Raw genomic sequence first — 115,343 nt, forward strand, 5'->3', positions numbered from 1 at the left:
CTTAAGATCTCTCTGCAGCGGGAGGCGAATTCTACAGCGTTACACGCTGCTGTCAACACCTCTTTTTCAACTCCCTTCTGGCTTCGATGAACTGAAGCAACCCGCTGCCTAAAACTTCGCAACTCTTTGTTTACCAAGGAGTTTTCCGTTTCGACTGCGCCGGAAGTGGGGCGAATTATAGACAGATATAAAACGCCGTCAATCCTTAATTACGCTTTTGTTGCAGAAAGTGGTTTTTTCGCAATAAGGCGGGGAATCCGGCGCATCACTGGCGGGATCCGCAGCACCAGCAGCAGCGCCCCTATAGATGCATAGATCGCCCACTCCTTCAGGTCGGCCCGCACAATCCACAACATATGCAACAAACCGAGCCCAAGAATTACGTACACCAGTCGGTGCAGCTTCTTCCAACGGCTGCCCAACCGACGCTGGCTATAGCGATTGGACGTCACTGCCAGTACCAACAGGCCAAGGAAACCCAACGCACCGACAATAATGTAGGGCCGTTTACGCAGCTCCACGCCGAACTGCGACCAATCCAGCCCCAGGATGAATACGCAATACGCGGCCAGATGCAGCGCCACATACGCAAAACACCACAGCCCCAGTTGTCGGCGCACGGCAATCCACCCTGCCCACCCGCTGAGCTTCTGCAACGGCGTCATGCTCAACGTGATCAGCAACAGGATCAAGGTGCCGAGCCCCAACCGATCCATCAACACTTTGCCTGGATCAGGCCCGAGCACAGCACTCCATGCCTCGTACAGCCAGAAAAATGGCCATATCGCGGCCGCTATAAAGACGCCAACGCGCCAGATCGGATAACGCATCAGTAATTCTTCCGCAGATCCAGGCCCGTATAGAGAGAAGCGACCTCATCCGAATAGCCGTTGAACATTTGCGTCTCGCGCACATTCGGGCTGAACAGACCGCTCGGCAAACGGCGCTCACGCGCCTGAGTCCAGCGAGGGTGGTCGACGGTCGGATTCACATTTGCGTAGAACCCATACTCATTGGCCGCAATACTTTGCCAAGTCGTCTTCGGCTGCTCGCTGACCAGACTGATCCGCACAATCGACTTCACGCTCTTGAAGCCGTACTTCCACGGAACTACAAGACGCAATGGCGCGCCGTTCTGGTTCGGCAACTCCCGCCCATACATCCCCACGGCCAGGATCGCCAACGGGTTCATTGCCTCATCCAGACGCAGCCCTTCTACATAAGGCCAGTCGATCAGGCCGAAGCTGGAGCGCTGCCCCGGCATGCTTTTGGGATCCTGCAGTGTTTCAAAGCGGATGTACTTGGCTTTAGCGGTGGGCTCAACCTGCTTGAGCAAGGCTGAAATAGGAAAGCCCATCCACGGAATCACCATCGACCACGCCTCGACACACCGTAGACGGTAGATGCGCTCTTCCAATTGATAAGGCTTCATGAAGTCTTCCAGGGCATAGCGCCCAGGTTTGCCGACTTCCCCATCAATCACCACACTCCAGGGTTCGGTCTTGAGTGAACCGGCATTCTTCGCCGGGTCGCCCTTGTCCGTACCAAACTCATAGAAGTTGTTGTAGTGGGTCGCGTCTTTGAACGGGGTAATAGCTTCGTCCTTTACCGTAACCGCCTGCCATTGGGTATTGGGCAGCTTGTCGGCAAACCAGCCTGGGGCATTGCCCGGCTCGACATCGGCATAACGCGCCGCATCGTCGGCACTCGCCCAACGTGGCAACGCAGTGGCCGCAACACCGGCCAGCGCACCGCCGAGCAAGCTGCGACGCGAAAGATAGAAGGATTCAGGCGTGACATCCGATTCATGACAATCGGACGCTTTGGGGATCTTGATTAACATGGCAACTCCGCAGCATTGGAGAACTGATGCACCAATAGACTGCGGAGTATGGGGGAAATTACATTAAGGCAATGTTTTGTCGCGGCGCAGGTGCAGCAGGTATTGAACCGGCCCCGACGCGGCATACACCAGGAACGCCAGCAGCAGAATACGCGGCGGATCACTGAAGACGACCGCGAACACCAACACCACCACCAGGATCGCCACGAAAGGCACGCGCCCCTTGAGGTCAAACTCCTTGAAGCTGTTGTACTTGATGTTGCTGACCATCAGCATGCCGGCGGCTGCAACCATCAAGGCCACCAGGAACGACATCTTCGACCCCTGGATGCCGTAGTCACTGAACGCCCAGACAATACCGGCCACCACACCTGCCGCCGCCGGGCTGGCCAGGCCGATGAAGTAACGCTTGTCGGCAGTCCCCACTTGGGTGTTGAAGCGCGCCAGACGCAACGCCGCGCCGGCGACATAGATGAAGGCAACCATCCAGCCGACCTTGCCCATATCTCCCAGCGCCCAGGCAAACGCCAGCAGTGCCGGGGCAACGCCGAAGGCCACCATGTCCGACAGCGAGTCGTACTCGGCACCGAACGCGCTTTGGGTATTGGTCATGCGCGCCACCCGGCCATCCAGGCCGTCGAGCACCATGGCCACGAAGATGGCGATAGCGGCAAAGCCGAAATACTTGCTGGCACTCGCCGCATCACCCGCCGCCAATGCGCTTTGCGCGCTCATGGAGTTGATGATGGAGTAGAACCCGGCAAACAGGTTGGCCGTAGTAAACAGATTGGGCAGAAGATAGATACCACGATGCCGGACCTTGCGACCTTCCGCATCATGCCCTTCTTCGACATGCTCATCGATCGGTAGCAGGCTTTCGGCGTCAGAGGCCTGGTTTGGCTCTTCGGGACGTTCGGTCATGGACTTTACCTTGCAACGGTGTGAAAAGAATTCGACAAATACTTGCAGCGCGTGTTCGCCCGCAAACGATGCAGCTTTATACCAGAACCCGCCCCCAAACGAAAAAACGCGGCCTAAGCCGCGTTTTCTCTTGATGCGTACGACTTAGTTTTTGGCTTTGTCCACGATCTTGTTGGCACCGATCCACGGCATCATGGAGCGCAGTTGCTCGCCGATAACTTCGATACCGTGAGCGGCGTTGTTACGACGCTTGGCGGTCATCGAAGGGTAGCCGGTAGCGCCTTCGCTGATGAACATTTTGGCGTATTCGCCGTCCTGAATACGTTTCAGGGCGTTGCGCATGGCCTGACGGGATTCGGCGTTGATCACTTCCGGGCCGGTCACGTACTCGCCGTATTCGGCGTTGTTGGAGATCGAGTAGTTCATGTTGGCGATACCGCCTTCGTACATGAGGTCAACGATCAGCTTCAGTTCGTGCAGGCATTCGAAGTAGGCCATTTCCGGCGCGTAGCCAGCTTCAACCAGGGTTTCGAAACCGGCCTTGACCAGCTCAACGGTACCGCCGCACAGAACGGCTTGTTCGCCGAACAGGTCGGTTTCGGTCTCGTCCTTGAAGGTGGTTTCGATGATGCCGGTACGACCGCCACCAACGCCAGCGGCGTAGGACAGTGCAACGTTTTTGGCGTTGCCCGAAGCGTCCTGGTAGATCGCGATCAGGTCAGGGATGCCGCCGCCTTTGACGAACTCGGAGCGCACGGTGTGGCCCGGTGCTTTCGGCGCGATCATGATCACGTCGAGGTCAGCGCGTGGCACAACCTGGTTGTAGTGAATGGCGAAGCCGTGGGAGAAGGCCAGGGTGGCGCCTTTCTTGATGTTCGGCTCGATTTCGTTCTTGTAGAGCGCGGACTGGAATTCGTCCGGGGTCAGGATCATGACCAGGTCGGCAGCTGCAACGGCGGAAGCAACGTCAGTCACTTTCAGGCCGTGGGCTTCAGCCTTGGCAACAGTCGCCGAGCCTTTGCGCAGGCCGACAGTCACGTCAACGCCGGAATCTTTCAGATTGCACGCTTGGGCGTGGCCCTGGGAACCGTAGCCGATGATGGCGACTTTCTTGCCCTGGATGATCGACAGGTCACAATCTTTATCGTAATAAACTTTCATGAGGTTCCTCTATATATCCAGGCCGTAAGGCCATTCGCTAATTTGGGTTAGATGCTGAGTACTTTGTCGCCACGGGCAATCCCGGTGACACCACTGCGTACCGTTTCCAGAATCGAGGCCGTCCCGATCGACTGGATGAAGCTGTCCAGCTTGTCGCTTGTACCGGTCAGTTGAACGGTATAAACGCTGGCGCTTACATCAACGATCTGCCCGCGATAAATATCGGTAGTCCGTTTGATCTCGGCACGTTGGGCACCCGTCGCCTTGACTTTAACCAGCATCAGCTCACGCTCGATGTGGGCACTTTCCGATAAGTCGACAAGCTTGACCACTTCGATCAGTTTGTTGAGGTTTTTGGTGATCTGTTCGATCACCTCATCGTGACCAACAGTCGTCAACGTCAGGCGCGACAGGGTCGGGTCTTCGGTTGGTGCTACAGTCAGGCTTTCGATGTTGTAGTTGCGTTGCGAAAACAGGCCGACAACACGAGACAGAGCGCCGGGTTCGTTCTCCAGAAGCAGGGAGATAATGTGCCGCATGATTAGGTACGCTCCGTCTTGTTCAGCCACATGTCGCGCATAGAGCCGTCTTTGATCTGCATCGGGTAGACGTGCTCGCTGGTGTCCACTTGAATATCGAGGAACACCAGGCGGTCCTTCATGGCGAACGCCTCTTCCATCTTCGGCTTCAGATCTTTCAAATCAGTGATGCGCATGCCGACGTGGCCGTAGGCTTCAACCAACTTGATGAAATCCGGCAGCGATTCCATGTAGGAATGGGAGTGACGGCTGTTGTAGCTCATGTCCTGCCACTGACGAACCATGCCCAGCACGCCGTTGTTCAAGCACACGATCTTCACCGGAAGACCGTACTGCAGGCACGTCGACAGCTCCTGGATGTTCATCTGGATGCTGCCCTCACCCGTCACGCAGGCGACGTCAGTGTCCGGGAAGCTCAGTTTCACACCCATGGCCGCTGGGAAACCAAAGCCCATCGTGCCCAGGCCACCGGAGTTGATCCAGCGGTTAGGCTTGTCGAACGTGTAGTACTGCGCAGCGAACATCTGATGCTGGCCCACGTCGGAGGTCACAAAGGCATCGCCCTTGGTCACTTCGCACAGGGTTTCGATCACGGTTTGTGGCTTGATGATGCTGCCGTCGCCCTTGTCGTAAGGGAACAGGCCGCGATCGCCGCGCCATTCGTCGATCTGCTTCCACCAACTGGCAACCGATTCCTTGTTCGGCGTTTCGCCGATGTCCTTGAGCGCCGCAACCATTTCGGTCAACACGCTTTCTACCGGACCTACGATCGGCACGTCGGCCTTGATGGTCTTGGAGATGGACGCCGGGTCGATGTCGATGTGGATGATCTTGGCATTCGGGCAAAACTTGCTCGGTCCGTTGATCACACGGTCATCAAACCGCGCGCCCACCGCCAGGATGACGTCGGCGTGGTGCATGGCCAGGTTGGCGGTGTAGCTGCCGTGCATGCCGAGCATGCCGACGAACTGACGGTCCGTACCCGGGAATGCGCCGAGGCCCATCAGGGTATTGGTCACCGGCAGGTTGAGCAGTTTGGCCAATTCGGTCAGAGGTGCAGAGCCGCCGCCCAGAATCACGCCACCGCCGGAGTACAACACTGGGCGCTTGGCCGCCAAGAGCATTTCTGCCGCCTTGCGGATTTGCCCCGAGTGCCCACGCACGGCCGGGCTGTAGGAGCGCAGCTTGGCTTTTTTCGGGAAGACGTATTCGAACTTTTCCGCCGGGTTGGTCATGTCTTTCGGGATATCGACCACCACAGGGCCCGGGCGACCGGACTGTGCGAGGTAGAAGGCCTTTTTCATGACTTCCGGGATTTCCGACGCATGCTTGATCATGAAGCTGTGTTTCACGATCGGCCGGGAGATACCGATCATGTCGGTTTCCTGGAATGCATCGGTACCGACCATGGTGCTAGGCACCTGGCCAGAAATGATCACCATCGGGATGGAGTCCATATAGGCAGTCGCGATGCCGGTAATGGCATTGGTTGCGCCTGGGCCGGAGGTTACCAGTACCACACCGGCTTTACCGGTGGCACGGGCATAGCCGTCAGCCATATGGGTCGCGGCCTGTTCGTGGCGAACCAGGATGTGGGTAACAGCCGGCTCCTTGAACAGTGCGTCGTAAACATGCAGCAGAGCACCACCTGGGTACCCGTAGATATAGTCGACGCCTTCGTCACGCAAAAAGCGGACGAGCATCTCACCGCCAGATAAAAGCTCCACGTTGTTCACCTCTAAAACGCCAGAATACCGTCCGTTAAAAACCGACGGGTCTTAATAGGTTTACTTCTCAACAGAGCATGAGCGACGGTGGTCGCCGACTACGTCAGCACTGACTGAGCAAGTATTGGGATCGTCCCAAGTGTTGCGGGCTTTTCCCACCCAGCGCGAGGTAACGCGTTGCGGGTGTTACAGGTCGGCGCGGATATGCGCCTCATGATCTGCTGAGCGGGCCTGCTTCTGGCAGTCCCGATACAGCGGACTTTGGATTCTTCTGTTTCAGCCCCTTCAAGTCAAGCAATAATTGCGCTTTTTTCCAACTAAGCGCATGAGAACGAAGATTAAAGGGGTTTGAGGAGGGATAAAACTCGCCTGAATGTCGTCAAGCGGTAGAAATGTGCGCAAGACTGCCGGAAAACCCGGCAGTCAGGCAATTAACGAGCGTCGACGATCAATTGGTCGAACTTTTTCAGCGCATTGCGTAGGCCAAGGCTCTCAAGCGGGCGATCGGCGTAAACCATCTCCGCCATCTCAAGAATCCCTGATGCGTTGGGCAACGGCAGGTCCTGCTCAAGGATCTGCTTCATGCGCACCAGGAAGATCCATTGCAACCACTGGTGAAAGTCCAGCGTATCCACCGAAAACGGTTCGACACTGCCAAGCGCTTCAGCGCTGGGGGACACTTCGTCCCACCAACCCTGCACGCGTAACTCACGTTCAATCAGCAACAGCTGTTCGGCAATTGCCGGAAACCGTGCATCCATCAGAGGCTGACCTTGGCTTTTTGCCGCGCCTGGGCAGCACCGGCGGCGTCGCCTTGTGCGGCACGCGCGTCACCAATCAAAGCCCACAGGTTGGCTTGCAGGTCCGGGCGACCGTTGGCCAACGTCAGGCCGCGACGGGCGAACTGCTCGGCTTGCGGCGCGTCGCCCTGGGCCAGGCGCACCTGGGCCAGACGATACAGCACTTGCGGCTCACGCGGCGCCACACGCTGGGCGCGCTCAAGGCTCGACGATGCCCCGTTCAGGTCACCCCCCGATTGTTGCTGCTGGGCGGTGGTCAACAGAGCCAGTACCGGCCCGTCCAGCTGCTCGTCAGCCGACAGGCCGCCCGCGTTAGACGAAGACGGAATACCGCTCGGCGTCGACGGCGGCATGTTGTAAGTGCCCTGGTTGATCGGCGCGGTCTGGATCGGCGCGGAGCCAGCCGGCCCCGATGTGCTTGGCCCTGGCGTCCAAGGCTCGGCACTGATCGGCGCCGACGTCGCAGCACCGCCGCCCGGCACCATCACCACCACACCCGAATCCTGCGGTATGGACTGAGGCGTAGCCTGGGCAGGACGCTTGACCACGGTCTGACGGAAACCGCCAGTGGCCGAGATACGGTCGTTATTGGAAACGTTCGTGCTTGAGTCCACCACGGGAATGGAACCGCGCTGCACGCTGGAGCAACCGCCGAGCATAACCAGGGCGGTAATAGCTGGAATCCACAACTTGTTCACTTGAAACCCTCTTTGCTTAATGCATCCAGCCCTTGACCCAATCCATCACCGAATCCGCGTCAGCGGGGGCACTGCCACCGCACGCAGCACCAGCAGGTGGCTCGCTGCCGCGAATATACGGCATCTGTACCGCGCCCGGACAGTTGGCGTCGGAGCCTTGTCCCGTGTGCGGATCAATCCACGCCTGCACGATGTTGTCCGGCTGCGGCATGTTAAGCGGCAACGGATCGGCCTTGCGCATGAAACTGGTCCACACCTGCAGCGCACCGGTAGCACCGGTGAACGGGGTTTTGCCGTTATCGTCGCGGCCCAGCCACACCACGGCCAGCACATCCTGGCCGAAGCCTGCGAACCAGCTGTCACGCGAATCGTTACTGGTGCCGGTCTTGCCCGCCAGCGTCAGGTTCGACGGCAGCACGCTGTAGACCGAACGCCCGGTGCCTTCGCGCATCACGCGCTGCATGGCGTTCTGAATCAGGTAGATGGAGCCCGCGTCAAAGCGCTGCTGGATCTGGAACGGGTAACGCTTGAGCGGTTCGCCCTCGGCGGTCAGCACACTACGAATGCCGCGCATCGGGGTATTGAAACCACCGTTGGCGAGGGTCTGGTACATCGTCGCCACTTCCATCGGGGTCATGGCGCCAGCGCCCAGCAGCATCGATGGGAACGCCGGGAACTCACGGGTGATGCCCAGTCGCCCCAGAGTTTTCAGCACATTCGGCACGCCCACTTCAAGCCCAAGGCGCGAGGTGGAGATGTTGTAGGAATGCGCCAGCCCCTGGTACAGGAACACAGTGCCGTGGGAGCGACGATCAAAGTTCTGCGGCGTCCACACCTGGCCATCCGCCCCTTTGACCGACAGCGGGTCATCCGACAGCCAACTGGTCAGGGTGTACTTGCTTGGTTTTTCCAGGGCCGTGAGGTAGACCGCCGGTTTGACCAGCGAGCCGATCGGCCGCACCGCATCCAGCGCACGGTTGAAACCGGCAAAACTGGCCTGGCGGCTGCCGATCATGGCTTGCACTTCACCGGTTTCCGGGTTGGTTACCACCATCGCCGCTTCGACTTCATCCGAGCCTTTGCGGCCGGTCAGGCGTTTAAAGGTGTCGTTGACCGACGCTTCGGCTTTCATCTGCAGGATCGGGTCGAAACTGGTGAAGATCCGCAGGCCTTCTTCGGTCAAGTCTTCGTCGCGGTAGTCTTCACGTAGCTGGCGTTTGACCAGATCGATAAAGCCCGGGAACGAACTGTCGGCCAGCTTGCCGCGAGTGGTAACACCCAGTGGCATTTTTTTCGCTGCCGCGACTTGTTCAGCGGTGGCCACGCCCTGCTGCTCGAGTACATCCAGCACCAGGTTACGGCGCTCAAGCGCACGTTCCGGGTTACGGCGCGGGTTGTAATAGGACGGGCCCTTGACCATCCCCACCAGCAACGCGACTTGATGCAATTTCAATTCGGACAAAGGCTGGCCAAAGAAGAACTGGCTGGCCAGGCCGAAACCGTGCACGGCGCGTTGGCCATCCTGGCCGACGAAGACCTCGTTGAGGTAAGCCTCGAGAATCTCCTGCTTGCTGTAATGCAGCTCCAGCAGCATGGCCATCATGGCTTCGGTGAGTTTACGGGTCAGGCTGCGCTCATTGGTCAGGTAAAAGTTCTTGACCAATTGTTGCGTGAGCGTACTGCCGCCCTGGGTCATCTTGCCGCCGGAAGTGTTAACCCAGATGGCGCGGGCGATCGACTTGGGCGACACACCCCAGTGGCTGTAGAAATCGCGGTCTTCAACGGCGATCAGCGTATCGAGCAGGTACGGTGGCACCTGATCGAGCTTGATCAGGATGCGATCTTCGAGGTTCTTGGGGTAAATACCGCCGATCATCAGCGGTTCAAGGCGTACCACGGGCAGCTTCGAGCCATTGAGCGACGACAGCTCGGCTACGTAATCGCCGGAGAAGCGCACGCGCACCGGCTGGGCTTTCTCCAGGCCTTCATAGAACTGGAAGCCACGGGTATTCAGGTCGACGGTATTGCCGCTGACCGCTGCGGCGCCAGGGCCGTTGCTCACGGGTTCGCGGCGATAGCCCAAGGCGTCGAGTTCGGTAAGGAAGTCTTCCTTGCTCAGCTTTTGGCCGGTGAACAATTCCAGCGGGCGTGCATACACCTTGGCCGGGATGGTCCAGCGCTTGCCGGAGAATTTCTCCTGGACCACGGCGTCGAGGTACACCGCGAAGCCTGCGAGCACCACAAGGCCTACCAGGCTTAGCTTGATGGCCCAGCCCAGCCACGGGCGCAGGCCGCGTGAAGGAGGTTTTTTACGGGAACGGGGAGATCGGGTTCGAGTCATGGCGGCGGATTATACGCACTTTATTGACGATCAACATGAGCCGGACAGCGGTTTGCACGACCGACTGTAACCGCCATAATGCCGGCCATGATTTCCCCCAGACTTTGAAGGATCGCCCGTGAGCCAGTCCCTGATCGCAGCCCTGCAAAACCCGGCTTTGTATCCCCATCCGGTTGAAGCGTTCCAAGTCATTGAGACCCATATTTCCTGGGTCATACTGACCGGCCCGTATGCTTACAAGCTGAAGAAGCCGATGAACTTCGGCTTTCTGGATTTCACCCAACTGGACGACCGCGGCCACTTCTGCCGCGAAGAGCTGCGCCTTAACCAGCGCCTGACTGAAGATTTGTATCTTGACGTGTTGCCAATCACCGGCAGCACCGAAGCCCCGCAATTGGGCGGTGATGGCCCGGTGATCGAATACGCGCTGAAAATGCGCCAATTCCCGCAAAGCCAACTGCTCAGCACCCTGCAAGCCAATGGCGAGGTCACCAGCGCGCACATTGACGACATGGCCAAGCAGATTGCGCACTTCCACCTCAGCGCACCGAAAGTGCCGCAAGACCACCCCGCCGGCACACCGGATGAAGTGATGGCACCGGTTCGCCAGAACTTCGATCAGATCCGCCCGTTCCTCAGCGACAAAGCCGACCTGGCCCAGCTCGAAGCCCTGCAAGCCTGGGCCGAAGCCAGCTTCGAACGCCTCAAGCCCCTGCTGGCCCAGCGCAAGCTCGAAGGGTTCACTCGCGAATGTCACGGTGATATCCACTTGGGCAACGCCACCTTGATCGATGGCCAAGTAGTGATCTTCGACTGCATCGAGTTCAACGAGCCGTTCCGCTTCACCGATGTGTATGCCGACACGGCCTTCCTGGCGATGGACCTGGAAGACCGCGGCCTCAAATCCCTGGCGCGCCGTTTTATCAGCCAGTACCTGGAACTGACCGGCGACTACCAAGGCCTTGAAGTGCTGAACTTCTATAAAGCCTACCGTGCACTGGTACGCGCCAAGGTGTCGTTGTTCAGCATGCCAAGCGAGGCCAGCCCGGTGCAACGCGCCACCACCCTGCGCCAATACCGCAACTACGCCAACCTGGCGGAAAGCTACAGCACCATTCCGTCGCGCTTCCTGGCGATAACCCACGGTGTTTCGGCCGTCGGTAAAAGCCACGTGGCCATGCGCCTGGTGGAAGCCTTGGGTGCCGTGCGCCTGCGTTCGGATGTGGAACGCAAGCGCCTGTTTGGTGAACAGAAGGTCGAGAACACCCCGCAAGCCGGTATCTACGCCGCCGAAGCCAGCGCCGCCACCTACGCTCGCTTGAATGAAATCGCCGATACCGTCTTGCGTGCTGGCTACCCGGTAGTGCTGGACGCGACCTTCCTGAAAAGCGCACAACGCAACGCCGCCGCCAAGGTTGCCGAGGCCACCGGCGCGCCTTTCCTGATCCTCGATTGCAACGCACCGCAAGCCGTCATCGCTAGCTGGCTGGCGCAACGTCAGGCGGATAAAAACGATCCTTCCGACGCGACACTCACCATTATCGAAGAGCAACAGGCCAACCGTGACCCGCTGACCGCCGAAGAACTGCTGCTGAGCAAACGCGTGGAAACCAACGAGAGCGGCACACTCGACGCTCTGGTAGCGCACATTCGTCAGCGCCTGCCCGGCCTGTAAGAAATATTTCTTGGTCGTGTCGCCGATCTACGGTGCACGACCGAGCAATAGTGGCACTATAATGGCGTCATAATTCCAACAGGAGTCGCCGTCATGAGTCAGCCCAAGCTTCTTGATACTCCGCTCTACGCACTCCTGCATAAAGACGACATCCGCGGATTCAATCAGGAGCGCCCCAAAGACGGCACCATCGACATGCGCGGTGGCGACTTCCGCGGGCTGGACCTGCGTGACCTGAACGCCACGGGCGTGGATTTCACCGACGCCTACTTCCGCTCTGCCGACCTGCGCGGCCTGGACCTGCGCGAGTGCTCATTGGAAGGTGCCAGCCTGGCCCATGCGCAGATTTCCGGCACCTACTTCTCCCCCGAACTGACGGCTGACGAGATCCTGATGTCGGTCAATTTCGGCACTCGTTTGCGCTACCGCACCAAGTAACTTCATCTTTCGGGCCCCGGCTACGCCTGACGCGTAGCGGCGCCTCCTGCCCGCTTGTCGGCAATACCCTTAAAAATTCTTATAAGCTTTTCAGCCGTTCCTGACCAAAGAACCACGCTTTTCCTACTGAGCGCTACACTCCTTTTCAGGCTTGCCTGGTCACGATACCCACCGCACCATTCGGCCGTCGCAAGGAGGCTTGATGAACGATGAGCTGCAACACCTGAAAAACCTGGGCAAGACGTCGGCGCAGTGGCTGCATGCGGTGGGCATCCACAGTGCGTCCGACTTACGTCGCCTGGGAGCTGTAGATGCCTACCGAGCCGTGCGCACTCGCGGGTTTCGGGCCTCGAAAGTGCTGCTGTATGCAATCGAAGGAGCTTTGATGGACGTGCACTGGAACGACATCCCGACAGAGCGCAAGGAGGCATTGAACCGTCAGCTGGAGGCGATTTCAGCGCGTCAGAAGATTTAGGTCTGCAGGAATTCCCAATGTTTATGGGTAGTTCGAACGTGTGTTTGAGAAAAACCGCAGATCGTCGAAAAACAGAGGTTGACTCTCAAATGAGAATCGTTATGATTATCACAACTGGTCGCGAGATCAGCCGATAACTGAAAGACCATTGGTTCGGACTCTCAGATTATCTCCTCATCAGGCTAATCACGGTTATTTGACCCGGCTCTTGCCGGGTCTTTTTTTACCTGTAAAAAAACCGATTCAGCGCGCGATGATCAACGGATGGCCACGCTCCGGGTGCGGCTGTACCAGCACCTCCAAACCAAACACCGCCTTAAGTGGCTCGGGCCGCATCACCTGCGCCGGCGTATCCAACGCGTGTGGGCGCCCCTGCTCCAGCAACAGAATCCGGTCGCAATAACGCGCCGCCAGGTTCAGGTCATGGAGAATCACCAGCACCGCAGCGCCGCGATCAGCGAATGTACGTATGGCTTGCAGGGTCGTGTGTTGGTGCAAGGGGTCAAGCATCGAGGTCGGCTCATCCAACAGCAGCGTCTGGCCGGCTTCCCCTGGCCATAACTGCGCCAACACTCGCGCAAGATGCACACGCTGGCGTTCGCCACCCGACAACGCCAGGTAGCTGCGCCCGCTCAAATGGCCCACGTCTGCTGCGTGCAGCGCCGCCTGGATGATTTCGTCATCACGCACGCGTCCGGTCTGATGGGGCAAGCGGCCCATGCCCACAACCTCCTCGACACGGAATGCGAAATCCAGCGTGGAAGTCTGCGGCAACACTGCCAAACGTTGGGCCCGGTGCGGCCCGCTCCAGTCCGTCAAGGCTTGCTGATCCAGCCACACCTTGCCCTGATCCGGCTTCAGCTCGCCGCACAACGCACCGAGCAGCGTGCTCTTGCCTGCTCCGTTAGGGCCGAGCACACCGAGCACTTCACCCGGCAGCAAGTCCAGGGTGACATCCTCCAACACGGTTTTATCGCCACGCCGGACCTGTAACGCTTCTACTCGCAGCATCAGGCGCGCCCTCGCAACAACAAATAAAGAAAAAACGGCGCGCCGATAAAGGCCGTCACGATGCCGATCGGCAGTTCAGCGGGCGCCAGCGCCAGGCGTGCCACCAGGTCAGCCAACAGCAACAGGCTCGCGCCCGCGAGCACAGACGCCGGCAACAACACTCGATGATCCGGCCCGGCCAACAAGCGCACCAGATGCGGCACCACCAGCCCGACAAACCCGATCATGCCCGCCGCCGCTACCGCTGCGCCCACACCCAGGGCTGTGCAGAACACCAGTTCACGCTTGAGCCCTTCAACATTGATCCCAAGGTGATTGGCCTCGGACTCACCCAGCAGCAGTGCATTCAAGGCTTTTGCCCGACGCGGCAACCACAGCGCCACAGCGGCACTCACCAACAGCAATGGCCACAACCGCGAATAGCTGGCACCATTGAGGCTGCCCAGGTTCCAGAAGGTCAGGGTACGCAAGGTGGCGTCATCGGCCAGATAGGTAAACAACCCCACCGCCGAACTGGCCAAGGCGGTAAGCGCGATACCGGCCAGCAGCATTGTCGCGACATTGGTCTGACCGTTGCGGCGCCCCAGGCGATAGACCAGGGCAGTGACGCCCAAGCCGCCGAGAAATGCGCACAACGACAACAGATAAGGCCCGACCGCATCCGGCAGGCCGCCAAAAAAAGAACCGCCGACGATCGCAATAGCCGCCCCGAGCGCCGCACCGCTGGACACACCGACCAACCCCGGATCGGCCAACGGGTTGCGAAACAAGCCCTGCATCGCCACACCCGACAATGCCAGCACACCGCCCACCGCCAATCCCAGCAAGGTTCGCGGCAGACGAATCTGCCCAAGGATCAATTCGGCCTGCTCCAGGCCTTGGGCTTCAATCGGCACGCCCATCAGGCGCAAGGCGGCCTTGAGCGTATCCAGCAACGGCAGGCTGACCGGCCCCAACGCCAATGAAAGCCAGGTTGCCAGAAGGCATAACAGTGCGAGCCCGATAAACAGCGTTTTCGGTTTAACCAGAGTCGTCATTGGGCAGGTTTAGCCTGGGACGGATAAAACCCGGCAGACAATTGCACCAGGCTTTGCGGCAAACGCGGCCCAAGCCCGCCGACCAGCAGGGTCGGGTCCAGCTCAAACACGCGGCCATTTTTAGCCGCCGGCGTTGACGCCAGAATCGGGTTTTCCTTGAACAAGGCCGCCCGCGCGGCATCGCCGGTGAGGGCACGATCAGCAAACACCAGCACATCAGGGCTCAGACCGGCCAGCGACTCCACCGAAAACGGCTTATAGCCGGTGTGGGTCGCGAGGTTATGCCCGCCCGCCTGCTGCAACAGCCAATCGGCGGCCGTGTCCTTCCCCGCGATCAGCGGCTTGCCGCCTGCATGCCCGAGCAACAGCAGCACACCCGGCGCCTTCTGCGTGGCCTGGGCCTTGGCGACCCAGGCTTTCTGCTGATGCAGCTTTTGTTCATACCCGGTAAACAATTCGTTGGCCCTGATTTCATCACCCAACAGCTTGCCCAGGTGCTGAAGGGTGCCTTTCAAGGTCGGCAAATCCGGCTCGGCCGAGAACATCTCTACCTGCACGCCCGCGCCGCGGATCTGCGCCAGCACCGGCGGCGGCCCCATTTCTTCAGTGCCCACCAACACCTGTGGGCGCAGGCTTAAAATCCCTTCCGCGGACAATTGGCGCTGGTAACCAATGCTCGGCAACGCCTTGAGCGATTCAGGGTGCTGACTGGTGGTATCCACCCCCACCAGCTTTGACTCCCCGCCCAGCGCCGTGACCCATTCCGATAGCGCCCCACCGGCACTGACCCAGCGTTGCGGCAGTTCAGAGGCGTACGCCCCGTGGTTGACCAGCAGTGAGGCAACAAGCGCAATAGCGCTGGTACTCAGGCGCATAACAGGGTTTCCTTCCAAGGGCAGGGCCACTCAAGCACTCATGGATGTGACAGTTAAACCCTGTCTGGCATCGTACAGAGCACCCAATCAGCTAACAGGCGAAGCCGGCATTTGATAATTGTTTGCATTTGAACGTCAAGGCACTTAAGGATCGTTATGAAGTTTCTCTGCCCCTCGGATGCACTGGCGCCCAACAGCAGCCGCGGTTTTGAAATAGACGGTTGCAAAGTAATCGCCGTGCGCCGTGACGGCGTTGTCTACTTCTACCTCAACCGCTGCCCCCATCGCGGCATCCCGCTGGAATGGCAGCCCGACCAGTTCCTGGACAGCAGCGCCAGCCTGATCCAGTGCGCCACCCACGGCGCCTTGTTCCTAATCGAAAGCGGCGAGTGCATCGCCGGGCCATGCGCGGGCCAAAGCCTTAAAGCCCTGCCCGGCCGTGAAGACGCGCAAGGCCTGTGGGTTGAACTCTAGTCGCCGATCATCACGTCCAGACGCCGGTCGATGATAATTTCCTGCGGCGTGACCCGCGCACCGTAGGCCAACACCTCCACGCCGGCCGCCTTGGCCTCGCGCAGCGCAGCGGCGTAGCCCGCATCGATTTCCACCGCCGGGCGCACAGCGTCGATCCCCGACAGGTTCACGCAATACAACTGCACCGCACGCACACCCTCACGCGCCAGGTGCGCCAACTCGCGCAAATGCTTGGCGCCACGTTGGGTCACTGCGTCGGGAAACGCCGCCACCGGCGAGCCGTCAAAGCCCAGGGTGACGCTTTTGACTTCCACATAGGCCGCGCCGTGTGGGTAATCCAGGCGAAAATCGATACGGCTTTTTTCCTGGCCATAAGGCACTTCGCGCTTCAGGGCAGTAAAACCGTTGAGTTCAGTGATCACCCCGGCGCGCAACGCTTCTTCCACCAATTGGTTGGCGCGCGCAGTGTTGACGCACGCCAGCCGGCCTTGAGGGGTTTCGGCAATTTCCCAAGTGCCCGGCAACTTGCGCTTGGGGTCTGTGGAGCGACTGAACCAGACCTGGCCGCCCTCCACCATGCAATTGAGCATCGAGCCGGTGTTGGGGCAGTGAATGGTCAGCAACTCGCCGGTCAGCGTTTCGATGTCGGTGAGAAAGCGCTTGTAGCGGCGGATCAGCCGCCCTTCTTCGAGGGGAGGATTAAAGCGCATCAGCCTTGCCAGCTCCGCAAGCCACGGGCGATGCGTTCCACCGCTTCCTGTAGCCGATCGAGGTTTTGCGTGTAGGCAAAACGCACATGGTGGCCGGCCTGATAACGACCGAAATCCAGGCCTGGCGTAAACGCCACATGTTCGGTTTCAAGGAAATGACGGCAAAACGCGAAGGCATCACCGCCGAACGCGCTGATATCGGCATACAAGTAGAACGCGCCTTCGGGCTCTACGGCGATGCCAAAGCCCAACTCGCGCAAGGCTGGCAGCAGGAAATCCCGGCGGCGCCCGAACTCGGCGCGGCGCTCTTCCAGAATGCTCAGGGTTTGCTCGGTGAAACACGCCAACGCCGCGTACTGGGCCATGCTCGGCGCGCTGATGTAGAGGTTTTGCGCCAACTTCTCCAATTCGCCCACCGCCGCCGGTGGCGCCACCAGCCAGCCGAGGCGCCAGCCGGTCATGCCGAAATACTTCGAAAAACTATTTAAGACGAAGGCCTCGTCGTCGACTTCCAGCACGCTGGCGGCATCGGTGCCGTAGGTGAGGCCGTGATAGATCTCGTCCACCACCAAATGACCGTTACGCGCCTTGATTGCACTCGACAACCCCGCCAGTTCGTCGCGGCTGAGAATCGTGCCGGTCGGGTTGGCCGGCGAGGCCACCAGCGCGCCAACGCTGTCTGCATTCCAGTGTTTGGCCACAAGCTCAGCAGTCAACTGGTAGCGCACGTCCGGGCCAACCGGCACCAGCTGCGCAGCGCCTTCCACCAGCCGCAGGAAATGTCGGTTACACGGGTAGCCTGGGTCGGCCAACAGCCAATGTTTGCCCGGATCGACCAGCAGGCTGCTGGCCAGCAGCAACGCGCCAGAGCCACCGGGCGTGATCAGGATGCGCTCGGGGTCGACGCTCAGGCCGTAGCGCTGCTGGTAAAAACCACTGATGGCCTGGCGCAACTCGGGCAGCCCGCGGGCCGCGGTATAGCGTGTCTTGCCGTTGGCCAGCGCGGCCTGGCCGGCCTGGATAATCGGCTCGGCCGTGGTGAAATCCGGCTCGCCGATCTCCAGGTGGATAACATCATGGCCAGCCGCCTGCAGCTCATTGGCTCGCGCCAGCAACGCCATAACGTGAAAAGGTTCGATGGCGCGACTGCGCGCACTGTAGGGCTGAGCCATTAGCCTTCCTTAGACGGTGAGGACAAAATTCGGATTCTACCGAACCCGCGCGGTAAAACATGCTCTATTGCCTGCTCGGTCCTCCGTGATGAACCGAGCAAGCGCCTGCAAAACGACTAAAATCAACCTTCGAGACACGCTACACCCAGCCATGGCGGGCCATGACAGTTTGCAAGCCTGCCACGTTGGGCCTCGACAACCGGGAGTGGCGCACCCCGAATCTATCTGGTAAGTTCGCCCGCTTGCAGCCGCAGGGCCGGCAGGTGTCGGTGACGTTGCAATCCTGCGCAATGGATTAGAAGAGTGAGAGGCGGTCTATTCATGTCCACCCAAGCAAAGCAACAGCAGACTCAAGGCCTCGGCGGCTTCGAACCCTATGTGGAAAAAAAGGGCGAGGAGTACATGGGCGAGCCCATGCGCGAGCACTTCACCAAGATCCTGAACAAGTGGAAACAGGACTTGATGCAGGAGGTTGATCGTACCGTTGACCACATGAAGGACGAAGCAGCCAACTTTCCTGATCCGGCCGACCGTGCGAGCCAGGAAGAAGAGTTCGCCCTTGAACTGCGAGCGCGTGATCGAGAGCGCAAGCTGATCAAGAAGATCGACAAGACCCTGCAACTGATCAAGGACGAGGAATACGGCTGGTGCGAATCCTGCGGCGTCGAGATTGGTATTCGTCGCCTGGAAGCCCGCCCAACCGCGGACCTGTGCGTAGACTGCAAGACCTTGGCTGAAATCAAGGAAAAACAGGTCGGCAAGTAATCCTGCCGGGCTGAATGCGAAAAACAAAAAATGGGGCGTGCGAACGCTCCATTTTTGTTTCTGGCGCTCAGTGGTTTTCCAGTAGTATCCGGCCCATGACAGCCTCTACCTATATCGGGCGTTTCGCCCCCACGCCCAGCGGCCACCTGCACTTCGGTTCGCTGGTTGCCGCCCTCGCCTCCTACCTCGATGCCCGCGCCAATCACGGCCGCTGGTTGATGCGCATGGAAGACCTCGACCCACCCCGTGAAGAACCCGGCGCCCAGGCGGCGATCCTGCACGCCCTGGAAAGCTATGGCTTCGAGTGGGATGGGGAACTGGTCCGACAAAGCGAACGGCATGAGGCCTACGCCAAAGTCTTGAACGACCTGTTCAACCACGGCCTGGCTTACGCCTGCACCTGCTCGCGTAAACAATTGGAGCCCTACCACGGCATCTATCCAGGCCTGTGCCGCAACCTCGGGCATGAACAGCAAGACGCGGCGATCCGCCTGCGCGTACCGGAGCTGGCGTATCACTTTACCGACCGCGTGCAAGGCGAATTCCGACAGCACCTGGGCCGTGATGTGGGCGATTTCATCATCCGCCGTCGCGATGGCCTGTATGCCTACCAACTGGCAGTGGTACTCGACGATGCCTGGCAGGGTGTCACCGACATCGTGCGCGGCGCCGACCTGCTCGATTCCACGCCGCGCCAGTTGTACCTGCAGGAACTGCTGGGCCTGCGCCAGCCGCGTTACCTGCACGTGCCGCTGATCACTCAGCCGGACGGCAACAAGCTGGGCAAATCCTACCGCTCGCCGCCGTTGACACAAGGCCAGGCCACACCTTTGCTATTAAGAGCGCTGCGCGCCCTCGGCCAGCAACCCGGCAACGAACTGCTGCACGCCAGCCCACGGGAACTGCTGGATTGGGGCATTGCACACTGGGATGCCAGCCAGATCCCGCGCACACTTACCCTGGCCGAAGCGCAATTGAGTTGAAGGCGCTTGCAGCTTGCCAAGCATCCGTTACCATCGCGGCAGTTTTTTAATCAGAGGCCAACATGTACATCTATCGATTGGTCCTGCTGCTGGTCGTCGGGATCTACCTGTTTTCCCCCGCCATCATGGATTGGTGGATCGACGCCACGGGCGCCTGGTATCGCCCTTATCTGCTGTGGCTGATCCTGATCGTCGTGACCTTCATCCTGCAGAGCCAAAAAGATGCCGATGAGCTTTAGCCTCACCCAGATGCTGCTGATCAGCGCCGCCTACCTGGCCGCGTTGTTCGGAGTTGCCTGGATCAGTGAGCGCGGAATGATTCCGCGGGCGATCATTCGCCATCCGTTGACCTACACCTTGTCTCTGGGCGTCTACGCCAGCGCCTGGGCATTTTATGGCACCGTGGGGCTGGCCTATCAGTATGGCTACGGCTTTCTGTCCAGCTACCTGGGCGTGTCCGGCGCGTTTTTGCTGGCGCCGGTGTTGCTGTACCCGATCCTGAAAATCACCCGTACCTATCAGCTGTCGTCCCTGGCGGACTTGTTTGCCTTCCGCTTTCGCAGCACCTGGGCCGGCGCGCTGACCACGATTTTCATGCTGATCGGCGTGCTGCCGTTGCTGGCCCTGCAGATCCAGGCCGTGGCCGACTCCATCAGCATCCTCACCCGCGAACCGGTACAGCACCGCGTCGCCCTGGCTTTTTGCGCGTTGATCACGCTGTTCACGATTTTCTTCGGTTCACGCCATATCGCCACGCGCGAGAAGCACGAAGGCCTGGTGTTTGCGATTGCCTTCGAGTCGGTGATCAAGCTGATCGCCATCGGCGGTGTCGGCCTGTATGCGCTGTATGGCGTGTTTGACGGCCCGCAGCAGTTGGAGCTGTGGCTGCTGCAAAACCAGACCGCCCTCGCCGCCCTGCACACCCCGTTGCAGGAAGGCCCATGGCGCACGCTGCTGCTGGTGTTTTTCGCTTCGGCGATTGTGATGCCGCACATGTACCACATGACGTTCACCGAGAACCTCAACCCGCGCTCATTGGTCAGCGCCAGCTGGGGCTTGCCGCTATTCCTGCTGTTGATGAGCCTGGCGGTGCCGCTGATCCTGTGGGCCGGCCTCAAGCTCGGCGCCACTACCAACCCCGAATACTTCACCCTTGGCGTCGGTATTGCCGCCAACAGCAAATCCCTGGCATTGCTGGCTTATGTGGGCGGTTTGTCGGCGGCCAGTGGCTTGATCATCGTCACCACGCTGGCACTCTCCGGCATGGCGCTCAATCACCTGGTGCTGCCGCTGTATCAGCCGCCGGCCGAAGGTAATATCTACCGTTGGCTGAAATGGACGCGCCGCGCGCTGATCGTCGCCATCATCATGGCCGGCTATGGTTTCTACCTGCTGCTGGGCGCCGGGCAAGACCTGGCCAACCTCGGCATCGTCGCGTTTGTCGCGACCTTGCAGTTCTTGCCGGGCGTGTTGTCGGTGCTGTACTGGCCGACCGCCAACCGTCGCGGCTTTATCGCCGGGCTGCTGGCAGGCATTCTGGTGTGGATGGTGACCATGCTGCTGCCGCTGGTCGGCAACCTGCAGGGCTTCTATATTCCGCTGCTGAACATGATCTACGTGTTGGACGACACCAGCTGGCACATGGCGGCGATCGCCTCCTTGGCCGCCAACGTGCTGATGTTTACCTTGATCTCGCTGTTCACCAACGCCAGCCCCGAAGAGACCAGCGCAGCCGAGGCCTGCGCGGTGGACAACGTGCGGCGCCCGCAACGTCGCGAGCTGCACGCGGCCTCACCGCAAGAGTTCGCCACCCAATTGGCCAAGCCGCTGGGCGCCAAGGCTGCGCAAAAGGAAGTCGAGCAGGCGCTGCGCGACCTTTACCTGCCGTTTGACGAGCGCCGCCCGTATGCCCTGCGCCGTTTGCGCGACCGCATTGAGGCCAACCTGTCCGGCCTGATGGGCCCCAGCGTGTCCCAGGACATGGTGGAAACCTTCTTGCCCTATAAGGCCGGCGGCGAAAACTACGTCACCGAAGACATCCATTTCATCGAGAGCCGGCTGGAGGACTACCACTCACGCCTCACCGGCCTTGCCGCCGAACTCGACGCCCTGCGCCGCTACCATCGCCAGACCCTGCAGGAACTGCCGATGGGCGTGTGTTCCCTGGCCAAGGATCAAGAGATCCTGATGTGGAACAAGGCCATGGAAGAACTCACCGGCATCGCCGCCCAGCGTGTGGTGGGTTCACGCCTGAATACCTTGGGCGAGCCTTGGAAAGAACTGCTGCAAGGCTTTATCAACCTGCCCGACGAGCACTTGCACAAACAGCACCTGGCGCTGGACGGCCAGACCCGCTGGCTCAACCTGCACAAAGCCGCGATCGACGAGCCGCTGGCACCGGGTAACAGTGGCCTGGTGTTGCTGGTGGAAGACCTGACCGAAACCCAGATGCTCGAAGACAAGCTGGTGCACTCCGAGCGCCTGGCCAGCATTGGTCGCCTGGCCGCGGGTGTGGCCCATGAAATCGGCAACCCGATCACCGGTATCGCGTGCCTGGCGCAAAACCTGCGCGAAGAGCGCGAGGAAGACGCCGAAATCACCGAAATCAGCGGGCAGATCCTTGAGCAGACCAAGCGTGTGTCACGCATCGTGCAGTCGCTGATGAGCTTCGCCCACGCCGGCGCGCATCAGAACCTGGACGAAGCGGTGTGCCTGGCGGAAGTGGCGCAGGATGCCATTGGGCTGCTGGCCTTGAACCGGCGCAATTTCGAAGTACAGTTTTTTAACCTGTGCGACCCGGACCACTGGGTCGACGGCGACTCCCAACGCTTGGCGCAGGTGCTGATCAACCTGCTTTCAAACGCCCGTGACGCAACCCCTGCCGGCAGTGCGGTACGCGTCAAGAGCGAGGCTTTCGAGCACACGGTCGACTTGATCGTGGAGGACGAAGGCAGCGGTATTCCACAGAACATCATGGACCGATTGTTCGAACCTTTCTTCACCACCAAGGACCCGGGTGAAGGTACCGGTCTGGGCCTTGCACTGGTCTATTCCATCGTTGAAGAGCATTATGGACAAATCACCATCGACAGCCCGGCTGACACCGAAAGCCAACGCGGCACCCGTATTCGGGTGACCTTGCCGCGTCATGTCGAAGCGACGTCCGCTGTGAACTGAGACCGTCGAGAGAATTGAATCAATGCCGCACATTTTGATCGTCGAAGACGAAACCATTATCCGCTCTGCCTTGCGTCGCCTGCTTGAACGTAATCAGTATCAGGTCAGCGAAGCCGGCTCGGTGCAGGAAGCCCAAGAGCGTTTCAGCATTCCCACGTTCGACCTGATTGTCAGCGACCTGCGCCTGCCGGGCGCACCGGGCACCGAGCTGATCAAGCTTGGCCAGGGCACGCCGGTGCTGATCATGACCAGCTATGCCAGCCTGCGCTCGGCGGTGGACTCGATGAAGATGGGCGCGGTGGACTACATCGCCAAGCCTTTCGATCACGACGAAATGCTCCAGGCCGTGGCGCGCATCCTGCGTGACCGTCAGTCGGCTGGCAGTGCGCCGGCCGAGCAGCGTCCTGCCGGCAAGGCTGCCGAGAAGCCGGGTGTCGACAACAGCAACGGCGAGATCGGCATCATCGGCTCCTGCCCACCGATGCAGGACCTGTACAGCAAGATCCGCAAAGTGGCGCCCACCGATTCCAATGTATTGATCCAGGGCGAGTCGGGCACCGGTAAAGAGCTGGTGGCCCGCGCCCTGCACAACCTGTCCAAGCGAGCCAAGGCACCGATGATCTCGGTGAACTGCGCGGCGATCCCCGAATCGCTGATCGAGTCCGAACTGTTCGGCCACGAGAAAGGCGCATTTACCGGCGCCAGCGCCGGGCGCGCAGGGTTGGTCGAAGCGGCGGACGGCGGCACCTTGTTCCTCGACGAAATTGGCGAACTGCCCCTGGAAGCCCAGGCGCGCCTGCTGCGCGTGTTGCAGGAAGGCGAGATTCGCCGCGTCGGCTCGGTGCAATCACAGAAGGTCGATGTGCGCCTGATCGCCGCGACCCACCGTGACCTCAAGAGCCTGGCCAAGATCGGCCAGTTCCGGGAAGACTTGTATTACCGCCTGCACGTCATCGCCCTCAAGCTGCCGGCCCTGCGCGAGCGCGGTGCCGACGTGAATGAGATCGCCAATGCGTTTCTGCTGCGCCAGAGCGCGCGCATCAACCGTACCGACCTCAAGTTTGCCGCCGACGCCGAGCAGGCGATTCGGCATTACTCGTGGCCGGGTAACGTGCGTGAACTGGAGAACGCGGTCGAGCGTGCAGTGATTCTGTCGGAGAGCCCGGACATTTCCGCCGAGCTGCTGGGTATCGATATCGAGCTGAGCGACCTGGAAGACGACGACTTCATCGGCCTGGCCCCGCAACAGGGCGGTGGCAGCAATACCAGCCATGAGCCGACCGAAGATCTGTCACTGGAAGACTACTTCCAGCACTTCGTGCTTGAGCATCAGGACCATATGACCGAGACCGAACTGGCGCGCAAGCTGGGCGTGAGCCGCAAGTGCCTGTGGGAACGCCGCCAGCGCCTGGGCATTCCACGGCGCAAGACCGGGGTGGCCAGCGAAAGCTGAGGGCGCGCCCCCACAGGTAACACCCTCAGATGTGAAAAAACTGTTACCGCAGCTTTTTCACGTAACAGAAGCCGGGGCTTACGGTAACGAAGCCCCGGCTTTTTTTCGCCCATCCAAAAGCCAAAACTAGCTCAAACCCCCGGTTTTGCTGGGCGGAACAAAAGTTGGCACGCACCCTGCTATATGCTTAGTACAAAAACAATAACAAGCTTTGTACAAGACAATAAAAATAAGACGAATCGACTCACGCATAACAAAAACAACACGGCGGAGGCGCAGCTAACTGATTCTTTTGGAGAGGCGTTGCATTTGGGGCTTGCCCCGCAACCAGGCCGAGAACAACAAAAACTGCCCTAAGGCAGAGCCTGAACTGGTTGGATCGTAGATCAGCAACACAGCGACCAAAGCAATCCGTTTGCTCTTGGCTCCCGATTGGGAGTGTCATGAAGGTGAAGCTTCATGGCGAGGGCGATCAACAAAAACAAAAAGCCCGCAACCATAATAAAAATAGAGCACGCAACTACTTCTGGGGGAGCTTCGGCTCCCCTTGTAGTTTCCGGCATTTGACCCGCTCACACCTTTCTTTAAGCTTCTGGCTCAAGCCTTGCAGCTTGTTCCTACACCATCCCTCGACTAAATGCTAGAATCCCCGCCCATCATGCGGTCATTCTTCGTTATGGCCGAACATTCCTTCAAACAGTGCATCCCATGCTGAAGAAGTTGTTCCAGTCATTCCGTTCCCCCTTGCGTCGTACGCAACACATTCGCAGCACGCCTGAAGTGCTTAACAGCAATCAGCATTCATTGCAGCGCGCTCAATTCAGCCGTTATGCGGTGAACATCGTCGAACGTTTGCAGAACGCCGGCTACCAGGCTTATCTGGTGGGCGGCTGCGTACGTGACATGCTGCTCAATATCACGCCCAAGGATTTCGACGTCGCCACCAGCGCCACGCCGGAGCAGGTGCGTGCCGAGTTTCGCAATGCGCGAATCATCGGTCGCCGCTTCAAGTTGGTGCACATCCACTTTGGTCGCGAAATCATCGAGGTCGCGACGTTCCGCGCAGGTCATCCGCAAAACGATGATGAGGAAGACACCAATCAATCCTCCCGCAACGAGAGCGGCCGTATCCTGCGTGACAACGTGTACGGCACCCTGGAAGAAGACGCGCAGCGCCGCGACTTCACCATCAACGCCCTGTATTACGACCCGGTCAGCGAGCGCATCCTCGATTACGCCAATGGCGTACACGACATTCGCAACAACCTGATCCGTCTGATCGGCGACCCGACGCAGCGTTACCAGGAAGACCCGGTACGCATGCTGCGCGCCGTGCGCTTTGCCGCGAAGCTGAACTTCGGCATCGAGAAACACACCGCTGCGCCGATTCGCGAGCTGGCGCCGATGCTGCGGGAAATCCCTTCGGCCCGTCTGTTCGAAGAAGTGCTGAAGTTGTTCCTCTCGGGTTATGCCGCCGACACGTTCGAAATGCTGGTCGACCTGCAGCTGTTCGACCCGCTGTTCCCGGCCAGCGCCGAGGCACTGGAATACAACCCGACGTACACCCACACGCTGATCAGCGAAGCGTTGGTCAACACCGACCTGCGCATCAAGCAGAACAAACCGGTAACGCCGGCGTTCCTGTTTGCCGCCCTGCTGTGGCCCGCCTTGCCCAAGCGCGTATTGCGCCTGCAGGACCGTGGCATGCCGCCGATTCCGGCCATGCAGGAAGCCGCCCACGAGCTGATCGCCGAGCAGTGCCAGCGCATCGCCATTCCCAAACGCTTCACCATGCCGATCCGCGAGATCTGGGACATGCAGGAGCGCCTGCCGCGCCGCAGTGGCAAACGCGCCGACCTGTTGCTGGACAACCCGCGCTTCCGTGCCGGCTACGACTTCCTGCTGTTGCGCGAAAGCGCCGGCGAGCAGACCGACGGCCTGGGCGAATGGTGGACCGATTACCAGGACGCCAATGACAGCCAACGCCGCGACATGATTCGCGACCTCGGCAGCAAAGGCGATGGTGAAGGCGCCGGCCCGAAAAAACGTCGACGCAGCGGCACCAAGCGCAAACGCAGCGCGGCCGATGCCTCGGGCGCTGCGGGCGAATAAACGTGGAACGTATCTACATTGGCATGGGCAGCAATCTCGCTGCCCCGGACCAGCAATTGCGCAGCGCTGTCGAAGCGCTGGCGCAATTGCCAGACACCAACCTCGTTGGCGTGTCGGCGTTCTATCAAAGTGACTCCCTGCTCCCCGGCCAACCGCGCTACACCAATGCGGTCGCTGCGCTGAACAGCGATCTTGCGCCACTGGATCTGCTCGATGCATTGCAAGCCATCGAGAACGACCAGGGCCGCGAGCGCCTGGAACGCTGGGGCCCACGCACCCTGGACCTGGATATCCTGCTGTTTGGCCAGCGCCTGATCGACGAGCCGCGCCTCAAGGTGCCGCACTATCAGATGCATCTACGCGCGTTCGTGCTGTACCCGCTGGCAGAACTGGCACCCGCCGACCTGCAACTGCCCAACGGCCAAACACTCAGCGAGCTGCTGGCCGCCTGCCCGTTTATCGGCCTGGAGCGCCTGCCCCAAGACTGACTCGGTCAATGTGGGAGCTGGCTTGCCTGCGATGCGAGCAACTCGGTACACCCGCCATTGCGCGGTGATGCCATCGCAGGCAAGCCAGCTCCCACCCGTAACAGCGGTAACACCCCACTCGTAACAATGCGGTAACACATCCAATTGACTTCCCGTGTCCTCATCACGACTATAGGCGTCCCGCTGCCGCCAACCCGGCGCTGAAGGGCGCAATCCAGGCCTTTTAAGCACTGCTCTCAAGACAGTGCGCCTGTATAAACGAAGACTCACGCGCGTTACTCGCTGTTTCCAAGCGCCTGAACGAGGACCCTTTCCATGCCAGACATTACCCTGACCACGTTGCAGAGCCTCAAGCTCAAAGGTGAAAAAATCACCATGCTGACCTGCTATGACGCCACCTTCGCCCACGCCAGCTGCGAAGCCGGGGTTGAAGTGCTGTTGATTGGCGATTCACTGGGCATGGTTCTTCAAGGGAATGACAGCACCCTGCCGGTCACCACTGACGAACTCGCGTACCACACGGCCAGCGTCAAACGCGGTAACAACGGCGCCTTCATCATCGCTGACCTGCCGTTCATGGGTTACGCCACCCTTGAACAAACCTTCCAGAACGCCGGCAAGCTGATGCAAGCCGGTGCCCACATGATCAAAGTCGAAGGCGCGGTGTGGCTGGCGGAGTCGATCCGGCTGCTGGCTGAGCGTGGCGTTCCGGTGTGCGTGCACATGGGCCTGACGCCGCAGTCGGTGAACCTCTTCGGCGGCTACAAGGTGCAAGGCCGCAATGAAGCCCAGGCGCGGCAGATGCGTGCGGATGCCATTGCCCTGGAGCAAGCCGGCGCCGCGATGATCCTGCTCGAATGCGTGCCCAGCGAACTGGCGGCAGAAATCACCCAGGCCGTCAAAGTGCCGGTGATCGGCATTGGCGCAGGCTCGGCCACCGACGGCCAAGTGCTGGTGGTACATGACATGCTCGGCCTGTCGCTGACCGGCCGAGCGCCCAAATTCGTGAAAAACTTCATGGCCGGCCAAGACAGCATCCAGGCAGCTCTGGCGGCTTACGTGCGTGAAGTCAAAGCCGTGACCTTCCCAGCCGACGAACACGGGTTCTCTGCATGAACACCGTTAAAACCGTAAGAGAACTGCGCGCCGCCGTCGCCCACGCGCGCAGTGCCGGCAAGCGCATTGGCTTTGTGCCCACCATGGGCAACCTGCACAGCGGCCACGCCACCCTGGTGACCAAGGCCGCACAACAATCGGACTTTGTGGTGGCGAGCATTTTCGTCAACCCGCTGCAGTTCGGCGCCGGCGAAGACCTGGACAAGTACCCGCGCACGCTGGCAGCTGACCAGGAAAAGCTGCTGCAAGCCGGTTGCAACCTGTTGTTCGCGCCCAGCGTCGACGAAATGTACCCCGGCGGCATGACCGGCCAGACCCGCGTCAGTGTCCCGCAACTGTCCGAAGGCCTGTGCGGCGCCAGCCGGCCTGGGCACTTCGAAGGTGTAGCGACGGTGGTGAGCAAGCTGTTCAACATGGTCCAGCCGGACATGGCCGTGTTTGGCCAGAAGGACTACCAGCAACTGGCGGTCATCCGCGCCATGGTGCATGACCTGAACATGCCCATTCAGATCATCGGCGAGCCTACCGTGCGCGCCGCCGACGGCCTGGCGCTGTCCTCGCGCAACGGTTACCTCAACGAAGAACAGCGCGCGATTGCGCCGGTGCTCTACCGCAGCCTCAGCCAGATTGCGGCGGCTATAAAAGGCGGTGAGCAGGATTTCGCCAAGCTGCGTGCCGAGCAGATCGCACAGATCGAGGCCGCCGGGTTGCGCATGGATTACCTGGAGGTGCGCCAGGGCGTGCACCTGCGTGCGGCCACGCCTGAGGATCGGGATATTGTCATCCTCGTGGCTGCCTATCTGGGTGCGACACGCCTGATCGACAACCTGCATTTGACCCTCAACTGACCCCGCCAGGCACTTCGCCTGTTGCCCTGATCGCTGTGCCGGTATAAAAAAGTACCGGCAACAGCGCAGACAAAGCCAAGACATATCGACACGCTAGGTTTAATGTAATCGCCCTGCGCCATTGTTGGCGCTGACCGGACTCAAACGCCTGATGAAAGACTCAACGTTCCGGATTTAGAAGTGTCCTAAAGGCAAGTCCCCGTAATAAAAGGAAACCCGCAGCGATGGCGTACTACCGCACTCCTCATGACGTTACCGCTCTGCCCGCTTGGCAAGCGCTCAATCAACACCGCCAAGCCATGCAGGATTTCAGCATGCGCGACGCGTTCAATGCCGATCCCCAGCGCTTTTCCCAGTTCACCTTGAGCAGCTGCGGGCTTTTCCTCGATTACTCGAAAAACCTGATCACCAGCGAAACCCGTGACCTGCTGGTGGGCCTGGCCAAAGAAGTCAACCTTAAAGCCGCGATTGACGCGCTGTACGCAGGCGAGCCGGTCAACTCTTCCGAAGGTCGCCCCGCCCTGCACACCGCGCTGCGCCGCCCAGTGGGCGACAAGCTGTCGGTCAACGGCGTAAACATCATGCCGGACGTGCACAAGGTGCTGAACCAGATCACTGACCTGGTCGGCCGCATCCACGACGGCCTGTGGCGGGGTTACACCGAGAAGCCGATCACTGACGTAGTGAATATCGGCATCGGTGGTTCGTTCCTCGGCCCGGAGCTGGTCTCCGAGGCATTGCTGTCCTACGCCCACAAAGGCGTGCGCTGCCACTACCTGGCAAACATCGATGGCAGCGAGTTCCACGAACTGACCCAGAAGCTGCGCGCCGAGACCACGCTGTTTATCGTTTCGTCCAAATCCTTCAACACCCTCGAAACCCTGAAAAACGCCCAGGCCGCCCGCGCCTGGTACCTGGCCCAGGGTGGCTCGGAAGCCGAACTGTACCGTCACTTTATCGCCGTATCGAGCAACAACGCGGCGGCCGTGGCGTTCGGTATCCGTGAAGAAAACATCTTCCCGATGTGGGACTGGGTCGGCGGCCGTTACTCGCTGTGGTCGGCCATTGGCTTGCCAATCGCTCTGGCCATCGGCATGTCCAACTTCAAAGAGCTGTTGTCCGGTGCCTACACCATGGACCAGCACTTCCAGAACGCGTCGTTCGAGCAAAACATGCCGGTGCTCCTGGGCCTGCTGGGCGTGTGGTACGGCAACTTCTGGGGTGCGCAGAGCCATGCGATCCTGCCGTATGACCACTACCTGCGTAACATCACCAAACACTTGCAACAGCTGGACATGGAGTCCAACGGCAAAAGCGTGCGCCAGGACGGCACGCCGGTGTCGACCGATACGGGCCCGGTGATCTGGGGCGGCGTCGGTTGCAACGGTCAGCATGCTTACCACCAGTTGCTGCACCAGGGGACACAACTGATCCCGGCCGACTTCATTGTGCCGATCGTCAGCTTCAACCCGGTGTCCGACCATCACCAGTGGCTGTACGCCAACTGCCTGTCCCAGAGCCAGGCACTGATGCTCGGCAAGACCCGCAGCGAAGCCGAAGCCGAACTGCGCGAAAAAGGCTTGCCGGAAGCCGAAGTGCAGAAGCTGGCGCCCCACAAGGTGATCCCGGGCAACCGTCCGAGCAACACCATCGTGGTCGAGCGCATCAGCCCACGTCGCTTGGGCGCACTGGTCGCCATGTATGAACACAAAGTGTTTGTACAAAGTGTGGTCTGGGGCATCAACGCCTTCGACCAATGGGGCGTGGAGCTGGGCAAGGAGCTGGGCAAAGGCGTCTACAACCGCCTGACCGGCGCCGAAGAAACCCTGGCTGACGATGCGTCGACCCAGGGCCTGATCAACTACTTCCGCGGTCGTCACCGCGGCTGAGGCCGGTACACCAAGGCCAACGTCCGTTTGGACGTTGGCCTTGAACCCTCTCCCCACAGCGTGCATCTTTATGCCTTGTCGCTAAAACAAGAATAAGGACCGCTCATGTTCGATATCCGCACATTCCCCGGCGCCGATGCCGTCCGCCAGGCCGCGCAGCTCACTCAAGACGAGTACCAGCGCCTCTATCGCCAATCCATTGAGCAACCCGATACGTTCTGGGCCGAACAGGCCAAGGGCTTTCTCGACTGGATCAAACCCTGGCACACCGTGCAACACTCGGACATCACCACCGGCGCCGCCCAGTGGTTTGCCGGCGGCCAACTGAACGTCAGCTACAACTGCATCGACCGTCACCTGGCGCAACGCGCCGACCAGCCGGCCTTTATCTGGGAAGGCGATGATCCTGCAAAGTCCTCCAAAATTTCCTACCGCCAACTTCATCAAAACGTCAGCCGCCTGGCCAATGTGCTGAAAAGCCGTGGGGTGAAAAAAGGCGACCGGGTGTGCATCTACATGCCGATGATCCCGGAAGCCGCCTACGCCATGTTGGCCTGCACACGGATTGGCGCGGTGCACTCGGTGGTGTTCGGCGGCTTCTCTCCGGATGCCCTGCGCGACCGTATCCTCGATGCCGACTGTCGCACCGTGATCACCGCCGATGAAGGCGTGCGCGGCGGCAAGCCGGTGGCGCTGAAAAAGAATGTCGACAAAGCCCTGGCCAGTTGCCCGAACGTCAGCACAGTGCTGGTGGTGGAGCGCACGGGTGCGGAACTTGACTGGGTAGAAGGCCGCGACCTCAAGTATCAAGCCGCGCTGGATGCCGCCAGTGCTGATTGCCCGCCCGAGCCGATGGACGCCGAGGACCCGCTGTTTATCCTCTACACCTCCGGCAGCACCGGCAAACCCAAGGGCGTGCTGCACACCACCGGCGGTTACCTGCTGCAAGCGGCGATGACCTTCAAGTACGTGCTCGACTACCGTGACGGCGAAGTGTTCTGGTGCACCGCCGACGTGGGCTGGGTCACCGGCCACAGCTATATCGTGTACGGCCCGCTGGCCAATGGTGCCACTTCGCTGATGTTCGAAGGTGTGCCGAGCTACCCGGACAGCTCGCGTTTCTGGCAGGTCATCGATAAACACCAGGTGAATATCTTCTACACCGCGCCCACCGCACTGCGTGCGCTGATGCGTGAGGGCCACGGGCCACTGCAGAACACCTCGCGCGCCAGCCTGCGCCTGCTGGGCAGCGTCGGTGAGCCGATCAACCCCGAGGCCTGGGATTGGTACTTCAACGCCGTGGGCGAGCAACGCTGCCCGATTGTCGATACCTGGTGGCAGACCGAAACCGGCGGCATCATGCTCAGCCCGCTGGTCAGCGCGCAACGAATCAAACCCGGTTGCGCGACCCAACCGATGTTTGGCGTACAGCCCGTGCTGCTGGATGAACACGGCAAGGAGCTCAGCGGCGCCGGCAGTGGCGTGCTCGCTATCAAGGCCAGCTGGCCGGGGCAAATCCGCAGCGTCTACGGCGACCCGCAGCGCATGCTCGACACCTATTTCAAACCCTACCCCGGCTACTACTTCACCGGCGACGGTGCGCGCCGCGATGAGGATGGCGACTACTGGATCACCGGCCGCATTGACGACGTGATCAACGTGTCCGGTCACCGCATCGGCACCGCCGAAGTGGAAAGCGCGCTGGTGCTGCATGACCAAGTGGCCGAAGCCGCTGTGGTCGGTTACCCCCACGACGTCAAAGGCCAGGGCATCTATGCGTTTGTCACCCCCATGAACGGCGTCGAGCCCAGCGATGAGCTGAAAAAACACTTGCTGGCGCTGGTCAGCAAGGAAATCGGCAGCTTTGCCAAGCCGGAACTGATCCAATGGGCGCCCGCCTTGCCGAAAACCCGCTCGGGCAAGATCATGCGGCGTATTTTGCGCAAGATCGCCTGCAACGAACTCGACAGCCTCGGCGACACCTCGACCCTGGCCGACCCGAGCGTGGTGGACGGCCTGATCGATAAACGCCTGAACCGATAGGAGCCACCCAGAGTCGCCATGGAATTTATCCGTAGCCGTATCGAAACCCAGTTGATGAGCCTCACCGGCTTGTCACTGGGTCAGCTGGACCTGGAAAACCCCAAGGGCGACCCTGGCCTGTTCGGGCCGGACTCTATCAGTTGGCAGGTGCATGGCGACTTCAGCAGCATGCTGATCGGCGGCATCAGCGCGTTGATGCTGCAAGCCTTGCACCCGCTGGCCCTGGCTGGCGTGTGGGACCACTCCAACTTTCGCCAGGACATGCTCGGGCGCCTGCGCCGCACTTCGCAGTTTATTTCCGGCACCACATTCGGCTCGCGCCAGGACGCCGAATGGTTGATTGAGAAGGTGCGCACCATCCACCTGCAAGTGGTCGGGCATGCGCCGGATGGTCGAGCCTATGCGGCCAGCGACCCGGAGCTGCTGACGTGGGTACACGTGGCGGAGGTCAGCAATTTCCTGGCGGCGCACCTGCGTTATCGCAACCCGCACCTGTCGGGGCGCGACCAGGACCGCTACTACAATGAAATTGCCTTGGTGGCCGAGCGACTGGGCGCCCGCCACGTTCCGCGCTCGCGGCAGGAAATTTCCGAATATATGGCGCGTATTCGTCCGCAACTGCTGTGTGACGATCGCAGCCGCGAAGTGCTGCGCCTGCTGGTCAATGCACCCGCGCCCAGCACCTTGGCCAAACCCTTTGGCAGCTTGATGATGCAGGCCGGCATCGACCTGCTGCCGGGCTGGGCCAGCGCTATGCTCGGGCAACACCAAAGCTCGATGCAACGCTTGGTGATCCGCGCGGGTGTGAAGCGCAGCGCGCCCTTGCTGCGCTGGGCGATGCGCAATGGTTCGGTGCAACGCGCCCAGCGGCGGATGGGGTTGATGTAGCGCGGAGCCTATAACTGTTAAACTTCGCGCCCTCTTTTACCCGCAAGGCGCGCTCCATGACTCCCTTGAATCAGGCGCTGCGCGCCGCTCTCAACCATCGCCAAGACCTGATCAACGAGCTGCACGCCCAAAACACCGACTGCTACCGGCTGTTTCATGGCAGCCAGGAAGGCGCTGGCGGCTTGACCATCGACCGTTACGGCCCGCAATTGTTGGTGCAAAGCTTCCACCAATCGCTGCAAACCGAGGAGCTGCTGGACCTGCATCAACAGGTCAATCAGTTCATGGGCCTGGAATTGCAGCTGGTGTACAACGACCGCTCCCGTGGCAACTCGCGCATCGACCGTGAGGACACGGTGTACCGCGCCGAGCCCGCGGCGTTGGCAGATCAGGTCGGCCACGAGTGGGGCCTCAACTACCGTGTACGCGGGCGCCATGCCGGGCAAGACCCGCTGCTGTTCCTGGACCTGCGCAACACCCGTGGCTGGGTCAAGGACCACAGTGCCGGCAAAAGCGTGCTGAACCTGTTCGCCTACACCTGTGGCGTAGGCTTGAGCGCCGCAGCCGGGGGCGCAAGCGAGGTGTGCAACCTGGACTTCGCCGAAGGCAACCTGGCGGTCGGGCGCGAAAACGGCCTGCTCAACCCGCACTTGCCGACCATGGCGTTCGTGCAGTCCGACTACTTCCCGGCGATTCGCCAACTGGCCGGTTTGCCGATCACCCAGCGCCGCGGGCAGAAGCTGCCAAGTTATCCACGCCTTGAGCAGCGTCAGTTCGACCTGGTGCTGCTCGACCCACCTGCGTGGGCCAAGAGTGCTTTCGGCACTGTCGACCTGTTGCGCGACTACCAGAGCCTGCTCAAACCCGCACTGCTGACCACCGCCGACAATGGCGTGCTGATCTGCTGCAACAACCTGGCAAAAGTCAGCATGGATGACTGGCGCGAACAGGTGCTGCGGTGCGCCGAAAAAGTCGGCCGACCGGTACGCGAGTGGCAAATCATGACGCCGGGGGCTGACTTCCCTTCGCAAGATCAGCAGCCACCGTTGAAGACCCTGATCCTGCAGTTGTAGTACTTTTCCCAAGGAGCCCGGTACTTCGGAACCGAAAACCCGTGCCATACTCCAAGGCACTCTCGTTCTACATAGATGGCGTCACTCATGCCCAAAGGATTGATCCGCGCCGCTGGCGCCTTGTTGACCGCCCTGGCTCTGTACAGCTTGCTGGGTTTTCTGATTCTGCCGGGCATTGCCCTACGCATTGCCAACCAACAACTGGCCAATTACGCCACGGTGCCGGCCCGCATCGAGCGTATCGAGCTCAACCCGTTCAGCCTGGAACTGACGCTGTGGGGCCTCAAACTCGGCGAGCCGGGCAAGGAGCAAGTCGGTTTCGAGCGCCTGTACGCCAACTTGCAGATCGACAGCCTGTGGACGCGCGCTCTGCACCTGGCAGATGTGCAGCTGGACCAGCCGAAGACTGAAGTGCTGTTCGACAAATCCGGTCAGTTGAACCTGGCGCAGTTGTTCAAACTGCCTCCAAGTGAGCCGACCCCGGCCGACCCGAATGCCAAGCCGTTCCCGCTGCGCATCGACAGCATCAAGCTGGCCGGCGGCTATGTGTACTTTCGCGACCTGCGCCCCAGCGAGCCGATCGAATTCCTTTACGACAAACTCGACTTCGAGCTGAAAAACCTCAGCACCTTGCCCGAAGACAACGCCGACATGACCCTGGTGGCCGCCGGCCCTGAGGGCGGGCAGATTGACTGGAAAGGCAATTTCAGCCTGGTGCCGATCACTTCACAAGGCACCTTGAAAGTCACCGATGGCAAGATGAAAGCCTGGTGGCCGTATGTACGGGACGCCCTGCCGCTGGTGCTTGAAGACGGCGTGCTGAACTTCAGTACCGACTATAAATTCAGCCTGGCCAAAGAAACCGAACTGAACCTGACCAACACCGCCGCCAGCATCGCGCCGTTTGCGATCAAGGCGCCGGATGGCCGGCCACTGGTGCGCCTGGAGCGCCTGGACGTCAGCGACACCACGGTGGACCTGGCCAAGCAGCAAGTGGTGGTCGGCAAGATCCGCAGCAACAAGCTGGAAACCTGGGCCGCCCGCGAAGCCGATGGGCAACTGGACTGGCAGAAACTGTTTGCCAGCCAACCGAGCAAACCGGCCAAGGAACTCAAGCCTGCCAGCGCACCTGCAACCGCCGATACGCCAAACGCCCCACCTGCCGCACCCAGCAAACCCTGGCAAGTGCTGCTCAAGGACGTGCAACTGCGCAACTATCAAGTTCACCTCGCAGACCGTGCTGCCAAACCGGAAGTTGCATTGGAGCTAGGCCCGCTGAATGTCGATATGCAGAACTTCGACAGTCTCAACCGCAGCCCCTTTAGCCTGAAGGTCGACTCCGGCCTGGGCAAGCAAGGCAAGATCAGCGCAACCGGTGAGGTCAACCTCAACCCGGTCAGCGCCAGGTTGAAAGTGAGCACCCAGGACATCGACCTGCGGGTCGCGCAATCCTATATCAGCCCGTTTATCCGCCTGGAACTGCGCAGCGGTATGTTGGGCAGCAACCTCGATGTGAACCTTAAAAGCACCGAGCCCTTGGCGCTGCAGGTCACCGGCCGCGCCCAGGTCGACCAGTTGCACACCCTGGACACCCTCAAGACCCGCGACTTCCTCAAGTGGCAGCGTCTGGTACTCGAAGGCGTGAACTACCAGCACGGCGACAGCCTGTCGATCGACAAGGTCAACCTGCTGCAGCCCTATGCGCGCTTTATGATCAACGACGACCGCACCACCAACATCGATGACTTGCTGATCCCGCAACCGGCCGACAATGGCACCAAGTCGGCAGCCAAGCCGGCGGCGAGCAAAGACAAACCGTTGGGTATTCATATCGGGCAAATTGCGATCAACGATGGTTCGGCCAACTTCGCCGACTTCAGCCTCACGCCCAACTTCGCCACGGCTATCCAGCAACTCAACGGGCAGATTGGCACTATCGACAGTCGCCAGGCCAAACCGGCCAGCGTCGACATTAAGGGCAAGGTGGATCGCTACGCGCCGGTGACGATCAAGGGCAGCGTCAACCCGTTTGACCCGATGGCGGCGCTGGATATCGCCACCAGCTTCAAGCGCGTCGAACTGACCACGTTGACCCCGTATTCCGGCAAGTTCGCGGGTTTCCGCATTCGCAAGGGCCGGCTAAACCTCGATTTGCACTACGTGATCACCAAAGGCCAGTTGAAGGCTGAAAACAAAGTGGTGGTTGAGCAATTGCAGTTGGGTGAGAAGGTCGACAGTGCCGATGCCGTCGATTTGCCGATTCGCCTGGCCATTGCGCTGCTCAAGGATACTGACGGCAAGATCTCCATCGAACTGCCAGTAACCGGCGACTTGAATAACCCGCAGTTCAGCGTCATGCCGATTGTGTGGCAGACCCTGCGCAACCTGGTGGTGCGCGCAGCCACGGCGCCGTTCAAGTTTATCGGCGGGCTGGTCAGCGGTGGCGGCTCGGAAGACCTGGGTAACGTGTCGTTTGCCGCAGGCTCCAGCGAGCTGAACAAAGATGCTGAGGGTGCCCTGAACACCTTGGCCAAGGCACTCAAAGAGCGCCCTACCCTGCGCCTTGAAATCGAAGGCACGGCAGCGGCCAGCAGCGATGGCCCGTTCATCGCCGCAGATCGCCTGGAGCGTGAATACCAATACAACTACTACAAAATCCTCCAGCGTCGCGGCGACAAGGTGCCGGCTCAGGCGTCATTGCTGGTGGTGCCGGAGAAGGAAAAAGCGCCATTGCTCGAAGGCATTTACCGCACCCGTCTCAAGCAACAACCACCGGCCGAATGGAAAGACCTGAGCAGTGATGATCGCACTGCGAAGCTGCGTGATGGCTTGATCAAGTTCTGGGGGGCCAGTGATGTGTTGCTGCGCCAACTGGGGCAGGACCGTGCCAGCACTATCAAGGACTACCTGGTGGACAAAGGCCAGCTGGAAGATGACCGGGTGTACTTCATTGATGCCAGCCTGGGGCAGGCGGAGAAGGATGGCAGAGTGGTAACGCCGATGCATTTGGATGCCGAGTAACATTCAGCTAAAACAGATCTAACTGTGGGAGCGGGCTTGCTCGCGAATGCGGTATATCAGGCACATTTCCAGTGACTGACACACCGCATTCGCGAGCAAGCCCGCTCCCACAGTTTTATCTCCACCGGCCATGCAAATGTATTCCAGGCCTGAATAGAACAGGCCCCGACACAAGTGCCGGGGCCTGTAATGACCACATCCGTGTGGTCTGTCGCATGAACTTTAGAGGTGCATCGGGTGGATATCTAACTCACCCTAAGCCGCCGCCGTCTAGCTCAGACGATTCTTTTAGCGTTACTGAGCTTTCAGGCCATCGGCCGATACAGCTTTAACGCCTTTGATTTTCTTGGTGATCGCAACTGCGGTGTCTTTCTGAGCCTGGGTCACGGCAGCAGTCGACGACAGCGACACTACACCTTTGTTGGTTTCGACTTTGATGTCGGTACCAGGAATGCCTTTTTCGGTAACCAGGTCAGCTTTTACTTTGGTAGTGATCCAAGTGTCCGAAGTGGACTCTTTGGCATCTGCTGCTGCGCCTTTGGTTTTGTCGATGTTATCTGCCTTAGTGGCACCGCCAGCCATCAGGCCGTCAGCGGAAACAGCGGTAACACCTTTGATTTTCTTGGTGATCGCTACAGCCGTGGCTTTCTGGGAGTCAGAGATAGCGACTGTGGAGGACAGGGAAACCACGCCTTTGTTGGTTTCAACCTTGATGTCCGAACCAGGAATGCCTTTCTCGGTCAGCAGGTCGGATTTAACTTTGGTAGTGATCCAAGTATCCGAAACGCTTTCCTTAGCCTTGGTGGCTTCACCAGCCGCCAACGTCATAGGGGCTTGGGAAGTCTGAGCAAAGGCTACGTTAGCACCCATGGCCAGAGTCAGAGCGGTAGCGGTAGCGAGAGCGAACTTCTTCATACGAGTAACTCCTGTTTTATGAAAAGTCTGCAGCGTGTAAACCTTGATGCTGCAGCGTTAACAGGGTTATTGCAGGCAGTGTGCCAAGTCACAGAATCATATTAATCCCTTTATAAACAACAACTTATAAAAACAGCTAATTTTCGAAATCGTGCATCTTGCATGAAGTCGACCGTACCTGCATGCAAGTTGCGGCTTTTGGAATTTACTAAGCGACTGATTTCCCGGTACTTTCCTGTGGGCATAAAAAAAGGACTCCGAAGAGTCCTCTTTTTCAGCGTAAAGCCAGCGGGTAATTAAACGCCCGAAGCCTTGGCTGCTGCTACGTCCTTGATGGACAGCTTGATACGGCCGCGGTTGTCCACGTCCAGTACCAGCACTTCCACTTCCTGGCCTTCTTTGAGAATGTCGGTCACTTTCTCAACACGAGCGTCGCTCAGCATGGAGATGTGTACCAGACCGTCTTTGCCCGGCAGGATGTTGACGAATGCGCCGAAGTCGACGATGCGCTCAACCTTACCCACGTAGATCTTGCCGATCTCGGCTTCAGCGGTGATGCCCAGAACGCGCTGACGTGCAGCTTCAGCCGCTTCCTTGGTTTCGCCGAAGATCTTGATCGAGCCGTCGTCTTCGATATCTATCGAAGCCTTGGTTTCTTCACAGATCGCACGGATAGTCGCGCCGCCTTTACCGATAACATCACGGATTTTGTCGGTGTCGATTTTCATCGCGATCATGGTCGGAGCATTTTCCGACAGTTCGGTGCGGGACTGACCAATGATCTGGTTCATCTGACCGAGGATGTTCAGGCGCGCTTCCAGGGCTTGGCCCAGGGCGATTTCCATGATTTCTTCGGTGATGCCTTTGATCTTGATGTCCATCTGCAGCGCGGTAACACCTTTGGCGGTACCGGCTACTTTGAAGTCCATGTCGCCCAGGTGGTCTTCGTCGCCCAGGATGTCGGTCAGGATGGCGAACTTCTCGCCTTCTTTAACCAGGCCCATGGCGATACCGGCAACCGGTGCCTTCATCGGTACACCAGCGTCCATCAGTGCCAGGGAAGCACCGCAAACGGAAGCCATGGAGCTGGAACCGTTGGACTCGGTGATTTCCGACACAACACGGATGGTGTACGGGAACACGTCAGCAGCAGGCAGCATCGCGGAGATCGAACGACGAGCCAGGCGGCCGTGACCGATTTCGCGACGACCAGCGCCACCCATGCGACCACACTCGCCCACCGAGAACGGAGGGAAGTTGTAGTGCAGCATGAACGGGTCTTTTTTCTCGCCTTCCAGGGTGTCCAGCAGCTGTGCATCACGGGCAGTACCCAGTGTTGCAACGACCAGAGCCTGGGTTTCGCCACGGGTGAACAGCGCCGAACCGTGAGTCTTCGGCAGAACGCCGACTTCGATGTTCAGTGGGCGCACGGTGCGAGTGTCGCGACCGTCGATACGTGGCTTGCCGTTAACGATGTTTTCGCGAACGGTGCGGTATTCGATTTCACCGAAGGCCGCTTTGACTTCGCTGGAAGAAGGCTGGCCTTCTTCACCGGACAGCTTGGCTACAACCTGATCCTTCAGCTCGCCCAGGCGCGCGTAACGGTCGGCCTTGACGGTGATGGTGTAGGCGTCGGAGATGGCAGCACCGAACTCGGAGCGGATAGCGCCCAGCAGTTCAGTCGCTTCAGCTTGTGGAGCCCAGGCCCATGTCGGCTTGGCAGCTTCGGCAGCCAGTTCTTTAACGGCCTTGATCACGGACTGGAACTCGTCGTGAGCAAACAGTACAGCGCCCAGCATCTGGTCTTCGGTCAGCTCTTTGGCTTCCGATTCAACCATCAATACGGCTTCAGAGGTACCGGCAACGACCATGTCCAGGCTCGACGCTTTCTGTTGCTCGTAAGTCGGGTTCAGCAGGTAGCCGGTGCTTTCGTGGAAAGCAACGCGCGCAGCGCCGATCGGGCCATCGAAAGGAATGCCGGAGATGGCCAGGGCAGCCGAGGTACCGATCATCGCAGCGATGTCCGGATCGGTCTTCTTGCTGGTGGAAACGACGGTGCAGACAACCTGCACTTCGTTCATGAAGCCTTCTGGGAACAGCGGACGGATCGGACGGTCGATCAGTCGGGAAGTCAGGGTTTCTTTCTCGGAAGGACGGCCTTCACGCTTGAAGAAACCGCCAGGGATCTTACCGGCAGCGTAAGTCTTTTCCTGGTAGTGAACGGAAAGAGGGAAGAAGCCTTTGCTCGGGTCAGCGGTCTTGGCGCCAACAACGGTCACCAATACGGTTACGTCGTCGTCAACGGTAACCAGCACTGCGCCGGAGGCTTGACGGGCGATACGGCCTGTCTCGAGGGTAACGGTCGACTGACCGAACTGGAATTTTTTGATAACCGGGTTCACGGTGTCCTACCTTCTTTGTGGCTCTTGGGGGAACTTGTCTTCTTGCGAAATTCTTGGGCAATGCCGGGAATCGGCCCGACGCTCGTCCAGGGTAAAACGTGTATCCAGATAAAACTTGAGGCTGGGAGCCTGCCATGGGCCAGCGGGAATCCCACTGACACACGGCAGACAACCAACCTCTAGCGCAATCGCTTATTAGCGACGCAGACCCAGGCGACCGATCAGAGCCTGATAACGACCCAGATCCTTGCCTTTCAGGTAGTCCAGCAGCTTACGGCGCTGGTTTACCATGCGGATCAGACCACGACGGGAGTGGTGATCTTTACCGTTGGCCTTGAAGTGACCTTGCAGCTTGTTGATGTTGTGGGTCAGCAGTGCAACTTGCACTTCTGGCGAACCAGTGTCACCAACAGCTTGCTGATAGTCAGCAACGATTTGTGCTTTTTCTTGAACGTCGAGAGCCATGAGGCAATCCTTTTTTCAGGAAACTACCCAAAGGGCAGTTTCAACAGGCCAGGGACAAATCCCTGTATCTAAAAATGAGTGTTGACCGTGCCTGTTAACAGCCACACTCGTCCGGTCATTCTGACCGAATCAGTCGACGCGGCGCTATACGCCCGTCTTCGCTCACTTCACCGATACCGATAAAGCGACCGTTATGATCCTGTACCCGCACCATACCGAACTTCGGAGCGTCCGGGGCACGTACCGGCTGGCCGTTTAGCCAGTAGAACGCGCTGTGCTCCGAGAAGTGCAGCAATGGCCAATCCAGCAAACCGCTGTCCGATGGCATCAGGAAGCGATCAACCGCTTCATTGCCGCCTTCGGCATGTACCGCTTCCAACTCTTCCAGCGTGACCGTCTGGGCCAGGGTGAAAGGTCCGGCTTGAGTACGTCGCAACTCTGCAACGTATGCACCACAGCCCAGTTGCTCACCGATATCTTCCACCAGGGTACGAATATAGGTGCCTTTGCTGCAGTCCACCGCCAGTCGTGCGGTGTCGCCTTCACTGGCGAGCAATTCAAGCCGCGCAATAGTAACAGAACGCGGTTCACGCTCCACTACTTCGCCCGCACGTGCCAGCTTGTAAAGAGGCTGGCCATCACGCTTGAGCGCCGAGTACATCGGCGGTATCTGACTGATTTGCCCACGAAAAGCGGGTAAAACGGCCTCGATATCAGCACGACCAACGGTCACGTCGCGAACCTGCAGAACATCACCTTCGGCATCGGCCGTGGTGGTGGTCTTGCCCAGTTGCATGAGGGTTTCGTAACCCTTGTCGGAATCGAGCAGGTATTGCGAGAACTTGGTGGCCTCGCCAAAGCACAACGGCAGTACGCCGGTGGCCAATGGGTCAAGGCTGCCGGTGTGCCCGGCCTTCTCGGCATTGAGCAGCCAGCGAACCTTCTGCAGCGCGGCATTGGAGGTAAAGCCAATGGGCTTGTCGAGCAGAATGATGCCGCTGACGTTGCGACGGATACGTTTGACCTGAGCCACCGCTTACTCCTTGGCGTCTTCAGGTGTGGACGGGTGCTGGCTGTCTTCAGCCACGGCGCGCTCGATCAATGCCGACAGGTGCGCACCACGCACGACGCTTTCGTCGTAGTGGAAGTGCAACTGGGGAACACTGCGCAGCTTCATTTCACGGGCCAACTGCATACGCAGGAAGCCGGCAGCCGAATTGAGCACCTTGATGCTTTGCGCGATTTCTTCGCTGTTGTCCTGCCCCATCACGGTGATGAAGATCTTGGCGTGACCCACGTCACGGCTCACTTCAACGGCGGTGATGGTGACCAGGCCAACGCGCGGGTCTTTGACTTCGCGACGGATCAGTTGGGCCAGCTCACGCTGCATCTGATCGCCGATACGTTGGGTACGGCTGTATTCTTTTGCCATGTCTTGTTACCTGTTACTGCCACACGGTGAAACCCGTGGGGTCTGAAAGCGGCAAACGCCCGGCCTGACAAAAGCCAGACCGGGCGTTGCGTTTAGAGTCCGTACGCTGCGCGGGGCATTTGCATGCCCACACGCGGCGTGGCTCCGGAAGTGCGCGAGTTAGAGGCTGCGAGCAACCTGGACCTTCTCGTAGACTTCGATCTTGTCGCCAGCCTTGACGTCGTTGTAGCTCTTGACGCCGATACCGCATTCCATGCCGGCACGTACTTCGGAAGCGTCATCCTTGAAGCGGCGCAGGGATTCCAGCTCGCCTTCGAAGATAACGATGTCTTCACGCAGTACACGGATCGGACGGTTACGGTACACAGTACCTTCGATAACCATGCAACCGGCGATCGCACCGAATTTCGGCGAGCGGAACACGTCACGCACCTCGGCAACACCCAGGATGTTCTCCCGGACATCGCTGCCAAGCATGCCGGTAAGGGCTTTCTTGACGTCTTCGATGATGTCGTAGATGACGTTGTAGTAACGCATGTCCAGGCCTTCCTGCTCGACGATCTTGCGAGCGCCAGCATCGGCACGCACGTTGAAGCCGAACAGTACAGCGTTGGAAGCCAGTGCCAGGTTGGCATCGGATTCGGTGATACCACCGACACCGCCACCCACAACGCGCACTTGCACTTCGTCGTTACCCAGGCCGTTCAAGGCGCCGTTCAACGCTTCGAGGGAACCACGAACGTCAGATTTGAGGACGATGTTAAGGGTCTTCTTCTCTTCCTGGCCCATGTTCTCGAAGATATTTTCCAGCTTGCCTGCGTGAGCACGGGCCAGCTTGACTTCGCGGAACTTGCCTTGACGGAACAGAGCCACTTCACGGGCTTTCTTCTCGTCGGCCACTACGCTCATCTCGTCGCCAGCGTCCGGGGTACCGTCCAGGCCGAGGATCTCGACCGGGATAGCCGGGCCGGCTTCCTTGATTGGCTTGCCGTTCTCGTCGAGCATGGCACGTACACGGCCGTAGTTCGAACCGACCAGCACCATGTCGCCTTGGCGCAGGGTACCGTCTTGAACCAGAACGGTCGCAACCGGGCCACGGCCCTTGTCGAGGCGCGATTCAACCACAACACCACGGCCAGGAGCCGATGGGGTAGCGGTCAACTCGAGTACTTCGGCTTGCAACAGAACAGCTTCGAGCAGTTCGTCAACGCCAGTACCCATTTTCGCGGATACCGACACGAATGGCGTCTCGCCACCCCACTCTTCAGAAGTCACGCCGTGAACCGACAGTTCGCTACGGATGCGATCGAGATCGGCGCCCGGCTTGTCGATTTTGTTCACTGCAACCACCAGCGGTACGCCAGCCGCTTTCGCGTGCTGAACAGCTTCGATGGTTTGCGGCATCACGCCGTCGTCCGCTGCAACGACCAGGATCACGATGTCGGTGGCCTTGGCACCACGGGCACGCATTGCGGTAAACGCAGCGTGACCAGGGGTGTCGAGGAAAGTCACCATGCCACGCTCGGTTTCAACGTGGTACGCGCCGATGTGCTGGGTAATGCCGCCGGCTTCGCCTGCAGCAACCTTGGCACGACGGATGTAGTCGAGCAGGGAAGTTTTACCGTGGTCAACGTGGCCCATTACGGTCACAACCGGTGCACGGGAAACGGCCTCACCTTCAAACTTCAGGGACTCGGCCAGGGAATCTTCCAGGGCGGTGTCGCTGACCAGGGTCACTTTGTGGCCCAGCTCTTCAGCAACCAACTGGGCAGTTTCCTGGTCCAGTACCTGGTTGATGGTGGCTGGAGTGCCCAGCTTGAACATGAACTTGATGATTTCAGCTGCCTTGACCGACATCTGCTGGGCGAGATCGCCAACAGTGATGGTCTCGCCGATCTTCACTTCACGCACGACAGGGCCGGTTGGGCTCTGGAAACCGTGGGCGTTGCGTTTTTTCAGCTTGGCCTTGCCGCGACCACCACGACGGAAGCCATCGCTTTCTTCGTCGGTAGTACGTGGGGCAACGCGTGGAGCAGGCGCTTTCTCTTTGACCGAGGCGCGATGCGGAGCGTTTTTACGCTCGCCGTCGCCACCACCACCGCGACGATTGTTATCGTCGGCACGTGGCTTGTCCGGACGACGAGGTTCGTCGCGCTTGCGAGCGTCAGCTGCAGGAGCAGGTGCGGCGGCAACCGGAGCGGCCTCACGCACAGCTTCAACAGGCGCACCAGGCGCGGCGACCGCTTCACTGGAAGCAGTTTGCGCAGCTGCAGGCTGGCGACGCGCTTCTTCTTCGGCGCGACGCTTGGCTTCTTCTTCAGCCTTCTGACGAGCAGCATTTTCTACTGCGCGACGCTCTTCCAGCTCGCGTTTGCGCTCGGCTTCGATTTCTTCCGGGCTGCGCTGTACGAAGACTTTCTTCTTGCGTACTTCAACGCTGATGCTCTTGCTACCAGCAACACGCAGGGTGCTGGTGGTTTTGCGCTGCAATGTAATCTTGCGCGGTTCTTCCACTTTCGCCTTGTGGCTGCTCTTCAAGTGAGTCAGCAAAGACTGCTTCTCACTATCGCTCACACCTTCGTCGGCGGCGGTGTGCGGCAGACCTGCCTCACGCATCTGCTGCAACAGGCGCTCTACCGGTGTTTTGACCTCATCGGCCAGTTGTTTCACCGTGACTTGCGTCATGCACTTCTCTCCTCAGGCCGCGCCTAGTTACTCGAACCAATGGGCTCGGGCGGCCATGATCAACTTGCCGGCACGATCATCGTCAATGCCGTCGATGTCGAGCAGATCGTCAATAGACTGCTCGGCCAGGTCTTCGCGGGTAATTACGCCGCGCACCGCCAGTTCCATCGCCAAATCCTTGTCCATACCCTCAAGCGAGAGCAGGTCTTCGGCCGGATGGGCGTCTGCCAGCTTTTCCTCAGTAGCGATGGCTTTAGTCAACAAGCGATCCTTGGCCCGAGCGCGAAGCTCGTTGACGGTGTCTTCGTCAAAGCCGTCGATGTTGAGCATTTCTTCCAACGGTACGTAGGCAATCTCTTCCAGGCTGGTGAAGCCTTCATCAACCAGTACCTGTGCCAGGTCTTCATCGACTTCCAACTCTTCGATGAAGTTGCGCAGGATGTCACCGGTTTCAGCTTGCTGCTTAGCCTGGATGTCCGATTCGGTCATCACGTTCAGGGTCCAGCCGGTCAGTTGGCTGGCCAGACGCACGTTCTGACCACCACGACCAATGGCCTGAGCCAGATTGTCTGCGCCAACGGCGATGTCCATTGCATGGGCATCTTCGTCAACGATAATTGCCGCCACTTCAGCCGGCGACATGGCGTTGATCACGAACTGCGCCGGGTTATCGTCCCACAGAACGATGTCCACACGCTCACCGCCCAACTCGCCCGACACTGCCTGGACGCGCGAACCGCGCATACCAATGCAGGCACCTTGCGGGTCGATGCGCTTGTCCTTGGAGCGGACCGCGATCTTGGCGCGCGAACCCGGGTCGCGGGACGCAGCCATGACTTCGATCAGGCCTTCGGCGATTTCCGGCACTTCGATGCGGAACAGCTCGATCAGCATTTCCGGCGCGGTACGCGACAGGATCAGCTGAGGGCCGCGGTTCTCGGTGCGGATTTCCTTGAGCAGCGCACGCAGACGCACGCCGACACGGAAGGTTTCGCGAGAGATGATGTCTTCGCGGGCCAGCAACGCTTCGGCGTTGTTGCCCAGGTCGACGATCACGTTGTCGCGGGTCACTTTTTTCACGGTGCCGGAGATGATCTCACCCAGGCGTTCGCGATAAGCGTCAACGACTTGAGCGCGCTCAGCTTCGCGAACCTTCTGCACGATAACCTGCTTGGCGGTCTGTGCAGCAATACGGCCGAACTCGATCGACTCGATCTTTTCTTCGACGACATCACCGACCTGGGCGCCCGGATGCGTTTGCGCAACCTTGCTCGGCCAGGTTTCGATGGCCGGATCATCAAGATCGGCTTCTTCGACGACCGTCCAGCGACGGAAAGTCTCATAGGCACCGGTGTGGCGGTTGATTTCCACACGCAGATCAACTTCGTCTTCAAAACGCTTTTTGGTAGCAGTGGCCAGGGCCAGCTCCAGCGCTTCAAAAATCACGTTTGCCGGTACGCCCTTTTCATTGGATACCGACTCAACAACCAGCAGTACTTCTTTGCTCATCGTACGCCTCGCCTTTCGCAAGCCATTGGATCCGCGGGATCCGCGTCTCAGTCAAAACTGGGAATAATGTTGGCCTTGTCGATCATATCGATCGGCAACAGGAATTCATGGTCTTCTACCTGCACCACGACATCCTGTTCTTCTACACCGCGCAGAAGGCCCTGAAAGTTGCGTCGCCCTTCAAAGGGAGAGCGCAGCTTGATCTTCACTTGTTCACCGGCAAATTTTGCAAACTGATCAATAGTGAACAGTGGGCGTTCCATGCCTGGCGAGGAAACTTCGAGGGTGTATTCAACGGCGATTGGATCTTCAACATCCAGCACACCGCTGATCTGACGGCTGACAATGGCACAATCGTCCACCAGCACACCGCCCTCTTTATCGATATAAACGCGCAACATTGAGTGGCGACCTTGAGCCGAAAACTCAATACCCCAGCATTCATAGCCTAGGGCCACGACCACCGGGGCCAGCAAGGCCTGCAACTCTTCTAGCTTGCTCGACACCTGAACCCCCTCGTGCATGTATGTGCATGCTGTGCAAAATAAAAAAATGGGCGAAACGCCCATCCTTGAAACGCCGTCGAACAGCGGCGTTGAAAGTGTCCAGCTAACAAAAAGCCCCTTAAAAGGGGCTCCGCTAAAACTGGTTGCGGGGGCCGGATTTGAACCGACGACCTTCGGGTTATGAGCCCGACGAGCTACCAGACTGCTCCACCCCGCGACAAAGCTGGGGCGGAAGTATACGACCGATCCCTTACAGGGTCAATGTAACCTTCCACCTACAAGAAAGCCCGCAACAGCGGGCTCTCCTGATAATTGGTACCGAGAAGGGGACTCGAACCCCTACACCCTATGGGCACAACCACCTCAAGGTTGCGTGTCTACCAATTCCACCACCTCGGCAATACTGCGTTTACAACCCTTCTTACTTTTGCTCTTGAGCTGGAGGTACGTCAGTCGCTGGAGTAGCCGACTTTTGCTCTTGAAGCACCGGGACATCATCAGAAGCCGGTTTTGCTTTTGGTACTTCCAACACTGCTGGGTTCGGGAGACCTACTTGAGTCAGCACATGAGCTTTCTCTTTAGCAAAGTAACCTAACCCCAAGCTGGTTATGAAGAAACCGGCGGCAAGTATAGCAGTAAACTTACTAAGAAAGGTAGAGGAACCTTGGCTTCCGAACACAGTATTTGAAGCACCTGCACCGAAAGACGCACCAGCATCCGCACCTTTACCCTGTTGCAACAAAACCAGGGCAACTACGCCCAGGGCAGCCAACAGATGAAAAACGACTACGACTGTTTCCAGCATTTTTTCAGTTTCCCGCGGCGCGACAAATCGCACCGAACTCATCTGCATTCAGGGAAGCTCCACCAATGAGCCCCCCATCGATATCCGGCATGCCGAACAGTTCGACCGCATTGGCCGCCTTCACGCTGCCGCCGTATAGAAGCCGCACACCTTGTGCGACTTCAGAATTCTCTGCCGCTAACTGCGCGCGAATGGCTGCGTGCACATCCTGCGCCTGTTGCGGTGTAGCAGTCAGCCCGGTGCCAATGGCCCAGACCGGCTCGTAAGCGATTACTGCCTTTGCAAATGCACCAACACCCAGCTCCTCGATGATGCTGCCCAGCTGACGCGAGACAACTTCCAGAGTCTTGCCCGATTCACGCTGCTCCAGGGTCTCCCCTATGCACAACACTGGAATCAAGCCACAAGCCTGTGCCGCTGCGAACTTGCGATTGAGTGTCCCATCACGCTCGCCCATCATCTGACGGCGCTCGGAGTGCCCGACAAGCACATAGGAACAACCCGCATCAACCAGCTGACTCGGTGAAATCTCACCTGTCAACGCACCTTGCATGGGTTCCACCGCAGAGTTCTGCGCGCCGACCTGAATCGACTTGCCTTTCAAGCCATCAACCACTTGGTTGATATGCAAGCAAGGCGGGAAAACCGCAACATCAACACCGCTAGGCAAGGCCAAGTGACGAAGGCCATTGATCAGCTCAGCGACACTGGCGCGGGTACCGTGCATCTTCCAGTTACCAGCTACCATAGTGCGACGCATGCTGTACCTCGTCGGTCAAAGTGGGCGCAGATGTTACCCAACCACATCATCACTGGCAAGCCGAATTCAGGCGCAAATTTCAGTTACCAGTTTTGCCAGGTCTTCGGCGTGGCCGCGAACCTGCGTTTCGTCCTCGCCTTCGACCATGACACGCACCAGCGGCTCTGTGCCGGACTTGCGCAACAACACGCGGCCACGCCCCGCCATTGCGAGGGTCACACGCTCACAGGCGTCTTTGACAGCAGGGTGCTCGATAGGGTTTTCGCCACCGGCAAAGCGCACATTCAGCAGAACCTGCGGGCATTTGCGCAGCGCCTGGCGCGCTTGAGCCAGACTCTCTTTGCGACGACGCAACGACAGCAGCACCTGCAGCGCAGCAATAATGGCATCGCCCGTGGTGGTGTGCTGGAAGCAAACCACATGCCCCGAGTTCTCTCCGCCCACCAGCCAGTTACGCTCCAGCAGCTCGGCGATGACATAGCGGTCACCGACATTGGCGCGCACAAACGGAATCCCCAGCTCGGCCAAGGCCAACTCGAGCCCGAGGTTGCTCATCAGCGTGCCAACCACACCGCCTTGCAGCCTGTCACGCTCATGCAGGTCGCGGGCAATGATGAACAACAGCTCATCGCCATCTACCACTGCGCCGGTGTGATCCACCATCAATACGCGGTCACCGTCGCCATCGAAGGCAATGCCGAGGTCAGCGTGCTCAGCCAGAACAGCAGCCTGCAGCTGCTCCATATGCGTCGAGCCGCAGTTATCGTTGATGTTCAAACCATTTGGCTGAGCCGACAGCACCGTCACATCGGCGCCCAGCTCCTTGAATACGCTGGGAGCCACTTTGTAGGTTGCACCGTGAGCACAGTCGACAACAATTTTGAGGCCGGCAAAATTGGTGCTGGTCGGCACACTGCTCTTGCAGAACTCGATGTAGCGGCCCGAGGCGTCATTGATACGCGAGACCTTGCCCAGTTTGCTGGACTCAACCACGGTCATCGGCGCATCCAGCAACTCTTCGATCATCAGTTCGATCTCGTCCGGCAACTTGGTGCCCTGGCCCGAGAAGAACTTGATGCCGTTGTCATCATGGGGATTGTGCGAGGCACTGATCACGATACCGGCTTCAGCGTGGAAGGTACGCGTCAGGTAAGCGATTGCAGGTGTCGGCATGGGCCCCAGCAGCATGACATCGGCGCCTGCGGCAGACAGCCCCGCCTCCAGCGCAGATTCGAACATATAACCCGAGATGCGGGTGTCTTTGCCCACCAGGATGCGGCAAGCGCCCATGCTGCGGAACGCCATACCGGCCGCCCAACCCAGCTTGAGCATAAAATCAGGAGTAATCGGGAATTCGCCGACCCGACCACGAATACCGTCGGTGCCAAAATATTTTTTAGTCATAAGTGCTCCATCATTCTTATTCGGCTGATTCTACCGCGGCCAGCATGCGCACCACATCAACCGTCTCGGCGACGTCATGCACCCGCAAAATACGCGCGCCCTTGGTCACGGCAAGTGCCGCCAACGCCAGGCCACCGTACAACCGCTCACCCACCGGGCGATTCAGGGCCAGCCCTATCATGCTCTTGCGCGACACGCCGACCAACAGGGGTCGACCAAGTGCGTGCAAGGCCTCCATATGCTTGAACAGGCTCAAGTTGTGTTGCAGGGTCTTGGCGAAGCCAAACCCGGGATCCAGGATAATCTGTTCGGCGGCGATACCCACCTTGGTGCACTCAGCCATTCTTTGCGCAAGAAACCCACTCACCTCCCCCACAAGATCATCGTAGTGCGGGCTGTCCTGCATATTGCCGGGCTCTCCCAACATATGCATAAGGCACACCGGCAGCCCGGTGGCCGCCGCCGCATCCAGGGCGCCATCACGCTGAAGGGAGCGCACATCATTGATCAGCCCGGCACCGAGGCGCGCCGTCTCGCGCATTACGGCGGGAGTCGAGGTGTCCACCGAAATGATCACGTCCAACTCACGGGCAATCCGCTCGACGATTGGCGCAACCCGCTCAAGCTCCTCCAAGGGGGAAACCACGCGAGCGCCCGGCCGAGTTGACTCACCACCGACATCAATCAATGTCGCGCCGGCCGCCACCATCGCCTCGGCATGACGCAACGCGGCATCCTGCTGGCTGAAGCGGCCACCGTCAGAAAAAGAATCGGGGGTTACATTAAGAATGCCCATGACATGCGTATGGGCCAAATCAAGAACCCGGTTGCCGCAAGGCAACCGGGTGGAGGACAGCACAGAAGTCATTTCAAACCTTAGTGGTCAGCTGCGGGGCCGCCGATCGGGGCTTCAGGGCGCTCATTCTGCACCACAGGCGGGGTGCCCGAAGTACCCGAACCACCTTCCCAATCCCGAGGCTCACGCGGTGCGCGACCCGCCATGATGTCGTCGATCTGATCGGCATCAATGGTTTCGTACTTCATCAGCGCATCAGCCATTGCATCCAGCTTGTCGCGGTTATCCGTCAGGATCTGCTTGGCCGTGCCGTAGCACTGGTCAATGATGCTGCGCACCTCGGAGTCGATCAGTTTGGCCGTCTCACCCGAGAAGCTGGCAGCTTGACCGCCACCACCGCGCCCCAGGAACACTTCGCCTTCTTCCTCGGCATACATCAAAGGACCGAGTTTTTCCGACAAGCCCCACTTGGTCACCATGTTCCGTGCGATCTGGCTGGCACGCATGATGTCGTTGGAAGCACCGGTGGTCACACCGTCGAAGCCAAGCGTCATCTCTTCAGCAATCCGACCGCCATACAGCGAACAGATCTGGCTGATCAGCGCCCGCTTGGAGAGGCTGTAACGATCCTCTTCCGGCAGGAACATGGTCACACCCAGCGCACGCCCACGAGGAATGATCGACACTTTGTAGACCGGGTCATGCTCAGGCACAACGCGACCAACAATGGCGTGACCGGCTTCGTGATAAGCGGTGTTCTGCTTCTCTTTCTCGGACATAACCATGGATTTGCGCTCGGCGCCCATCATGATCTTGTCTTTGGCCAGTTCGAACTCTTTCATTTCAACAATGCGCTTGCCGGTACGGGCAGCGAACAACGAAGCCTCGTTGACCAGGTTGGCCAGGTCGGCACCGGAGAAGCCTGGCGTACCACGGGCAATCACGGCCGGAGCCACGTCGTCACCCATTGGCACTTTGCGCATGTGTACTTTCAGGATCTGCTCACGACCGCGAATATCCGGCAGACCGACCACAACCTGACGGTCGAAACGGCCTGGACGCAGCAACGCCGGGTCGAGTACGTCCGGACGGTTGGTCGCGGCGATGACGATGATGCCATCATTCATTTCGAAGCCATCCATCTCAACCAGCAATTGGTTGAGGGTCTGCTCGCGCTCATCATGACCGCCACCCATGCCGGCGCCACGATGGCGACCCACGGCATCGATTTCGTCGATGAAGATGATGCAGGGCGCGTGCTTCTTGGCCTGCTCGAACATATCGCGAACACGACTGGCACCGACACCGACGAACATTTCGACGAAGTCAGAACCGGAAATGGTGAAGAACGGCACCTTGGCTTCACCGGCAATTGCCTTGGCCAGCAAGGTTTTACCGGTACCCGGAGGACCGACCATCAGCACGCCGCGAGGAATTCGGCCGCCCAGGCGCTGGAACTTGCCCGGATCACGCAGGAACTCAACCAGCTCGCCGACTTCTTCCTTGGCTTCATCACAACCTGCGACGTCAGCCAGGGTGGTTTTCACCTGATCTTCGGAAAGCAGGCGCGCCTTGCTCTTGCCGAAACTCATCGGCCCGCCCTTGCCTCCCGCACCACCTTGCATCTGGCGCATGAAGAACATGAACACGGCGATAATCACCAGGATCGGGAAGCTCGCTACCAACAACTGAGTCCAGATGCTCTGCTGCTCAGGCTGCTTGCCTTCAACCACTACATGGTTATCCACCAGGTCGCCGATCAGACCGTTGTCCTGGATTGCCGGACGAATGGTCTTGAAGCTGTCGCCATCGTTGCGCTTGCCGGTGATCACGTAGCCATCAACCGCTACGCGCTCGACCTTGCCATCCTTAACTTGCTGGATGAAGTCGGAATAGTTGAGGGTCTGCGGCTCGTTAGGGCTGGAGAAGTTGTTCATCACCGTCACCAGGACAGCCGCGATGATCAACCACAGGATCAGATTCTTTGCCATATCGTTCAATTAACTACCCTCTGAAGCAAGCTCCGCTAGTGGCGCGCGCTTCGCATGATATTCACCGGCCTAACTTACTACATTACCTACAACTCTGGCAGGCGCCGTCTGTAACCCTTTGTGAAACTTTGACTACACAATATTCGTAAAGCTTCGTGACGAAAGCGATATAAAAAAACCTATCACCCTCCTCGAATTCCTCAAAAACGCTCTTCGCTCTCAGCCCCTTCAACACCACGGAAGCCGCGGCACAGCAGGTATTGCTCGCGTGACCGGTCTCGCGAAGAGTCAGGTTTGCGCGTCTGTACCTTGTCGAACAGCTTGCGGATGTTCTTGTGGTACTCGTCAAAACCTTCGCCCTGGAAGACTTTCACCAGGAAATCACCGCCCGGACGCAAAACCCGACCCGCCAGATCCAGTGCCAACTCGCACAGGAACATGGCTCGCGGCATATCAACGGCCGGTAATCCACTCATATTGGGGGCCATGTCGGAAATCACAAGGTCTACCTGCGAATTTCCCACAGCCTCGAGGATCTCGGCCAACACCGTGTCCTGGGTGAAGTCGCCGTGCACAAAGGTCACATCCGGGATGCTGTCCATCTCAAGGATGTCGGATGCGATCAATCGACCTTGCCCACCAATCAGACGACTGGTCACTTGGGACCAGCCACCAGGGGCTGCGCCAAGGTCAATAACGCTCATACCTGGACGAATCAATTTGTCCTTGTCCTGGATCTCCAGCAGCTTGTAGCTGGCCCGGGAACGGTAGCCGTCCTTTTGCGCCTTTTTGACGTAAGGATCGTTGAAATGTTCTTGTAGCCACTTAAGGCTGGTTTTGGAACGGGCCACGGGCCACCTCGAAAATAAAACGGGTCGTGATTAACTGGGCGGTCCCGGACTCGCTCGGGTAAACTGGCCGCCGCTTTTTACAAGATCAGACGCAGGGGTCAGATTATGCCGCTCACTCAAGAGCAGAAGAAACAGTACAAATCCATTGGCCACCATCTGAAACCAGTTCTGATTGTGGCAGACAACGGTTTGACTGAAGGTGTGTTAGCCGAACTGGAACGCGCATTGGGCGATCACGAACTGATCAAGATCAAGGTCAACATCCTTGACCGCGAAGCGCGTTTGGCTGCCATTGCAGAACTGTGCAAGGTCGGTAAAGCTGACCTGGTCCAGGTCATCGGCAAGATGGCACTGCTGTATCGCAAGAACTTCAGCGTCAACAAGCAGCTTTCGAACGTACACCGCTTCAAGTAATACAAGGGTCACGGGCGTGCTTCGCGCGCCCTGCCGCTCCATCCCGGTGCCGGCTGTATAACCAGCACCAAGCCGGAGAACCCTAGCACAAGATAGCTGAATAGCTGCCAGCGCAACGCTTGCGGCAGCCACACATGCACCACGCAAAACATTGCGCACGCATACAGCGCCATCAACAGCAGTTGGCCGCGAATATCCCGCCACAAGCTCTCCAAACCCTCGGCCTTGACCAGCACCAATGCCTGGAGCGTCACGCACGCCGCTGCAAAACCCACCAGCAGCGCGCTCAGCATTCCGTTGAGCTCATCAATCAGCAGCGGCGCCAGGCCAATCAGGCCCAACACCGGCAGCACACCGATATGCAACAACCACAGGCCGCCCACCCACAGCATCTGGGCAAGCTGCCAAAGCATGGCGCCCGCACGAAGCGGGCGCCGTCTTTCAGATGTGACGAACTTCAACAATCTCGTACTCGATTACACCACCGGGCGTTTTCACAGCCACCACATCACCCTCTTCCTTGGCAATCAAGGCGCGGGCCAGTGGCGAACCGACGGAAATTTTGCCGAGCTTGAAGTCGGCTTCGTCTTCACCGACGATGTGGTAAACCACGCTTTCGTCAGTTTCGACGTTGGCGATTTCCACGGTGGTGCCAAAAATCACTTTGCCGGTCTTCGGAATGGTCGTTACGTCGATCACCACCGAATTCTGCAGGCGGCCTTCGATATCACGGATCCGTGCCTCAACCATACCCTGCTGCTCACGGGCAGCATGGTATTCGGCGTTTTCCTTCAAATCACCCAGCTCGCGAGCCGTACCGATGTCCTGGCTCAGCTTTGGACGAACGACCTTGGTCAGATGGGCGTGTTCCTCTTCCAGGGCTTTAAAGCCCTGGACGGTCATTGGGTATTTGGTCATGCCTTCAATCCTGCGTGTAGATCCTGCAAGCGACGCACGGTCTTTTCCGGACCGAACTTGAGCGCTTCGCAGATGGCTTCGCCAGCAGCAATGGTGGTGGTGCAGTAGATCTTGTGCTGCAAGGCATTACGACGAATGGAATAGGAGTCCGCGATCGACTGGCGACCTTCGGTGGTGTTGATGATCAGGGTGACTTCGTCATTCTTGATCATGTCGACCACGTGCGGACGGCCTTCCGTTACCTTGTTCACGCGACGTACTTTCAGGCCGGCAGCCTCAATCAGCTTGGCCGTCCCGGCAGTGGCCACGACTTCAAAGCCCAAGTTGATCAGATCACGGGCCACGCCTGCAACCAGTGGCTTGTCATCATCACGCACGCTGATAAACGCAGTACCACCGGTCGGCAGCACTTCGCTGGCGCCCATCTGGGCCTTGGCGAACGCTTCACCGAAGGTATCGCCCACACCCATCACTTCACCGGTGGACTTCATCTCCGGGCCCAGGATCGGGTCCACGCCAGGGAATTTGGCGAAGGGGAACACCGCCTCTTTCACGCTGTAGAAGTTCGGAATGATTTCCTTGGTGAAGCCGATTTCCTTCAGGGTCTTACCGGCCATCACGCGAGCAGCGATCATGGCCAGGGACACACCGATGCACTTGGAAACAAATGGCACGGTACGCGAAGCGCGCGGGTTCACTTCGATGACGTAGATGTCTTCGCCTTGCAGCGCCAACTGAACGTTCATCAGGCCAACCACACCCAGTTCCAGGGCCATTTTCTTGACCTGCTCACGCATCTCGTCCTGGATGTGCGCCGGCAGCGAGTACGGCGGCAGCGAGCAAGCGGAGTCACCGGAGTGAACGCCAGCCTGTTCGATGTGCTGCATGATCGCGCCGATGACTACGTCAGTGCCGTCGCACACCGCGTCCACGTCCATTTCGATGGCGCAGTTGAGGAAGTGGTCCAGCAGCACCGGGCTGTCGTTCGACACTTTCACCGCGTCACGCAGGTAGCGCTTGAGTTCGTCTTCTTCGTAGACGATTTCCATCGCCCGGCCGCCCAATACGTAGGACGGACGCACCACCAGCGGGTAGCCGATCTTGCTGGCTGCGCGGATGGCTTCATCTTCGCTGCGCACGGTGGCGTTTGGCGGCTGACGCAGGTTCAGGCGTTCAACCATTTGCTGGAAACGCTCACGGTCTTCAGCACGGTCGATGGCGTCAGGGCTGGTGCCGATGATCGGCACGCCGGCCGCTTCCAGGGCACGCGCCAGTTTCAGCGGGGTTTGGCCGCCGTACTGCACGATCACGCCTTTTGGCTTCTCGACGCGGCAGATTTCCAGCACGTCTTCCAGGGTGACCGGCTCGAAGTACAGGCGGTCGGACGTGTCGTAGTCAGTGGAAACAGTTTCCGGGTTGCAGTTGACCATGATGGTCTCGTACCCGTCTTCGCGCAGCGCAAGGGCGGCGTGTACGCAGCAGTAGTCGAACTCGATGCCCTGGCCGATACGGTTCGGACCGCCACCCAGGATGATGATCTTGTCACGGCCCGACGGCGCAGCTTCGCACTCTTCCTCGTAGGTGGAGTACAGGTACGCAGTGTCGGTGGCGAACTCGGCGGCGCAGGTGTCAACGCGCTTGTAGACCGGGAAGATATCCAGCTTGTGCCGATGGGTACGCAGGTTCTTCTCGGTCACACCCAGCAGCTTGGCCAGACGCTGGTCAGAGAAGCCTTTGCGCTTGAGGCGGAACATCAGGTCGCGGTCGATGGAGGACAGACCGAGGGTCTTGACCTTCTCTTCTTCCTTGATCAGATCTTCGATCTGCACCAGGAACCACGGATCGATCATGTTCATGCCGAAGATATCTTCAACAGTCATGCCCGCGCGGAACGCGTCAGCCACGTACCAGATACGCTCGGCGCCCGGCACAGTCAGCTCGCGCTTGAGCACGCTCATGCTTTCCGGGTTGCTCAGGTCGAGCTTCTCGTCGAGGCCGCAAACACCTACTTCCAGGCCGCGCAGCGCTTTCTGCAGGGATTCCTGGAAGGTCCGGCCGATGGCCATGACTTCACCAACAGACTTCATCTGCGTGGTCAGGCGCGCATCGGCTTTCGGGAACTTCTCGAAGGCAAAGCGCGGCAGCTTGGTCACAACGTAGTCGATGGACGGCTCGAAAGACGCCGGCGTGGCGCCGCCCGTGATTTCGTTTTGCAGCTCGTCCAGGGTGTAACCGATCGCCAGCTTGGCAGCGATGCGCGCAATCGGGAAACCGGTCGCTTTCGATGCCAGTGCCGAGGAACGCGATACACGCGGGTTCATCTCGATGACGACCATGCGGCCAGTGTCCGGGCAAATGCCGAACTGAACGTTGGAACCACCGGTTTCAACGCCGATCTCACGCAGTACCGCCAAGGAGGCGTTACGCATGATCTGGTATTCCTTGTCCGTCAGGGTCTGCGCCGGAGCAACGGTGATCGAGTCACCGGTGTGCACGCCCATCGGGTCGAAGTTTTCGATGGAGCAGACGATGATGCAGTTGTCCTTTTTGTCGCGGACAACCTCCATCTCGTACTCTTTCCAGCCGATCAGGGATTCGTCGATCAGCAGCTCTTTGGTCGGCGACAGATCCAGACCACGGGCGCAGATTTCTTCGAACTCTTCACGGTTGTAAGCGATGCCGCCACCGGTGCCGCCCATGGTGAAGGACGGACGGATAATGCACGGGAAGCCCAGCTTTTCGAGAACCGCATTGGCCTCTTCCATGCTGTGGGCAATGCCGGAGCGCGGGCAGTCAAGGCCGATGGACTTCATGGCCTTGTCGAAACGCGAACGGTCTTCAGCCTTGTCGATGGTGTCGGCGTTGGCGCCGATCATCTCTACGCCGAACTTCTCCAGAACGCCTTCGCGCTCCAGGTCCAGGGCGCAGTTCAGTGCGGTCTGGCCACCCATGGTCGGCAGCAACGCGTCCGGACGCTCTTTTTCGATGATCTTGGCAACGGTCTGCCACTTGATCGGTTCGATGTAGGTGGCGTCGGCCATGTCCGGGTCGGTCATGATGGTGGCCGGGTTGGAGTTCACCAGGATGACGCGGTAACCCTCCTCGCGCAGGGCTTTACAGGCCTGGGCGCCGGAGTAGTCGAATTCGCAGGCCTGGCCGATCACGATCGGGCCAGCGCCGAGAATCAGGATGCTTTTTATGTCTGTACGTTTTGGCATGGGTTTGTCACTCAAATCCGCAGGTCAGTCGGCAAGCCGTCTTGAACAATCGTTGAAGAGCCTGCGGGGGCCACCGAGGTTCGGGGCCGCCCGCAGGCCACTCAGTCAGCGTCGCTTGGCCATCTCATTGATGAAACGGTCGAACAGCGGCGCCACGTCGTTCGGGCCAGGGCTGGCTTCAGGGTGGCCCTGGAAGCTGAACGCGCTCTTGTCGGTGCGCTCGATGCCTTGCAAGGAGCCGTCGAACAGCGACTTGTGAATCGCACGAACGTTGCTCGGCAGGGTGGCTTCATCCACCGCAAAACCGTGGTTCTGGCTGGTGATCATCACAACGCCGGTGTCCAGGTCTTGTACCGGGTGGTTGGCACCGTGATGGCCGTGGCCCATTTTCAGGGTTTTGGCGCCGGAGGCCAGGGCCAGCAGTTGGTGACCGAGGCAGATGCCGAATACCGGAATTTCGGTTTCCAGCACGTCCTTGATGGCCTGGATGGCGTAGTCGCATGGCTCAGGGTCACCCGGGCCGTTGGACAGGAACACGCCGTCCGGTTGCAGGGCCAGCACGTCGCTCGCAGGGGTTTGCGCCGGCACCACGGTCACGCGGCAGCCGCGTTCAACCAGCATGCGCAGGATGTTGTACTTGACGCCGTAGTCGTAGGCCACAACATGGTATGGCAGCTCGCTGGCGTCGATGGTCGCGTGGCTGTCGGTCTTCAAGTCCCAGACAGTGGAGCGCCACTCGTACTTCTCTTTGACGCTGACAACTTTCGCCAGGTCCATGCCTTTCAGGCCAGGGAAACCTTGCGCAGCGGCAATCGCCGCCTCTTCGGAGATACTGTCACCGACCATGATGCAGCCGTTCTGCGAGCCTTTTTCACGCAGAATGCGTGTAAGGCGGCGCGTATCGATACCGGCGATCGCCACAACGTTGTTGGCTTTCAGGTAATCGGACAGCGACATCGTGTTACGCCAGTTGCTCGCAACCAGCGGCAGGTCGCGAATGACCAGGCCGGCCGACCAGACACGATCCGATTCGACGTCTTCCGGTGTAGTACCGGTGTTGCCGATGTGCGGATAGGTCAGGGTTACGATCTGCTGGGCGTAGGAAGGATCGGTAAGGATTTCCTGATAGCCGGTCATGGCAGTGTTAAACACTACCTCTCCAACGGTTTGACCGTCGGCTCCAATGGCTTCGCCGCGAAAAATGCTGCCATCAGCAAGGGCGAGTATGGCTGGCTTAGTCAAGAAGACCTCCCGTAAATAAAGCCTGAAAGGGCGATCGCAGGTTGTAAAAAAGCGGAGTGACGTATGGACACGTCACCCCGCTTCTTCACTGAATTATTCTGCGCGCTTTTAGTGGACACACTAAAGCTGTAGCTTACAGAAAAAGGCTTTTTGGGTCCACCGCTAATGAGCCTTAAAGGCAGGGGAATGCGACAGGACGTCGCTTAGCGGGTAAAAACGGGGCCTAAGCATAAGCTTGAGGCCCGGTTTTAGCTACTGATTAGTGCAGATCCAGTACATCGCGCATGTCATACAGACCAGGCTCACGACCTTCCAGCCAGAGCGCCGCACGCACCGCACCCTTGGCGAATGTCATGCGGCTGGAGGCCTTGTGCGTGATCTCCAGGCGCTCGCCTTCACTGGCAAACAGCACGGTGTGATCACCGACCACATCACCACCGCGCACCGTGGCAAAGCCGATGGTGTCACGGGCCCGCGCACCGGTATGGCCTTCACGGCCGTAAACAGCGACTTTGGACAGGTCGCGCCCCAGGGCATCGGCAATCGCCTCGCCCATGCGCAGCGCAGTACCCGACGGCGCATCGATCTTGTGGCGATGATGGGTCTCGATGATCTCGATATCCGCCTCATCACCCAACACGCGCGCGGCCAGGTCCAGCAACTTGAGCGACAGGTTCACGCCGACGCTGAAGTTGGCAGCGAAGACGATCGGAATATCCTTGCCCGCCTCCACCAGCAACTGTTTCTGCTCGGCATTCAAACCTGTGGTGCCGATGACCATGGCCTTGCCCGCCTTGCGGCAGAACGCCAGGTTTTTCAGCATCACTTCCGGCAAGGTGAAGTCGATCAGCACATCAAACTCGTCAGCCACCTGCTCCAGGTTGCCCGACAACGAAACGCCGATGCGACCCAACGAGGCCAGCTCACCGGCGTCCGCACCGATCAGCGTGCTGCCGGGGCGAACAATCGCCGCCGTCAGCCCGGAGGCCGGCGAGCGCTGCTGCACCGCCTCGACCAGAGTCTTGCCCATGCGCCCGGCAGCGCCCATTACGGCTATACGTCGCATATTCACGTCCTTACAAGTCGCCGAAGAAGCGCTTCACACCATCGAAGAAGCCGGTGGTTTTCGGCGAATGGGAGTCATCGCCTTCCAACGAGCTGCGGAACTCTTCAAGCAGTTCGCGCTGACGACGGCCGAGGTTCACGGGCGTTTCCACCGCCACACGGCACATCAAGTCGCCAGCACCGCCACCGCGCACCGGCGCAACGCCTTTGCCACGAATGCGGAACTGCTTGCCGGTCTGGGTGCCTTCCGGGATCTTGAGCTTGACCCGACCATCCAGGGTCGGAATTTCCAGCTCGCCACCCAATGCCGCGTCGACAAAGCTGATCGGCACTTCACAGAACAGGTGCTTGCCATCACGCTGGAAGATCGAGTGCTCACGCACATTGATCACCACGTACAGGTCGCCCGTCGGGCCACCTTGAGCGCCCGCCTCGCCTTCGCCCGACAGGCGAATACGGTCACCGGTATCAACACCCGCCGGCACTTTCACCGAAAGGGTTTTGTACTCTTCGACACGGCCTTCGCCATGGCAGGAGTCGCACGGGTCGGAAATGATCTTGCCCTGGCCATGGCAGCGCGGGCAGGTCTGCTGCACCGAGAAGAAGCCCTGTTGCATGCGCACCTGACCAATACCGCCACAGGTTGGGCAGGTGATCGGAGAGGAACCTTTCTTGGCCCCCGAACCGTCGCACGGCTTGCAGTTGACCAGCGTCGGCACACGGATATTGACCGTGGTACCGCGCACAGCTTCTTCCAGGTTCAGCTCCAGCGTGTAGCGCAAGTCACTGCCGCGCTGGGCACCGCCGCGCTGACCGCCACGGCCGCCGCCAAAAAAGTCACTGAACACATCGCCGAAAATATCGGAGAAGTTCTGACCACCAAAACCGGCACCGCCGCCGCCCATGCTCGGGTCGACACCGGCATGGCCATACTGATCGTAGGCCGCGCGCTTATTGGGATCACTCAGGCATTCGTAGGCCTCATTGGCCTCTTTGAACATCTCTTCGGATTCTTTGCTATCCGGATTACGGTCCGGGTGGTGCTTCATCGCCAGGCGACGGTAAGCCTTTTTCAGGTCCGCCTCGCTGGAGCTGCGCTCCACACCCAACACTTCGTAATAGTCACGCTTTGCCATAAGTCTTTGCACTCTTAAGGACGTTCAGCCAGGCCCTCCTGAGCCTTGCCAAACTCGTTGAGCCCCAATACAGGCCCGGACCCAACTCACGTCAATTCAACGATCCTGGTCATAACTACTTTTTAGCCAGTGACCCGGCCAAAAATGCGGTATTTACTGCTCGGAAAGCAGGAGCATTCCCGATCACACCGCCAGCACCCAAACCTTGTCGCATGCTGTAAAAATTCACATACCCCAGACACGCCAACGCGGGAGCAAGCTCCCGCGCGGCGACATCCTACCAGTCACCGCTTGATAGCGGTCAACCGGGCAACCAACTTACTTCTGCTCTTTGACTTCTTCGAACTCGGCATCGACAACATCGTCGTGCTTGGCTTCAGGCTCTGCGTGCTGTGCAGCGCCTTCTGCCGGCTGGCCTTGCTCGGCGTACATTTTCTGAGCAACCGGAGCGGAGACTTTCGACAGCTCCTCAACCTTGGCTTCGATGGCAGCCTTGTCGTCACCTTTAATGGCGGTTTCCAGGGCAACCACAGCTGCTTCGATTGCGGTCTTCTCTTTGGCGGTCACTTTGTCGCCTGCTTCGGAGACCATTTTACGCGTCGAGTGAACCAGGGCATCGCCTTGGTTACGTGCACCGGCCAGCTCAGCAAACTTGGCATCCGCATCAGCGTTGGCTTCAGCATCACGAATCATCTGTTGAATTTCTTCATCAGACAGACCGGAGTTGGCCTTGATGGTGATCTTCTGCTCTTTGCCGGTCGCCTTGTCTTTGGCACCTACGTGCAGGATACCGTTGGCATCGATGTCGAAGGTCACTTCGATTTGCGGCACGCCACGTGGTGCTGGTGGAATTTCGGCCAGGTCGAACTTGCCCAGAGACTTGTTCTGAGCGGCTTGCTTACGCTCACCTTGCAGCACGTGAATGGTCACAGCGCCCTGGTTGTCGTCGGCCGTCGAGAACACTTGCGATTTCTTGGTAGGAATCGTGGTGTTTTTCTCGATCAGCGCGGTCATCACGCCACCCATGGTTTCGATACCCAGGGTCAGCGGGCTGACGTCCAGCAGCAGCACGTCTTTCACGTCGCCGGCCAGTACCGCACCCTGGATCGCAGCACCCATGGCAACCGCTTCGTCCGGGTTCACGTCTTTACGTGCTTCTTTACCGAAGAACTCGGTGACCAGTTTCTGAACCAGTGGCATACGGGTCTGACCGCCAACCAGGATCACGTCGTTGATTGAGCCAACGTCGATACCGGAGTCTTTCAGCGCGATGCGGCAAGGTTCGATGGTGCGTTGAACCAGGTCCTCAACCAACGCTTCCAGCTTCGAACGGGAGATCTTCACGTTCAAGTGCTTAGGACCAGTGGCGTCTGCAGTGATGTACGGCAGGTTCACGTCGGTCGACTGAGCCGAAGACAGCTCGATCTTGGCTTTTTCAGCGGCTTCTTTCAGGCGCTGCATCGCCAGCGGGTCACCCTTAAGGTTCATGCCGCTTTCTTTCTTGAATTCGTCAACGAGGTAGTCGATCAGACGAATATCAAAGTCTTCACCACCCAGGAAAGTGTCGCCGTTGGTGGCCAACACTTCGAACTGGTGCTCGCCGTCAACTTCAGCGATCTCGATGACGGAGACGTCGAAAGTACCACCGCCCAGGTCATAAACGATCACGGTGTGGTCGCCCTTGGCCTTGTCCATACCGTAGGCCAGAGCGGCTGCGGTGGGTTCGTTGATGATACGTTTTACGTCCAGGCCAGCGATGCGGCCGGCGTCTTTGGTCGCCTGACGCTGGCTGTCGTTGAAGTAGGCCGGAACGGTGATCACCGCTTCAGTCACGGCTTCACCGAGGTAGTCTTCGGCGGTTTTCTTCATCTTTTTCAAGATTTCAGCCGAGATTTGCGGCGGCGACATTTTCTGGCCGTTTACTTCAACCCAGGCGTCACCGTTGTCAGCCTTGGCGATTTTGTAAGGGACCATCTTGATATCTTTCTGTACGACTTCTTCGTCGAACTTACGACCGATCAGACGCTTAACCGCGTACAGGGTGTTGTGCGGGTTGGTGACAGCCTGACGCTTGGCCGATTGACCGACGAGGATTTCACCGTCGTTGGCGTAAGCGATGATCGACGGCGTGGTACGCGCGCCTTCGGCGTTTTCGATAACTTTAGCAACGCCGTTTTCCAGCACGGAGACGCAGGAGTTGGTAGTCCCCAGGTCGATACCGATAATTTTGCCCATGATTTACTCTCCCGAAACTTTAATTTGGTTGCCGCAGCAGTGGTGGCTAACTGCGGTAGCACTTAAACGCTTGACTTATAGATGGGGCCGTTACGACTGATTTCAAGCCTGCTCATCAATAGAAGGTGCAACGGGTGCAGGAGCCTTGCTCACCACCACCATCGCCGGGCGCAACAAACGACCGTTCAGCACATAACCTTTCTGGAACACTTTCAAAACACTGTTGGGCTCCAGGTCATGGCTTTCCTGCATGGCCATGGCTTGGTGATGCTCAGCATTGAACGGCTCACCGCCTTGTGGATCGATGGCTTCCAACTGATAACGCTTCAGGGTGTCCTGGAACATTTTCAGGGTCAGCTCGATCCCTTCGCGCATCGGACGGATGTTTTCGTCGTCCGGGTTGGACAACTCAAGGCCACGCTCCAGGCTGTCGATAATCGGCAGCAGGTCATTGGCGAATTTTTCCAGCGCGAATTTGTGAGCCTTTTCGACATCCTGCTCGGCACGGCGGCGGACGTTCTGCAGATCGGCGGCAACACGCAAAGATTGATCCTGCGCAGCGGCCAATTGCTCTTCGAGCACTTGCACACGAGTCGCCAGTTCATCACCGGCAGCCGAATTGGCGTCTGGAGTTTGCGTATCCTGCGTCTGTTCGTCAGCCATAGATTTCTCCTTTCAAAATCATGCGCGAACTCAACTCGCGCTTCTGTTCCGGTATATGGGGCCACAATTTCCAGGTTCAAGGGCGCAGGCGTTACCAAAAGTCTTTCAGTTGCTCTGGATCAATTCCGGCAGCGTCATTGCGCTTTGCGCTAAAAAATACTTCTTCTCAAGCAAATTGAGCTAAGCATCAGGATTGTCAGCCCCAAACAAAACACTGTATAAATAACCAGACCTAAAGCCTGGGAGCGGCCGTCATGCTGGTGCACCTATCCGTACATAACTACGCCATCGTTGAACACCTGGACCTCGAACTGGATCGCGGGATGAGCGTAATCACAGGCGAAACCGGCGCCGGCAAATCGATCATGCTCGACGCCCTGGGCCTGACCCTGGGCGACCGCGCCGACAGTGGCGTGGTACGCCCAGGCGCAGACAAGGCCGATATCCTCGCCACTTTCGACCTCGCCGATATTCCCGAAGCCGAGGCCTGGCTGGCCGAGCGCGACCTTAATAATGAAGGCCCGTGCATCCTGCGCCGCGTCATCACGGCGGAAGGTCGTTCACGCGGCTACATCAATGGCACACCCTGCCCGCTCGGCGATTTAAAGGCACTGGGCGAGTTGCTGATCGATATCCACAGCCAGCACGAACACCAATCACTGCTCAAAACCGACACCCATCGCCGCCTGCTCGACGAATACGCCGGTGCCACCGACCTGGCGCGCCAGGTGCAACTTGCCGCCCAGCGCTGGAGGCAAACCCGCCAGGAGCTGGAGCGACTCTCCAACTCCGGCGACGAACAACGTGCTCGCCATCAACTGCTCAGCTATCAGCTTGAAGAGCTGGAAAGCCTGGGCCTTGGCGAAACCGAGCTGGAGCAACTGGAGCAGGAACACAAGAACCTGACCAACGCCGAAACCCTGCTGGGTATCTGCCGGCAAGTGGTGGAGCAATGCAGCGAAAGTGATTCGGGCAATGTACTCAACGCACTCACCGCCAGCCTCAATCGCCTATCGAGCGTGAACAGCGGGTCGGGCTCCTTGAGCGAGGCCACAACCTTGCTCACCAGTGCGCAGATCCAGGTAGAAGAAGCCGTTGGCGAACTCAATCGCTTCCTCGATCACTTCGACGCCGACCCGGCGCGCCTGCAGGAAATCGAAGAGCGCCTGGACACTATCTATACCCTGGCGCGCAAACACCGCATCCAGCCGACCGAAGTGGCGACGCTGCAGCAAAAGCTGCTGGATGAAATCGAAACCCTCAACGCCAACGACGAGTCGATTGAACGGCTGGGCGATGAACTCGCCTCCTTCGCCCGCCACTACCAGGAAAAGGCCCGCGAACTCAGCGACCTGCGCCAGCAAGCCGCTACCAGCCTGGCCAGCGCCGTGGAGCAGGAAATTCAACGCCTGGGCATGCCCGGCGGGCGCTTCACCATTGAGCTGCACGCCAACACCAGCAACGAGTTGCAACCCCATGGCCTGGAACAGGTGGAGCTGCTGGTCAGCGCCAACCCTGGCCAGCCGCTTAAGGCACTGGCGAAAGTGGCCTCCGGTGGTGAGCTGTCGCGGATCAGCCTGGCGATTCAGGTGATTACCGCCCAGACCTCACGGGTACCCACGTTGGTATTCGACGAAGTGGACGTGGGGATCGGCGGGCCGACGGCGGAGATTGTCGGCCAACTGCTGCGCCGCCTTGGCGAACGTGGCCAGGTGCTCACCGTGACTCACTTGCCGCAAGTGGCCGCCCAAGGGCATCAGCATTTATTTGTACACAAAGTGCGCGGCAGCGATGCGACGCATACGGCCGTGTCCAAACTGAATAAATCGGAGCGGGTAGAAGAAGTGGCGCGGATGTTGGGCGGCATCGACCTGACGAAAGAATCCCTGGCCCACGCGAAGAAAATGGTGGTGGCTGCCAAGGCCTGAATCGAGCTTTTTTCGCTCTATTTTCTCTCTTATAGAAAGCACGAAGGCGACCCTGGGGTCGCCTTCTATCGTTTCACAGAGCAAATCTGTGTCGATTTTTACTTTTTCTTACGGATGTACAGGACCAGATTATGGTCCACCAAATCGAATCCATGCTGCTCAGCGATCTGGTGCTGGAGCTTCTCGATTTCCGGGCTGGTGAACTCGATAACCTCATTGGTATCCAGGTCAACCATGTGATCGTGATGACCACCGTCAGCCAATTCGAACACTGCATGACCGCCGTCGAAATTATGACGAACCACCAGCCCTGCGGCTTCAAACTGGGTCAGCACACGGTAAACCGTGGCCAGGCCAACGTCCTCGTTAGACTCCATCAGCGCCTTGTAAACATCCTCGGCACTCATGTGGCGCTGCTCAGCAGAATCGAGCATTTGTAGAATCTTGACTCGTGGCAGAGTCACTTTAAGACCGGCTTTGCGTAGTTCGCTATTTTCAACCATGGTTAGCTTTCTCGCGGATGCTGCTTCGCAGCTTCTCTTAATACGGGTATGATCGGCGTTTACGTTGTCCCAGCCAAGATAGTGGAAGTCGCCCACCGATGCAAAACACCAAGCTCTTGCTAACCAGTTTCACCCTTGTGGGACTGCTCGCACTCGCCGGTTGTTCATTCCCCGGGGTTTACAAAATCGACATCCAGCAGGGCAATGTCGTCACGCAGGACATGATAGACCAGTTACGCCCGGGAATGACCCGACGGCAAGTACGGTTTATTATGGGCAACCCCCTGCTGACCGACACTTTTCATGCCGATCGCTGGGATTATCTCTACAGCATCCAGCCAGGTGGCGGTGAGCGCCAGCAGGAGCGCGTCAGTGTCATCTTCAATGGCAATGACCAGCTTGTGAGCCTGTCCGGTGACTTTATGCCCGGCGTAAGCCGTGATGAAGCCTTGCTCGGCAAGGACAACGGCACCAATGTGACTGCGCCAGCGCAGGAAGCAGAGAAGCCGAAGTCCGAAGTGCCGGCCAAGCCTGGCTCCTTGCTGGATCAGATCCAGAAGGACGTCGACGGCGTGCAGACCGTTCCTGTTCCGACGCCACAGCCTCTGGACACCAGCCCGCAGTAATTGTGCGGCGCTCGATAAAAAGCCCGGCATGCCGGGCTTTTTGTTGCCTGCCGATTGGCAGCCTTATGGGTTCTGTTGCCGGGCCAAGGCCGCCTTGGCCGCACGCAGCCTGCGCACTTCCTTGGGGTCTGCCAGTAAGGGCCGGTAAATCTCGATTCGATCACCTGGCTGCGCAACACGCACGTGCGCATCAGCGACCACTTTGCCGAATATGCCCAGCGGGCAATCCGCCAATACCAAGCCTGGAAATTGCTCAGCAATCCCCGACGCCAGCACGGCAGCTCTCAGACTAGTACCCGCAGGCACCGTCACCGTCAGCAAGACCTGGCGATCCTCGGCGGCGTACACCACTTCAATCTCAACCATGCAGTTGTTTGGCCCGCTGGCAGAATGCATCCACCAGGGTATTAGCCGCCTGGTTGAACAAAGGTCCCAAGGTCGCCCGCACAATCGGGCCGGCGTAATCAAAAGATAAGTCCAGGCTGATCTTGCAGGCCTTGTCGGTCAGCGCCTTGAATACCCATACCCCATGCAGCTGGGTGAACGGCCCTTCCTGCAGGTTCATCTCAATGGATTTGCCCGGCACCAGCACATTGCGCGTAACAAAATGCTGGCTAAGCCCACCCTTGGCTACCCCGACACTGGCGACCATATGCTCATCACTGCTTTCCAGCACTTCGGCGGTTGAGCACCAAGGCAGGAATTCCGGGTAACGCGCTACGTCATTGACCAGGTCATAGAGCGCCTGAGCCGGATAAGGCAATAAAGCCGAACGTTGAATATGCGTCGTCATGTGAGCGTTACTTCCACTGCTTGAGGCAAACATCGCGAAAGAACAGCCCGATCCGCGAGAGAAAAAAACCAGAGAACTGCCGGTATTGTCCGGGATTCGTCCAACACGCTCAAGCACGCAGGTTGACCGTAGCCGACACGCTCGCAACTCCCTATAATGCCGCCCCTATGGCTAAACAAAAGAAACACCCCACAGGGACCATCGCGCAAAATAAAAAGGCGCGACACGATTACTTCATCGAACATCGGTTCGAGGCTGGTCTGGTCCTGGCCGGCTGGGAAGTAAAAAGTCTGCGCGCCAGCAAGCTGCAACTGGTCGACAGCTACGTATTGCTCAAAGATGGCGAGGCATGGCTGCTGGGCAGTCATATCACCCCGCTGACCACCGCGAGCACCCACGTGATTGCCGACCCGGTGCGCACGCGCAAGCTGTTGCTCAACGCCCGCGAACTGGAAAAGCTCGCGGCCGCCGTACAGCAGAAAGGCTATGCCTGCATCTGCCTGTCCTGGTACTGGAGCAAACACCTGGTCAAGTGCGAGATCGCGCTGGGCAAGGGCAAGAAGGAATACGACAAGCGCGATACCGAGCGTGAGCGCGACTCCAACCGTGAGTTGCATCGCGCCGTGCGCAACAAGGGCAAGGAAGAGTAATCCTTGTAACGGTGTAGCCCCACGCGGGCTACATCCCTTTACGTCGCTCCGCCCGAGCCACGCGCTGGACCTCCTGACGCACCTCCTCCAACACTTCCTGCACATACAGCAGGTGACGTGTTGAAACTTCCCGCGCCTGCTCGGCGCGCCCTTCGATAATCGCCAAATACAAATCCCGATGCTGGCTGATCAACATGTCACGGGTTTCTGTGCGTTGCTGGTACATGCCACCGATATTGGTCACCACGTTACGCTTGAGCAAATCGAACAACCCACGAATGGTGTGCAGCAACACGGCGTTATGGCTGGCTTCAGCGATGGCCAGGTGAAACCGTGCATCCGCCGCGCCCTCTTCCAGCCGGCTGACTTCATCGGCGCGGGTGTAGCAATCCTGTAGCGCCTCAAACGCTGCAGTCAGCCGCTCGCGGTCGACCTCAGTGGCACGCAATGCGGCGTAGTAAGCGCAGGACGCTTCCAGGGTCTGACGAAACTCCAGCAAATCCCGCTGAGCCTCCGGGTTATTTTCCAGCAGGTGCAGCAACGGATCACTGAAGGTCGAACCCAGTGAGTCCGCCACATAGTTACCGCCGCCCTGACGGCTGACCAACAACCCCTTGGCCGCGAGCTTCTGGATCGCCTCCCGCAGCGAAGGGCGCGACACGCCAAACTGTTCAGCCAAAGCGCGCTCGGCTGGCAAGCGCTCGCCCGACTTGAGCGTGCCCTCGAGGATCATGCCCTCAAGCTGCTCGACAATATCGTCAGACAAACGGCGCTGACGCACCTGATCAAACCCCATAACTCACTCTCCACAAACCCGACCACTCGCCAGGCCCTCTATTCTCGCCTATCGCCGCGCTGGCGGCACCTATCAGAACGCCTTCGATTCACCCAACCAGAACACCTCACCCAAGCCGCTACGACCAAAGTTTCGTGGGCGGCAAATTGACACACCCCTGCCAAGGCTTTTACTCTAGCCGACAGCGACTGTAAATTGGTATTACCAATTATCCAAGCTGACCAAACAACAACAATCAGGGGCCACCCCATTATGCAAACCTGGCAACAGCTCTACAGCCCACTCGGCAGCCTCGGCCTGTCCGCACTGGCCGCCGTTATCCCGATCGTATTTTTCTTCCTGGCACTGGCGGTGTTCCGCCTCAAAGGCCACGTGGCAGGCAGCATCACCCTGGGGCTGTCGATCCTGGTGGCTATTTTTGCCTTCCAGATGCCGGTAGACATGGCCTTCGCCGCCGCCGGTTACGGGTTTGCCTACGGCTTGTGGCCCATTGCCTGGATCATCGTCGCCGCCGTATTCCTCTACAAACTGACGGTCAAGAGCGGGCAGTTTGAAATCATCCGCAGCTCGGTCCTGTCGATTACCGATGACCAGCGCTTGCAAGTGCTGTTGATTGGCTTCTGCTTCGGTGCCTTCCTCGAAGGTGCGGCCGGTTTCGGTGCACCCGTGGCGATTACTGCCGCGCTGCTGGTAGGCCTGGGTTTCAACCCGCTGTACGCCGCCGGCCTGTGCCTGATCGCCAACACCGCGCCGGTGGCGTTCGGCGCGCTGGGTATTCCGATTATCGTCGCCGGGCAAGTCACCGGTATCGACTCGTTCAAGATCGGCGCCATGGCCGGCCGCCAGTTGCCGCTGCTGTCATTGTTTGTGCCGTTCTGGCTGGTGTTCATGATGGACGGCCTGCGCGGCGTTCGCGAAACCTGGCCAGCCGCACTGGTAGCGGGCCTGAGTTTTGCCGTCACCCAATACTTCACCTCCAACTTCATCGGCCCGGAGCTGCCGGACATCACCTCGGCCCTGGCCAGCCTGGTAGCGCTGACCCTGTTCCTGAAAGTCTGGCAGCCCAAACGCAGCGCCGGCGCACAAATTGCCGGCGCCACCTCCGCCGCAGCGGTTACCGCCAGCGCAGGCGGCTTTGGTCAGCCACGCCAAACCGTCGCCTCGCCTTACAGCCTGGGGCAGATCTTCAAAGCCTGGTCGCCGTTCCTGATCCTCACCGTGCTGGTCACTATCTGGACGCTCAAGCCGTTCAAGGCGATGTTCGCCGCCGGCGGTTCGATGTACAGCTGGGTGTTCAACTTCGCGATCCCGCACCTGGATCAATTGGTGATCAAGGTCGCCCCGATCGTCACCAACCCCACGGCGATTCCGGCCGTGTTCAAGCTGGACCCGATTTCAGCCACCGGCACGGCGATTTTCTTCTCGGCACTGATTTCGATGCTGGTTCTGAAAATCGACATCAAGACTGGTCTTACCACTTTAAAAGAGACCTTCTACGAACTGCGCTGGCCGATCCTGTCGATTGGCATGGTGTTGGCGTTCGCCTTCGTCACCAACTACTCCGGCATGTCCTCGACCATGGCCCTGGTATTGGCCGGCACCGGCGCTGCGTTCCCGTTCTTCTCGCCGTTCCTCGGCTGGCTGGGGGTTTTCCTGACAGGCTCCGACACCTCGTCCAACGCCCTGTTCAGCTCGCTGCAAGCCACCACGGCGCATCAGATCGGCGTCAACGACACCTTGCTGGTCGCAGCCAACACCAGCGGCGGCGTGACCGGCAAGATGATCTCGCCACAATCGATTGCCGTGGCCTGCGCCGCCACCGGCCTGGTGGGCAAAGAGTCCGACCTGTTCCGCTTTACCCTCAAGCACAGCCTGTTTTTTGCCACCATCGTCGGGCTGATCACGCTGGCGCAGGCCTACTGGTTCACCGGTATGCTGGTGCACTAAAAGCCTGCACGTAAGTAGGGTAAGAATCGACGCCGGACAACGGTTCCGGCGTCAGCTATTTCTGGAGGACCGATGAGCCTGCCTGCTGCTTTCCTGAGCGACGTCGCACAACTGATCCCGAAAGATCGTCACTTCGACGACCCTCTTTCCACCCTCGCCTTCGGCACTGACGCCAGCTTTTACCGACTGATCCCACAGCTGGTGGTTCGCGTGGAGTCGGAAGACGAAGTCGTGGCGCTTTTGCACTTGGCCCAACGCGACCGCGTATCCGTGACCTTCCGCGCAGCCGGCACCAGCTTGTCCGGCCAGGCCATCAGCGACTCGGTACTGATCGTGCTGGGGGACAATTGGAATGGCCGAGAGATACGCGGCCAAGGCACGCAGATCCGCCTGCAACCCGGCGTGATCGGCGCCCAGGCCAATGCGTGGCTGGCGCCGTTCGGGCGCAAGATCGGCCCGGACCCGGCCTCGATCAACGCCTGCAAGATCGGCGGCATCGTTGCCAACAATGCCAGCGGCATGTGCTGCGGCACCGCGCAAAACACCTATCACACCCTGGCCGGCATCCGCCTGGTGCTGGCTGACGGCAGCCGCCTGGATACTGAGGACGCGGCCAGTGTCAGCGCCTTTCGCCGACAGCATGGCGAGTTGCTGGAGCGCTTGGCCACGCTGGGCCGGGAAACGCGGGCAAATGCCGAACTGGCTGCCAAAATCCGCCACAAATACCGTCTGAAAAACACCACGGGCCTGTCGCTCAACGCCCTGGTGGATTTCGATGAGCCCCTGGATATCCTCAGCCATCTGCTGGTGGGCTCCGAAGGCACCCTCGGTTTTATCAGCGCAGTGACCTACGACACCGTGATTGACCACCCGAACAAGGCCTCAGCGCTGATTGTGTTCCCGGATGTGGAAACCTGCTGCAATGCCGTAACGGTGCTCAAAACCCAACCCGTCTCCGCCGTTGAACTGCTGGACCGACGCAGCATGCGCTCGGTGCAGGACAAACCGGGCATGCCGGCTTTCGTACAGCAGTTATCGGAAAACGCCTGCGCGCTATTGATCGAATCCCGTGCCGCGTCGCCGTCACTGCTGCAGGAACAACTGGCGCTGATCATCGCCTCGCTGGCCGCTTTCCCGGTGGAAAAGCAGGTCGACTTCACCCAGGACCCGCTGGAGAATGCCCGCCTGTGGGCCATCCGCAAAGACACCTTCCCAGCCGTCGGCGCCGTGCGTAAAACCGGCACCACGGTGATCATCGAAGACGTGACCTTCCCGGTCGAGCAACTGGCCATCGGCGTAAACCGTTTAATCGAGCTGTTCGACAAACATCACTACGACGAAGCCATCCTTTTCGGACACGCCCTGGAAGGCAATCTGCACTTCGTCTTCACCCAAGGCTTCAACAGCGCGGAAGAAGTCGCACGCTACCAAGCGTTCATGGACGATGTGGCGCAGCTTGTGGCGGTGGAATTCGGCGGGTCACTGAAAGCCGAACACGGCACCGGCCGTAATATGGCGCCCTTCGTCGAGCTGGAATGGGGCAGCGATGCCTACCAGTTGATGTGGCAGCTCAAACGCCTGCTCGACCCCAACGGCATTCTTAACCCTGACGTAGTGCTGAGCGAAGACCCGCAAATCCACCTCAAGCACCTCAAACCACTGCCCGCCGCCGACGAGCTTGTGGATAAGTGCATCGAGTGTGGTTTCTGTGAGCCGGTGTGCCCTTCCAAAGGCCTGACGCTCAGCCCGCGCCAGCGCATCGTGATCTGGCGCGATATCCAGGCAAAGAGACGTGCAGGCGTCGATACCACCGAACTGGAAGCGGCCTACCACTACCAAGGCATCGACACCTGCGCCGCCACCGGCTTGTGCGCGCAACGCTGCCCGGTGGGCATCAATACCGGCGACCTGGTGAAAAAGCTGCGCGCCCGCGACGCCGACCGTACGAAAACCGCCGATTGGCTGGCCGGCCATTTCGCCACGGCCATGCAAGGTGCGCGTTTTACCCTGCATGTGGCCAATGGCGCGCGCATGCTGCTGGGCGCGCCCCGCCTGGCGAAGCTCTCGGCCAAAATCACACAGCTGTCCAAAGGGCAGATTCCGCAGTGGACCAACGCCATGCCGCAGCCGGAAAAAGCCATCCGCTTCAGCCCGGCAGTGAATGACGAGCGCCCGCGCGTGGTTTACCTGGCCGCCTGCGTCTCACGCGCCATGGGCCCATCAGCCGACGATAAAGAGCAAACGTCGCTGTACGACAAAACCCGCGGCCTGCTGGAAAAAGCCGGTTACCAAGTCGTGTTCCCCGACAACCAGGACAGCCTGTGCTGCGGCCAGCCATTCGCCTCCAAAGGCTACGCCGAACAAGCCGAGCACAAACGCCAGGAGCTGATCGGCGCCCTGCTCCACGCCAGCCGTGGCGGCCTCGACCCGATCTACTGCGACACCAGCCCCTGCACCCTGCGGCTGGTGCAAGACCTCGGCGAAACCCGCCTGGACCTCTACGACCCGGTGCGCTTTATCCGCACCCACCTGATGGACCGTCTCGACTTCACCCCACAAGAAGCCCCCATCGCCGTGCACGTCACCTGCAGCACCCAGCATCTGGGCGAAAGCCAGGCCTTGATCGACCTTGCGCGGCGCTGCGCCACCACCGTGGTGATCCCGGAAGGCATTCACTGCTGTGGCTTTGCCGGCGACAAAGGCTTCACCACCCCGGAACTCAACGCCCACTCACTGCGCTCGCTCAAGGACGCGGTGCAACATTGCAGCGAAGGCATTTCCACCAGCCGCACCTGCGAGATCGGCCTGAGCCAGCATGGCGGCATCGACTACCACGGCCTGGTGTACCTCGTGGACCGCGTCACCCAGGCCCGCGCCCATGAAACCTGCAAATAAAACAGAACCCCTGCGTGCCGGCGCAGTCATTTGAATAGGCCTCGGCGAACGAGGCTCACCCGTGACCTCGCTGGCTGCCCCGCCTCGGCGCAGCATCGAGCCTTATTTGCTCAAGGAGATACCCCATGAAGCGTACTGCTCTTGCTGGCGTGTTCATCACCGCCGCAATGTTGGCCTCGCCTGTTTTTGCTGCCGGCGAGACGGACCTGTGCAAAATCAACCTGGATAAAATCAACAACGGCCAAGCCCTGCTCGCCACCGACACCAGTGGCAAAAAGGGCGAAATCGACACCGCCGTGTCCCAGGCCAAAGCCGCGCACGCCGCTGGCGATGACAAAAAATGCATCGAGATCACCTCCAAGGCCCTGCAAGATCTGCAGAACGGCGACAAAGGCGGCCAATAAGCGGCTCACTCGCTGAGGGCCAACCTTCGGGTTGGCCTTCCGTGACGGTTTGGCGTACACTGCACAGGCTTGTCACTCACTAAGAAACAACGAGTTACAAGCACGGGGCCGTTTAGGATTCGACGCCGGTCGCGAAACTTTAGGTGCATGCCGAGTTGGTAACAGAACTCGTAAATCCACTGTTGCAACTTCTTATAGTTGCCAATGACGAAAACTACGGCCAGGAATTCGCTCTCGCTGCGTAAGCAGCCTTAGCCCTGAGCTTCTGGTACCTTCGGGTCCAGCAATCACCAGGGGATGTCTGTAAACCCAAAGTGATTGTCATATAGAACAGAATCGCCGTGCAGTACGTTGTGGACGAAGCGGCTAAAACTTACACAACTCGCCCAAAGCACCCTGCCCTTCGGGTCGCTGAGGGTTAACTTAATAGAAACGGCTACGCATGTAGTACCGACAGCGGAGTACTGGCGGACGGGGGTTCAAATCCCCCCGGCTCCACCAATTCGAAGCATCGACAAAACCCGCCTAGTGCGGGTTTTGTTGTTTCTGGAGGCTGGAAAGCCCAGCCGGCGGGCCTTCGGATTTTTCCTTCAAGATATCGCGCCGTTGGTGAACTGTCCCAACCTCACCTATACGGCTAACCTCCTCCCGTCGCTGCTCATCAGCGACCGGCTTTGACAGGCCGAAAAGTGTAACCTTTCACACCCCATGATTTAACGGCATGCTTCACGCATCCCGTCTCGTTCATGGCGGCTGTGCGTGGGGCATCTTCGGGTGCGCCGGGTTCCTACACTTCCGGTCTGTCAACCCGCGTACAGCTGCCACCCAATCCTGTTTGACAGCAGGGGGCGGCAGCTCCTTAAACAGTGTGGGAGCTTCATCATGAAAAAAATCACCCCCAATCCTCCGGCGAGTATTTTCTCGGTCGCTCAAGACATCGACCCCGAAACGCTCTTGGTTCAAGCCAGCGAAACTCTGGCCTCGCTGAACGCTATCACCACTGACCTGGCTTTCGAGCTCGAGGGTGAAAACCGTCAGAAGCTTTTGGGTAGCCAACAATTAATCGTGCTGGGTGAATTACTGATCGAGCGGGCGCTGGTCGTACTGCACCCCACGACCGACACATCACCGCCCCCGCAGTAGCAAAAATCAAAAGGCCGAGTCGCTATGCAGCAACTCGGCCTTAAGAATCTTCGGCCCTCGGCTTACCTTCGCTCACTCGAAATTAACCTGCTCAACCACGCCAACCGCTCAACTGTTGCCGATCTTAAAATTAAACTCATGTGGATAAACGCTTGGTCCAACCCTGTAGCCTTTAGCGAACGATGTTTACCTCCCGCTATACGAGGAAGCGCTCATGGGTCAGTCCAGCGAAAGTCGTGTTGCCGCAGGAGAATATCGAAGTCTCACTGGCTGCCGAAAAAGTGGAACTTGATGCATGGCTTGATTTATTCGAGGCGGCGCCTGCCCCCGTGCGTGCTGCTTTCGAATTAGCCAGTATCAGGATCGGCGCAATGGGACTGCTGGCTAGCCGAGGCATTCCAATCAACGAGTTCAATCGTGTCATGGGTGTCAACACTACAACGCTGTCAGAGGCTGATAGCGAGTTCGAATCGTCGCGTTTGTAAACCGAACGATCAGACCGATGCTGTAAAGGCATATTGCATGCCCAAGAGTCGCCCCCTCCCCCCAAGGCCTGGATTCAAAACAGGCCAGTACAGAGTCGGGTTATTAGCCTCTGCTAAGTTGCTGGGGAGGGCGTGCGCTGTTTGGGTGTTGGCAGTGTGTCGTCGGCCGTAATCAGACCGACGTGGTCTCACATCACGCTGGGCACCAAATTCTCTCCACCCGAGACTTCAATCACGGTGCCGGTCATGTAGCGATTGGTCATTAAGAACAGCGCAGCATGGGCAATATCGGCCGCCGTACCCGCGTGTCTCGCTGGAAAGTACTGGCGAACTTTCTCACGCAGGCCTTCGCGTTGATCTGCGGGCAGCGCGCTCCACATATCGGTGTCGACAAAACCCGGACGAATCGTATTCACCCGAATGGGCGCGAGCTCAAGCGCTAGTGAACCGGCCAATGCTTCTACTGCGATAAAAGCAGACGTCGGTGCGGTGAAACCGAGTTTTGGCCGAACGGCCGAGCCCCCGGTAAGGAAGGTGATCGTGCCGCCAGCCCTCAGGTGTGGCACCGCATACCGGGCGCAGGCCCAACTGCCGAGGAACTTGCCTTCGATGTAACTACGCACCCCTTGCATATCGGCATCCATAAAAGCGCCCCAAGTCCCGAAATCGGGAGCGGCCGTGATCGCCAAATGGTCGAAGGCGCCTATGCGATTGAAGGCCTCGCGCACATCGGCTTCGTTTCGTATGTCCAGGTTAATCTGTTCGAAATCAGCCAAATCCGGACGCTCCTGCAGGGATGTAATGCGGCGACTGGCGACCGTTACCGACGCGCCGGCCGCATGCGCCGCCTGAGCAATGCCGAGGCCCATCCCGGTTTTGCCGCCTACAACTACCACCCTTTTGCCTCGAAGGCTCAAGGAAGGGACGGAGTTTTGGTTCTGATCAATCACTTCGCTGCTCATGATTCTGTACCTATTCATTAGTGGATGTGTGTATGCAGTAACCGTCGCCGTGTAGCCGCTAGCCGTTAATCCGGTTACCTGACCGCACCAGCGACCGGCGATGAATCCATATTAATTAAGTTCCAATAAGGTGATAATCATCAAAAAACACATATGGTTTATTCATATTTAGAATGAATTGACTCATGTGTTGGAATCGCGCAGATAGCCTGGGAAATTTCAATGGACCGATTTCGTGAACTGACGGCGTTTGTAACCGTTGCTGAAATGGGCGGCTTTTCTGCTGCTGCCCGTCGACTGGGCGATTCGCAATCGGCCATCAGCAAATCCATCAGTGCCCTGGAAAAACGCCTGGGGGTGATGCTGTTCAACAGGAGCACGCGCAGCGTGACCCTCACCGATCAAGGCCGCCGATACTATGAACGGACCAAACCGCTGCTTGAGGAGATCGATGAAGCCGACGGTGAGCTGGCGAGTAGTGTCGGGGACGTGAGTGGTTTAGTTCGAATAGCGGCGCCGTCTACGTTCGGCCGGCTGCATGTGGTTGCGCTCATCCCGCAACTGCTGGCACTTCACCCGAATATCAAACTGGATGTTTGTCTGTCGGACAGTGTCCGGGATTTGGTTGATGATGGTATCGACCTCGCGATCAGAGTCAGCCCCAAGCATGATCCTGATTCGGTGGTGAAGCCCGTCGCGGCTACAACGCTGGTATGTGTCGGTTCTCGCCACTACTTTGATCGCTATGGCACGCCAGCTGTGCCCGAGGATCTGGCGCAACATAACTGCCTGATCTACAGCGACATGACGCAATGGCCATTCCAGGGGCCGGATGGACCGTTCACCGTTCCCGTGCAGGGCAATCTTTCTTCCAACAGTGTAGAAACCATTTTGGCCGCGGTGCTGGCGGGTGTCGGCGTTGGAATGTTCAATAGCGCCTCGTTGGTAGGGGATCTGCAGCATCCTGATATCGTGACGGTGTTAGCCAAGTTTATGAATTCATCGAGAGAAATAAGCCTGATATGGCCCCGGCGTCGGTTCGTTCCCGCAAGAGTCAGAGCAGTTACGGACTTCTTTGCCACACAGCTCGCGTTACGCCTGTGAGTCGCGGCACTAACCGAGCAATTGGAACTTTAAGCGTTGGCGTACCGCGTATCGCCAGGCAGGCGCGCGAACTTTCACGATAACGTTCACGCATCAAATGCCGCTGGTGGGCCACCGAAGTAGGCGCCGCCGGGCGCGGGTTTATTGCGCGCATCATGGCGTGTTCCAGGCATCACGGGCCGGGGCTTCTGCGCACCGTCAGCAGAGCGATGAAAAGCGCACCGGCGACCCCCACCGCTATCATCAACCCATGCCCACTCACATAAGAAACCATCCCCCCCGTAACAATCGGCCCCAACACACTCCCCAACGTATAAAACATCGCGATCGCCGTCATCGCCGTAGAAACCTGATGCTCCCCCACCCGATCTCCCGCTTCGATCACCGCCAGGGTGTTCATGCCGCCAATCGCCCCGCCCCACAGAAACACGATAAGCGTCGCCAACCAGGGAAGCGGCTGGCTGAACGGGATGGCGAATGTGCCCAGCAGCAAGACCAACCCGCAAACCAGTTGGCCGATTTTGTAGGAGCTGCGGTCGGCCATCCAGCCGATGGGCAGTTGCAGGAGGGTGCCGCCGATGCCGAAGACGGAGATCAGCAGGGTTGCGGCGGTGAGGAGGTAGCCGGCCGAGAGGCTGTAGCCGGCGAGGAAGGATACGGATGAGGTTTCGGCGAAGCCGGCGATAAATGCGCCGCAGAGTGCGGTGGGGATGAGGCTGAATAATTTGCCGTGGCGTTTTTCTGCCGGGGTTTGGGGTTGGGTGTCGTAGGGTTTGAGGGTGAGCGCCAGTAGGCCGGAGAGCAGGACGATGACGGCGCAGGCGTAGTATGGCGCGGCGCTGCCGACGCCGAAGACCACCAGCAGCAACGGGCCGACGGCGATGCCCAGGCCCATGAGGGTTTCGTGTACGCCGATCGCGCGGCCGCGTTCGTCTTTGGAGGCGACGGCGACGATCCAGGTGTCGCAGGCGATCCAGCGCAGGATCAGGCCGATACCGAGGACAAAATTCAGCGCAAAAATCAGCCCCAGGTGGTGGGTCAAGGTCATGCCGATCAATGCGCCCACGGTGAGCAGCGCACTGAGGATGTTGGTCTTGACCAGCCCCAGGTGGGCGAGCAAACGCGGCACCCATTTGTACAGCAGCAGGATCGCCAGCCAGGAGGCGCTGACGATCACGCCGATCTTGGCCGGCTCCACGCCTTGCTGTTCCAGCGACAACGAAAGCAGTGGCGTGACGGTGCCGATCTGCACGATCTGCGAGAGTGCCGAGAGGGTGTTGATCTTGGTCAGGGCAAACCAGCGCTGTTTGTCGGTGTATTCGATGATCGGACTTTCCATGGGTGAAAGGCCTTGGTTAAGCAGCAGTAGAACTGCCCGAACTGCCAAGGGGCAAAGTAGCGATTAGTACCCTGCCAACCTGCCAGGCACCAATATTGTTAATGACTAAGGATATAAAAACCGAGAGTTACCTTATCTAAAAAGAAGGTGTTTGAATCGCCCCAGGTTTCGTAGACACCTCATTCCCATTACCCTGACGTCCTTTATCAGACAACCGGAAGTCAGATACCCGTGCTCAAGCCCCTCGCCGTCATCGCCCTCGCCTTCACGCCCTTGCTCGCCAACGCCGCCGACCTTGCGGGCGTATGGCAAGGCACGCTGGGTAAATCCGCCATCACCGCCTGCTTCAACGGCGTCGACGGCGAGCAGGGCAGTTACTACTACCAGCGCATTCTCACGCCGATCCAACTGACCCAGGCGAGCGACAACGCGCCGTGGGTGGAGGCTGGCACTACCGGGTTCTGGCAGTTGGACAAACCCCAGGGCGATACGCTCGCGGGCACCTGGAGCAAAACCAAAGACGCCAACTCGTTGCCACTGGCCTTGAAACGCATCAGCACCGACGGCTGCGGCAGTGATGCCTACAACGCGCCCATGGAAGCCGCGCCGTTGCCGGTGAAGACCGAGAAGAAAAGCTTCGAAAACCACGCGTATCTGCTCAAGGCCCAAGGCGCGCAGGTCACGATCAAGCTTGCGGGCGACAGCCCGGCGATTCAGAAGATCAACCAGCAACTCGCTGCCATGGTTGTCAGCGATGAGGCGCAGGCGGACTACTTTCAGGAGCGCCGTGAGTACCTCCGGCGAAACGGCTCGGGCTACACCAGCGAAATCGACGTGGAGCCTATGTATTGGTCGTCGCAGTTCATCACCGTGAAGTTTTATCGCTGGGCGGCGGGCACTGGCGCGGGGGGCATCAGTTGGGGGCTGCACTCCTGGAACCTGCAAACCGGCGAACGTGTCGACCCGTGGACCTGGCTCGGCGGCCAACAACAAGGGTATGACATCTACTCCGGGCACGTGAAGTTGCCAGCCAGGTTCAGCGCCTGGCTGGCCAAACAAACCACCACCGACGAGGGCTGCCCGGCCATCACCAGCTACGACAGCTTCGACCTGAGCTTCAACACCCAAGGCTTGCAACTCGCCACACGTGCCACGGGCGACGGCTGCGACAATGACTTGAGCTTCACCTGGGCGCAATTGGAGCCGGTACTCACCGCGCAAGGCAAAGCGGCTTTGCCCAGCTTGAAACTGCCCTGAATATGGGGCTGAGCGAGCCTTACAAAAACCCCACATTCGTTCACGAAATGTTAAGAAACGGCTACCTATACTGACCGATTAACATGGCCGCTCCCCCGAGCGGTCCCCTGCTTCGGTAGCCAGAACCATGACGCGTCCCGCTCCTCTGCTGCTCTTTCTTCTCGCTGGTCTGTTGTTCTTCTTCGCCCTCGGCGGCCATGAGCTGCAAGGCTCCACTGAAGCCCGCGTCGCCGGGATCGCCATGGCCATGCACCTGGACAATGACTGGGTGATCCCGCGCCTGTTCCGCGAGCCCTTTCTGGAAAAACCACCCCTGAGCCTGTGGCTGGATGCCGGCGCCATTCGCCTGTTTGGCGGCACCACCTGGGCCGTGCGCCTGGCGTCGGCGTTTGCCGGGTTGTTCAGTGTGATGCTGTTTTACGCGATGCTGCGCAAGTTCGGGCGACCGCAAACCCTGGCGTTCTGCGCCGCGCTGATCCTGGCGACCATGGCCAGTTACTGGGGCAATGTGCGCGGCGTGGGCGAGGACTCGTTGCTCAGCCTCGGCGTGACCACAGCGCTGCTGGGGTTCTACCAGGCCGTGCGCACTGATCGCGAAGGCTCAAGCGGTTGGGCCTGGGCGATGTTTACCGTCGGCATGGTCATCGCCACCTTGAGCAAAGGCGTGCTGGGCCTGGCGATGCCGGGCATTGTGATTTTTGTGTATTTGCTCAGCACCAGCCTGATGGACAAACGCCTGCAACTGGGCAACTGGCTCAAGCCTGCGCTGTTCACCTTGCTGGCGCTGGTGCCGCTATTGATCTGGCTGGGCTTCCTGTTTCAGCGCGGCGGTATGCAGTCGGTGGCGGAAGTGCTGTGGACCAACAGCGTCGGGCGCTTCAGCGGCTCCTTCGTCGAAGCCGGGCATTACGAGCCGTTCTATTACTACATCGCCAAGCTGCCCGAGGCTTTCCTGCCGTGGAATATCCTGGTGTACCTGGGCTTGTGGCACTTTCGCAAAAGCCTGGTGCGTAACCGCTACCGTCTGTTTTTCAGCGTGTGGCTGGTGGCGCAGTTCACCCTGCTGACCCTGGCGTCGAGCAAGCGTGTGGTTTACCTGATGGCACTCACGCCCGCTGCCGCCGTACTGGCGGCCGAATATGCCGGGGTGTTGCTGGAGTGGCTTAAAGCCAATAAACCGTCGATTTATCGCTACCACCGCAGGGTGATCGGCGGGGTTTTCACCCTGGCGATTGCCTGCTACCTGGCGGCGGCCTTCTGGTTTGCCCCCAAAGCCGACGTGCGCCAGTCGTTTGTGCCGGTGATCAGCCAGGTACAGGCCTACCAGGCACAAGGCAAAGACGTGGTGCTGTTCCAGCCCAACGAACGCATCGCCGGGGCCAGTGTGTTCTACCTGCAGGCCTACTTGCCGATCCTGCAAACCGAAGCCGAGTTGCGCACTTACCTCACAGCCAAACCCGGCAACGTGGCGCTGCTGGACCGTACTGAGCAACTGAGCGAGAAAGTAACGGTGATCAAGGAAATGGCGATCAACCGCCAGCCTTACTACTTCGTCGAGCAGTAAGGCCGGCGCTGCACATCAGTGCTTGGTGAGTTTGTCCAGGTAACCCATGGCAAACGCCGAGACCACGAAGGTCATGTGGATGATCACGTACCACATCAAATGCTGCGGATCGACGTTCTTGGCGTCCATGAAGATCCGCAGCAGGTGGATGGACGAAATCGCCACGATGGAGGCCGCCACTTTCATCTTCAGCGACGAAGAATCCATGGTGCCCAGCCAGTTGAGCTTTTCTTTGTTCTCATCGATATCCAGCTGCGAGACGAAGTTCTCGTAGCCGGAAATCATCACCATCACCAGCAAACCGCCGACCAGGGCCATGTCGATCAACGACAGCAGCAACAGGATCACTTCCGATTCCAGCATGCTGAAGATGTTGGGCAGGACGTGGATGATTTCCTGGAAGAACTTCAGCGCCAGGATCAGCAGGCCCAACGAAAGCCCCAGGTAGATCGGGGCCAGCAGCCAGCGCGAGGCGTACATCGTATTTTCGATAAAGCGTTCCATCAGATCTCACACAGCCAGGCTAAAAATGGCCGCGAGTATACCAGCCGCCTCCAAACAGCTGGAACCACGAGAAAACTGATCTGTACGGCATCTGTAAGAGAATTTTTCTGCTAGTGTCGAGTCCTCTCACTCGGCTTGATGATGTCGGACAGGAAGATTCAGATGACGGATGTGCGATCCCCTTTGGCCACCCTTGGCCTGTGTGCGGTGTTGCTGATGGCTGGCGGCTGCTCCCCGAAAGAAGAGCAGAAGCAGGCCACCCTCGAAGAGAAAACCGCAAAGTTCGAACAATCGCTGGACAGCATTCAAGACCCCAAACTCAGAGACGCCATCGCCGACCTCGGCGGCTCCCTGCTGTTGCTGGAACGGGCGCGGGTCAAGCTCGCCAACAAGCCTGTCGAAGCCGAATACGGCGAAGACACCCTGGCCCTGCTCACGCACTACCCCACGCCCCAGGCCCTGGTCGACACCTACATCAATGGCCTGTTCGTGCTGCGCAAAGCCTCGCACTCCGACTACCTGACCGATCTGCAGCCAGTGTTCCCGTTCAGTTTCAACAGTCCCGACCAGTTCCCCTTCCCCCACAGCCTGGAATGGCAGTCGGTGACCTTGAGCAACAATAAGGTCATCCCCTTCCAGCCGGAATGGTCGGAAACCGACCCGGGCATCCAGTTGAGCCCCAGCAGCTCCAACCTGACCAACCCCGATGACCTGACCGTCACCTACCCGTTTATCGAAGGCATCGAGACCGACAACAAGAGCCAGCCGCAGCCCGTCAGCCTCAAAGGCTCGGTTGAAGTGGTTGCGCCGGGCAAGGTGCTGACCTTCGACCTGTCGAAAAAAGACGTGGGCCACAAACGCACCGAGGGCACGGTCACCCTCAACCTGCTGTTGCTGGAGAAGAACTACGCCGAGATTGAACTGACCAACAGCGCACCGCTGGCGCCGGAAGTCGGTGACGAATCGCCCAACCCTTTGCTGGTGCAGGCACGCGACAGCACCGGGCAGTACCTGACCCGCTCGGGCTCGATCAACGAAAATGCCGCGCAAGTGGCGTTCTACGAGAAACAACTGGCCGAGATGCAGAAGCAGAAGGCCTGGTCGGATGACTTTGAGAAGCAACTTACCGACGAGCAAAAAGCCTTCGAGCACAAACAGAGCAGCCACTACGCCAAGGTGTATTTCAATGGCGTAATCGACACGTTGCAGGTCGATGTCCTGGACTTCTCCACCGCCACCCTCACCCGCAAAGACCTGGACCTGCCGGTGCAGCGCTTCGACAAGAACAGCCTGCAAAGCAGCGTACAAGCGCTGCCGATGCCGGTCACCGTGTACGACGACAGCGCCGCCAGTTGGCTTAAAGACGCCGCCATGACCGAGGACCAGCTGAAAAAAAGCGTGACCATCACCCAGTCGACCGAAGACGCCAGCGCGGCGAAAATCGTGTTTGACCACCCGTTCACGTTCAATGACGACCTGGTCGGCGCTGATCGCAACAACAGCGACGCACCCATCACCTTCTTCACGGCGGACGACAAAGGCGAGCGCGGCGAGCCGATTGAACTGCCCACCGAAGCTTTCGAGCTGAACGCCGGCAGCGGCACACTCACCTACGACCTCAACCTGTTCCCGGAAAACCCGGCCTTTGTGGTGGGCTCGGTGCCGCTGTTTTTGGCCACCATCGAGAAAAACACCCTGGATGCGAGCAAGCTGCCTAAAGGCTTGTCTCTCAAGGACAACGCACTGATCGTCGACCAAAAGGAATTCCCCGCCGACAGCTGGCGTTTCTACGCCAAGGACGCCAGCGGCAATTACCTCAAGGAAATCCTCGGCGTAAGCCACCGCGCCGAGGAATACGGCACGGCGCTGTTTGACGTGCATTACTTCTACGGCCAGCCCACCCGCCTGGAAAGCTACCAGCGCACCGACCTGGATACCGTGCAATACGGTTTTGAGGTCAAGCTGGATAAGCCCGAAGGCAAGTAACCGCAACGATCGTTCCCACGCTCCGCGTCACCTGCCCACGGCTTGAACCTGCGCTGGCTGCGGGACGCGGAGCGTCCGGGGCGGCATTCCCACGCAGAGCGTGGGAACGATCATCACAGCGCCAATCGCTCTCGCCCACCGTTGAGTTGGCGCAGATGCGCCTGCAGGTGCAGACACCAGATCTGCGGGTCATCGGCCAGCGCATAGCCGTGCAGGGTCAGGCTTTGCACAATCGACTCCAGAATGGTTTCTGCCACAAAAGGCCCATGGAACGGGCCTTGGGACTTCACGGTGGACGGCTGCTCGCCGGTCATGCCGGCGGCAAACAACAAGGTCCACATCCCGTTTTCCCCGGCGAGCGGGCGAATGGAGCATTCGATACGGGTGACCAGGCCCAGGCATTGGCGGGTAAGGCAAAGGCTGCGCGGCATGGCGGCGACCCTCGGTAGATCGGTGTTCAGCCCCAATCACGCGGCGAGGCTGTCTCTGTCCTGCGACTCCTGTGGATATCCCTTGAAGTGAGAATAGAAGAAAACCGGTGCAAACCAAGGTTGTAGGGACCAACGGGCGTTGGTCCCTGCAATGGGAGTCAAATTTGTGACGAAACACCGCCGATCAAATGTGGGAGCTGGCTTGCCTGCGATGACTGACGCATAGCCGACACTGTTGCTGGCTGACCCACCGCTATCGCAGGCAAGCCAGCTCCCACATTAACCGTGTTCCGGCGAAAGTCAGGTTGGCAGGGTTTGCGCCAACGCCTGCTGCGCCAACTCCTTCTCCGCCTCCTTCAAATCATCCTCACTGATCATCTCGGCAATCGCACGCAACCGCTCAACCACGCGCGCATTCACCGTGCCTTCGGGGAATTGCCCTTCTTCGTCCGGCTCACCGGCAGGCTCGCCCACCAGCAGGCTCAGCGCCTCGTCGGCCTGGCGCACGGCATAAATATGGAACTGCCCGTCGCGCACGGCTTGCAGCACCTTCTCATCGAGCATCAGCGTGGCCACGTTGGCCTGCGGGATGATCGCGCCCTGCTCGCCGGTCAAGCCGCGGGCTTCACAGAGGCGGAAGAAGCCTTCGATCTTCTCGTTGACCCCACCCACCGCCTGCACTTCACCGAACTGGTTGATCGAGCCGGTGATGGCAAAGCACTGCTTGAGCGGTGTTTTCGACAAGGCCGAAATCAAGGTGCACGCCTCGCCCAGAGACGCACTGTCGCCGTCCACGTAACCGTAGGACTGCTCCAGCGCGATACTCGCCGAGATCGCCAGCGGGAATTCCTGGGCATAACGACTGCCCAGGTAACCGGTGAGGATCATCACGCCCTTGGAGTGGATCGGCTGGCCGAGGTTAACTTCGCGCTCGATGTCGACAATGCCGCTGCCGCCGGGGTACACCGTGGCGGAAATCCGCGCCGGCACGCCGAACGCCGAATCACCGACTTCCAGCACCGTCAGCCCGTTGCACTTGCCCACTGCCGCACCGGCGGTGTCGATCAGGATGACCCCGGCGAGCATGTCGTCGAGAATCCGCGCCGATACTCGCCCGGTGCGCGTGGCCTTGGCCTTGAGCGCACGTTCGATATGGCCGGCATCGGTCATCTCGTCGCCCGCCAGGTGGCGGATAAAGTCCGCCTCGCTGACCAGTTGGAACAAGTCGCCAATGCGCGCCGACAAACGGCCCTGATGCTCTGCCAACCGAGCGCTGTAAGTGGCCAGCCGGGCCACCGCGTCCGAGGTCAGCGGCGCCATGCCTTCTTCCGAGGTGCGGGTTTTGAGCAACTGGGCGAACTGTTCCAGGCTTTCGTCGACCATCGGGATGTCTTCGTCGAAGTCCACCAGCACGCGGAACATCTCCTGGAAGTCCGGGTCGGCGTCCTGCAACGCGTAGTACAGCTGGCGCGAACCAATGATGATGACCTTGACCTGCAACGGGATCATCTGCGGGTTGAGGGTCACGGTGGCCAAGCGCCCCAGTTCACCCAGCGGTGACTCCATCTTCAGCTTGCGCGACTGCAAGGAACGCTTGAGCGCGTCCCACACAAACGGCTCGCTGAGCATTTTTTCGGCTTCCAGGATCAGGAAACCGCCATTGGCACGGTGCAACGCACCTGGGCGCAACTGGCGATAGGTGGTGTAGAGCGCGCCCTGGTCGGTGCTGTATTCAATACGGCCGAACAGGTTGTCGTAGGTCGGGTGCGGCTCAAACACCACCGGCGCGCCGCCGTTGACCGAGTGGCCCACCACCAGGCTTGGGCAATATTGCTCTTCGAGCAGTTTGCGCGCCTGGGCGTCGGTCTTGGCGTCGTCGACCAATTGCTCGACCACGGTTTTCAGCAGGTAGACCTGCATGGCTTGCAGGTAACCGCAAACGCCTGCGTTTTCTGCGTATTTTTCCGACAAGGGCGCCAGCAAAGGTTGCAGGGCCAGGGTGATGGTTTCTTCGTTGAATTGGCGCAGTTGGTTGTTGGACTCACGCTTCCACTGCGGCAGGCTGGCCAGTTCTTCGTTGAGGCGCTCTTCCAGCTCGGAAATATCCGTGTGGAAGCGCTCGCGATCGACTTCCGGCAGTTGCGAGAACTCAGCCTCATCCAGCGCCTTGCCGTCGAGCATCGGCGTGAAAGCGATGTTGGAGCTGTCGCGGTACAGCGCCACGTCTTTTTCCAGCGCCAGGCGCTCGATCACGTCCAAGGCCTTGTCGTAACGCTGGTTAAAGGCGCGGTCGATGGCGCTTTTGCGCTGTTGATAGGTCGGGTGTTCGAACACCGCCGGGAACGTGGCGACAAGGTTGTCGACCAAGGCGTTGATATCGGCGATGAACGCCGCCGCAGCGCCGCCCGGCAATTCCAGGGCACGCGGTTCGCGCGGCTCATCAAAATTGTTGACGTAGACCCAGTCCGCCGGGGTCTGCAGGCGTTTGCCTTCGGCTTTCAGGTAGCGTTTGACGAACGAAAAGCGGCCGGTACCGGGCTCGCCCATGACAAACACGTTGTAACCGGGGCGTGGCATCGCCACACCGAACTGCAACGCTTCTACTGCGCGTTCCTGGCCAAGCACACCGCGAAAGGGCTCCAAATCATTGGTGGTCGAGAAGCTGAACTGTTCAGCGGAGAAAGGGCGAGTCAGCGCTTCGGGCGCTAGACGCAAGCTGGCAGCAACAGGATCAGGCATCGGGCTTCCTTACATCAGGCGGGGCAGATGTCGGCATTCTGGCTCTCGCTGACGCGCTCTGGCAAGGCGAGGCTGTGGGAAAGCATAGACAGGGCATGCGTCTTACAAAAAAATCGCTGCCACGCTCGACAACCACACCGATTGTTTTATAAAAAATCACGGAACCCTGGGATCGTGCCTAAACTCCAAACTGCGCGGGTTGGACTAATAACTGGCCCCTAGGGCGCTGCGACGCGCCTGAACCCTTGTCCATTGGTTTGCACACAAAGAGAACAAAGCTATGAAACGGATCCTTCTTGGTACTCTCTTCACCGTTGTCTCCCTCAATGCAATGGCTGAATCGCCAGGTGGCCCGAACTGCGGTTGGGGCAACATGCTGTTCGAAGGCCAGCGCGGTACGCCTGCTCACTTCCTCGCTTCCACCACCAACGGCACCTCGGGTAACGCCACCTTCGGCATGACCTCGGGCACCAACGGTTGCAGCACCAACAGCGCCCTGACCTACGGCGGCAAGTCCTGGATTGCCATGAATGGCATGATGAACGAGCTGTCCGAAGACATGGCCAAAGGCAACGGCGAAGCGCTGACCACCTACGCGGTGGTACTGGGCGTTGCACCGGAAGATCGCGAGCACTTCGCGGCCGTGACCCACGAGCACTTCCAGCAGATCTTCAGCAAAGCTGACGTGACCGCCGACGACGTGCACAACAACACCCTGGCTGTACTGAAAAGCGATACCCGCCTGGCCAAATACGCTACCCAGGCTTAAGCTCGACTGGCCCGCGCCTTTCGAGGCGCGGGTTTTATTTCTGGCTTTATTTTTGGTTCTATTTTTGGGCCCGCCTCCCCTTTGGGTCTCACTACTTCCGACTTAAGTTGCCCTTATGCTCAAACGCTTTGCCTGGCTGGCACTCTTCGCCTACGCCCCGCTGTACGCGGCGCCGCATATTGATGATCAACGTTTGCAGCAACTGGCCAATGATCCGTTCTGGCTGTCTTTGGGCCATTACGAGGCCGGGAAGCTCAAGGGCTGGCGCAGCTATGTCAGCGACAAAAAGTTCTTCCTCGCCCCCGATGGCGCCCACCATCCGGACCAGGAACTGCAGGCCACCGTGGAGGCGCTGTACGCCCCGGCCAGCCTCGGCGAAAAGCACGCCCAATGCGTTTACCCCGCACGTACCCGCTGGCTCAAGAGTCAGTTGAACCTGACCGATTTGCCCGCGCTGGAGTGCAAGGAATTCACCCAATGGTTCAAGGACGTCGCGCCCCACAGCGCGGTGATGATCTTCCCGGCGGCCTACCTCAACAGCCCGTCGTCGATGTTCGGCCACACCCTGTTGCGCATCGACCAGGCTGACGTGCAGAGCAACAACACCGCGCTGCTCAGCTATGCGATCAACTTCGGCGCCTATATCGAAGGCTCCGACAACAGCATCCTCTACGCCTGGAAAGGCCTGATGGGCGGCTACCCCGGCCTGTTCGCGCTGGTGCCGTACCAGGAAAAACTCTCGGAATACCGCAGCCTCGAGAACCGCGACCTGTGGGAATACCGCCTGAACCTTACCGAAGTCGAGACCAAGCGCATGGTCGAGCACGTGTGGGAGCTCAAGCAGATCCAGTTCGACTACTTCTTCTTCGATGAAAACTGCTCCTATCGCCTGCTGGAGCTGCTGCAAGTGGCGCGCCCGAGCCTGCGCCTGACCGAGCAATTCCCGCTCACGGCGATCCCCACCGACACCGTCAAAGCCGTCAAAGAAGCGGGCCTGGTGGAGAAGATCGACTACCGCCCGTCCCGTGAACGCGAGTTGCTGGAACGCGCCAAGCCACTGGATGGCGACGAGCAGCAATGGGTGCTGAAAATCAGCGATGACCAGAAGCAGTTGCAGGAACCGGCCTTCAAAGCCCTGCCCCGCGAACGCCAGGCGCTGATTATCGACGCTGCCTATCGCCTCGGCCGCTACCGCGCCAATGGCCTGGAGCGCGACACCGAACGCTCGCAACGCAGCTTCGAACTGCTGCGCGCGATCAACCAGAACCCGGCGCCCGACCTTAAAATCGAACGCCCGGGCCTGCCCGAAGACGGCCACGAATCGCGCACCTGGCAGGCCGGCATCGGCACCCGCGGTAGCAAAACCTTTGGCGAATACGGCCTGCGCATGGCCTACCACGACCTCAACGACAACGCCGAAGGCTTCCCGCTGGGCGCGCAGATCGAAATTCTGCAAATGAAACTGCACCAGTACGAGGGCAACCACTGGCAGCTGCAGCAACTCGACCTGGCCACCATCCGCTCCCTGACCCCGCGTAATGCGCTGTTGCAACCCTGGTCCTGGCAAGTGACCGGTGGCCTGGAGCGCGTGCCTGGCAAACACGACGACGAAACCCTGGTTGCCCACGTCAACGGCGGCGCGGGCGGCACCTGGCAACTCACCGACGACATGCTGGGCTTCGCCCTCGGCACCGTGCGCGTGGAGCATAACAACGACTTCAGCGAAGCCATCTCACCGGCTGCCGGGTTCAACACCGGCGTGCTGTGGAAAAACCCGCTGGGGAATCTGAGCCTGGAAGCCAAGGGTGATTTCTTCACCAATGGCGAAGTACGGCGCAGCATCAGCCTGAACCAACAGTGGGAATTGTCGCGCAACCTGGGCCTGCGTTTGAGTGCCCAGCGTGAGTACAGCCATTTATCGACGCCGGTGAATGAAGTGATGCTTGAAGTGAAGTGGTATCACTACTGATCTTTGAGACCCGGCGAAGCTCCAATGTGAGAGCCGGGCTTGCCCGCGATAGCGCTCGTTCAGGCAATGATGCATTGACTGACCCACCGCCATCGCAGGCAAGCCAGCTCCCACACTTTTTTGCACCTGACTTGAGTTCTGCGCCTGCCGCAGATCCAATGTGGGAGCGGGCTTGCCCGCGATAGCGCTCGTTCAGGCAATGATGCATTGACTGACCCACCACCATCGCAGGCAAGCCAGCTCCCACACTTTTTTGCACCTGACTTGAGTTCTGCGCCTGCCGCCGATCCAATGTGGGAGCGGGCTTGCTCGCGAAAGCGGTCGTCCAGGTAATGATGTATTGACTGTCCCACCGCTTTCGCGAGCAAGCCCGCTCCCACATTTTGCCATTGCATATCCCAAATACATCGAAATCAGGAGCTCCCTCAACATGGCTGTTAACTGCACCACCCTTGAACAAGTCCGCGAAAACATCGACCGCCTCGACCAACAAATCGTCACCCTGCTTGCCGAGCGCGGCCACTACGTTTCCCAGGCTGCGCGCTTTAAGAAAGACGCCGATGGCGTCAAGGCGCCGCAACGGGTTGAACAGGTGATTGCCAAGGTGCGGGGGTTATCCGAGGCGGTGGGGGCTAACCCTGAGGTCACTGAGCAGGTGTATCGCGCGATGATTGCGGCGTTTATTCAGCAGGAACTGGCTGAACATTCCGCATTGACGACCTACCAGACGACATAACCCCTTTGTGGCGAGCAGGCTTGCCCTGCGTTGGGCTGCGCAGCAGCCCCAAAATAGTCAACCGAGGAGTGCCAGATACACCGCCCCCCTCCTTATTGGGGCCGCTTCGCAGCCCCACGCAGGGCAAGCCTGCTCGCCACAACAAGCGTGATCGCCACAGCGATAGTGTCAGCCTTTAGGCTGCGGGGGTCATCGCTTGGGTCAGGTCATCGACGACGGCCTTGCCCATTTCACACAGGTAATGCGCGGCCCAGGCGTATTGCTCGCCGCGCACGTCCATGGCGGCTTCCATGGCGAGTTTCTTTGAGTAAAACAGCAGGGTGGAGGCGTGTTCCAGGGCTTGCTCGATGGGCATCCCGGAATTGACGCGGAACAGCGGCTTTTGGTTTTCGCCGTAGTCGCCAAAGGTGACGACGCCGAGGGTGGTGATTGAGGACAGGGGTGGATCGGGGACGACTTTAGACATGGTGTTTCTCTTAGGTTAAGTAAGTAGAAACTGCCGCACCATGTCGCTAAACATGGAGAGGTGGCAGCTGTACGCGGGTTAGCGAACCGGTAACCTAGAAACCCGGTAGACCCGAAGGTCTCCCGCGCACAGCCGCCATAACACGATAAGGCGGGCAAAAATGCCGACCAAAATTGTTGAGGAGGTCGTATCTACGTTTCTCGGGTCGCTAAACCCAATCGCTGTTTTACAGCGACCCGAGGAGGCTAGACACTCAAATCCTATGACGTAATAGGCCAGCGATTCTCTAGGAAACGTCCTGCAAGTTAAAGGGAATCGTCGTTAATGGCCCTTTAATAGATCGTTCCCACGCTCCGCGTGGGCATGCATCCTGTGACGCTCCGCGTCACGATTTCAAAGCGGACGCAGAGCGTCCTGGGCTGCATTCCCACGCAGAGCGTGGGAACGAGCGCTCGTCGTTAATGGCCCTTTAACTCAACACATTTCTCACCCCTCTTTCACGCCTCCCCGACAATTCCCTGACTAGACTTTCCCTATCAGCCGTAAAGCGGCCAGGGAGTACGCCATGTGGCGGTCTGCGGTAATGCTGTGTGCGCTAGTGTGGTTGTCGGGTTGCCAGTCCACCCATCAGGATTTAATCGCCAAGGGTTACCCGCCGGCTTTTGCCGATGGCTTTGACGACGGTTGCAGCAGCGGTCGCCAGGCCGCTGGTGTGATCAGTGGGGAGTTCCGCAAGAACGTGCCGCGCTATCTCAAAGACCGTGAATACGCCGAAGGCTGGGAAGACGGCTTTCGCCAGTGTAAGGCCATGCGCGAGAACGAAGAGTTGCGTGACTACAAGGACAACCACTGGGATGACCGTGAACGCGCCTGGCAGCAGGAGAAGGATCGCGACGCCGCCCGCGCCTATCGCACGCAATAGGTCGCTTTTCTGAAGAGCGGACGCAGAGCGTCCAGGGCTGCATGCCCACGCAGAGCGTGGGAACGATCGCGCGGTGAAAATGGCCCAACCTTCATAGAAGGAGAACACCATGAGCCGAGCTTTTGTAAATGAAGACAACGCCGCCGCCCAGGCCGATCAGCCGGTGGAGCGCCAAGTGAGTGAGCAGCCCAACCGCCTCACCGCGCAAGGGTTGGCGCAGTTGCAAGCCAAGGTTGCGCAGTTGCAGCAGGAACACAGCCTCGAATCCGCCAAGGACGATAAACAACGCCTGGCGGACCTTGAGCGCGATTTGCGCTACTTCAACCAGCGCTTGCAAAGCGCCCAAGTGGTAGCACCGGCCACTTCCACCGACAAGGTGCAGATCGGCAGCTGGGTGACTTTTGCCAACGAGCAGGACGAACACCAGCGCATTCAACTGGTCGGCGAAGACCAGGCCGACGCCCATGCCCACCTGATCAACTGGGGCTCACCGCTAGGCCGCGCATTGCTGGGTGCGCAAGTGGGCGACGAGGTGCTGTGGAAGCGCCCCGTCGGCGATCAGTTGATCGAGGTGCTGCGCGTCGAGCCCGAGGTTTAGACGATGCCTTGGGCCAGCATCGCATCGGCGACTTTCACAAAGCCCGCGATGTTCGCGCCCTTCACATAGTTGACCCGGCCGTTTTCTTCGCCGTAGTGCACGCAGGCGTGGTGGATCGACTGCATGATGTTGTGCAGCTTGCTGTCGACTTCGCCTGCCGTCCACAGCAGGCGCATGGCGTTCTGCGACATTTCCAGGCCACTCACGGCCACGCCACCGGCGTTGGAGGCTTTGCCCGGCGCGAACAGAATGCCCGCCTCGATAAAGATATCCACAGCCTCCAAGGTGGTTGGCATGTTGGCGCCTTCTGCCACGCAGATACAGCCGTTGCGCAGCAGCGTGCGGGCGGCTTCGGCGTCGAGCTCGTTCTGGGTGGCGCAGGGCAAGGCGATGTCGCAGGCCAGTTCCCATGGCGTTTTACCGGCGCGAAATTCCAGCCCGTAACGAGAAGCCAATTCACTGATCCGCCCGCGCTGCACGTTTTTAAGCTCCAACAGCGCCGACCATTGCTCCTCGGTCAAACCGCTTTCGGCGTACAAGGTGCCTTCGGAGTCGGACAGGGAAACCACCTTGCCGCCCAGGTCCATGACTTTGCGCGCAGCATATTGCGCGACATTACCCGAGCCGGAGACCGCCACGCGTTTGCCCTCAACCCGCTGGCCGTTGCGCTTGAGCATTTCTTCAGCGAAGTACACGCAGCCAAAGCCGGTGGCTTCAGGGCGGATCAGGCTGCCGCCGTAGGCCATGCCTTTGCCGGTCAGTACTGAGGTGAACTGGTTGCTCAGGCGTTTGTACTGGCCAAACAGGAAGCCGATTTCACGCGCGCCCACACCGATATCGCCGGCCGGCACGTCCACGTCGGCGCCGATGTGGCGGTACAGTTCGCTCATGAATGCCTGGCAGAAGCGCATCACTTCGGCGTCGCTCTTGCCCTTGGGGTCGAAGTCCGAGCCGCCTTTGCCGCCGCCCATGGGCAGCGAGGTCAGGGAGTTTTTGAAGGTTTGTTCGAAGGCGAGGAATTTGAGCACGCCCAGGTTCACCGACGGGTGAAAGCGCAGGCCGCCTTTGTAGGGGCCGATGGCGCTGTTCATCTGGATGCGAAACCCGCGATTGACCTGAACCTTGCCGTGATCATCCACCCACGACACCCGAAAGGTGATCGCGCGTTCCGGCTCGCAGATGCGCTCCAGAATGCCCGACGTCAAGTAGTGAGCGTTGGCCTCAAGAAACGGCCACAGGCTGCGCAGGACTTCTTCTACGGCCTGGTGGAACTCCGGCTGGTCGGGGTCGCGTTTCTTGAGGCGCGAAAGGAAGGATTCGACAGATTCGATCATGGAGAAGTCTCGGCAAATTGATTGTTTTTAAATGAGATTGAGCCGGACCTTAGCAATTCATGTTGCACCTGAAAAGCGCAAAATGTCGCCTTTGTGAATTTAAATGGTGCTTTATATATAAATTACTGTGATTTTTTGCACCATTAAGGGGATTTAAAATCAGCAAATGCACCAACAGGTAAACCGCTATCGCAGGCAAGCCAGCTCCCACATTTGATCGGGTTTCCAATTTGTAATGCGGTCGAGGGTGGGAGCTGGCTTGCCTGCGATGAATCCACCGCGGTCTTCCTGAAACCCACGCAAAAAAAAGCGGAGCCCGAAGGCTCCGCTCTTTCAAACCAGCCCAACTCAGGCCAGTTTTTTGTGCCGTACACGGTGCGGCTGGGCAGCAGCATCGCCCAAACGCTTCTTACGGTCCGCTTCGTACTCGGTGTAGTTACCTTCGAAGAACACCGCTTGGGAGTCATCTTCGTAGGCCAGGATGTGCGTCGCGACGCGGTCCAGGAACCACCGATCGTGAGAGATCACAATGGCGGCGCCCGGGAAGTCCAGCAGGGCTTCTTCCAGGGAGCGCAGGGTTTCAACGTCGAGGTCGTTGGACGGTTCGTCGAGCAGCAACACGTTGCCGCCTTCTTTCAAGGTGAGGGCCAGGTGCAAGCGACCGCGCTCACCACCGGACAGGTCCTTGACGAACTTCTGCTGGTCGCCGCCCTTGAAGTTGAAACGGCCGACGTAGGTGCGCGACGGGATCTCATAGTTGCCGATGCGGATCTGGTCCGAACCCTCGGAGACTTGCTGGAATACCGTTTTGCTGCCGTCGAGGTCTTCGCGGCTCTGGTCCACACAGGCCAGCTGCACGGTTTCACCGATTTCGATGCTGCCCGAATCCGGAGTTTCCTTGCCCATCAGCATGCGGAACAGTGTGGATTTACCCGCACCGTTACCCCCGATAACGCCGACGATCGCGCCTTTTGGCATGGAGAACGACAGGTTGTCGATCAGCACGCGGTCGCCGTAGCCTTTGCAGACGTTCTTGAATTCGATGACCTTGTCACCCAGGCGCGGGCCGGCCGGGATGTAGATCTCGTTGGTTTCGCTGCGCTTCTGGAATTCCTGCGACTGCATTTCTTCAAAGCGTTGCAGACGTGCCTTGGATTTGGACTGGCGGGCCTTGGCGCCTTTGCGCACCCACTCCAGCTCTTCCTTCATGGCTTTTTCGTGGGCCGATTGTTGCTTGGATTCGGCCGCCAGACGGTCGGACTTGGCTTCCAGCCAACCGGAGTAGTTACCCTCGTAAGGGATACCGGCGCCACGGTCGAGCTCGAGGATCCAGCCGGCGACGTTGTCGAGGAAGTAACGGTCGTGCGTGATCGCTACCACGGTGCCCGGGAAGTCGTGCAGGAAGTGCTCCAGCCAGGCGACGGAATCGGCGTCCAAGTGGTTGGTCGGTTCGTCGAGCAGCAGCATGTCGGGAGCCGACAGCAGCAGGCGGCACAGGGCCACACGGCGTTTTTCACCGCCGGAGAGGAATTCGACCTTGGCGTCCCACGCAGGCAAACGCAGCGCGTCGGCAGCGACTTCCAGCTGGCGTTCCAGGTTGTGGCCGTCGCCAGCCTGCAGGATGGCTTCGAGCTTGGCCTGTTCGGCGGCCAGTTTGTCGAAGTCGGCATCTTCTTCGGCGTAGGCGGCGTACACCTCGTCCAGGCGGGCCTGGGCGTTCTTGATCACGGCCACCGCTTCTTCGACCACTTCACGCACGGTCTTGGTCGGGTCCAGGATCGGCTCTTGCGGCAGGTAGCCGATGTTCAGTTCGGGCATCGGGCGGGCTTCGCCTTCGAACTCGGTGTCGACGCCGGCCATGATTTTCAGCAGCGTGGACTTACCCGAACCGTTGAGGCCGAGCACGCCGATCTTGGCGCCGGGGAAGAAGGACAGCGAAATGTTTTTCAGGATTTCCCGCTTCGGCGGAACAACTTTTCCCAGCCGATGCATGGTGAAGACGTATTGAGCCATGGTGAACCTAGCGTCAGTGACTGATGAATTAAGCGGGCGAAGCCCGTGCAGGCCATGCGCGGCGCGGGCCGTTGACTATCATCAATGCCTGCGAGCGGAAAAAGCCTGAATGTCTGGGGCTGGAACGCCCCCGCGTAACCGGCAAAGCTACCTGAATGCGCTTGGGCAGTCCAGCCAGGCGGGGCTGGCACTTTGCCACAAGGCAAGGCATGCTAGCCGCCCTCCGGGCGTCCGGCTTATAGTGCACGTCGCGCGCCAGTCCAGCCAAACCGCAGGATCACAGCTTGTCCAAAGTCACTCCGCCCACGCCCTTGCGCGCCGCTCATATAGCGCCGGGCGCGCCCCTGCACGGCACTTTTAAAGGCGCGTTGGCGACGCTGGTGCTGATGCTTCTGGCGCTATTGTTCTGGCAACTGCTGGACCAGCTGCAGCAAAACCAGAAAAACCAGCAGCAATACACCATCGACTACAGCGCCGACCTGGCTGAACAGATCAGCCTGAACATGGCCCTGAGCGCGAAAATCGCCCTGAACCTGCTGCCGATGGTCGAGCCGCCGCGCAACGACGAACAGCAACAGGCCTTGATGCGTACCTTGCAACGTTCGCTGCCGGAACTGCGCAGTGTCGCCCTGCTCGCCCCCAGCGGCGCGCTGATCAGTGACAGCGCCAAAGACAGCCAGGACCGCGCCTGGCTCGAAGAACTGGTGCAGCGCAGCCACTCGCAACCTTATTACCTGAGCAACAACGCCGACGGCACCCTGATCTATCTGTTGCTGCAGCAGCCCAGTGGCGGCTCGAAAATGTACTGGGCCTTGCGCCTGGCGCCCAACTACCTGAGCAACCTCACCCGCCAGGACAACCAGGGCCAGCGCCCGATGTGGGCCATCGAGAACCGCCTGAACCATCGCGTGGTCAGCCGTGACAATGGCATGCCCGCACAGTGGGCCTCGGCGCTGACGCCGGATGAATTGAGCAAAAGCGTACTGGTCACGCCCCTGAGCAAAAGCGACTGGCAATTGCGCGGCCTGTTCGACCGCAGTGCGGTGCTGCAACAACTGCTGCCGGCGTTTATCGGTAAATGCCTGCTGGGCCTGGCGTTCTCGCTGATCCCGCTGATCGTGCTGCTGAACATGCGCCGCCGCCAGCGCCAGGTGCATGAGGGCCGCCGGCGTTACCAGGATATTTTCGAAGGCACCGGCGTGGCCCTGTGTGTGCTGGACCTGTCGGGGCTCAAGGCGTTTTTTGACAAAACCCGGGAGCAGACTCGCGAGCAATTGCAGGCCTGGCTGCACAATAACGCCGCAGAACGTCAGCAATTGCTCAGGGAATTGCGCATTACCGAAGTCAACCAGGTGGCCGTGCGCCTGTTGAATGTTGGTTCATGCGAGGAAGCCTGGGAACGCCTGATCGATGATTGCCCACGCAATGCCACCGCCATCGGCTATCAAGTGCTTGAGGCGGTGCTGACCCAGCAAAAGCAGCTGGAGCTGGAAATCCAGCTCAATGACGTCGCCGGTAACGATCAATACCTGTGGCTGGTGATGCGCCTGCCGGAGCAGCAGGACGACTTCAAGGCCGTGATCCTCAGCATCAACGATATCACCAGCCGCAAACTGATCGAGCTGTCGCTGGTGGAGCGTGAGAGTTTCTGGTCGGACGTGGTGCGCACCGTGCCGGATCACCTGTATGTGCAGGACGTAATCAGCCAGCGCATGATTTTCAGCAACCACCATTTGGGCCACACCCTCGGCTACAACAAGGCCGAACTGCAACAAATGGGCGAGTACTTCTGGGAAATCCTGCTGCACCCCGAAGATGCCGAGTACTACCACGACTTGCGCCAACGCCAACGTGAGGTCGGTTACACCACGCAGTTGCAGTGCCAGTTGCGCTTTCGTCATCGCAATAACCAGTGGCGGCGCTTTGATATCCGCGAGCAGGCCCTGGCCCGCGACAAAACCGCGGTGGTCACGCGCATCATCGGCGTGGCCAAGGACATCACCGACCAGATTGAAGCCAGCGAATCCCTGCGCGACAGCGAGCAGCGCTACCGCATGCTGGCCGAAAGCATCAGTGACGTGATCTGCTCCACCGACAGCCAGTTGGCCCTCAACTACGTCAGCCCGTCGGTCAACGCCGTGCTGGGTTATGACGTGGACTGGGTGTTCAAGAACGGCTGGCAGTCGATCATCGCCAACCCGCAGCAACTGGCCGGCATTTACAGCCTGATGGAACAGGTCAGCCGTGCCCTGGGCGACGCCGCCGCGCTGAATACGCTGCGCGATCAAGTGCATACCCAGCTGTTCCTGTTCGACTGCCTGCGCGCCGATGGCCGCAAGGTACCGATCGAGATGCGCCTGGTGCTGGTGTGGGATGAACACGGCGCGTTCGAAGGCATCCTTGGTGTGGGCCGTGACATCAGCCAGCAACGCCGCGCCGAAAAAGACCTGCGCATGGCGGCCACGGTATTCGAGCACTCAACCTCAGCGATCCTGATCACCGACCCGGCCGGTTATATCGTGCAAGCCAACGAGGCGTTCAGCCGCGTCAGCGGCTATGCCGTGGCGGATGTGCTCGACCAGTTGCCGAACATGCTCACCGTCGACGAACAGCAGGAAGCCCACCTGCGTTACGTGCTCAAGCAGTTGCACCAGCACAGCACCTGGGAAGGTGAAGTGTGGCTCAAGCGTCGCAATGGCGAGCATTACCCGGCCTGGGTCGGCATTACCGCCGTGTTCGACGATGAAGGTGACCTGGCCAGCTACGTGTGTTTCTTCAGCGATATCAGCGAGCGCAAGGCCAGCGAACAGCGCATTCACCGCCTGGCGTATTACGACGCCCTGACCCACCTGCCCAACCGCACGCTGTTCCAGGACCGCCTGCACACCGCGTTGCAGTCGGCCGAACGGCAAAAGTCGTGGGTGGTGCTGATGTTCCTCGACCTCGACCGTTTCAAACCGATCAACGACTCCTTGGGGCACGCCGCCGGCGACCGCATGCTTAAGGAAATGGCCACCCGCCTGCTGGGCTGCGTGGCCGAAGACGACACCGTGGCGCGCATGGGCGGTGACGAGTTCACCCTGCTGCTGCAACCACGGGTGAGCCGCGAGATGGCGCTGAACCGCGCAATAAGCGTGGCCGAACAGATCCTGGCGAGCCTGGTGAAGCCGTTTGTGCTGGAGGGCCGCGAGTTCTTTGTGACCGCCAGTATCGGTATCGCCTTAAGCCCGCAGGACGGCAACGAGCTGAGCCAGTTGATGAAAAACGCCGACACGGCGATGTACCACGCCAAGGAGCGCGGCAAGAACAACTTCCAGTTCTATCAGGCCGACATGAACGCCAGCGCCCTGGAGCGTCTGGAGTTGGAAAGCGACCTGCGCCATGCCCTGGAACAGAACGAATTCGTGCTGTATTACCAACCGCAGTTCAGCGGCGACGGCAAGCGCCTGACCGGCGCCGAAGCCCTGCTGCGCTGGCGTCACCCGCGCCGTGGGCTGGTGCCGCCGGGGGATTTCATTCCGGTGCTGGAAGAGTTGGGGCTGGTGGTGGACGTGGGCGACTGGGTGATCTCTGAGGCTTGCCGCCAGCTCAAGACCTGGCACCAGAACAAGGTGCGCGTGCCGAAAGTCTCGGTGAACATCTCGGCACGGCAGTTCTCCGATGGGCAGTTGGGCGAGCGTATCGCCACCATTCTCAAGGACACCGGCCTGCCGCCGGCGTGCCTGGAGCTGGAGCTGACCGAAAGTATCCTGATGCGCGAAGTCAACGAGGCCATGCAGATCCTTGCCAGCCTGAAAAACCTCGGCCTGAGCATTGCGGTGGACGACTTCGGCACCGGTTATTCGTCGCTCAACTACCTCAAGCAATTCCCCATCGATGTGTTGAAGATCGACCGCACCTTTGTCGACGGCCTGCCGTCCGGCGAGCAGGACGCGCAAATTGCCCGCGCAATTATCGCCATGGCCCACAGCCTCAACCTGGCGGTGATCGCCGAGGGCGTGGAAACCCATGAGCAGCTGGATTTCCTGCGTGAGCACGGTTGCGACGAGGTGCAGGGTTATCTGTTTGGGCGGCCGATGCCGGCAAATCGGTTTGAGGCACAGTTCAGTAACGACGCGCTGTTCATGTTCGACTGACCTCCACAGTGGACGCAGAGCGTCCAGGGCGGCATTCCCACGCAGAGCGTGGGAACGATCGGTGGCTAAAGTGAGCCCCACTTGTCCGCGACATGATGTCCTTTCATATGCCATCTAAAACCCATTGGGTTAGAATGCCCTCCTTTTCTGCCCCCGATCCTTGAGGACCGCCATGTTCAGCCGTGATTTGACTATTGCCAAGTACGACGCCGATCTCTTCGCCGCCATGGAGCAAGAAGCCGTGCGCCAGGAAGAGCACATTGAGCTGATCGCTTCGGAAAACTACACCAGCCCTGCGGTGATGGAGGCTCAAGGTTCGGTTCTGACCAACAAATACGCCGAAGGCTACCCTGGCAAGCGCTACTACGGTGGTTGCGAGTACGTCGACGTGGTTGAGCAGCTGGCTATCGACCGTGCCAAGGAACTGTTCGGCGCCGATTACGCCAACGTTCAGCCGCACGCCGGCTCCCAAGCCAACAGCGCCGTGTACCTGGCCCTGCTGCAAGGCGGCGACACCATCCTGGGCATGAGCCTGGCCCACGGCGGTCACCTGACCCACGGCGCCAGCGTTTCCTCCTCCGGCAAGCTGTACAACGCCGTTCAATACGGTATCGATGCCAACGGCCTGATCGACTACGACGAAGTCGAGCGTCTGGCGGTTGAGCACAAGCCAAAAATGATCGTGGCCGGTTTCTCTGCCTACTCGCAGATCCTCGACTTCCCGCGCTTTCGCGCTATCGCCGACAAGGTTGGCGCCTACCTGTTCGTGGACATGGCTCACGTAGCCGGTCTGGTCGCCGCTGGCGTCTACCCGAACCCGGTGCCATTCGCTGACGTGGTGACCACCACCACCCACAAGACCCTGCGTGGTCCACGTGGCGGCCTGATCCTGGCGCGCGCCAACGCCGAGATCGAGAAGAAGCTCAACTCCGCAGTATTCCCAGGCGCCCAGGGCGGCCCGCTGGAGCACGTCATCGCTGCCAAAGCGATCTGCTTCAAAGAAGCCCTGCAGCCTGAGTTCAAGACTTACCAGCAACAAGTGGTGAAGAACGCCCAGACCATGGCCAGCGTGTTTATCGAGCGCGGCTTTGACGTGGTGTCCGGCGGTACTGAAAACCACCTGTTCCTGCTATCGCTGATCAAGCAGGACATTTCCGGTAAAGATGCTGACGCCGCACTGGGCAAAGCCTTCATCACCGTGAACAAAAACTCCGTGCCGAACGACCCGCGTTCGCCGTTCGTCACCTCCGGCCTGCGCTTCGGCACCCCGGCTGTGACCACTCGTGGCTTTAAAGAAGCAGAGTGCAAAGAACTGGCCGGCTGGATCTGCGACATCCTGGCAGACCTTTCCAACGAAGCCGTGATCGACGCGGTCCGTGAGAAGGTCAAGGCCATCTGCAAAAAGCTGCCGGTGTACGGCGCTTGATTGCAGTTGCGTGACTGAAAAGCCCGGCTCTTGAGCCGGGCTTTTTTATGGCCGATCTCAAATTGAAATACGGTTCAATGTGGGAGCTGGCTTGCCTGCGATAGCGGCCTGTCAGTTGGCACATCATTAGCTGACCCACCGTTATCGCAGGCAAGCCAGCTCCCACACAGGGTTGCATTTCAAGTCAGGATTATTGGTAGACCCGGGCAAAGCCTTCGCGGATTTTGTCTTCCGGCAACTCATCGGCAATAAACACAATCACACTTTCACGCGCCTCGCCCTCGGCCCATTCGGTGTCCCAATCGAAACCGTAGAGCTTGAGCACGCCCTGGAACACCATGCGCCGGTCTTCCCCGGCAATGTTCAGCACGCCTTTGTAGCGCAGCAGCTGTTTGCCGTGATCTTCCAGCAACTCATTCATGAACTCACTGAGCCGGTCGATATCCAGCGGCTGGTCGGTGCGCAGCACCAGGCTGGAAATACGGTCGATGGATGGCGCGGCACTGACCGGGCGCAGGCTCATGCCGGCGTTGAGGTTGAAACCGCGCACGTCGAGCAGTTCAGCCAGGTCGATTTTGCCGTGGTCGACCACCCGAATCGGCGCACGGCGGTTGATGCGGGTCAGGCGCTGGCTAAGGGCGTCGAAGGTGGCTTCGTCCACCAGATCGCGCTTGCTCACCAGCAGGCGGTCGGCAAAACCGATCTGGGCCTGGGCGATGGTCTGGGTCAGGTGATGCTCGGCGTGGGCCGCGTCCACCAGGGTGATGATACCGTCGAGGATGTAGCGCTCGCGCAGCTCCTCGTCGATGAAAAAGGTCTGGGCCACGGGCGCAGGGTCGGCCAGGCCGGTGCACTCGATCACCAGGCGGTCGAAGGCGATCTCGCCGCTGTCCAGGCGTTCGAGCAGCAGGTACAGGGCTTTGGTCAGGTCGGTGTGGATGGTGCAGCACACGCAACCGTTGGACAGGGTCATGACTTGTACAGGCTCGGCGCCCAACAGTTGGGTGTCGATGCCGGCATCACTGAATTCGTTTTCGATCACGGCGATTTCAAGGCCGTGCTCGGCTTTAAGCAGATGGCGCAGCAAGGTGGTTTTGCCGGCGCCGAGGAAGCCGCTGAGGATGGTGACGGGGATGGGAGAGGACAAAAAATTCTCCTTGAAGAAACACAGAAACAAATGGGGGAGCAGACCCATGTGGGAGCTGGCTTGCCTGCGATGCAAACAACTCGGTCTATCAGTCAGACCGAGGTGATGCTATCGCAGGCAAGCCAGCTCCCACACAAGCCCGCTCCCACATGGGATCACCGCCAGCCCGAATACCGGGTCAGCAGCACTTGGGCCCACCCTTGCCACCGTAACGGGCTTCCTGGCGTTCGCGGAAGAACGCCTTGTAGTCCATCATCGGTTTATCCGGGTGCTTGGTTTGCATATGCTCGACGTAGGTGTCGTAGTCGGGCATGCCGACCATCAGGCGCGCGGCCTGACCGAGGTATTTACCGAGGCGACTGATGTCATTGAACATGGTTGCAATCCTCGTTTACGCGTCCGGTACAGCCTGGAACGGGGCTTCTTTGTCCGTGCGTTCTTTGTTGCCCCAGGCGGCGACGCCGACCTTGAGCGCATAGAACAGGATGCTGAAGACCACGAACAGGAACAGCGCCGTCAGCGTTGCGTTGGTGTAGGCGTTCCAGATCACGTGTTGCATCTGGTCGATGTTCTTGGCCGGCGCGAGGATCTGGCCGTTGGCCAGGGCATCGCTGTACTTCTTGGCCAGCGACAGGAAGCCGATCGCCGGGTTAGCGTCGAACAGCTTGATGAAACCTGCTGTCACGGTGCAGATCAGCAGCCAGACAGCCGGCAGCATGGTCACCCAAATGTAGCGCTGGCGCTTCATTTTGATCAGCACAACGGTGGCGAGCATCAGCGCGATACCGGCGAGCATCTGGTTGGAGATACCGAACAGCGGCCACAAGGTGTTGATCCCGCCCAGCGGGTCGATCACGCCCTGGTACAGCAGGTAGCCCCACATTGCCACGCAACCTGCCGTAGCAATCAGGTTGGCGGTCCAGGACTCGGTGCGCTTGAGCGACGGCACGAAGGAGCCAAGCAGATCCTGGAGCATGAAGCGTCCGGCACGGGTGCCGGCGTCGACGGCGGTCAGGATGAACAGGGCTTCGAACAGAATCGCAAAGTGGTACCAGAACGCCATGGTGTTTTCACCCGGCAGCACACTGTGCAGGATCTGCGCGATACCCACCGCCAGGGTCGGCGCACCGCCGGCACGCGCCAGGATGGTGGTTTCACCGATGTCATGGGCCACTGCCGTCAAGGCTTCCGGGGTAATTGCAAAACCCCAGCTGCTGACGGTTTGCGCCACCGTCACCACGTCAGCGCCGACTACCGCAGCCGGGCTGTTCATGGCGAAGTACACGCCAGGCTCAATGACCGAAGCGGCAACCATGGCCATGATGGCCACGAACGACTCCATCAGCATCGCGCCGTAACCGATGTAGCGCGAGTTGACTTCGTTATCCAGCAGCTTGGGCGTGGTGCCCGAGGAAATCAGTGCGTGGAAACCCGACACCGCGCCACAGGCAATGGTGATGAACAGGAACGGGAACAGGCCGCCCTTCCATACCGGGCCGGTGCCGTCGATGAATTGGGTGAGGGCCGGCATTTTCAGCTCTGGCATGGTGACCAGAATGCCGATCGCCAGGGCAATGATGGTGCCGATTTTCAAGAACGTGGAGAGGTAGTCACGCGGAGCGAGGATCAGCCACACCGGCAGTACCGCAGCGACGAAACCATAGCCCACCAGCATCCAGGTGATCTGGATCCCGGTAAACGAGAAGGCCTTGGCCCACACCGGGTCAGCGGCGATTTGCCCGCCCAGCCAGATCGAACCCAGCAGCAACAGCACGCCGATGACCGAGATTTCCCCAATGCGGCCCGGACGGATGTAGCGCATGTACACGCCCATGAACATCGCAATCGGGATGGTCGCCATCACCGTGAAGATGCCCCACGGGCTCTCGGCCAAGGCCTTGACCACGATCAGCGCCAGCACCGCAAGGATGATGATCATGATCAGGAAGCAGCCAAACAGCGCGATGGTCCCCGGAATGCGGCCCATCTCTTCGCGAACCATGTCCCCCAGGGAACGGCCATTGCGCCGAGTGGACAGGAACAGCACCATGAAGTCCTGCACCGCACCGGCCAGCACCACGCCGGCAATCAGCCAAAGCGTGCCGGGCAGATAGCCCATTTGCGCCGCCAGTACCGGGCCGACCAGCGGACCTGCACCGGCAATCGCCGCAAAGTGATGACCAAAAAGAATGTGTTTGTTGGTCGGCACATAGTCCAGACCGTCATTGTTAAGCACTGCAGGGGTGGCCCGCCGTGGGTCGAGTTGCATCACATTGTTAGCGATGAACAGACTGTAGTAACGGTACGCAACCAGGTAGATGGCGACAGCAGCAACCACAATCCACAAGGCGTTGATCGCCTCGCCGCGGCGCAAGGCCACTACGCCCAGGGCGCATGCTCCTACAATTGCCAGCACCAGCCAGGGTAGATGGCGTAGCAGGCTATTATTATTTTTCATTTTTATATTCCAGCCAGGGTGGACAGAAAGACAGCCAGCCCGAGTTTAGCGCTGTTGGCCCTAAAGGCCAGCCCCCTACGTTGGTCTAGAGCCTTGCAACCGTAAAAAAAGCAGAAATAAACGCCCGATGATGGCGCAGGGCTACAATTCCCTTATCCACAGAGGGTTTGACCATGAGCGAACACCCGTCCGATCGCCGCCGTTTCCGGCGTATAGCCTTTGATGCCCGAACGACTATTGCGCAAGACCACTGGAATTGGCCGGTGCAATTGGTGGATCTGTCGCTCAAAGGTTTGTTGGTGCAGCGCCCTGATGATTGGCAGGGCGATCACACTCAGCTGTTTGCTGTGGATATCCGTCTGGATCCGCAGGCGCATATAAAGATGCAGGTAAGGCTGGCCCACGATGATCATGGGCAGTTGGGGTTTGTGTGTGAGCACATAGACCTGGAGTCGATCAGCCATTTGCGGCGGTTGATTGAGCTGAATGTGGGCGATCATGAAGAACTGGAGCGTGAGCTGGGCGCCTTGTTAGAGATTTGAAAACCCTCTAAACCGCAGAGGCGACGGGTGTCTGAATAGATCCACTCACCCGCCAGCCTCCGCTACATCCTCATCAATAAAAGTCATACCTTTAGATCAAATCATCATAACAACCCCGCCTGCACGACCACCTGGAAACATATAAACCCTTCACAAAAACGACATACGTCATTTTAATTAAAACTGTAACAACTCAATCCACATTGAATTCGGTGGGAAAAATATGCAACGCCGCTCCTTTCTTTAAAAAGCAACACTTCCAATAATGAAATTATTTTCATGATCGATCATTAAGACGATACGGTTCGCGCGCTTGATAAAAACACAGTTAATAAACTACATTTCACCTGTCCTTCCAGCCCGGCCCTCTAACAGGATGTTAAAGCATGCTTATTGCCAAAGCCGAAATCTTCTTGACCGAAATCCCTTATAAAAACCCCTACCAAACCGCCACCAACATAACCCCGAAGGGGCGGCATATAGTATTAAAGTTAACCACCGATACTGGCTTGGTAGGTTGGGGAGAGTCCGGAATTATCTCAAGACGCTATCCTGCTCAAGGTGATACTCCCGAAACCATGTTGGCCGTCCTTGAAAGTTATCTATGCCCGGCAATCATTGGAAAAGACCCTTGCGCATTCGAAGTTATCATGAGCCAACTCGACACGCTGATCAAAGGGCATCTATTTGCCAAGTGTGCGATTGATCATGCTCTGTTAGACCTCGCGGGCAAAGTGCTTAACATTCCAGTCTGCAACTTGTTGGGCGGTGCATACAACCTCAGCTATACCGTCAGTCGAAGTTTGCCATTTGCCTCCGCCAGGGAGGTGACTGAGCGGGCACTTGAACTACAGGCACAGGGCTATAACCGATTGACACTCAAAGGTTCCGGGGTACTGGAAGATGACTACGCGTGTTTCAAAGCGGTTAGACATGCGCTAGGCGATCACTTTGAGCTCGAAGTAGACCCCAACTGCGCCTACGACGTCCCCACCGCCATCCAATTTATAAAGCGAATTGAGCAGTATGGCGTTTTCGCTGTCGAGCAACCAACGCCAGGTCATGATATCGCTGGGTTAGCGGAAGTAAAGCGGAATGTAGCAACGACTATCATTGCCGATGAAAGCCTGTTTACCCCTAGGGATCTGAAGGACATCATTAGCCTCAATGCAGCACACGCTATATGTCTGAAACCCTTCAAATCCGGCGGAATATTAGCCTCACGTCGACTGTGTGCCGCTGCTGAAGTTGCAGACCTGCAAGTCAGCACGGGTAGCATGCACCCCTTCGGAATTGGCACTGCAGCTCTTCATCATTTTGTTGCCACGCTCAAAAATGTGGCAACCACCGGCTATGGCTGTCCAGCCGAGAGGTTCGCCGATGATATTGTTGATGAAAGCGGTTATTCATTTTGCGATGGCAGAGTAACACTCGCTATCGACAAACCCGGACTCGGCGTTGAAGTCAACGAAGATAAATTGTTGACGTATTCGTCACAATGCAAAGTCGTCGAACACTCAATGCACCGCTAACCCTCATGACAATGGATTGCTTGTGATGACATTTATTACGCTTGTCGACTCAACGCTGCGAGAAGGAAATCAAGCGCCAGGCGTCAAGCTGACAATCAAGTCGACGCTGGCCATTGGCCAAGCACTCGCGGATGCAGGCATCGACTTTATCGAAGCCGGTCACCCCTATGCATCAAAGCAGGAGTTTGACCGAGTTACCTCACTGGTAAAGTCGAGGCTGGCGAAAAACATACTGGCGCACTCGCGTGCGCATCGCGATGACATTGATGCCGTTTACGCAACGGGGGCTAATTGGATAGGGATATTTGCAGGCATTAATGAGGCCTCCCAAAAATACAGGCTCAGAAAAACAAAAGAAGAGATACAAGAACTTGTCAGGCGTAGCATCCTATATGCTAAATCGCTAGGGCTGAACGTGCGATACACCATTGAGGATGCCTCAAGAACTGATCTGGCAGCATTGATTGAAACCTATAAAATCGCCGAAACCGCCGGCGCCGACCGCATATGTTATGCCGACTCACTGGGCATCTGTGAGCCTTTCAAGGTTCGATCCACAGTTCAGCTGATTAAACAGGCATTACCCAACGTTGACTTAGAAGTGCACTTCCATGATGACAGAGGTTTGGCAATGGCAAATACACTGGCCTCCATCGAAGCAGGCGCTACCTTTGTGTCGTGCACCGTGAATGGCATCGGCGAACGTTGCGGTATCACTGAGACATGTCTACTGATTACAAATCTTCATTTCAATTCAATATTGTGCAGCGGCAAAAGCCAAAAGGTATTAAAACTCAGTAGTCTTGTTTCAAAAGCGATAGGCGACACCTTTGATCGCCGTCGTCCGATCATTGGTGAATATAGCTTTGTGCACACCGCAAAACTGCATCTTACCGCTAATAGCAGGGACCGCAATTGCTACCATTGGGTAGACCCCCTCTGCTTGAACGAATAACAATTAATGCACGTCATCAGGGATGCAGGTCTTTAATATGATTGAGCATGAGTGGCTGATAGGCGCAGGGTTGGTCGTACTGGGTGTTATGACGGGTTTTATCGGCACCAATACCGGCGGCAGTGTATTTCTTACAGTGCCGGTGATGATCTGGCTCGGAATATCCCCACAGGCGTCGATAGCGACAGCCCGCCTGGCTTCGGTAGGGACGATGTTTGCCGGATTAAGACACTTTCATAACAATGGAAAAGTGGATTACAGGTTAGCGGCCCCCGCCGCCGCACTTGGTTTGGCTGGCGCCTTGGTCGGTGCAAGTCTGCTCGTGCACATAGATCCGGCGCTGCTGCATAAAATCATTGGCGGCCTGACACTGCTACTGGTGGGGCTTTCACTCATCAGCAAGCCCCACTCGCCGAAGACGGCCCCTTCTTCGCTCAGACGTTTTTGCGGCTATATCCTGTTTATTCCCGTCGGCATGATCGGCGGCCTGTTCGGCGGGCAGGCCAAGTTATCAACTTATTTGTATATTATATTTTTTAAAAAAACGATCAGCGAGTCAATTGGCACGCGCAAGGTGGGTGGCCTCATCCTCTCAGTCGGCTCGTTAATAATATTCGGTGTCAGCGGAATCATTAATTGGCAGTACGGGTGTTGCCTGATCATAGGCACGCTATTTGGCGCCAATGCGGGCGCCAAGTTTGCTCTACAGAAAGGCGATAAGTGGATGGAAAGTGCTTTCAACGTAGTCGTGATTGCCTTGGCATTGAAAATGATCTTCTGGTAGTGACGCTCTCACGGAAAAGCGACACTCAGGGAAACGCGGCACTCGGGGGGAATTCGCTTTCCGTGTCCCAATAACCCGCCTTCTGACGCGACACGGCCTGCCATTGCCCATCGATAAAACGATAGGTCGTGTAGCGGGTTGCGAAATCATCGTCGCCGTCACCGTCCATAAAGGACGAGACCTGCAGTAACTCATCCGTACCGCCGGCGGCTGACGTAGCGATCTGCCAGGCGGCTTTGCCGGTCTGGGCCAGGGTCAGCGGCTCGACCTTGCCGGCCGAGCCCTTATAGCTCATTGGTTTGAGTTGCTGTTTGGCCGGCAGCAGCAGCTGAGTCGCCGGGCCGCTGTAACTGCCCATCGGCGCCGTCTGGTCGATGCTCAAAAAGTAAACAGTGTCCGGCAGGCCTTTAAGCGGGGCCTTCTTGACCTTGGCCAAGGGGTAGCCAAGATTGTCGTGCGCCAGCACGGCGCCGGACGCCGACAGCAAACGTACCTGGGCGTTGAGCAACGGGTTTTCCAACAGATCGCCGGGCTCGTCAAATGAGTCCTCATCCAGACCATTGCCCCAGCTGTCTTTGTGCAACTGCGCGCTGATGCGCTGGTCTTCCAGCACCTGCAGCACGCCGCCGTCTGCTGTCGCCAGTTCCTGGGCCATGCGGTAACCGGCCGGCAGTGGGGCCGACTCAGCCAAGGCAATGCCCGGCAACCCGAGCAAGGCCACGAACAGGGCACATACCCCCCAACGATTGGTCTGTTGCATTGCGTACATCCCTGATTGCTCCACGGTTATTCGAACAGTGCATCCAGCGCCTGCTCCAGGCGCGTGACTGCAATGACCTGCAAGCCCGGCGGCATTTCCTTCGGCGCATTGCCCTTGGGCACGATCGCGCGCTTGAAGCCGTGCTTGGCCGCTTCCTTCAAACGCTCCTGGCCGCTCGGCACCGGGCGCACCTCGCCCGACAGGCCGACCTCACCAAACACCAGCAAGTCATGGGGCAACGGCTTGTTACGCAAACTGGACATCACCGCCGCCATCAATGCCAGGTCGGAGGCGGTTTCCAGCACCTTAACCCCGCCGACCACGTTGAGGAACACGTCCTGGTCGTGGGTGGGAATGCCGCCGTGACGGTGCAGCACCGCCAACAGCATCGCCAAGCGATTCTGGTCGAGGCCCAGTGTCACCCGGCGCGGGTTGGCCAAGTGGCTGTCATCCACCAGCGCCTGCACTTCCACCAACATCGGGCGAGTGCCTTCCCACGTCGCCATCACCACACTTCCCGGCACTTCTTCCTGGGCACGTGTGAGAAAAATGGCTGACGGGTTGGAGACTTCTTTCAACCCCCGGTCGGTCATGGCAAACACGCCCAACTCATTGACCGCGCCAAAGCGGTTCTTCACGGCCCGCAGCAAACGCAAACGACCATCGGATTCGCCTTCGAAATACAGCACGGTGTCGACCATATGCTCAAGCACCCGCGGCCCGGCCAAGGCGCCCTCTTTGGTCACGTGGCCCACCAGAAAAATCGCCGTACCGCTCTGCTTGGCATAGCGCACCAAGAGCGCCGCGCTTTCGCGCACCTGGGACACGCCGCCGGGTGCCGATTGCAGCTGCTCGGTGAAAATCGTCTGGATCGAGTCGATCACCATGACCTTGGGCTTTTCGATGCGCGCCGTGGCGATGATGCTTTCGATGCAGGTTTCGGTCATCACCCGCAGTTGGTCCTGGGGCAAACCCAGGCGGCGGGCGCGCATGGCCACTTGCTGCTGGGATTCTTCACCGGTGACGTAGAGTGCCGGCATGCGGCTGGCGATGCTGCACAGGGTTTGAAGCAGGATGGTCGATTTGCCGATGCCGGGGTCGCCGCCGATCAGCACCACCGAGCCGTCCACCAGCCCGCCGCCCAGTACGCGGTCCAGCTCCCCGGACGCGGTGGAGAAACGCGGAATTTCTTCGACGCTGACTTCGGCCAACGTCTTGATCTGCGCCTGCTGCCCGGTCCAGCCGGCACGGCCGGTGGGGGCTGCAGCGCCGCCGCTTTCGATCATGGTTTCCGTCAGGGTGTTCCATGCACCGCACTCGGTGCACTGGCCGGCCCACTTGGGAAAGGTCGCGCCGCACTCGGTGCAGCCGTACATGCGCTTGGCCTTTGCCATTTGAGAACCTCCAACCGAAAAACCGCGATGATAGCTCAGCGCGGCGCCGGGGTCCGGATTTCACCACTGGCCAAACGTGAAGCGCTGTTGCCGATCGGGTCTTCGGCGTTAAGGTCGGCGCCTTTGGCCTTTAACTCATCCAGCAACTCAACGCGCTTGAACAGCCCGGCGTACATGGCGGCGGTCTGCCCGGCGCCGTTGCGCTGGTCGGGGTTGCAGTCGGTGGCGAGCAGGCGCTGGGCGATTTTCAGCTCGCCTTTGAAGATCGCGCCCATGAGGGCGGTGTTACCGCGTTTGTCTTGCACGCAGGCGTCGGCGCCGGCGTTGAGCAGGCGTTCCACGAACGGAGCCTGGCCGTGGTAGGCGGCAAGGATCAGCGCGGTGTAACCCTTGTCATCCTGGGTGTTGAGGCTGTAGCCGGATTCGATAAAGGTGTTGAGCATGTCGATATCGCCACGGCGGGCGGCGTCGAAATAGTAGTTCTGCAACTGGGCCTTGAGCGCGACCGGGTCGGGCGACTCGGCATGGACGACAAAGGCCAGCATGGCCATCAGTAAACCGATAGAAATTCGCATGGGTTTTCTCCAGCTCGGGGTCGACGCCCATCAGCGGGCGCCGACCGTCACCAACGTCAGTCAGTCAGTTTTTCTGCCAGCGCCTTGACGCGCGCCAGGTCGCCTTTTGCCACCTTGGTCACGCCAGTGCCGTACTCAGGGTCAGCCTTGTAGAGGAACGACAGGATGATGTGCTTGCTTTCGTCATCGGTGGTGGCCAGGGAGCCGCCGAAGTTGTCGATCAAGTCCTGACGCTCTTTCTTGCTATAGGAGCGGTACAAGTCACCGGCCTGTTTGAAGTTCTGCTCGCGCTGGATCTTGGCCTGCTGGGTGCTGCCCGACAGCGCCGACTGGCTGTAGCGCGCGGCTTGCGGCTCTTCACGCGGCAGCAAGCGGCTTGGCTGGTAGTTCACGCCCGTGGTGGTCTTGCCGGTGTTCATTGCGCCATCCTGGTTACCGTTGTTGACGGTGACGCGAGGTGCGTTGATCGGCAGCTGCAGGGCGTTCGGCCCCAGGCGGTACATCTGCGTGTCGGCGTAGGAGAACACCCGACCTTGCAGCAGGCGGTCTTCCGACGGCTCAATGCCCGGCACCAGGTTGGCCGGGGCCATGGCCACTTGCTCGGTTTCCTGGAAGACGTTGGCCGGGTTGCGGTTCAGCACCATCTGCCCGACTTTGCGCTCCGGTACGCCAGGCCAGATCTTGGTGGCGTCCAGTGGGTCGAAATCAAACTTGGCCAAATCCTCAGGCTTGAGCACTTGCACGTACAGGTCCCACTTGGGGAAGTCGCCTTTGTTGATGTGAGTGACCAAGTCGTTAGTCATATGGCTGTAGTCACGCCCCTGCACATCGGTTACTTGCTTGGGGTCCAGGTTCTTGATGCCCTGCAGGCTCTTCCAGTGGAACTTGACGTAGTGCACTTCGCCCTTGGCGTTTATCAACTTGTAGGCATGTACGCCGTTGCCGTCCATTTCGCGATAACTGGCCGGCGTGCCGGAGTCGGAATACAACTCGGTGAGTGTGCGGGTGGATTCTGGAACATGGGAGAAGAAGTCGAAACGACGGGAGTCATCGTCGAGGTTAGTGCGCGGGTCCGGTTTGAACGCATGGACCATATCCGGAAACTTGATGGCGTCGCGGATAAAGAACGTCGGGAAGTTATTGCCTACCAGGTCCCAGTTACCTTCGCTGGTGTAGAACTTGGTGGCGAAGCCGCGCGGGTCACGCAGGGTTTCCGGGGAATGGTTGCCGTGCACCACCGCCGAGAAACGCACGAATACAGGGGTGGCTTCACCGGCTGCGAAGACTTTGGCTTTGGTCAAGTCGCTGAGGTTGTCGGTAACGGTAAAAGTGCCGTGGGCGCCGGTGCCACGAGCGTGAACCACGCGCTCCGGGATGCGTTCACGGTCAAAGCGCTGCAGCTTTTGAATAAGTTGCACGTCTTGCAACAGCACCGGGCCATTGGCCCCGGCGGTTTGTGAATTCTGATTGTCCCCCACGGCGGCGCCGTTATCGCGGGTCAGGTTGGCGGCGTGTACGGAAAGGGACAGCAGGCTGACAGTGACCAGTGCCAGCGCATATCGCGCTGAAACAGGCCCGCGGCTCATTGACGTGTTCATCGAGGTTT

Annotated in this window: 97 protein-coding genes, 2 tRNA genes and 1 other RNA gene; 43 read left to right on the plus strand and 57 right to left on the minus strand. The window is 59.1% G+C overall.

Annotated features, from left to right (window positions below; genetic code table 11):
* Positions 1-209: 209 nt before the first annotated feature.
* The 9 genes from msrQ to mrcB form a co-directional block, all read right to left on the minus strand.
* A complete protein-coding gene (msrQ, locus tag AOA59_RS09435) occupies positions 210-830 on the minus strand; it encodes a protein-methionine-sulfoxide reductase heme-binding subunit MsrQ (RefSeq protein WP_069786528.1) in 621 nt (206 codons plus the stop codon).
* Entirely contained in the window at positions 830-1,843 is a 1,014-nt protein-coding gene (gene msrP, locus AOA59_RS09440) for a protein-methionine-sulfoxide reductase catalytic subunit MsrP (RefSeq protein ID WP_099487026.1), read from the minus strand. Before msrP ends, msrQ begins: the two co-directional genes overlap by 1 nt.
* A 63-nt stretch (positions 1,844-1,906) precedes the next feature.
* Positions 1,907-2,764, minus strand: coding sequence for a CDP-diacylglycerol--serine O-phosphatidyltransferase (pssA, locus tag AOA59_RS09445; protein WP_017139220.1), 858 nt, complete (start codon positions 2,762-2,764; stop codon positions 1,907-1,909).
* Between the two features lie 144 nt (positions 2,765-2,908).
* The gene (gene ilvC / locus AOA59_RS09450; RefSeq protein ID WP_003176099.1) at positions 2,909-3,925 is read right to left on the minus strand and encodes a ketol-acid reductoisomerase; all 1,017 of its coding nucleotides are present in this window, start codon (positions 3,923-3,925) and stop codon (positions 2,909-2,911) included.
* A gap of 47 nt (positions 3,926-3,972) precedes the next feature.
* The gene (ilvN, locus tag AOA59_RS09455; RefSeq protein ID WP_003176102.1) at positions 3,973-4,464 is read right to left on the minus strand and encodes an acetolactate synthase small subunit; all 492 of its coding nucleotides are present in this window, start codon (positions 4,462-4,464) and stop codon (positions 3,973-3,975) included.
* 2 nt (positions 4,465-4,466) lie between these two features.
* Positions 4,467-6,191 carry an acetolactate synthase 3 large subunit gene (locus tag AOA59_RS09460; protein WP_099487193.1) on the minus strand — a complete coding sequence of 575 codons (1,725 nt, stop codon included), beginning with the start codon at positions 6,189-6,191 and terminating at the stop codon, positions 4,467-4,469.
* 431 nt (positions 6,192-6,622) lie between these two features.
* Positions 6,623-6,952 carry a YqcC family protein gene (locus AOA59_RS09465; RefSeq protein ID WP_065911202.1) on the minus strand — a complete coding sequence of 110 codons (330 nt, stop codon included), beginning with the start codon at positions 6,950-6,952 and terminating at the stop codon, positions 6,623-6,625.
* Positions 6,952-7,689: a M48 family metallopeptidase gene (locus tag AOA59_RS09470; protein ID WP_065911201.1), complete on the minus strand. Its 738-nt coding sequence runs from the start codon at positions 7,687-7,689 to the stop codon at positions 6,952-6,954. Before AOA59_RS09470 ends, AOA59_RS09465 begins: the two co-directional genes overlap by 1 nt.
* Before the next feature lie 16 nt (positions 7,690-7,705).
* Complete coding sequence (mrcB, locus tag AOA59_RS09475; protein WP_056859778.1) at positions 7,706-10,030, minus strand: penicillin-binding protein 1B; 2,325 nt, start codon at positions 10,028-10,030, stop codon at positions 7,706-7,708.
* A gap of 118 nt (positions 10,031-10,148) precedes the next feature.
* On the opposite strand from mrcB, the gene AOA59_RS09480 reads away from it, so the two are divergent.
* The 3 genes from AOA59_RS09480 to AOA59_RS09490 all read left to right on the plus strand — a co-directional run bounded on the left by AOA59_RS09480 (position 10,149) and on the right by AOA59_RS09490 (position 12,618).
* On the plus strand, positions 10,149-11,705 hold the full coding sequence (locus AOA59_RS09480; RefSeq protein ID WP_099487028.1) for a bifunctional aminoglycoside phosphotransferase/ATP-binding protein: 1,557 nt from the start codon (positions 10,149-10,151) through the stop codon (positions 11,703-11,705).
* A gap of 93 nt (positions 11,706-11,798) precedes the next feature.
* Positions 11,799-12,143, plus strand: coding sequence for a pentapeptide repeat-containing protein (locus tag AOA59_RS09485; protein ID WP_056859776.1), 345 nt, complete (start codon positions 11,799-11,801; stop codon positions 12,141-12,143).
* A 202-nt stretch (positions 12,144-12,345) separates the two neighbouring features.
* Positions 12,346-12,618 carry a TfoX/Sxy family protein gene (locus tag AOA59_RS09490; RefSeq protein ID WP_017139226.1) on the plus strand — a complete coding sequence of 91 codons (273 nt, stop codon included), beginning with the start codon at positions 12,346-12,348 and terminating at the stop codon, positions 12,616-12,618.
* Positions 12,619-12,861: 243 nt separating this feature from the next.
* Here the strand turns inward: AOA59_RS09490 and AOA59_RS09495 are convergent, their stop codons facing one another.
* From AOA59_RS09495 to AOA59_RS09505, 3 genes are read right to left on the minus strand one after another with little or no spacing between them, the layout of a single operon-like run.
* Positions 12,862-13,629 (minus strand): heme ABC transporter ATP-binding protein, encoded by a 768-nt coding sequence (locus tag AOA59_RS09495; RefSeq protein WP_099487030.1) that lies wholly within the window; start codon positions 13,627-13,629, stop codon positions 12,862-12,864.
* Positions 13,629-14,666, minus strand: coding sequence for an iron ABC transporter permease (locus AOA59_RS09500; RefSeq protein ID WP_099487032.1), 1,038 nt, complete (start codon positions 14,664-14,666; stop codon positions 13,629-13,631). The genes AOA59_RS09495 and AOA59_RS09500 overlap by 1 nt, the downstream gene beginning before the upstream one ends.
* On the minus strand, positions 14,663-15,541 hold the full coding sequence (locus AOA59_RS09505; protein WP_099487034.1) for a hemin ABC transporter substrate-binding protein: 879 nt from the start codon (positions 15,539-15,541) through the stop codon (positions 14,663-14,665). The genes AOA59_RS09500 and AOA59_RS09505 overlap by 4 nt, the downstream gene beginning before the upstream one ends.
* Positions 15,542-15,697: 156 nt before the next feature.
* Between AOA59_RS09505 and AOA59_RS09510 the strand changes: the two genes are divergently transcribed.
* Positions 15,698-16,015 (plus strand): Rieske (2Fe-2S) protein, encoded by a 318-nt coding sequence (locus AOA59_RS09510; RefSeq protein ID WP_099487036.1) that lies wholly within the window; start codon positions 15,698-15,700, stop codon positions 16,013-16,015.
* Here the strand turns inward: AOA59_RS09510 and sfsA are convergent.
* Together sfsA and AOA59_RS09520 are read right to left on the minus strand one after the other, a co-directional pair.
* Complete coding sequence (gene sfsA / locus AOA59_RS09515) at positions 16,012-16,725, minus strand: DNA/RNA nuclease SfsA (RefSeq protein ID WP_056859771.1); 714 nt, start codon at positions 16,723-16,725, stop codon at positions 16,012-16,014. The two genes, AOA59_RS09510 and sfsA, sit on opposite strands and share 4 nt — an antisense overlap.
* Positions 16,725-17,897, minus strand: coding sequence for a pyridoxal phosphate-dependent aminotransferase (locus AOA59_RS09520; RefSeq protein ID WP_065911194.1), 1,173 nt, complete (start codon positions 17,895-17,897; stop codon positions 16,725-16,727). The genes sfsA and AOA59_RS09520 overlap by 1 nt, the downstream gene beginning before the upstream one ends.
* Before the next feature lie 321 nt (positions 17,898-18,218).
* Here AOA59_RS09520 and dksA point away from each other — a divergent pair, with 321 nt between their 5' ends.
* The 14 genes from dksA (at position 18,219) to AOA59_RS09590 (ending at position 37,753) form a co-directional block, all read left to right on the plus strand.
* Positions 18,219-18,662 carry an RNA polymerase-binding protein DksA gene (gene dksA, locus AOA59_RS09525; RefSeq protein ID WP_003194150.1) on the plus strand — a complete coding sequence of 148 codons (444 nt, stop codon included), beginning with the start codon at positions 18,219-18,221 and terminating at the stop codon, positions 18,660-18,662.
* A 95-nt stretch (positions 18,663-18,757) separates the two neighbouring features.
* Complete coding sequence (gene gluQRS, locus AOA59_RS09530; protein WP_065911193.1) at positions 18,758-19,645, plus strand: tRNA glutamyl-Q(34) synthetase GluQRS; 888 nt, start codon at positions 18,758-18,760, stop codon at positions 19,643-19,645.
* Between the two features lie 62 nt (positions 19,646-19,707).
* A complete protein-coding gene (locus tag AOA59_RS09535) occupies positions 19,708-19,884 on the plus strand; it encodes a hypothetical protein (RefSeq protein ID WP_003176118.1) in 177 nt (58 codons plus the stop codon).
* The gene (locus AOA59_RS09540; RefSeq protein WP_163005508.1) at positions 19,868-22,822 is read left to right on the plus strand and encodes a sensor histidine kinase; all 2,955 of its coding nucleotides are present in this window, start codon (positions 19,868-19,870) and stop codon (positions 22,820-22,822) included. Before AOA59_RS09535 ends, AOA59_RS09540 begins: the two co-directional genes overlap by 17 nt.
* Before the next feature lie 22 nt (positions 22,823-22,844).
* A complete protein-coding gene (locus AOA59_RS09545) occupies positions 22,845-24,275 on the plus strand; it encodes a sigma-54 dependent transcriptional regulator (RefSeq protein WP_056859767.1) in 1,431 nt (476 codons plus the stop codon).
* Positions 24,276-24,983: 708 nt separating this feature from the next.
* The gene (locus AOA59_RS09550; protein WP_056859766.1) at positions 24,984-26,387 is read left to right on the plus strand and encodes a polynucleotide adenylyltransferase PcnB; all 1,404 of its coding nucleotides are present in this window, start codon (positions 24,984-24,986) and stop codon (positions 26,385-26,387) included.
* A 2-nt stretch (positions 26,388-26,389) separates the two neighbouring features.
* The gene (gene folK / locus AOA59_RS09555) at positions 26,390-26,875 is read left to right on the plus strand and encodes a 2-amino-4-hydroxy-6-hydroxymethyldihydropteridine diphosphokinase (protein ID WP_099487038.1); all 486 of its coding nucleotides are present in this window, start codon (positions 26,390-26,392) and stop codon (positions 26,873-26,875) included.
* Positions 26,876-27,190: 315 nt separating this feature from the next.
* On the plus strand, positions 27,191-27,991 hold the full coding sequence (gene panB, locus AOA59_RS09560) for a 3-methyl-2-oxobutanoate hydroxymethyltransferase (RefSeq protein ID WP_058419972.1): 801 nt from the start codon (positions 27,191-27,193) through the stop codon (positions 27,989-27,991).
* Positions 27,988-28,839 (plus strand): pantoate--beta-alanine ligase, encoded by an 852-nt coding sequence (gene panC, locus AOA59_RS09565; RefSeq protein WP_058419971.1) that lies wholly within the window; start codon positions 27,988-27,990, stop codon positions 28,837-28,839. Before panB ends, panC begins: the two co-directional genes overlap by 4 nt.
* A 224-nt stretch (positions 28,840-29,063) precedes the next feature.
* Positions 29,064-30,728: a glucose-6-phosphate isomerase gene (gene pgi, locus AOA59_RS09570; RefSeq protein WP_099487040.1), complete on the plus strand. Its 1,665-nt coding sequence runs from the start codon at positions 29,064-29,066 to the stop codon at positions 30,726-30,728.
* A gap of 105 nt (positions 30,729-30,833) precedes the next feature.
* On the plus strand, positions 30,834-32,771 hold the full coding sequence (gene acs, locus AOA59_RS09575) for an acetate--CoA ligase (RefSeq protein ID WP_099487041.1): 1,938 nt from the start codon (positions 30,834-30,836) through the stop codon (positions 32,769-32,771).
* Positions 32,772-32,789: 18 nt separating this feature from the next.
* Positions 32,790-33,659 (plus strand): oxygenase MpaB family protein, encoded by an 870-nt coding sequence (locus AOA59_RS09580; RefSeq protein ID WP_099487043.1) that lies wholly within the window; start codon positions 32,790-32,792, stop codon positions 33,657-33,659.
* Positions 33,660-33,715: 56 nt separating this feature from the next.
* Positions 33,716-34,732 carry a class I SAM-dependent rRNA methyltransferase gene (locus tag AOA59_RS09585; RefSeq protein ID WP_099487045.1) on the plus strand — a complete coding sequence of 339 codons (1,017 nt, stop codon included), beginning with the start codon at positions 33,716-33,718 and terminating at the stop codon, positions 34,730-34,732.
* 87 nt (positions 34,733-34,819) lie between these two features.
* Positions 34,820-37,753, plus strand: a complete 2,934-nt coding sequence (locus AOA59_RS09590; protein WP_099487047.1) for a DUF748 domain-containing protein — start codon at positions 34,820-34,822, stop codon at positions 37,751-37,753.
* 294 nt (positions 37,754-38,047) lie between these two features.
* Here the strand turns inward: AOA59_RS09590 and AOA59_RS09600 are convergent, their stop codons facing one another.
* The 16 genes from AOA59_RS09600 to rlmE form a co-directional block, all read right to left on the minus strand.
* Complete coding sequence (locus tag AOA59_RS09600; protein ID WP_065911183.1) at positions 38,048-38,668, minus strand: BON domain-containing protein; 621 nt, start codon at positions 38,666-38,668, stop codon at positions 38,048-38,050.
* A 296-nt stretch (positions 38,669-38,964) separates the two neighbouring features.
* Positions 38,965-41,070, minus strand: coding sequence for a polyribonucleotide nucleotidyltransferase (pnp, locus tag AOA59_RS09605; protein WP_017139247.1), 2,106 nt, complete (start codon positions 41,068-41,070; stop codon positions 38,965-38,967).
* A gap of 195 nt (positions 41,071-41,265) precedes the next feature.
* On the minus strand, positions 41,266-41,535 hold the full coding sequence (rpsO, locus tag AOA59_RS09610) for a 30S ribosomal protein S15 (protein WP_003176135.1): 270 nt from the start codon (positions 41,533-41,535) through the stop codon (positions 41,266-41,268).
* Between the two features lie 115 nt (positions 41,536-41,650).
* A complete protein-coding gene (truB, locus tag AOA59_RS09615; protein ID WP_065911182.1) occupies positions 41,651-42,568 on the minus strand; it encodes a tRNA pseudouridine(55) synthase TruB in 918 nt (305 codons plus the stop codon).
* 3 nt (positions 42,569-42,571) lie between these two features.
* Positions 42,572-42,967 (minus strand): 30S ribosome-binding factor RbfA, encoded by a 396-nt coding sequence (gene rbfA / locus AOA59_RS09620; RefSeq protein WP_003176137.1) that lies wholly within the window; start codon positions 42,965-42,967, stop codon positions 42,572-42,574.
* 159 nt (positions 42,968-43,126) lie between these two features.
* The gene (gene infB, locus AOA59_RS09625; protein WP_099487050.1) at positions 43,127-45,652 is read right to left on the minus strand and encodes a translation initiation factor IF-2; all 2,526 of its coding nucleotides are present in this window, start codon (positions 45,650-45,652) and stop codon (positions 43,127-43,129) included.
* Positions 45,653-45,679: 27 nt separating this feature from the next.
* Positions 45,680-47,161 carry a transcription termination factor NusA gene (gene nusA / locus AOA59_RS09630; RefSeq protein WP_043051766.1) on the minus strand — a complete coding sequence of 494 codons (1,482 nt, stop codon included), beginning with the start codon at positions 47,159-47,161 and terminating at the stop codon, positions 45,680-45,682.
* A gap of 47 nt (positions 47,162-47,208) precedes the next feature.
* Positions 47,209-47,667, minus strand: coding sequence for a ribosome maturation factor RimP (gene rimP / locus AOA59_RS09635; protein WP_032865935.1), 459 nt, complete (start codon positions 47,665-47,667; stop codon positions 47,209-47,211).
* 140 nt (positions 47,668-47,807) lie between these two features.
* A tRNA-Met gene (locus AOA59_RS09640) sits at positions 47,808-47,884 on the minus strand.
* Between the two features lie 96 nt (positions 47,885-47,980).
* A tRNA-Leu gene (locus AOA59_RS09645) sits at positions 47,981-48,066 on the minus strand.
* 22 nt (positions 48,067-48,088) lie between these two features.
* Positions 48,089-48,472: a preprotein translocase subunit SecG gene (gene secG, locus AOA59_RS09650; RefSeq protein ID WP_010206600.1), complete on the minus strand. Its 384-nt coding sequence runs from the start codon at positions 48,470-48,472 to the stop codon at positions 48,089-48,091.
* 4 nt (positions 48,473-48,476) lie between these two features.
* Positions 48,477-49,232: a triose-phosphate isomerase gene (gene tpiA / locus AOA59_RS09655; RefSeq protein ID WP_003194193.1), complete on the minus strand. Its 756-nt coding sequence runs from the start codon at positions 49,230-49,232 to the stop codon at positions 48,477-48,479.
* Between the two features lie 66 nt (positions 49,233-49,298).
* Positions 49,299-50,636 (minus strand): phosphoglucosamine mutase, encoded by a 1,338-nt coding sequence (gene glmM / locus AOA59_RS09660; protein WP_065911180.1) that lies wholly within the window; start codon positions 50,634-50,636, stop codon positions 49,299-49,301.
* Positions 50,637-50,652: 16 nt separating this feature from the next.
* Positions 50,653-51,504 (minus strand): dihydropteroate synthase, encoded by an 852-nt coding sequence (gene folP, locus AOA59_RS09665; RefSeq protein ID WP_099487052.1) that lies wholly within the window; start codon positions 51,502-51,504, stop codon positions 50,653-50,655.
* A gap of 8 nt (positions 51,505-51,512) precedes the next feature.
* Complete coding sequence (gene ftsH / locus AOA59_RS09670; protein ID WP_032865933.1) at positions 51,513-53,423, minus strand: ATP-dependent zinc metalloprotease FtsH; 1,911 nt, start codon at positions 53,421-53,423, stop codon at positions 51,513-51,515.
* A gap of 200 nt (positions 53,424-53,623) precedes the next feature.
* Positions 53,624-54,274, minus strand: coding sequence for a 23S rRNA (uridine(2552)-2'-O)-methyltransferase RlmE (gene rlmE / locus AOA59_RS09675; RefSeq protein WP_017139255.1), 651 nt, complete (start codon positions 54,272-54,274; stop codon positions 53,624-53,626).
* A 105-nt stretch (positions 54,275-54,379) separates the two neighbouring features.
* On the opposite strand from rlmE, the gene AOA59_RS09680 reads away from it, so the two are divergent.
* The gene (locus tag AOA59_RS09680) at positions 54,380-54,688 is read left to right on the plus strand and encodes a YhbY family RNA-binding protein (RefSeq protein WP_017139256.1); all 309 of its coding nucleotides are present in this window, start codon (positions 54,380-54,382) and stop codon (positions 54,686-54,688) included.
* A gap of 8 nt (positions 54,689-54,696) precedes the next feature.
* Here the strand turns inward: AOA59_RS09680 and AOA59_RS09685 are convergent, their stop codons facing one another.
* From AOA59_RS09685 to grpE, 8 genes are all read right to left on the minus strand, one after another.
* The gene (locus tag AOA59_RS09685) at positions 54,697-55,101 is read right to left on the minus strand and encodes a hypothetical protein (protein WP_056858278.1); all 405 of its coding nucleotides are present in this window, start codon (positions 55,099-55,101) and stop codon (positions 54,697-54,699) included.
* A 28-nt stretch (positions 55,102-55,129) separates the two neighbouring features.
* Positions 55,130-55,606, minus strand: a complete 477-nt coding sequence (gene greA / locus AOA59_RS09690; protein WP_025857108.1) for a transcription elongation factor GreA — start codon at positions 55,604-55,606, stop codon at positions 55,130-55,132.
* Entirely contained in the window at positions 55,603-58,824 is a 3,222-nt protein-coding gene (gene carB / locus AOA59_RS09695) for a carbamoyl-phosphate synthase large subunit (RefSeq protein WP_058419962.1), read from the minus strand. Before carB ends, greA begins: the two co-directional genes overlap by 4 nt.
* Before the next feature lie 105 nt (positions 58,825-58,929).
* Positions 58,930-60,066, minus strand: a complete 1,137-nt coding sequence (gene carA / locus AOA59_RS09700) for a glutamine-hydrolyzing carbamoyl-phosphate synthase small subunit (RefSeq protein WP_099487054.1) — start codon at positions 60,064-60,066, stop codon at positions 58,930-58,932.
* A gap of 259 nt (positions 60,067-60,325) precedes the next feature.
* Positions 60,326-61,132, minus strand: coding sequence for a 4-hydroxy-tetrahydrodipicolinate reductase (dapB, locus tag AOA59_RS09705; protein ID WP_069786508.1), 807 nt, complete (start codon positions 61,130-61,132; stop codon positions 60,326-60,328).
* A gap of 10 nt (positions 61,133-61,142) precedes the next feature.
* Positions 61,143-62,267, minus strand: coding sequence for a molecular chaperone DnaJ (dnaJ, locus tag AOA59_RS09710; RefSeq protein ID WP_056858273.1), 1,125 nt, complete (start codon positions 62,265-62,267; stop codon positions 61,143-61,145).
* A 318-nt stretch (positions 62,268-62,585) separates the two neighbouring features.
* Complete coding sequence (gene dnaK / locus AOA59_RS09715) at positions 62,586-64,502, minus strand: molecular chaperone DnaK (RefSeq protein WP_099487056.1); 1,917 nt, start codon at positions 64,500-64,502, stop codon at positions 62,586-62,588.
* 102 nt (positions 64,503-64,604) lie between these two features.
* Entirely contained in the window at positions 64,605-65,165 is a 561-nt protein-coding gene (grpE, locus tag AOA59_RS09720; RefSeq protein WP_099487057.1) for a nucleotide exchange factor GrpE, read from the minus strand.
* Between the two features lie 254 nt (positions 65,166-65,419).
* Here grpE and recN point away from each other — a divergent pair, with 254 nt between their 5' ends.
* The gene (gene recN / locus AOA59_RS09725) at positions 65,420-67,093 is read left to right on the plus strand and encodes a DNA repair protein RecN (RefSeq protein WP_099487059.1); all 1,674 of its coding nucleotides are present in this window, start codon (positions 65,420-65,422) and stop codon (positions 67,091-67,093) included.
* A gap of 98 nt (positions 67,094-67,191) precedes the next feature.
* On the opposite strand, the gene fur is transcribed toward recN, so the two are convergent.
* Entirely contained in the window at positions 67,192-67,596 is a 405-nt protein-coding gene (fur, locus tag AOA59_RS09730) for a ferric iron uptake transcriptional regulator (RefSeq protein WP_017139266.1), read from the minus strand.
* A 98-nt stretch (positions 67,597-67,694) separates the two neighbouring features.
* Between fur and AOA59_RS09735 the strand changes: the two genes are divergently transcribed.
* A complete protein-coding gene (locus AOA59_RS09735; protein WP_017139267.1) occupies positions 67,695-68,222 on the plus strand; it encodes an outer membrane protein assembly factor BamE in 528 nt (175 codons plus the stop codon).
* Positions 68,223-68,285: 63 nt separating this feature from the next.
* On the opposite strand, the gene AOA59_RS09740 is transcribed toward AOA59_RS09735, so the two are convergent.
* Together AOA59_RS09740 and AOA59_RS09745 are read right to left on the minus strand one after the other, a co-directional pair.
* A complete protein-coding gene (locus AOA59_RS09740; protein ID WP_099487061.1) occupies positions 68,286-68,588 on the minus strand; it encodes an RnfH family protein in 303 nt (100 codons plus the stop codon).
* The gene (locus tag AOA59_RS09745; protein ID WP_005791512.1) at positions 68,581-69,015 is read right to left on the minus strand and encodes a type II toxin-antitoxin system RatA family toxin; all 435 of its coding nucleotides are present in this window, start codon (positions 69,013-69,015) and stop codon (positions 68,581-68,583) included. Before AOA59_RS09745 ends, AOA59_RS09740 begins: the two co-directional genes overlap by 8 nt.
* A gap of 167 nt (positions 69,016-69,182) precedes the next feature.
* Here AOA59_RS09745 and smpB point away from each other — a divergent pair, with 167 nt between their 5' ends.
* Positions 69,183-69,665, plus strand: a complete 483-nt coding sequence (smpB, locus tag AOA59_RS09750) for an SsrA-binding protein SmpB (RefSeq protein WP_003176160.1) — start codon at positions 69,183-69,185, stop codon at positions 69,663-69,665.
* A gap of 28 nt (positions 69,666-69,693) precedes the next feature.
* Here the strand turns inward: smpB and AOA59_RS09755 are convergent, their stop codons facing one another.
* Complete coding sequence (locus AOA59_RS09755; RefSeq protein WP_017139269.1) at positions 69,694-70,461, minus strand: GntR family transcriptional regulator; 768 nt, start codon at positions 70,459-70,461, stop codon at positions 69,694-69,696.
* Positions 70,462-70,713: 252 nt separating this feature from the next.
* Between AOA59_RS09755 and AOA59_RS09760 the strand changes: the two genes are divergently transcribed.
* From AOA59_RS09760 to AOA59_RS09785, 6 genes are all read left to right on the plus strand, one after another.
* The gene (locus AOA59_RS09760; RefSeq protein WP_099487062.1) at positions 70,714-72,408 is read left to right on the plus strand and encodes a lactate permease LctP family transporter; all 1,695 of its coding nucleotides are present in this window, start codon (positions 70,714-70,716) and stop codon (positions 72,406-72,408) included.
* A 72-nt stretch (positions 72,409-72,480) separates the two neighbouring features.
* On the plus strand, positions 72,481-75,303 hold the full coding sequence (locus AOA59_RS09765) for an FAD-binding and (Fe-S)-binding domain-containing protein (protein ID WP_099487064.1): 2,823 nt from the start codon (positions 72,481-72,483) through the stop codon (positions 75,301-75,303).
* A 125-nt stretch (positions 75,304-75,428) separates the two neighbouring features.
* Positions 75,429-75,707 (plus strand): hypothetical protein, encoded by a 279-nt coding sequence (locus AOA59_RS09770; protein WP_099487066.1) that lies wholly within the window; start codon positions 75,429-75,431, stop codon positions 75,705-75,707.
* 104 nt (positions 75,708-75,811) lie between these two features.
* Positions 75,812-76,208, plus strand: a transfer-messenger RNA (tmRNA) gene (gene ssrA / locus AOA59_RS09775).
* 381 nt (positions 76,209-76,589) lie between these two features.
* Positions 76,590-76,850: a DUF6124 family protein gene (locus AOA59_RS09780; protein ID WP_099487068.1), complete on the plus strand. Its 261-nt coding sequence runs from the start codon at positions 76,590-76,592 to the stop codon at positions 76,848-76,850.
* A gap of 182 nt (positions 76,851-77,032) precedes the next feature.
* Positions 77,033-77,335 (plus strand): hypothetical protein, encoded by a 303-nt coding sequence (locus AOA59_RS09785; RefSeq protein ID WP_143522770.1) that lies wholly within the window; start codon positions 77,033-77,035, stop codon positions 77,333-77,335.
* 188 nt (positions 77,336-77,523) lie between these two features.
* Here AOA59_RS09785 and AOA59_RS09790 read toward each other — a convergent pair whose 3' ends face one another.
* On the minus strand, positions 77,524-78,297 hold the full coding sequence (locus AOA59_RS09790; protein ID WP_099487071.1) for an SDR family oxidoreductase: 774 nt from the start codon (positions 78,295-78,297) through the stop codon (positions 77,524-77,526).
* A gap of 222 nt (positions 78,298-78,519) precedes the next feature.
* On the opposite strand from AOA59_RS09790, the gene AOA59_RS09795 reads away from it, so the two are divergent.
* Complete coding sequence (locus AOA59_RS09795) at positions 78,520-79,401, plus strand: LysR family transcriptional regulator (RefSeq protein ID WP_099487073.1); 882 nt, start codon at positions 78,520-78,522, stop codon at positions 79,399-79,401.
* A 172-nt stretch (positions 79,402-79,573) separates the two neighbouring features.
* Here the strand turns inward: AOA59_RS09795 and AOA59_RS09800 are convergent, their stop codons facing one another.
* Entirely contained in the window at positions 79,574-80,740 is a 1,167-nt protein-coding gene (locus AOA59_RS09800; RefSeq protein ID WP_099487075.1) for an MFS transporter, read from the minus strand.
* A gap of 231 nt (positions 80,741-80,971) precedes the next feature.
* On the opposite strand from AOA59_RS09800, the gene AOA59_RS09805 reads away from it, so the two are divergent.
* Both AOA59_RS09805 and AOA59_RS09810 read left to right on the plus strand, forming a co-directional pair.
* Positions 80,972-81,997: a hypothetical protein gene (locus tag AOA59_RS09805; RefSeq protein ID WP_099487077.1), complete on the plus strand. Its 1,026-nt coding sequence runs from the start codon at positions 80,972-80,974 to the stop codon at positions 81,995-81,997.
* Positions 81,998-82,124: 127 nt separating this feature from the next.
* A complete protein-coding gene (locus tag AOA59_RS09810) occupies positions 82,125-83,561 on the plus strand; it encodes a glycosyltransferase family 39 protein (protein WP_099487079.1) in 1,437 nt (478 codons plus the stop codon).
* Between the two features lie 15 nt (positions 83,562-83,576).
* Here AOA59_RS09810 and AOA59_RS09815 read toward each other — a convergent pair whose 3' ends face one another.
* Entirely contained in the window at positions 83,577-84,065 is a 489-nt protein-coding gene (locus AOA59_RS09815) for a TIGR00645 family protein (RefSeq protein WP_099487081.1), read from the minus strand.
* A 162-nt stretch (positions 84,066-84,227) separates the two neighbouring features.
* On the opposite strand from AOA59_RS09815, the gene AOA59_RS09820 reads away from it, so the two are divergent.
* The gene (locus AOA59_RS09820; protein WP_099487082.1) at positions 84,228-86,051 is read left to right on the plus strand and encodes a hypothetical protein; all 1,824 of its coding nucleotides are present in this window, start codon (positions 84,228-84,230) and stop codon (positions 86,049-86,051) included.
* Between the two features lie 113 nt (positions 86,052-86,164).
* Here AOA59_RS09820 and AOA59_RS09825 read toward each other — a convergent pair whose 3' ends face one another.
* A complete protein-coding gene (locus AOA59_RS09825; RefSeq protein ID WP_065911150.1) occupies positions 86,165-86,482 on the minus strand; it encodes a hypothetical protein in 318 nt (105 codons plus the stop codon).
* A gap of 300 nt (positions 86,483-86,782) precedes the next feature.
* A complete protein-coding gene (locus AOA59_RS09830) occupies positions 86,783-89,221 on the minus strand; it encodes a Lon protease family protein (protein ID WP_099487084.1) in 2,439 nt (812 codons plus the stop codon).
* A gap of 280 nt (positions 89,222-89,501) precedes the next feature.
* Here AOA59_RS09830 and AOA59_RS09835 point away from each other — a divergent pair, with 280 nt between their 5' ends.
* The 3 genes from AOA59_RS09835 (at position 89,502) to AOA59_RS09845 (ending at position 92,695) form a co-directional block, all read left to right on the plus strand.
* Complete coding sequence (locus AOA59_RS09835; protein WP_017139294.1) at positions 89,502-89,990, plus strand: DUF3015 domain-containing protein; 489 nt, start codon at positions 89,502-89,504, stop codon at positions 89,988-89,990.
* 115 nt (positions 89,991-90,105) lie between these two features.
* Positions 90,106-91,959, plus strand: a complete 1,854-nt coding sequence (locus AOA59_RS09840) for a DUF4105 domain-containing protein (protein WP_099487086.1) — start codon at positions 90,106-90,108, stop codon at positions 91,957-91,959.
* Positions 91,960-92,389: 430 nt separating this feature from the next.
* Complete coding sequence (locus AOA59_RS09845) at positions 92,390-92,695, plus strand: chorismate mutase (RefSeq protein WP_099487088.1); 306 nt, start codon at positions 92,390-92,392, stop codon at positions 92,693-92,695.
* A gap of 175 nt (positions 92,696-92,870) precedes the next feature.
* On the opposite strand, the gene AOA59_RS09850 is transcribed toward AOA59_RS09845, so the two are convergent.
* Positions 92,871-93,161, minus strand: a complete 291-nt coding sequence (locus tag AOA59_RS09850) for a DUF3077 domain-containing protein (RefSeq protein WP_099487089.1) — start codon at positions 93,159-93,161, stop codon at positions 92,871-92,873.
* Between the two features lie 565 nt (positions 93,162-93,726).
* On the opposite strand from AOA59_RS09850, the gene AOA59_RS09855 reads away from it, so the two are divergent.
* Positions 93,727-94,083: a hypothetical protein gene (locus tag AOA59_RS09855; protein WP_017139297.1), complete on the plus strand. Its 357-nt coding sequence runs from the start codon at positions 93,727-93,729 to the stop codon at positions 94,081-94,083.
* 109 nt (positions 94,084-94,192) lie between these two features.
* Entirely contained in the window at positions 94,193-94,681 is a 489-nt protein-coding gene (locus AOA59_RS09860; RefSeq protein ID WP_099487091.1) for a GreA/GreB family elongation factor, read from the plus strand.
* Here AOA59_RS09860 and gdhA read toward each other — a convergent pair.
* Together gdhA and ettA are read right to left on the minus strand one after the other, a co-directional pair.
* Entirely contained in the window at positions 94,678-96,015 is a 1,338-nt protein-coding gene (gene gdhA, locus AOA59_RS09865; protein ID WP_069786481.1) for an NADP-specific glutamate dehydrogenase, read from the minus strand. The two genes, AOA59_RS09860 and gdhA, sit on opposite strands and share 4 nt — an antisense overlap.
* A 348-nt stretch (positions 96,016-96,363) precedes the next feature.
* Positions 96,364-98,028, minus strand: coding sequence for an energy-dependent translational throttle protein EttA (gene ettA / locus AOA59_RS09870; RefSeq protein ID WP_056858231.1), 1,665 nt, complete (start codon positions 98,026-98,028; stop codon positions 96,364-96,366).
* A 284-nt stretch (positions 98,029-98,312) separates the two neighbouring features.
* On the opposite strand from ettA, the gene AOA59_RS09875 reads away from it, so the two are divergent.
* Together AOA59_RS09875 and glyA are read left to right on the plus strand one after the other, a co-directional pair.
* Positions 98,313-102,164 (plus strand): bifunctional diguanylate cyclase/phosphodiesterase, encoded by a 3,852-nt coding sequence (locus AOA59_RS09875; protein ID WP_099487093.1) that lies wholly within the window; start codon positions 98,313-98,315, stop codon positions 102,162-102,164.
* Between the two features lie 172 nt (positions 102,165-102,336).
* Positions 102,337-103,590 carry a serine hydroxymethyltransferase gene (glyA, locus tag AOA59_RS09880; RefSeq protein WP_056858229.1) on the plus strand — a complete coding sequence of 418 codons (1,254 nt, stop codon included), beginning with the start codon at positions 102,337-102,339 and terminating at the stop codon, positions 103,588-103,590.
* Between the two features lie 190 nt (positions 103,591-103,780).
* On the opposite strand, the gene yjiA is transcribed toward glyA, so the two are convergent.
* The 3 genes from yjiA to AOA59_RS09895 all read right to left on the minus strand — a co-directional run bounded on the left by yjiA (position 103,781) and on the right by AOA59_RS09895 (position 107,195).
* On the minus strand, positions 103,781-104,785 hold the full coding sequence (yjiA, locus tag AOA59_RS09885; RefSeq protein ID WP_178076256.1) for a GTPase: 1,005 nt from the start codon (positions 104,783-104,785) through the stop codon (positions 103,781-103,783).
* A 130-nt stretch (positions 104,786-104,915) separates the two neighbouring features.
* Entirely contained in the window at positions 104,916-105,113 is a 198-nt protein-coding gene (locus AOA59_RS09890) for a YbdD/YjiX family protein (protein WP_003176208.1), read from the minus strand.
* A 15-nt stretch (positions 105,114-105,128) separates the two neighbouring features.
* Positions 105,129-107,195, minus strand: a complete 2,067-nt coding sequence (locus AOA59_RS09895; RefSeq protein ID WP_056858228.1) for a carbon starvation CstA family protein — start codon at positions 107,193-107,195, stop codon at positions 105,129-105,131.
* 173 nt (positions 107,196-107,368) lie between these two features.
* Between AOA59_RS09895 and AOA59_RS09900 the strand changes: the two genes are divergently transcribed.
* The 4 genes from AOA59_RS09900 (at position 107,369) to AOA59_RS09915 (ending at position 111,008) form a co-directional block, all read left to right on the plus strand.
* A complete protein-coding gene (locus AOA59_RS09900) occupies positions 107,369-107,737 on the plus strand; it encodes a PilZ domain-containing protein (RefSeq protein ID WP_065911141.1) in 369 nt (122 codons plus the stop codon).
* 386 nt (positions 107,738-108,123) lie between these two features.
* The gene (locus AOA59_RS09905) at positions 108,124-109,269 is read left to right on the plus strand and encodes a mandelate racemase/muconate lactonizing enzyme family protein (RefSeq protein WP_065911140.1); all 1,146 of its coding nucleotides are present in this window, start codon (positions 108,124-108,126) and stop codon (positions 109,267-109,269) included.
* A 25-nt stretch (positions 109,270-109,294) separates the two neighbouring features.
* Complete coding sequence (locus AOA59_RS09910; RefSeq protein ID WP_099487097.1) at positions 109,295-110,224, plus strand: LeuA family protein; 930 nt, start codon at positions 109,295-109,297, stop codon at positions 110,222-110,224.
* Between the two features lie 37 nt (positions 110,225-110,261).
* Positions 110,262-111,008 (plus strand): sulfite exporter TauE/SafE family protein, encoded by a 747-nt coding sequence (locus AOA59_RS09915; protein ID WP_099487195.1) that lies wholly within the window; start codon positions 110,262-110,264, stop codon positions 111,006-111,008.
* A gap of 25 nt (positions 111,009-111,033) precedes the next feature.
* On the opposite strand, the gene AOA59_RS09920 is transcribed toward AOA59_RS09915, so the two are convergent.
* Genes AOA59_RS09920 through AOA59_RS09935 form a run of 4 tightly spaced genes read right to left on the minus strand, consistent with a single transcriptional unit; the run spans position 111,034 to position 115,335 of the window.
* Positions 111,034-111,768 carry a hypothetical protein gene (locus tag AOA59_RS09920; RefSeq protein ID WP_099487197.1) on the minus strand — a complete coding sequence of 245 codons (735 nt, stop codon included), beginning with the start codon at positions 111,766-111,768 and terminating at the stop codon, positions 111,034-111,036.
* Positions 111,769-111,794: 26 nt separating this feature from the next.
* Positions 111,795-113,162 (minus strand): DNA repair protein RadA, encoded by a 1,368-nt coding sequence (gene radA / locus AOA59_RS09925; protein ID WP_099487099.1) that lies wholly within the window; start codon positions 113,160-113,162, stop codon positions 111,795-111,797.
* Between the two features lie 35 nt (positions 113,163-113,197).
* Positions 113,198-113,737, minus strand: coding sequence for an ankyrin repeat domain-containing protein (locus AOA59_RS09930; protein WP_069786477.1), 540 nt, complete (start codon positions 113,735-113,737; stop codon positions 113,198-113,200).
* 56 nt (positions 113,738-113,793) lie between these two features.
* Positions 113,794-115,335 carry a catalase gene (locus AOA59_RS09935; protein WP_099487101.1) on the minus strand — a complete coding sequence of 514 codons (1,542 nt, stop codon included), beginning with the start codon at positions 115,333-115,335 and terminating at the stop codon, positions 113,794-113,796.
* Between the last annotated feature and the right edge of the window lie 8 nt (positions 115,336-115,343).

This window comes from Pseudomonas sp. 2822-15 (assembly GCF_002742515.1).
GTDB classification, from domain to species: Bacteria; Pseudomonadota; Gammaproteobacteria; order Pseudomonadales; family Pseudomonadaceae; genus Aquipseudomonas; species Aquipseudomonas salomonii.

Bases quoted from the DNA above. Each gene is read 5' to 3' on its own strand.
- msrQ (WP_069786528.1), bottom strand. From the start codon at position 830: ATGCGTTATCCGATCTGGCGCGTTGGCGTCTTTATAGCGGCCGCGATA.
- msrP (WP_099487026.1), bottom strand. From the start codon at position 1,843: ATGTTAATCAAGATCCCCAAAGCGTCCGATTGTCATGAATCGGATGTC.
- pssA (WP_017139220.1), bottom strand. From the start codon at position 2,764: ATGACCGAACGTCCCGAAGAGCCAAACCAGGCCTCTGACGCCGAAAGC.
- ilvC (WP_003176099.1), bottom strand. From the start codon at position 3,925: ATGAAAGTTTATTACGATAAAGATTGTGACCTGTCGATCATCCAGGGC.
- ilvN (WP_003176102.1), bottom strand. From the start codon at position 4,464: ATGCGGCACATTATCTCCCTGCTTCTGGAGAACGAACCCGGCGCTCTG.
- AOA59_RS09465 (WP_065911202.1), bottom strand. From the start codon at position 6,952: ATGGATGCACGGTTTCCGGCAATTGCCGAACAGCTGTTGCTGATTGAA.
- mrcB (WP_056859778.1), bottom strand. From the start codon at position 10,030: ATGACTCGAACCCGATCTCCCCGTTCCCGTAAAAAACCTCCTTCACGC.
- AOA59_RS09485 (WP_056859776.1), top strand. From the start codon at position 11,799: ATGAGTCAGCCCAAGCTTCTTGATACTCCGCTCTACGCACTCCTGCAT.
- AOA59_RS09490 (WP_017139226.1), top strand. From the start codon at position 12,346: ATGAACGATGAGCTGCAACACCTGAAAAACCTGGGCAAGACGTCGGCG.
- AOA59_RS09495 (WP_099487030.1), bottom strand. From the start codon at position 13,629: ATGCTGCGAGTAGAAGCGTTACAGGTCCGGCGTGGCGATAAAACCGTG.
- AOA59_RS09500 (WP_099487032.1), bottom strand. From the start codon at position 14,666: ATGACGACTCTGGTTAAACCGAAAACGCTGTTTATCGGGCTCGCACTG.
- AOA59_RS09505 (WP_099487034.1), bottom strand. From the start codon at position 15,541: ATGCGCCTGAGTACCAGCGCTATTGCGCTTGTTGCCTCACTGCTGGTC.
- AOA59_RS09510 (WP_099487036.1), top strand. From the start codon at position 15,698: ATGAAGTTTCTCTGCCCCTCGGATGCACTGGCGCCCAACAGCAGCCGC.
- sfsA (WP_056859771.1), bottom strand. From the start codon at position 16,725: ATGCGCTTTAATCCTCCCCTCGAAGAAGGGCGGCTGATCCGCCGCTAC.
- AOA59_RS09520 (WP_065911194.1), bottom strand. From the start codon at position 17,897: ATGGCTCAGCCCTACAGTGCGCGCAGTCGCGCCATCGAACCTTTTCAC.
- dksA (WP_003194150.1), top strand. From the start codon at position 18,219: ATGTCCACCCAAGCAAAGCAACAGCAGACTCAAGGCCTCGGCGGCTTC.
- gluQRS (WP_065911193.1), top strand. From the start codon at position 18,758: ATGACAGCCTCTACCTATATCGGGCGTTTCGCCCCCACGCCCAGCGGC.
- AOA59_RS09535 (WP_003176118.1), top strand. From the start codon at position 19,708: ATGTACATCTATCGATTGGTCCTGCTGCTGGTCGTCGGGATCTACCTG.
- AOA59_RS09540 (WP_163005508.1), top strand. From the start codon at position 19,868: ATGCCGATGAGCTTTAGCCTCACCCAGATGCTGCTGATCAGCGCCGCC.
- AOA59_RS09545 (WP_056859767.1), top strand. From the start codon at position 22,845: ATGCCGCACATTTTGATCGTCGAAGACGAAACCATTATCCGCTCTGCC.
- AOA59_RS09550 (WP_056859766.1), top strand. From the start codon at position 24,984: ATGCTGAAGAAGTTGTTCCAGTCATTCCGTTCCCCCTTGCGTCGTACG.
- panB (WP_058419972.1), top strand. From the start codon at position 27,191: ATGCCAGACATTACCCTGACCACGTTGCAGAGCCTCAAGCTCAAAGGT.
- panC (WP_058419971.1), top strand. From the start codon at position 27,988: ATGAACACCGTTAAAACCGTAAGAGAACTGCGCGCCGCCGTCGCCCAC.
- pgi (WP_099487040.1), top strand. From the start codon at position 29,064: ATGGCGTACTACCGCACTCCTCATGACGTTACCGCTCTGCCCGCTTGG.
- acs (WP_099487041.1), top strand. From the start codon at position 30,834: ATGTTCGATATCCGCACATTCCCCGGCGCCGATGCCGTCCGCCAGGCC.
- AOA59_RS09580 (WP_099487043.1), top strand. From the start codon at position 32,790: ATGGAATTTATCCGTAGCCGTATCGAAACCCAGTTGATGAGCCTCACC.
- AOA59_RS09585 (WP_099487045.1), top strand. From the start codon at position 33,716: ATGACTCCCTTGAATCAGGCGCTGCGCGCCGCTCTCAACCATCGCCAA.
- AOA59_RS09590 (WP_099487047.1), top strand. From the start codon at position 34,820: ATGCCCAAAGGATTGATCCGCGCCGCTGGCGCCTTGTTGACCGCCCTG.
- AOA59_RS09600 (WP_065911183.1), bottom strand. From the start codon at position 38,668: ATGAAGAAGTTCGCTCTCGCTACCGCTACCGCTCTGACTCTGGCCATG.
- rpsO (WP_003176135.1), bottom strand. From the start codon at position 41,535: ATGGCTCTCGACGTTCAAGAAAAAGCACAAATCGTTGCTGACTATCAG.
- rbfA (WP_003176137.1), bottom strand. From the start codon at position 42,967: ATGGCAAAAGAATACAGCCGTACCCAACGTATCGGCGATCAGATGCAG.
- infB (WP_099487050.1), bottom strand. From the start codon at position 45,652: ATGACGCAAGTCACGGTGAAACAACTGGCCGATGAGGTCAAAACACCG.
- nusA (WP_043051766.1), bottom strand. From the start codon at position 47,161: ATGAGCAAAGAAGTACTGCTGGTTGTTGAGTCGGTATCCAATGAAAAG.
- secG (WP_010206600.1), bottom strand. From the start codon at position 48,472: ATGCTGGAAACAGTCGTAGTCGTTTTTCATCTGTTGGCTGCCCTGGGC.
- tpiA (WP_003194193.1), bottom strand. From the start codon at position 49,232: ATGCGTCGCACTATGGTAGCTGGTAACTGGAAGATGCACGGTACCCGC.
- glmM (WP_065911180.1), bottom strand. From the start codon at position 50,636: ATGACTAAAAAATATTTTGGCACCGACGGTATTCGTGGTCGGGTCGGC.
- folP (WP_099487052.1), bottom strand. From the start codon at position 51,504: ATGACTTCTGTGCTGTCCTCCACCCGGTTGCCTTGCGGCAACCGGGTT.
- ftsH (WP_032865933.1), bottom strand. From the start codon at position 53,423: ATGGCAAAGAATCTGATCCTGTGGTTGATCATCGCGGCTGTCCTGGTG.
- AOA59_RS09680 (WP_017139256.1), top strand. From the start codon at position 54,380: ATGCCGCTCACTCAAGAGCAGAAGAAACAGTACAAATCCATTGGCCAC.
- AOA59_RS09685 (WP_056858278.1), bottom strand. From the start codon at position 55,101: ATGCTTTGGCAGCTTGCCCAGATGCTGTGGGTGGGCGGCCTGTGGTTG.
- greA (WP_025857108.1), bottom strand. From the start codon at position 55,606: ATGACCAAATACCCAATGACCGTCCAGGGCTTTAAAGCCCTGGAAGAG.
- carB (WP_058419962.1), bottom strand. From the start codon at position 58,824: ATGCCAAAACGTACAGACATAAAAAGCATCCTGATTCTCGGCGCTGGC.
- dapB (WP_069786508.1), bottom strand. From the start codon at position 61,132: ATGCGACGTATAGCCGTAATGGGCGCTGCCGGGCGCATGGGCAAGACT.
- dnaJ (WP_056858273.1), bottom strand. From the start codon at position 62,267: ATGGCAAAGCGTGACTATTACGAAGTGTTGGGTGTGGAGCGCAGCTCC.
- dnaK (WP_099487056.1), bottom strand. From the start codon at position 64,502: ATGGGCAAAATTATCGGTATCGACCTGGGGACTACCAACTCCTGCGTC.
- grpE (WP_099487057.1), bottom strand. From the start codon at position 65,165: ATGGCTGACGAACAGACGCAGGATACGCAAACTCCAGACGCCAATTCG.
- recN (WP_099487059.1), top strand. From the start codon at position 65,420: ATGCTGGTGCACCTATCCGTACATAACTACGCCATCGTTGAACACCTG.
- fur (WP_017139266.1), bottom strand. From the start codon at position 67,596: ATGGTTGAAAATAGCGAACTACGCAAAGCCGGTCTTAAAGTGACTCTG.
- AOA59_RS09735 (WP_017139267.1), top strand. From the start codon at position 67,695: ATGCAAAACACCAAGCTCTTGCTAACCAGTTTCACCCTTGTGGGACTG.
- AOA59_RS09740 (WP_099487061.1), bottom strand. From the start codon at position 68,588: ATGGTTGAGATTGAAGTGGTGTACGCCGCCGAGGATCGCCAGGTCTTG.
- AOA59_RS09745 (WP_005791512.1), bottom strand. From the start codon at position 69,015: ATGACGACGCATATTCAACGTTCGGCTTTATTGCCTTATCCGGCTCAG.
- smpB (WP_003176160.1), top strand. From the start codon at position 69,183: ATGGCTAAACAAAAGAAACACCCCACAGGGACCATCGCGCAAAATAAA.
- AOA59_RS09755 (WP_017139269.1), bottom strand. From the start codon at position 70,461: ATGGGGTTTGATCAGGTGCGTCAGCGCCGTTTGTCTGACGATATTGTC.
- AOA59_RS09760 (WP_099487062.1), top strand. From the start codon at position 70,714: ATGCAAACCTGGCAACAGCTCTACAGCCCACTCGGCAGCCTCGGCCTG.
- AOA59_RS09765 (WP_099487064.1), top strand. From the start codon at position 72,481: ATGAGCCTGCCTGCTGCTTTCCTGAGCGACGTCGCACAACTGATCCCG.
- AOA59_RS09770 (WP_099487066.1), top strand. From the start codon at position 75,429: ATGAAGCGTACTGCTCTTGCTGGCGTGTTCATCACCGCCGCAATGTTG.
- AOA59_RS09780 (WP_099487068.1), top strand. From the start codon at position 76,590: ATGAAAAAAATCACCCCCAATCCTCCGGCGAGTATTTTCTCGGTCGCT.
- AOA59_RS09785 (WP_143522770.1), top strand. From the start codon at position 77,033: ATGTTTACCTCCCGCTATACGAGGAAGCGCTCATGGGTCAGTCCAGCG.
- AOA59_RS09790 (WP_099487071.1), bottom strand. From the start codon at position 78,297: ATGAGCAGCGAAGTGATTGATCAGAACCAAAACTCCGTCCCTTCCTTG.
- AOA59_RS09795 (WP_099487073.1), top strand. From the start codon at position 78,520: ATGGACCGATTTCGTGAACTGACGGCGTTTGTAACCGTTGCTGAAATG.
- AOA59_RS09800 (WP_099487075.1), bottom strand. From the start codon at position 80,740: ATGGAAAGTCCGATCATCGAATACACCGACAAACAGCGCTGGTTTGCC.
- AOA59_RS09810 (WP_099487079.1), top strand. From the start codon at position 82,125: ATGACGCGTCCCGCTCCTCTGCTGCTCTTTCTTCTCGCTGGTCTGTTG.
- AOA59_RS09815 (WP_099487081.1), bottom strand. From the start codon at position 84,065: ATGGAACGCTTTATCGAAAATACGATGTACGCCTCGCGCTGGCTGCTG.
- AOA59_RS09820 (WP_099487082.1), top strand. From the start codon at position 84,228: ATGACGGATGTGCGATCCCCTTTGGCCACCCTTGGCCTGTGTGCGGTG.
- AOA59_RS09825 (WP_065911150.1), bottom strand. From the start codon at position 86,482: ATGCCGCGCAGCCTTTGCCTTACCCGCCAATGCCTGGGCCTGGTCACC.
- AOA59_RS09830 (WP_099487084.1), bottom strand. From the start codon at position 89,221: ATGCCTGATCCTGTTGCTGCCAGCTTGCGTCTAGCGCCCGAAGCGCTG.
- AOA59_RS09835 (WP_017139294.1), top strand. From the start codon at position 89,502: ATGAAACGGATCCTTCTTGGTACTCTCTTCACCGTTGTCTCCCTCAAT.
- AOA59_RS09840 (WP_099487086.1), top strand. From the start codon at position 90,106: ATGCTCAAACGCTTTGCCTGGCTGGCACTCTTCGCCTACGCCCCGCTG.
- AOA59_RS09845 (WP_099487088.1), top strand. From the start codon at position 92,390: ATGGCTGTTAACTGCACCACCCTTGAACAAGTCCGCGAAAACATCGAC.
- AOA59_RS09850 (WP_099487089.1), bottom strand. From the start codon at position 93,161: ATGTCTAAAGTCGTCCCCGATCCACCCCTGTCCTCAATCACCACCCTC.
- AOA59_RS09855 (WP_017139297.1), top strand. From the start codon at position 93,727: ATGTGGCGGTCTGCGGTAATGCTGTGTGCGCTAGTGTGGTTGTCGGGT.
- AOA59_RS09860 (WP_099487091.1), top strand. From the start codon at position 94,193: ATGAGCCGAGCTTTTGTAAATGAAGACAACGCCGCCGCCCAGGCCGAT.
- gdhA (WP_069786481.1), bottom strand. From the start codon at position 96,015: ATGATCGAATCTGTCGAATCCTTCCTTTCGCGCCTCAAGAAACGCGAC.
- ettA (WP_056858231.1), bottom strand. From the start codon at position 98,028: ATGGCTCAATACGTCTTCACCATGCATCGGCTGGGAAAAGTTGTTCCG.
- glyA (WP_056858229.1), top strand. From the start codon at position 102,337: ATGTTCAGCCGTGATTTGACTATTGCCAAGTACGACGCCGATCTCTTC.
- yjiA (WP_178076256.1), bottom strand. From the start codon at position 104,785: ATGGGTCTGCTCCCCCATTTGTTTCTGTGTTTCTTCAAGGAGAATTTT.
- AOA59_RS09890 (WP_003176208.1), bottom strand. From the start codon at position 105,113: ATGTTCAATGACATCAGTCGCCTCGGTAAATACCTCGGTCAGGCCGCG.
- AOA59_RS09895 (WP_056858228.1), bottom strand. From the start codon at position 107,195: ATGAAAAATAATAATAGCCTGCTACGCCATCTACCCTGGCTGGTGCTG.
- AOA59_RS09900 (WP_065911141.1), top strand. From the start codon at position 107,369: ATGAGCGAACACCCGTCCGATCGCCGCCGTTTCCGGCGTATAGCCTTT.
- AOA59_RS09905 (WP_065911140.1), top strand. From the start codon at position 108,124: ATGCTTATTGCCAAAGCCGAAATCTTCTTGACCGAAATCCCTTATAAA.
- AOA59_RS09910 (WP_099487097.1), top strand. From the start codon at position 109,295: ATGACATTTATTACGCTTGTCGACTCAACGCTGCGAGAAGGAAATCAA.
- AOA59_RS09915 (WP_099487195.1), top strand. From the start codon at position 110,262: ATGATTGAGCATGAGTGGCTGATAGGCGCAGGGTTGGTCGTACTGGGT.
- AOA59_RS09920 (WP_099487197.1), bottom strand. From the start codon at position 111,768: ATGCAACAGACCAATCGTTGGGGGGTATGTGCCCTGTTCGTGGCCTTG.
- radA (WP_099487099.1), bottom strand. From the start codon at position 113,162: ATGGCAAAGGCCAAGCGCATGTACGGCTGCACCGAGTGCGGCGCGACC.
- AOA59_RS09930 (WP_069786477.1), bottom strand. From the start codon at position 113,737: ATGCGAATTTCTATCGGTTTACTGATGGCCATGCTGGCCTTTGTCGTC.
- AOA59_RS09935 (WP_099487101.1), bottom strand. From the start codon at position 115,335: ATGAACACGTCAATGAGCCGCGGGCCTGTTTCAGCGCGATATGCGCTG.